The sequence below is a fragment of the Enterobacter sp. ECC-219 genome (assembly GCF_043966805.1).
Lineage (GTDB): Bacteria > Pseudomonadota > Gammaproteobacteria > Enterobacterales > Enterobacteriaceae > Enterobacter > Enterobacter cloacae_N.
In genome coordinates this window covers 4864424-4978203 of the sequence record NZ_CP143680.1, presented here as the reverse complement: position 1 = coordinate 4978203, position 113780 = coordinate 4864424, and the positions used below count along the sequence as shown (strand labels likewise).

The 113780-nt window shown below is 56.5% G+C and carries 104 protein-coding genes, 1 tRNA gene and 1 riboswitch (2 of these 106 running past the window's edge); of the genes, 50 read left to right on the top strand and 55 right to left on the bottom strand.

Annotated features, from left to right (window positions below):
• The 5 genes in view from lsrC to lsrG are tightly spaced (at most 11 nt apart) and all read left to right on the top strand, a layout consistent with a single transcriptional unit that may run on beyond the window.
• Nucleotides 1-615 carry the 3' portion of an autoinducer 2 ABC transporter permease LsrC gene (gene lsrC / locus V1603_RS23605; RefSeq protein WP_395313348.1) on the top strand. Its footprint begins 417 nt before the window's first position, so 615 of the gene's 1032 nt are visible here — the last part of the coding sequence; its start codon lies off the left edge, out of view; its stop codon occupies nucleotides 613-615.
• On the top strand, nucleotides 616-1593 hold the full coding sequence (gene lsrD / locus V1603_RS23600) for an autoinducer 2 ABC transporter permease LsrD (protein WP_395313347.1): 978 nt from the start codon (nucleotides 616-618) through the stop codon (nucleotides 1591-1593).
• A gap of 1 nt (nucleotide 1594) precedes the next feature.
• Entirely contained in the window at nucleotides 1595-2596 is a 1002-nt protein-coding gene (gene lsrB / locus V1603_RS23595; RefSeq protein ID WP_395313346.1) for an autoinducer 2 ABC transporter substrate-binding protein LsrB, read from the top strand.
• Nucleotides 2597-2607: 11 nt separating this feature from the next.
• Nucleotides 2608-3495 (top strand): 3-hydroxy-5-phosphonooxypentane-2,4-dione thiolase, encoded by an 888-nt coding sequence (gene lsrF / locus V1603_RS23590; RefSeq protein ID WP_166712396.1) that lies wholly within the window; start codon nucleotides 2608-2610, stop codon nucleotides 3493-3495.
• Entirely contained in the window at nucleotides 3492-3785 is a 294-nt protein-coding gene (gene lsrG, locus V1603_RS23585; protein WP_044597614.1) for a (4S)-4-hydroxy-5-phosphonooxypentane-2,3-dione isomerase, read from the top strand. Before lsrF ends, lsrG begins: the two co-directional genes overlap by 4 nt.
• A 39-nt stretch (nucleotides 3786-3824) precedes the next feature.
• Here lsrG and V1603_RS23580 read toward each other — a convergent pair whose 3' ends face one another.
• Together V1603_RS23580 and V1603_RS23575 are read right to left on the bottom strand one after the other, a co-directional pair.
• A complete protein-coding gene (locus tag V1603_RS23580) occupies nucleotides 3825-4673 on the bottom strand; it encodes a dihydrodipicolinate synthase family protein (RefSeq protein ID WP_395313345.1) in 849 nt (282 codons plus the stop codon).
• A gap of 12 nt (nucleotides 4674-4685) precedes the next feature.
• Entirely contained in the window at nucleotides 4686-5372 is a 687-nt protein-coding gene (locus V1603_RS23575) for a B3/4 domain-containing protein (protein WP_316379886.1), read from the bottom strand.
• 42 nt (nucleotides 5373-5414) lie between these two features.
• On the opposite strand from V1603_RS23575, the gene V1603_RS23570 reads away from it, so the two are divergent.
• Nucleotides 5415-6017: a helix-turn-helix domain-containing protein gene (locus tag V1603_RS23570; RefSeq protein WP_395313344.1), complete on the top strand. Its 603-nt coding sequence runs from the start codon at nucleotides 5415-5417 to the stop codon at nucleotides 6015-6017.
• 39 nt (nucleotides 6018-6056) lie between these two features.
• Here the strand turns inward: V1603_RS23570 and V1603_RS23565 are convergent, their stop codons facing one another.
• On the bottom strand, nucleotides 6057-7028 hold the full coding sequence (locus tag V1603_RS23565) for a hypothetical protein (RefSeq protein ID WP_316379888.1): 972 nt from the start codon (nucleotides 7026-7028) through the stop codon (nucleotides 6057-6059).
• A 97-nt stretch (nucleotides 7029-7125) separates the two neighbouring features.
• Nucleotides 7126-8505 carry a putrescine aminotransferase gene (ygjG, locus tag V1603_RS23560; RefSeq protein ID WP_395313343.1) on the bottom strand — a complete coding sequence of 460 codons (1380 nt, stop codon included), beginning with the start codon at nucleotides 8503-8505 and terminating at the stop codon, nucleotides 7126-7128.
• 435 nt (nucleotides 8506-8940) lie between these two features.
• Here ygjG and V1603_RS23555 point away from each other — a divergent pair, with 435 nt between their 5' ends.
• Together V1603_RS23555 and V1603_RS23550 are read left to right on the top strand one after the other, a co-directional pair.
• The gene (locus V1603_RS23555; RefSeq protein WP_395313342.1) at nucleotides 8941-10461 is read left to right on the top strand and encodes a methyl-accepting chemotaxis protein; all 1521 of its coding nucleotides are present in this window, start codon (nucleotides 8941-8943) and stop codon (nucleotides 10459-10461) included.
• Between the two features lie 336 nt (nucleotides 10462-10797).
• Nucleotides 10798-12357, top strand: coding sequence for a methyl-accepting chemotaxis protein (locus V1603_RS23550; RefSeq protein WP_116342148.1), 1560 nt, complete (start codon nucleotides 10798-10800; stop codon nucleotides 12355-12357).
• On the opposite strand, the gene V1603_RS23545 is transcribed toward V1603_RS23550, so the two are convergent.
• Nucleotides 12354-12848, bottom strand: a complete 495-nt coding sequence (locus V1603_RS23545; RefSeq protein ID WP_116342146.1) for a PadR family transcriptional regulator — start codon at nucleotides 12846-12848, stop codon at nucleotides 12354-12356. The genes V1603_RS23550 and V1603_RS23545 overlap by 4 nt on opposite strands.
• Before the next feature lie 147 nt (nucleotides 12849-12995).
• Between V1603_RS23545 and V1603_RS23540 the strand changes: the two genes are divergently transcribed.
• Nucleotides 12996-13760 (top strand): siderophore-interacting protein, encoded by a 765-nt coding sequence (locus V1603_RS23540; RefSeq protein ID WP_395313341.1) that lies wholly within the window; start codon nucleotides 12996-12998, stop codon nucleotides 13758-13760.
• Here the strand turns inward: V1603_RS23540 and V1603_RS23535 are convergent, their stop codons facing one another.
• A complete protein-coding gene (locus tag V1603_RS23535; protein WP_302220274.1) occupies nucleotides 13761-14930 on the bottom strand; it encodes a DNA repair protein in 1170 nt (389 codons plus the stop codon).
• Nucleotides 14931-15035: 105 nt separating this feature from the next.
• On the bottom strand, nucleotides 15036-15158 hold the full coding sequence (locus tag V1603_RS23530; RefSeq protein ID WP_395313340.1) for a hypothetical protein: 123 nt from the start codon (nucleotides 15156-15158) through the stop codon (nucleotides 15036-15038).
• Between the two features lie 153 nt (nucleotides 15159-15311).
• Here V1603_RS23530 and V1603_RS23525 point away from each other — a divergent pair, with 153 nt between their 5' ends.
• The 5 genes from V1603_RS23525 (at nucleotide 15312) to V1603_RS23505 (ending at nucleotide 22648) form a co-directional block, all read left to right on the top strand.
• Nucleotides 15312-15941: a response regulator gene (locus tag V1603_RS23525; protein WP_395313339.1), complete on the top strand. Its 630-nt coding sequence runs from the start codon at nucleotides 15312-15314 to the stop codon at nucleotides 15939-15941.
• On the top strand, nucleotides 15938-19123 hold the full coding sequence (locus V1603_RS23520) for an ATP-binding protein (protein WP_395313338.1): 3186 nt from the start codon (nucleotides 15938-15940) through the stop codon (nucleotides 19121-19123). The genes V1603_RS23525 and V1603_RS23520 overlap by 4 nt, the downstream gene beginning before the upstream one ends.
• Before the next feature lie 62 nt (nucleotides 19124-19185).
• Nucleotides 19186-19605 (top strand): DUF1090 domain-containing protein, encoded by a 420-nt coding sequence (locus tag V1603_RS23515; protein WP_116342136.1) that lies wholly within the window; start codon nucleotides 19186-19188, stop codon nucleotides 19603-19605.
• A 64-nt stretch (nucleotides 19606-19669) separates the two neighbouring features.
• Nucleotides 19670-21784 carry a fimbria/pilus outer membrane usher protein gene (locus tag V1603_RS23510; RefSeq protein ID WP_395313337.1) on the top strand — a complete coding sequence of 705 codons (2115 nt, stop codon included), beginning with the start codon at nucleotides 19670-19672 and terminating at the stop codon, nucleotides 21782-21784.
• Nucleotides 21785-21964: 180 nt separating this feature from the next.
• Nucleotides 21965-22648, top strand: a complete 684-nt coding sequence (locus V1603_RS23505) for an outer membrane protein (protein ID WP_395313336.1) — start codon at nucleotides 21965-21967, stop codon at nucleotides 22646-22648.
• A 902-nt stretch (nucleotides 22649-23550) separates the two neighbouring features.
• Here the strand turns inward: V1603_RS23505 and V1603_RS23500 are convergent.
• Together V1603_RS23500 and V1603_RS23495 are read right to left on the bottom strand one after the other, a co-directional pair.
• Nucleotides 23551-24684, bottom strand: a complete 1134-nt coding sequence (locus V1603_RS23500) for an acyltransferase family protein (RefSeq protein ID WP_395313335.1) — start codon at nucleotides 24682-24684, stop codon at nucleotides 23551-23553.
• Between the two features lie 912 nt (nucleotides 24685-25596).
• Nucleotides 25597-25672: transfer RNA gene (locus V1603_RS23495), tRNA-Ile, on the bottom strand.
• A 125-nt stretch (nucleotides 25673-25797) separates the two neighbouring features.
• Here V1603_RS23495 and mug point away from each other — a divergent pair.
• On the top strand, nucleotides 25798-26304 hold the full coding sequence (gene mug, locus V1603_RS23490; protein WP_116342131.1) for a G/U mismatch-specific DNA glycosylase: 507 nt from the start codon (nucleotides 25798-25800) through the stop codon (nucleotides 26302-26304).
• Nucleotides 26305-26407: 103 nt separating this feature from the next.
• Here mug and rpoD read toward each other — a convergent pair whose 3' ends face one another.
• The 3 genes from rpoD to rpsU form a co-directional block, all read right to left on the bottom strand.
• Nucleotides 26408-28252, bottom strand: a complete 1845-nt coding sequence (gene rpoD, locus V1603_RS23485; RefSeq protein ID WP_395313334.1) for an RNA polymerase sigma factor RpoD — start codon at nucleotides 28250-28252, stop codon at nucleotides 26408-26410.
• 165 nt (nucleotides 28253-28417) lie between these two features.
• Complete coding sequence (gene dnaG, locus V1603_RS23480) at nucleotides 28418-30163, bottom strand: DNA primase (protein WP_192982747.1); 1746 nt, start codon at nucleotides 30161-30163, stop codon at nucleotides 28418-28420.
• Between the two features lie 115 nt (nucleotides 30164-30278).
• On the bottom strand, nucleotides 30279-30494 hold the full coding sequence (gene rpsU / locus V1603_RS23475; protein ID WP_001144069.1) for a 30S ribosomal protein S21: 216 nt from the start codon (nucleotides 30492-30494) through the stop codon (nucleotides 30279-30281).
• Nucleotides 30495-30730: 236 nt separating this feature from the next.
• On the opposite strand from rpsU, the gene tsaD reads away from it, so the two are divergent.
• Entirely contained in the window at nucleotides 30731-31744 is a 1014-nt protein-coding gene (gene tsaD, locus V1603_RS23470) for a tRNA (adenosine(37)-N6)-threonylcarbamoyltransferase complex transferase subunit TsaD (protein WP_024906472.1), read from the top strand.
• A 42-nt stretch (nucleotides 31745-31786) separates the two neighbouring features.
• Here tsaD and ureG read toward each other — a convergent pair whose 3' ends face one another.
• The 9 genes from ureG to V1603_RS23425 all read right to left on the bottom strand — a co-directional run bounded on the left by ureG (nucleotide 31787) and on the right by V1603_RS23425 (nucleotide 38423).
• Nucleotides 31787-32404 carry an urease accessory protein UreG gene (ureG, locus tag V1603_RS23465; protein WP_166712386.1) on the bottom strand — a complete coding sequence of 206 codons (618 nt, stop codon included), beginning with the start codon at nucleotides 32402-32404 and terminating at the stop codon, nucleotides 31787-31789.
• 9 nt (nucleotides 32405-32413) lie between these two features.
• Nucleotides 32414-33088, bottom strand: coding sequence for an urease accessory protein UreF (locus V1603_RS23460; protein ID WP_116342129.1), 675 nt, complete (start codon nucleotides 33086-33088; stop codon nucleotides 32414-32416).
• Complete coding sequence (locus V1603_RS23455; RefSeq protein ID WP_233002785.1) at nucleotides 33088-33627, bottom strand: HupE/UreJ family protein; 540 nt, start codon at nucleotides 33625-33627, stop codon at nucleotides 33088-33090. The genes V1603_RS23460 and V1603_RS23455 overlap by 1 nt, the downstream gene beginning before the upstream one ends.
• 9 nt (nucleotides 33628-33636) lie before the next feature.
• Entirely contained in the window at nucleotides 33637-34101 is a 465-nt protein-coding gene (gene ureE / locus V1603_RS23450; RefSeq protein ID WP_116342125.1) for an urease accessory protein UreE, read from the bottom strand.
• 9 nt (nucleotides 34102-34110) lie between these two features.
• Nucleotides 34111-35814, bottom strand: a complete 1704-nt coding sequence (ureC, locus tag V1603_RS23445; protein WP_233002786.1) for an urease subunit alpha — start codon at nucleotides 35812-35814, stop codon at nucleotides 34111-34113.
• Nucleotides 35807-36121, bottom strand: coding sequence for an urease subunit beta (locus V1603_RS23440; RefSeq protein WP_221551810.1), 315 nt, complete (start codon nucleotides 36119-36121; stop codon nucleotides 35807-35809). Before V1603_RS23440 ends, ureC begins: the two co-directional genes overlap by 8 nt.
• Nucleotides 36122-36131: 10 nt before the next feature.
• A complete protein-coding gene (locus tag V1603_RS23435) occupies nucleotides 36132-36434 on the bottom strand; it encodes an urease subunit gamma (RefSeq protein ID WP_006811999.1) in 303 nt (100 codons plus the stop codon).
• 10 nt (nucleotides 36435-36444) lie between these two features.
• On the bottom strand, nucleotides 36445-37272 hold the full coding sequence (locus V1603_RS23430; RefSeq protein WP_233002787.1) for an urease accessory protein UreD: 828 nt from the start codon (nucleotides 37270-37272) through the stop codon (nucleotides 36445-36447).
• Nucleotides 37273-37409: 137 nt separating this feature from the next.
• Nucleotides 37410-38423, bottom strand: a complete 1014-nt coding sequence (locus tag V1603_RS23425) for an alpha/beta hydrolase (RefSeq protein WP_395313333.1) — start codon at nucleotides 38421-38423, stop codon at nucleotides 37410-37412.
• Between the two features lie 142 nt (nucleotides 38424-38565).
• Between V1603_RS23425 and V1603_RS23420 the strand changes: the two genes are divergently transcribed.
• Entirely contained in the window at nucleotides 38566-38988 is a 423-nt protein-coding gene (locus V1603_RS23420) for a MarR family winged helix-turn-helix transcriptional regulator (RefSeq protein WP_233002789.1), read from the top strand.
• 41 nt (nucleotides 38989-39029) lie between these two features.
• Here V1603_RS23420 and V1603_RS23415 read toward each other — a convergent pair whose 3' ends face one another.
• Nucleotides 39030-40496 carry an MFS transporter gene (locus V1603_RS23415; RefSeq protein WP_395313332.1) on the bottom strand — a complete coding sequence of 489 codons (1467 nt, stop codon included), beginning with the start codon at nucleotides 40494-40496 and terminating at the stop codon, nucleotides 39030-39032.
• 93 nt (nucleotides 40497-40589) lie between these two features.
• Nucleotides 40590-41204 carry a glycerol-3-phosphate 1-O-acyltransferase PlsY gene (gene plsY, locus V1603_RS23410; protein WP_061097029.1) on the bottom strand — a complete coding sequence of 205 codons (615 nt, stop codon included), beginning with the start codon at nucleotides 41202-41204 and terminating at the stop codon, nucleotides 40590-40592.
• Between the two features lie 107 nt (nucleotides 41205-41311).
• On the opposite strand from plsY, the gene folB reads away from it, so the two are divergent.
• Both folB and bacA read left to right on the top strand, forming a co-directional pair.
• Complete coding sequence (gene folB, locus V1603_RS23405) at nucleotides 41312-41680, top strand: bifunctional dihydroneopterin aldolase/7,8-dihydroneopterin epimerase (RefSeq protein ID WP_116342110.1); 369 nt, start codon at nucleotides 41312-41314, stop codon at nucleotides 41678-41680.
• Nucleotides 41681-41786: 106 nt separating this feature from the next.
• Nucleotides 41787-42608: an undecaprenyl-diphosphate phosphatase gene (gene bacA / locus V1603_RS23400; RefSeq protein WP_163329704.1), complete on the top strand. Its 822-nt coding sequence runs from the start codon at nucleotides 41787-41789 to the stop codon at nucleotides 42606-42608.
• Between the two features lie 13 nt (nucleotides 42609-42621).
• Here bacA and V1603_RS23395 read toward each other — a convergent pair whose 3' ends face one another.
• Nucleotides 42622-43863: a multifunctional CCA addition/repair protein gene (locus tag V1603_RS23395; protein WP_116342106.1), complete on the bottom strand. Its 1242-nt coding sequence runs from the start codon at nucleotides 43861-43863 to the stop codon at nucleotides 42622-42624.
• A 61-nt stretch (nucleotides 43864-43924) separates the two neighbouring features.
• The gene (locus tag V1603_RS23390) at nucleotides 43925-44545 is read right to left on the bottom strand and encodes a TIGR04211 family SH3 domain-containing protein (protein WP_028014457.1); all 621 of its coding nucleotides are present in this window, start codon (nucleotides 44543-44545) and stop codon (nucleotides 43925-43927) included.
• A gap of 229 nt (nucleotides 44546-44774) precedes the next feature.
• On the opposite strand from V1603_RS23390, the gene V1603_RS23385 reads away from it, so the two are divergent.
• Genes V1603_RS23385 through hldE form a run of 3 tightly spaced genes read left to right on the top strand, consistent with a single transcriptional unit; the run spans nucleotide 44775 to nucleotide 50424 of the window.
• Complete coding sequence (locus V1603_RS23385) at nucleotides 44775-46076, top strand: inorganic triphosphatase (RefSeq protein WP_395313331.1); 1302 nt, start codon at nucleotides 44775-44777, stop codon at nucleotides 46074-46076.
• 21 nt (nucleotides 46077-46097) lie between these two features.
• Nucleotides 46098-48953 (top strand): bifunctional [glutamate--ammonia ligase]-adenylyl-L-tyrosine phosphorylase/[glutamate--ammonia-ligase] adenylyltransferase, encoded by a 2856-nt coding sequence (glnE, locus tag V1603_RS23380; protein WP_395313330.1) that lies wholly within the window; start codon nucleotides 46098-46100, stop codon nucleotides 48951-48953.
• Between the two features lie 40 nt (nucleotides 48954-48993).
• Nucleotides 48994-50424 (top strand): bifunctional D-glycero-beta-D-manno-heptose-7-phosphate kinase/D-glycero-beta-D-manno-heptose 1-phosphate adenylyltransferase HldE, encoded by a 1431-nt coding sequence (hldE, locus tag V1603_RS23375; protein WP_395313329.1) that lies wholly within the window; start codon nucleotides 48994-48996, stop codon nucleotides 50422-50424.
• 115 nt (nucleotides 50425-50539) lie between these two features.
• Here hldE and ubiK read toward each other — a convergent pair whose 3' ends face one another.
• Complete coding sequence (gene ubiK, locus V1603_RS23370; RefSeq protein ID WP_014071796.1) at nucleotides 50540-50836, bottom strand: ubiquinone biosynthesis accessory factor UbiK; 297 nt, start codon at nucleotides 50834-50836, stop codon at nucleotides 50540-50542.
• Nucleotides 50837-50957: 121 nt separating this feature from the next.
• Nucleotides 50958-51108: riboswitch (FMN riboswitch) on the top strand.
• Between the two features lie 105 nt (nucleotides 51109-51213).
• On the opposite strand from ubiK, the gene ribB reads away from it, so the two are divergent.
• Nucleotides 51214-51867 (top strand): 3,4-dihydroxy-2-butanone-4-phosphate synthase, encoded by a 654-nt coding sequence (gene ribB, locus V1603_RS23365; RefSeq protein ID WP_116342096.1) that lies wholly within the window; start codon nucleotides 51214-51216, stop codon nucleotides 51865-51867.
• 44 nt (nucleotides 51868-51911) lie between these two features.
• On the opposite strand, the gene V1603_RS23360 is transcribed toward ribB, so the two are convergent.
• The 4 genes from V1603_RS23360 to V1603_RS23345 all read right to left on the bottom strand — a co-directional run bounded on the left by V1603_RS23360 (nucleotide 51912) and on the right by V1603_RS23345 (nucleotide 56800).
• Nucleotides 51912-52973 (bottom strand): fimbrial protein, encoded by a 1062-nt coding sequence (locus V1603_RS23360; protein ID WP_395313328.1) that lies wholly within the window; start codon nucleotides 52971-52973, stop codon nucleotides 51912-51914.
• Nucleotides 52957-53718: a molecular chaperone gene (locus V1603_RS23355; RefSeq protein WP_395314009.1), complete on the bottom strand. Its 762-nt coding sequence runs from the start codon at nucleotides 53716-53718 to the stop codon at nucleotides 52957-52959. Before V1603_RS23355 ends, V1603_RS23360 begins: the two co-directional genes overlap by 17 nt.
• Nucleotides 53719-53727: 9 nt before the next feature.
• Nucleotides 53728-56166, bottom strand: coding sequence for a fimbria/pilus outer membrane usher protein (locus tag V1603_RS23350; RefSeq protein WP_233002879.1), 2439 nt, complete (start codon nucleotides 56164-56166; stop codon nucleotides 53728-53730).
• Nucleotides 56167-56239: 73 nt separating this feature from the next.
• Complete coding sequence (locus V1603_RS23345) at nucleotides 56240-56800, bottom strand: fimbrial protein (protein WP_233002798.1); 561 nt, start codon at nucleotides 56798-56800, stop codon at nucleotides 56240-56242.
• Between the two features lie 452 nt (nucleotides 56801-57252).
• Here V1603_RS23345 and ygiD point away from each other — a divergent pair, with 452 nt between their 5' ends.
• Complete coding sequence (gene ygiD, locus V1603_RS23340) at nucleotides 57253-58041, top strand: 4,5-DOPA dioxygenase extradiol (protein WP_395313327.1); 789 nt, start codon at nucleotides 57253-57255, stop codon at nucleotides 58039-58041.
• A 39-nt stretch (nucleotides 58042-58080) separates the two neighbouring features.
• Here ygiD and V1603_RS23335 read toward each other — a convergent pair whose 3' ends face one another.
• From V1603_RS23335 to tolC, 3 genes are all read right to left on the bottom strand, one after another.
• The gene (locus V1603_RS23335; protein ID WP_233002800.1) at nucleotides 58081-59241 is read right to left on the bottom strand and encodes a glutathionylspermidine synthase family protein; all 1161 of its coding nucleotides are present in this window, start codon (nucleotides 59239-59241) and stop codon (nucleotides 58081-58083) included.
• Nucleotides 59242-59243: 2 nt separating this feature from the next.
• Entirely contained in the window at nucleotides 59244-59909 is a 666-nt protein-coding gene (locus tag V1603_RS23330; RefSeq protein ID WP_028014445.1) for a DUF1190 family protein, read from the bottom strand.
• A 160-nt stretch (nucleotides 59910-60069) separates the two neighbouring features.
• A complete protein-coding gene (gene tolC / locus V1603_RS23325) occupies nucleotides 60070-61560 on the bottom strand; it encodes an outer membrane channel protein TolC (RefSeq protein WP_395313326.1) in 1491 nt (496 codons plus the stop codon).
• A 204-nt stretch (nucleotides 61561-61764) separates the two neighbouring features.
• On the opposite strand from tolC, the gene nudF reads away from it, so the two are divergent.
• The 5 genes from nudF to parE are packed head-to-tail and all read left to right on the top strand — an operon-like array spanning nucleotide 61765 to nucleotide 66173.
• Nucleotides 61765-62397 carry an ADP-ribose diphosphatase gene (nudF, locus tag V1603_RS23320; RefSeq protein ID WP_116342078.1) on the top strand — a complete coding sequence of 211 codons (633 nt, stop codon included), beginning with the start codon at nucleotides 61765-61767 and terminating at the stop codon, nucleotides 62395-62397.
• Entirely contained in the window at nucleotides 62394-62816 is a 423-nt protein-coding gene (locus V1603_RS23315) for a DUF1249 family protein (RefSeq protein WP_061097042.1), read from the top strand. The genes nudF and V1603_RS23315 overlap by 4 nt, the downstream gene beginning before the upstream one ends.
• A gap of 27 nt (nucleotides 62817-62843) precedes the next feature.
• Nucleotides 62844-63671, top strand: a complete 828-nt coding sequence (cpdA, locus tag V1603_RS23310; RefSeq protein ID WP_116342076.1) for a 3',5'-cyclic-AMP phosphodiesterase — start codon at nucleotides 62844-62846, stop codon at nucleotides 63669-63671.
• A complete protein-coding gene (yqiA, locus tag V1603_RS23305; RefSeq protein WP_023331317.1) occupies nucleotides 63671-64252 on the top strand; it encodes an esterase YqiA in 582 nt (193 codons plus the stop codon). Before cpdA ends, yqiA begins: the two co-directional genes overlap by 1 nt.
• 28 nt (nucleotides 64253-64280) lie before the next feature.
• A complete protein-coding gene (parE, locus tag V1603_RS23300; RefSeq protein ID WP_080328221.1) occupies nucleotides 64281-66173 on the top strand; it encodes a DNA topoisomerase IV subunit B in 1893 nt (630 codons plus the stop codon).
• Between the two features lie 77 nt (nucleotides 66174-66250).
• Here the strand turns inward: parE and V1603_RS23295 are convergent, their stop codons facing one another.
• Nucleotides 66251-68389, bottom strand: a complete 2139-nt coding sequence (locus V1603_RS23295) for a TonB-dependent siderophore receptor (protein ID WP_163329694.1) — start codon at nucleotides 68387-68389, stop codon at nucleotides 66251-66253.
• Nucleotides 68390-68773: 384 nt separating this feature from the next.
• Here V1603_RS23295 and V1603_RS23290 point away from each other — a divergent pair, with 384 nt between their 5' ends.
• From V1603_RS23290 to V1603_RS23270, 5 genes are read left to right on the top strand one after another with little or no spacing between them, the layout of a single operon-like run.
• Nucleotides 68774-69586 carry an ABC transporter ATP-binding protein gene (locus V1603_RS23290; RefSeq protein WP_116342275.1) on the top strand — a complete coding sequence of 271 codons (813 nt, stop codon included), beginning with the start codon at nucleotides 68774-68776 and terminating at the stop codon, nucleotides 69584-69586.
• Nucleotides 69583-70566 carry a FecCD family ABC transporter permease gene (locus V1603_RS23285; RefSeq protein WP_395313325.1) on the top strand — a complete coding sequence of 328 codons (984 nt, stop codon included), beginning with the start codon at nucleotides 69583-69585 and terminating at the stop codon, nucleotides 70564-70566. Before V1603_RS23290 ends, V1603_RS23285 begins: the two co-directional genes overlap by 4 nt.
• Nucleotides 70563-71603: an iron ABC transporter permease gene (locus V1603_RS23280; RefSeq protein ID WP_166712360.1), complete on the top strand. Its 1041-nt coding sequence runs from the start codon at nucleotides 70563-70565 to the stop codon at nucleotides 71601-71603. Before V1603_RS23285 ends, V1603_RS23280 begins: the two co-directional genes overlap by 4 nt.
• Before the next feature lie 9 nt (nucleotides 71604-71612).
• Nucleotides 71613-72563, top strand: a complete 951-nt coding sequence (locus V1603_RS23275) for an iron-siderophore ABC transporter substrate-binding protein (RefSeq protein ID WP_163329690.1) — start codon at nucleotides 71613-71615, stop codon at nucleotides 72561-72563.
• A complete protein-coding gene (locus tag V1603_RS23270) occupies nucleotides 72560-73435 on the top strand; it encodes a MurR/RpiR family transcriptional regulator (RefSeq protein ID WP_163329689.1) in 876 nt (291 codons plus the stop codon). The genes V1603_RS23275 and V1603_RS23270 overlap by 4 nt, the downstream gene beginning before the upstream one ends.
• 17 nt (nucleotides 73436-73452) lie before the next feature.
• Here V1603_RS23270 and lysM read toward each other — a convergent pair whose 3' ends face one another.
• The 5 genes from lysM to qseB all read right to left on the bottom strand — a co-directional run bounded on the left by lysM (nucleotide 73453) and on the right by qseB (nucleotide 77005).
• Entirely contained in the window at nucleotides 73453-73893 is a 441-nt protein-coding gene (lysM, locus tag V1603_RS23265) for a peptidoglycan-binding protein LysM (RefSeq protein WP_028014428.1), read from the bottom strand.
• 85 nt (nucleotides 73894-73978) lie between these two features.
• A complete protein-coding gene (locus V1603_RS23260; RefSeq protein ID WP_116342064.1) occupies nucleotides 73979-74293 on the bottom strand; it encodes a putative quinol monooxygenase in 315 nt (104 codons plus the stop codon).
• 31 nt (nucleotides 74294-74324) lie between these two features.
• Complete coding sequence (locus V1603_RS23255; protein WP_024906501.1) at nucleotides 74325-74906, bottom strand: NAD(P)H-dependent oxidoreductase; 582 nt, start codon at nucleotides 74904-74906, stop codon at nucleotides 74325-74327.
• Nucleotides 74907-75011: 105 nt separating this feature from the next.
• Nucleotides 75012-76349, bottom strand: coding sequence for a quorum sensing histidine kinase QseC (qseC, locus tag V1603_RS23250; protein ID WP_395313324.1), 1338 nt, complete (start codon nucleotides 76347-76349; stop codon nucleotides 75012-75014).
• Nucleotides 76346-77005, bottom strand: a complete 660-nt coding sequence (gene qseB / locus V1603_RS23245; RefSeq protein ID WP_116342060.1) for a quorum sensing response regulator transcription factor QseB — start codon at nucleotides 77003-77005, stop codon at nucleotides 76346-76348. Before qseB ends, qseC begins: the two co-directional genes overlap by 4 nt.
• Before the next feature lie 139 nt (nucleotides 77006-77144).
• Here qseB and V1603_RS23240 point away from each other — a divergent pair, with 139 nt between their 5' ends.
• The 4 genes from V1603_RS23240 to ftsP all read left to right on the top strand — a co-directional run bounded on the left by V1603_RS23240 (nucleotide 77145) and on the right by ftsP (nucleotide 82294).
• Nucleotides 77145-77546 carry a YgiW/YdeI family stress tolerance OB fold protein gene (locus tag V1603_RS23240; protein WP_023309189.1) on the top strand — a complete coding sequence of 134 codons (402 nt, stop codon included), beginning with the start codon at nucleotides 77145-77147 and terminating at the stop codon, nucleotides 77544-77546.
• A 118-nt stretch (nucleotides 77547-77664) separates the two neighbouring features.
• Nucleotides 77665-79923, top strand: a complete 2259-nt coding sequence (parC, locus tag V1603_RS23235; RefSeq protein ID WP_116342058.1) for a DNA topoisomerase IV subunit A — start codon at nucleotides 77665-77667, stop codon at nucleotides 79921-79923.
• Between the two features lie 162 nt (nucleotides 79924-80085).
• Nucleotides 80086-80823: a 1-acylglycerol-3-phosphate O-acyltransferase gene (gene plsC / locus V1603_RS23230; protein ID WP_061097059.1), complete on the top strand. Its 738-nt coding sequence runs from the start codon at nucleotides 80086-80088 to the stop codon at nucleotides 80821-80823.
• Between the two features lie 58 nt (nucleotides 80824-80881).
• Nucleotides 80882-82294, top strand: a complete 1413-nt coding sequence (ftsP, locus tag V1603_RS23225; protein ID WP_116342056.1) for a cell division protein FtsP — start codon at nucleotides 80882-80884, stop codon at nucleotides 82292-82294.
• A 32-nt stretch (nucleotides 82295-82326) separates the two neighbouring features.
• Here the strand turns inward: ftsP and V1603_RS23220 are convergent, their stop codons facing one another.
• On the bottom strand, nucleotides 82327-83802 hold the full coding sequence (locus tag V1603_RS23220; protein ID WP_116342054.1) for a TrkH family potassium uptake protein: 1476 nt from the start codon (nucleotides 83800-83802) through the stop codon (nucleotides 82327-82329).
• Nucleotides 83803-84002: 200 nt separating this feature from the next.
• Here V1603_RS23220 and V1603_RS23215 point away from each other — a divergent pair, with 200 nt between their 5' ends.
• A complete protein-coding gene (locus V1603_RS23215; protein ID WP_395313323.1) occupies nucleotides 84003-86177 on the top strand; it encodes a YgiQ family radical SAM protein in 2175 nt (724 codons plus the stop codon).
• 103 nt (nucleotides 86178-86280) lie between these two features.
• On the opposite strand, the gene dkgA is transcribed toward V1603_RS23215, so the two are convergent.
• Entirely contained in the window at nucleotides 86281-87108 is an 828-nt protein-coding gene (gene dkgA, locus V1603_RS23210) for a 2,5-didehydrogluconate reductase DkgA (RefSeq protein WP_021242117.1), read from the bottom strand.
• A 105-nt stretch (nucleotides 87109-87213) separates the two neighbouring features.
• The gene (gene yqhD, locus V1603_RS23205; RefSeq protein ID WP_395313322.1) at nucleotides 87214-88377 is read right to left on the bottom strand and encodes an alcohol dehydrogenase; all 1164 of its coding nucleotides are present in this window, start codon (nucleotides 88375-88377) and stop codon (nucleotides 87214-87216) included.
• Between the two features lie 194 nt (nucleotides 88378-88571).
• Here yqhD and V1603_RS23200 point away from each other — a divergent pair, with 194 nt between their 5' ends.
• On the top strand, nucleotides 88572-89471 hold the full coding sequence (locus tag V1603_RS23200) for an AraC family transcriptional regulator (protein ID WP_233002811.1): 900 nt from the start codon (nucleotides 88572-88574) through the stop codon (nucleotides 89469-89471).
• Nucleotides 89472-89516: 45 nt separating this feature from the next.
• On the opposite strand, the gene yghB is transcribed toward V1603_RS23200, so the two are convergent.
• Both yghB and metC read right to left on the bottom strand, forming a co-directional pair.
• A complete protein-coding gene (gene yghB, locus V1603_RS23195) occupies nucleotides 89517-90176 on the bottom strand; it encodes a DedA family general envelope maintenance protein YghB (RefSeq protein ID WP_163329680.1) in 660 nt (219 codons plus the stop codon).
• 143 nt (nucleotides 90177-90319) lie between these two features.
• Nucleotides 90320-91507 carry a cystathionine beta-lyase gene (gene metC, locus V1603_RS23190; RefSeq protein ID WP_116342044.1) on the bottom strand — a complete coding sequence of 396 codons (1188 nt, stop codon included), beginning with the start codon at nucleotides 91505-91507 and terminating at the stop codon, nucleotides 90320-90322.
• Between the two features lie 251 nt (nucleotides 91508-91758).
• On the opposite strand from metC, the gene exbB reads away from it, so the two are divergent.
• On the top strand, nucleotides 91759-92490 hold the full coding sequence (gene exbB, locus V1603_RS23185) for a tol-pal system-associated acyl-CoA thioesterase (RefSeq protein WP_163329679.1): 732 nt from the start codon (nucleotides 91759-91761) through the stop codon (nucleotides 92488-92490).
• 4 nt (nucleotides 92491-92494) lie between these two features.
• Complete coding sequence (gene exbD / locus V1603_RS23180) at nucleotides 92495-92920, top strand: TonB system transport protein ExbD (protein ID WP_395313321.1); 426 nt, start codon at nucleotides 92495-92497, stop codon at nucleotides 92918-92920.
• Between the two features lie 42 nt (nucleotides 92921-92962).
• On the opposite strand, the gene V1603_RS23175 is transcribed toward exbD, so the two are convergent.
• Nucleotides 92963-93412 carry a cytoplasmic protein gene (locus tag V1603_RS23175; RefSeq protein WP_116342038.1) on the bottom strand — a complete coding sequence of 150 codons (450 nt, stop codon included), beginning with the start codon at nucleotides 93410-93412 and terminating at the stop codon, nucleotides 92963-92965.
• Nucleotide 93413: 1 nt separating this feature from the next.
• Nucleotides 93414-93818 carry a hypothetical protein gene (locus V1603_RS23170; RefSeq protein WP_233002812.1) on the bottom strand — a complete coding sequence of 135 codons (405 nt, stop codon included), beginning with the start codon at nucleotides 93816-93818 and terminating at the stop codon, nucleotides 93414-93416.
• Nucleotides 93819-93920: 102 nt separating this feature from the next.
• Here V1603_RS23170 and V1603_RS23165 point away from each other — a divergent pair, with 102 nt between their 5' ends.
• Both V1603_RS23165 and V1603_RS23160 read left to right on the top strand, forming a co-directional pair.
• A complete protein-coding gene (locus tag V1603_RS23165) occupies nucleotides 93921-94424 on the top strand; it encodes an ESA_00282 family adhesion-associated protein (RefSeq protein ID WP_116342034.1) in 504 nt (167 codons plus the stop codon).
• 81 nt (nucleotides 94425-94505) lie between these two features.
• A complete protein-coding gene (locus tag V1603_RS23160; RefSeq protein ID WP_003862473.1) occupies nucleotides 94506-94994 on the top strand; it encodes a TIGR00645 family protein in 489 nt (162 codons plus the stop codon).
• 68 nt (nucleotides 94995-95062) lie between these two features.
• Here V1603_RS23160 and V1603_RS23155 read toward each other — a convergent pair whose 3' ends face one another.
• Nucleotides 95063-96103: an aldo/keto reductase gene (locus V1603_RS23155; protein ID WP_116342032.1), complete on the bottom strand. Its 1041-nt coding sequence runs from the start codon at nucleotides 96101-96103 to the stop codon at nucleotides 95063-95065.
• A gap of 257 nt (nucleotides 96104-96360) precedes the next feature.
• On the opposite strand from V1603_RS23155, the gene V1603_RS23150 reads away from it, so the two are divergent.
• Nucleotides 96361-97908, top strand: coding sequence for a methyl-accepting chemotaxis protein (locus tag V1603_RS23150; protein ID WP_395313320.1), 1548 nt, complete (start codon nucleotides 96361-96363; stop codon nucleotides 97906-97908).
• A 54-nt stretch (nucleotides 97909-97962) separates the two neighbouring features.
• On the opposite strand, the gene V1603_RS23145 is transcribed toward V1603_RS23150, so the two are convergent.
• The gene (locus tag V1603_RS23145; protein ID WP_116342028.1) at nucleotides 97963-98556 is read right to left on the bottom strand and encodes a TetR/AcrR family transcriptional regulator; all 594 of its coding nucleotides are present in this window, start codon (nucleotides 98554-98556) and stop codon (nucleotides 97963-97965) included.
• 142 nt (nucleotides 98557-98698) lie between these two features.
• Here V1603_RS23145 and V1603_RS23140 point away from each other — a divergent pair, with 142 nt between their 5' ends.
• The 3 genes from V1603_RS23140 to V1603_RS23130 are packed head-to-tail and all read left to right on the top strand — an operon-like array spanning nucleotide 98699 to nucleotide 101567.
• Complete coding sequence (locus V1603_RS23140) at nucleotides 98699-99754, top strand: sugar phosphate isomerase/epimerase (protein ID WP_302220350.1); 1056 nt, start codon at nucleotides 98699-98701, stop codon at nucleotides 99752-99754.
• Nucleotides 99755-99778: 24 nt separating this feature from the next.
• A complete protein-coding gene (locus V1603_RS23135; protein ID WP_116342022.1) occupies nucleotides 99779-100675 on the top strand; it encodes an alpha/beta fold hydrolase in 897 nt (298 codons plus the stop codon).
• Nucleotides 100665-101567, top strand: a complete 903-nt coding sequence (locus tag V1603_RS23130) for an alpha/beta hydrolase (protein WP_395313319.1) — start codon at nucleotides 100665-100667, stop codon at nucleotides 101565-101567. Before V1603_RS23135 ends, V1603_RS23130 begins: the two co-directional genes overlap by 11 nt.
• A gap of 74 nt (nucleotides 101568-101641) precedes the next feature.
• Here the strand turns inward: V1603_RS23130 and V1603_RS23125 are convergent, their stop codons facing one another.
• Complete coding sequence (locus V1603_RS23125; RefSeq protein ID WP_116342019.1) at nucleotides 101642-101974, bottom strand: YMGG-like glycine zipper-containing protein; 333 nt, start codon at nucleotides 101972-101974, stop codon at nucleotides 101642-101644.
• Between the two features lie 158 nt (nucleotides 101975-102132).
• Nucleotides 102133-102999 (bottom strand): glutathione-dependent disulfide-bond oxidoreductase, encoded by an 867-nt coding sequence (yghU, locus tag V1603_RS23120; protein WP_045403966.1) that lies wholly within the window; start codon nucleotides 102997-102999, stop codon nucleotides 102133-102135.
• A gap of 179 nt (nucleotides 103000-103178) precedes the next feature.
• Here yghU and gss point away from each other — a divergent pair, with 179 nt between their 5' ends.
• Entirely contained in the window at nucleotides 103179-105044 is a 1866-nt protein-coding gene (gss, locus tag V1603_RS23115) for a bifunctional glutathionylspermidine amidase/synthase (protein WP_395313318.1), read from the top strand.
• A gap of 471 nt (nucleotides 105045-105515) precedes the next feature.
• Here gss and pgaD read toward each other — a convergent pair whose 3' ends face one another.
• The 4 genes from pgaD to pgaA are packed head-to-tail and all read right to left on the bottom strand — an operon-like array spanning nucleotide 105516 to nucleotide 111661.
• Nucleotides 105516-105950, bottom strand: coding sequence for a poly-beta-1,6-N-acetyl-D-glucosamine biosynthesis protein PgaD (pgaD, locus tag V1603_RS23110; protein WP_116342014.1), 435 nt, complete (start codon nucleotides 105948-105950; stop codon nucleotides 105516-105518).
• Nucleotides 105947-107278 (bottom strand): poly-beta-1,6-N-acetyl-D-glucosamine synthase, encoded by a 1332-nt coding sequence (pgaC, locus tag V1603_RS23105; protein ID WP_233002816.1) that lies wholly within the window; start codon nucleotides 107276-107278, stop codon nucleotides 105947-105949. The genes pgaD and pgaC overlap by 4 nt, the downstream gene beginning before the upstream one ends.
• Nucleotides 107271-109214 (bottom strand): poly-beta-1,6-N-acetyl-D-glucosamine N-deacetylase PgaB, encoded by a 1944-nt coding sequence (gene pgaB / locus V1603_RS23100; protein WP_395313317.1) that lies wholly within the window; start codon nucleotides 109212-109214, stop codon nucleotides 107271-107273. Before pgaB ends, pgaC begins: the two co-directional genes overlap by 8 nt.
• 8 nt (nucleotides 109215-109222) lie before the next feature.
• Complete coding sequence (pgaA, locus tag V1603_RS23095; protein WP_395313316.1) at nucleotides 109223-111661, bottom strand: poly-beta-1,6 N-acetyl-D-glucosamine export porin PgaA; 2439 nt, start codon at nucleotides 111659-111661, stop codon at nucleotides 109223-109225.
• Between the two features lie 673 nt (nucleotides 111662-112334).
• Here pgaA and V1603_RS23090 point away from each other — a divergent pair.
• Nucleotides 112335-112862, top strand: coding sequence for a helix-turn-helix domain-containing protein (locus tag V1603_RS23090; protein ID WP_116342006.1), 528 nt, complete (start codon nucleotides 112335-112337; stop codon nucleotides 112860-112862).
• Between the two features lie 61 nt (nucleotides 112863-112923).
• Here the strand turns inward: V1603_RS23090 and V1603_RS23085 are convergent, their stop codons facing one another.
• On the bottom strand, nucleotides 112924-113780 hold the 3' end of the coding sequence (locus tag V1603_RS23085) for an autotransporter domain-containing protein (RefSeq protein WP_395313315.1). It continues 2161 nt past the right edge of the window; the window shows 857 of its 3018 coding nt (coding positions 2162-3018); the start codon falls outside the window, past its right edge; it ends in the stop codon at nucleotides 112924-112926.

Sequence of the window (113780 nt, the reverse complement as noted above, 5' to 3'; positions counted from 1 at the left end):
ATTGAAGGGCTGCCGCCGGGGCTGAAATCCCTCTCTGAGCCAGCCGCCATCGGCATTTCGCCGCTCGGCATGCTGGTATTGATCGTCGCGGCCACAGGCGCGTGGACGCTGTCGCGTACCGCGTTCGGGCGTGATTTTTACGCGGTGGGGGATAACCTCGCCGCCGCGCGCCAGCTGGGCGTGGCGGTGAACCGCACCTGCATGATTGCCTTTACCCTGAACGGCATGCTGGCGGCCTGCGCCGGGATCGTCTTTGCCGCGCAGATTGGCTTTGTACCCAACCAGACCGGCAGCGGGCTGGAGATGAAGGCCATCGCCGCCTGCGTGCTCGGGGGTATTTCGCTGCTGGGCGGCACGGGCACGCTGGTTGGCGCGCTGCTCGGGGCCTTCTTCTTGACCCAAATCGACACCGTGCTGGTGCTGTTCAGGCTCCCGGCGTGGTGGAACGACTTTATCGCCGGGCTGGTGCTGCTGGGCGTGCTGGTGCTCGACGGGCGCCTGCGCCAGGCGCTGGCACGCCATCAGCGGGCGCTGAAGTACGGTCGCTTCCAGCCGGGTAACAAAGGGGGAAAGCACGTCACCCCGTTTCCCAAACGCAAAAAAGAGGTGGCGTAAATGAGGCTTAACTGGGAAAGCGCGCTGCTGATTTTACTGGTGCTGGAGATCCTGCTCTTTGGCGCCATCAACCCGCGCATGCTCGACGTCAACATGCTGCTGTTCAGCACCAGCGACTTTATCTGCATCGGCATCGTGGCGCTGCCGCTCACGCTTGTGATCATCAGCGGCGGGATCGACATCTCCCTCGGCTCGACCATCGGCCTGTGCGCCATCGCGCTGGGCGTGATGATGCAGGCGGGGTGGCCGATGGCGGTCGCCGTTCCGCTGACGCTGCTGCTCGGCCTGCTGTGCGGATTATTTAATGCCGCGCTGATTCACTACACCGGCATCAGCCCGCTGGTTATCACCCTCGGCACGCTCTACCTCTACGGCGGCGGCGCGCTGCTGCTCTCCGGCATGGCGGGGGCGACGGGCTATGAGGGCATCGGCGGCTTCCAGGACAGCTTCACGGCGTTCGCTAACCTCACGGTGCTGGGTCTGCCGATCCCGCTGGTGCTGTTCGCGGTGATTACCGTCTTCTTCTGGCTGATTACCCACCGCGGGCGCTTTGGCCGACATCTGTTTTTAATCGGGCAGAATCCTCGCGCGGCGCGCTATGCGGCGCTGTCGGTGAACGGCATGCCCTACGCGCTGTACGGTCTGGTGGGCGTGGCCTCGGCGATTGCCGCGCTGGTGATGGTCTCCTATTTCGGCTCCGCGCGTTCGGATCTGGGGCGCGATTTGCTCATGCCCGCGCTGACCGCCGCCGTGCTCGGCGGGGCCAATATTTACGGCGGTTCAGGTTCGGTTGTCGGTACGGCGCTGGCGGCGCTGCTGGTGGGCTACCTGCAGCAGGGTTTACAGATGGTCGGCATCCCAAACCAGGTGTCGAGCGCGCTGTCAGGGGCGCTGCTGGTTGTGGTGGTGATGGGACGTTCGCTGAGTCTGCACCGCGAGTGGGTGCGTTCTCTCTTCAGAAAACTATCCGGAGCGTAAGATGAAAACAAAACTGTTTGTCCTGGCAATGGCCCTCAGCTTCGCCTCGGCGCAGGCGGCGGACCGCATTGCCTTTATCCCGAAGCTGGTAGGCGTGGGCTTCTTCACCAGCGGCGGTAACGGCGCAAAAGAGGCGGGGAAAGACCTCGGCGTGGACGTGACCTACGACGGCCCAACCGAGCCGAGCGTCTCCGGCCAGGTGCAGCTCATCAATAACTTCGTCAACCAGGGCTATAACGCCATTATCGTCTCCGCCGTGTCGCCGGACGGCCTCTGCCCGGCGCTGAAGCGCGCGATGCAGCGCGGCGTCAAGGTCCTGACCTGGGATTCCGACACTAAGCCGGAGTGCCGCAGCATCTACATCAACCAGGGGACGCCGGAGCAGCTTGGCGGCCTGCTGGTGGAGATGGCGGGCAAGCAGGTCACTAAACCGAACGCTAAAGTGGCGTTCTTCTACTCAAGCCCCACCGTTACCGACCAGAACCAGTGGGTGAAAGAGGCGAAAGCCAAAATCGAGAAAGATCACCCGCAGTGGCAGATCGTCACCACCCAGTTTGGCTATAACGACGCCACCAAATCCCTGCAAACCGCCGAAGGGATCTTAAAAGCGTATCCGGATCTGGATGCGATCATTGCCCCGGACGCCAACGCGCTGCCGGCAGCGGCACAGGCGGCGGAAAACCTGAAGCGGGAAGGGGTGGCGATTGTCGGCTTCAGCACGCCGAACGTGATGCGCCCGTACGTTGAGCGCGGCACGGTGAAGGCCTTCGGCCTGTGGGACGTGGTACAACAGGGCAAAATTGCGGTCAATGTCGCCGATCGCCTGCTGAAAAAAGGCGATCTTAACGTCGGCGACAGCGTGGACGTAAAAGATATCGGCGCGCTGAAGGTCGAGCCGAACAGCGTGCAGGGCTACCAGTATGAGGCGAAGGGCAACGGCATTGTGCTGCTGCCGGAGCGCGTGGTGTTCACTAAAGGGAACATCAATAAATACGATTTCTGACGGGGGAGCAAATGGCTGATTTAGACGACATCAAAGACGGCAAGGATTTTGGCATCGGCACGCCGCAGCAGAATGTACCGTTCACGCTGAAAGGCTGCGGCTCGCTGGACTGGGGCATGCAGTCCAGGCTTTCGCGCATCTTCAACCCGCAGAGCAACCGCACAGTGATGCTGGCCTTTGACCACGGCTACTTTCAGGGGCCGACCACTGGCCTTGAGCGTATCGATCTCTCCATCGCGCCGCTGTTTGGTGAAACCGACGTGCTGATGTGCACCCGCGGAATCCTGAGAAGCCAGGTGCCCGCCGCGACGAACAAACCGGTGGTGCTACGCGCCTCCGGCGGTAACTCGATTCTGGGCGAGCTGTCCAACGAGTGCGTGGCGGTGGCGATGGAGGATGCCCTGCGCCTGAACGTCTGCGCGGTGGCGGCGCAGGTGTACATCGGCAGCGAGTTTGAGCACCAGTCGATCAACAATATCATCAAGCTGGTAGACGCGGGCGCGCGCTACGGCATGCCTACGCTGGCGGTGACGGGCGTGGGCAAAGAGATGGCGCGTGACGCGCGCTATTTCTCGCTCGCCAGCCGCATTGCGGCCGAAATGGGGGCGCAGTTCGTCAAAACCTACTACGTGGACGAGGGCTTTGAAAAGGTGACCGCCAGCTGTCCGGTGCCGATTGTCATCGCCGGGGGCAAAAAGCTGCCGGAGCACGAGGCGCTGGAGATGTGCTGGCGCGCTATCGACCAGGGCGCGTCCGGCGTGGACATGGGGCGCAATATCTTCCAGTCCAGCGCGCCGCTCGCCATGCTGAAGGCGGTGAAGAAAGTGGTTCACGAGAGCTGGAACGCCCGTGACGCGTTCCAGTTCTGGCAGGAAGAGAAACAGGGAGAAGCGAAATGAACGTGACGTTAGTGGAGATCAACATCAAACCCGAGCGCGTGGACGAGTTTCTGGAGGTGTTTCGCGCCAACCACGAGGGGGCAATCAGGGAGCCGGGGAACCTGCGCTTTGACGTCTTGCAGGATCCAAGGGTGAAAACCCGGTTCTTTATCTACGAAGCCTATAAAGACGAAGAGGCGGTGCTGGCGCACAAGCAAACGCCGCACTATCTGGCGTGCGTGGATAAGCTTGAGGAGCTGATGTCGGAGCCGCGCAAAAAACGCAGTTTTGTGGGGCTGTTGCCGGAGTAGCGGTCATGCCGGGTAAGCGCAAGCGCCACCCGGCGTTGTTCAGGCCAGCTTCAGCTCCGCAAGAATCGCAGCAAGCGCTTCGCGCGGCTCACCCTGAATAGCCTGAAGCGGGAAGGGGAGCGCGGGTGTTTCAACTTTCCCCAGCATTTCTGCCGCTGCTGCCACCACCCGTAAGCTGCCGTAACGACGGAACAATTCCCACAGCGGCTCCAGCCGCTCGGATTGCGCCGCCTCTTTCGAACGCGCAATCGCCAGCGCTGTTTGCGGAAACAACCCGCCGATGACCGAATACCAGACGTCAAACCCGGCCTGCAGGGCAGATGCTGCCCGCCAGTCGCCGGCAATGCCCAGCGTGACGGTATCAGGAAGACGAGCGCGTACCTGCGACAGCTCCTCCGGCACGCGGCCAAGCTTAATGGAGCCCACATTCGGCAGGGCCGCGGTAGCAAATAACAATTCATCGCTAAACGCAAAACCGGTCGTGGCGGGATTATCGTAAATACACAGCGGTACGGAGAGCTGGCGAGTCACCGTTTCATAGAGATTAAACGCTTCATCTTCCGTTAATCGCTGGTACGACACGGGTGCCATCAGCACGCCAGATGCACCTGCCGCTTGCGCGTCGTCAGCCAGACGCAGAATATCGTCCAGCCTAAGTGCGCCGATGCTGACGATGACCGGAACGTCACCAGCATGCTCCACCGCGCAGCGCGTGATTCGGCCGCGCTCTTCAATGGTCAGATAGGCATAACTTCCCGTTGAGCCCAAAATGCCCAGTGAATCCACGCCTGCGTCGACCACGGGGCGCAGAAGATTGATGAAGGACTGCTCGTCAAACATCCCATTTTTCAGGGGCGTTAACGGAAACGCGCTTAATCCGTGAAACATCGTGTTGTCCTCTTACAGCGTCAGCAGCTGGACCTGAGCCGTGGCTCCCGGCATCAGCTGCTGCAGGTTGTTGACCAGCTCCTCTCCTGCCTCTTCCAGTGCCGCAAGCGGCATCGATGGCAGGCTTTCAAGAATAAACCACATGGATTGCGCCTGGCTGTCCAGACGCGTCCGTATCCCCTGGCGCCAGTTCCAGCGGCGGCAGGTGACGCCGAGGTCGTCGCGCCAGATAACCTCACCCGGTTCCGGATGTTCTACCACCGGCAGTCCCTCTTTGAAGGTATCAAACGGCTCGCTGCCGTCGGCCAGCGTCAGACGGGGCGCACCCGAGTACGCCGCGAGATTTTCCCCACCCACCGGAATGGCATAGCGAATGCTCACCGCGTTATAGATATCCACGACCGGATCCAGCGACGGCAGCGAACCGTCTTTCAGCACCCGCTTGCGCAGGGCAGAGGCCGAACAGGGCGTGCGTTTCGGTTTCGCACCGAAGGCTTTAAACACCTCATCCCAGTCAGAAAGGTGTGCATCAGCCCATGGCACATCATCATTCAACACCTGCCGGCAGGCCTGCGCCAGCGCGGCGGGCGCAACCTCCGGGTGGGTAATCGGCGCAGCTTCAACCAGAATGCTCAGTGCCCGAAAGCCCGGGGCAATCCCGGCAAGACGTGAGTCTATTGACGGCGTAACGAGAGACATAAATAATCCTGTATTGACTGTTTTATACCATGGTAGTGACCAATGACTGATAAAGTCAATATAATGACTGCGCAGGGTGCCGATGTTGCCCAGGTAAGCCTGGCCGTGGCGAACCGCATCCGCAACTGGCGGAAAGAGAAAAAGCTGTCGCTGGACGAGCTGTCCCGCCGGGCCAGCGTCAGCAAAGGGATGCTGGTGGAGATCGAAAAGGGCGCAGCCAACCCTAGCATCGCCATCCTGTGCAAGCTGGCCGCCGCGCTCGGCATCTCCGTGGCGGATATCGTCAACGTCTCCAGCGAGCCGCTGGTGCACGTTATCGAAGAAGCGGCGATTCCGGTGCTGTGGCAGGGCGAACAGGGCGGTTACGCCAGGCTGCTGGCAGGCACTGCGGGCCCGGATATGATTGAGTTATGGCAGTGGGAGATGCATCCGGGGGAGTATTTCACCTCGACAGGGCATCCGTCGGGAACCTTTGAGCTGTTGCACGTGAACGAAGGCGTGTTGACGCTGACGGTGGACGAGACGGTGACGCAGGTTAATGCAGGCGCATCGGCGGTGGCGAAAACCGAAGCCGCGCACGGCTATGCGAATGAAGGCGATGCCGTGCTTCGTTTCACCATGACCGTGGCGGAGTTTCACCGTTAAAAAGCAGTCCGGTAGGGGATTATACCGGGCGAGCTCCTTTCAGGAATGATGCTTTTGCAACGTAGCAAGCAGACTGTCTGCACAGTACTGTCTGAGGAGTTTCTCATCCCTCTCAGGCAGGTCGCTTTGAAGAAAGGCGTCCAGACCCTCGGTATCGACACCGTTATAAATAAAAATACGGGCGGGATCGTAAAGCGCCATCGTCTTAATCGACGCATTGGTGGTGATAAGCTTCCTGTTCAGAACCAAAGCTTCCAGCGCGCGAAGCGTTAATCCATTTTGCTCAGGTTTGTTTATTTCCAGCATAACCGAGCAGCGTTTGGCTTTATCTATATTGTCCAGATAGCTGAGTTTTTTATTCTGGCAATTATCGGGGTAGTTATCCTGATTATTGTACTTATCCAGCAGATAAAAATCCGTCTTATAGCCGCTATTTTCGAGCACCGGTGTGAGTGTGCGAAGAACTTCTGCACGAATGGGTTCATAGCCGCCGACAAAAAAGCAGCTTTTATTTTCAGTTGCGCTCTCATTTTGAAATTGCTGAATTTCTTGCCAGCTAAAAGGCAAAAACTGCTCAATCGCATGCAGATCATAGCGCTCGCAATCAGCAGGATCAAAGCTATAAATAGCATCAAAGAAGGGGCGAACGGTGTCGATGTAATACGCATCCTGCGCCAGTTGTCCAAGAAGACGACGTTTGCGCGTCAGGGCATCCACGGAGTCGCGCAGAATCAAAACTTTTTTACACGGCATGCTGGCGACATAATCCAGGAACGGAAAAACGCTATACCCATTACAAATCACAATATCATCGGGTTTTATTGCCGATAATTTAACGGCACAGTGCGCGCGCTTATGCCATTTTTTTAACGCCTGGCCTGGCAGTAGGGCATTGATCGATTTAAAGCGTCGCATAATGCGATTAATTTGCTTGACGGGGTGATCCTTAGCAAGCGAATTAAGCATCATGATTTCGAAAGGATTGACCCATTCCAGGAAAAAATAGCGCATGGTCTCCTCAGGAGAAGATAGCCGAGATAGAGGGGATGATAACTTATTCTGCCAGATGGGTCATTAAACTCCCCCTCGTCCGGAGGGGGAGTAGATATTACGCCTCTTCCACGCTCACCCGCAGCGCTGCCAGCGCTTTACGCGCCGCTTTCAGCACCTGCTCACACTGCTCAATGGTCAGCGTCAGCGGTGGTTCAATGCGGATGGTTTTCGAGTTGTTGAGCGTGCCGGCCACCAGCACCCGCTGGCGGAACATCTCGCTCGCGAAGCTGTAGCCGATTTCGTTGTCGACAAACTCAATCGCCATCAGCATCCCTTTGCCGCGTGCTTCCTGCACCAGCTCCGGGTACTCACGCCCCAGCTGGCGGAAGCCGTCCAGCAGCATGTCGCCTTTCTGCTCCGCCTGCGCGGGCAGGTTTTGCTCAAGCAGCACGTTGATGGTGGCCAGCGCCGCCGCGCAGGCCAGCGGGTTGCCGCCAAAGGTGGTGGTATGCAGGAACGGATTGTCAAACAGCACCGAGAACACCTCTTCCGTTGCAACCGTTGCTCCTATTGGCATCACGCCGCCGCCGAGCGCTTTCGCCAGACACAGAATGTCCGGCTGAACGTTTTCATGCTCGCAGGCAAACATCCTGCCGGTGCGTCCCATCCCGGTCTGCACTTCGTCGAGGATCAGCAGCGCGCCAAACTCATCGCACAGCTGACGCACGGCGGGCAGATAGCCCTGCGGAGGGAGGATCACACCCCCTTCACCCTGAATCGGCTCCAGGATCACCGCCGCCACGTCATCGCCGGTTTTACGGCATTCGCTCAGCACGGTGCGCATGGCGTTGATGTCGCCAAACGGCACGTGGCGAAAGCCCGGCAGCAGCGGCATAAACGGCTTGCGGAAGGTGGATTTCGCGGTCGCCGACAGTGCGCCCAGGGATTTACCGTGGAACGCGCCGCTGGTGGCGATAAAGGTGAATTTCCCGCGCGGCGACTGATACGCTTTGGCGAGCTTAATCGCCGCTTCGACCGATTCCGTGCCGCTGTTGCTGAAGAAGCTGTACTTCAGTTTGCCGGGGGTTAAGGCCGCCAGCGTTTTCGCGAGCATGGCGCGAAGCGGGTCGAGCAGTTCCTGGCTATGGAGAGGTTGTTTCGCAAGTTGATTCTGTACGGCGGAAACCACTACTGGATTACGGTGCCCCACGTTGAAGATACCGAAACCACCCAGGCAATCTATGAACTCCTGTCCCTGGGTGTCGACAAGCGTATTAAGACTTCCCGCTTGCCACTCTACGGCTCCGTAATCCCCGCCGGCGGTAACAGATTTGCGATACTCCAGAAAACCAGGATTGACGTGCTCTTTAAAGTAATCGATGACCTCTCGGTTAAGTTGTTTCATCTCCTCATGATCGAGCATTCGCTTCTCAATGAGATTCAGTGCGTGCGCGGTACAGGCAAGAGCCGAGGCGCTGGAAGGTAACCTGTTCAAAATGTGCTCCCGGGGATCGCGTATCACATGATACTGGTTTAAGTATTGCAGGGATTACGCCACTTCAGATGACTTAACGAAAATCGGGATAAACGCCAGGTTAAAATATTGTTGCACAATATTTAATCATGCCAATACAACCGAAACGGGATTTCGCGGAACACGGCAACATACGTTGTGAGGGGCAGAAAAGGGCAATTGCACTAAAGGAGTGCATTGCTTGCGGCTTAAGTGGGCGTTAACAGGTCATATTTTGTAGGTAATTTCTTTGTGAAAGTATTTGAAATCAATGAATTATAAAATCTCACAAAAAGTGCGGTTTAAGTGAAATCTGCGATCTCCATCAACTTTAACAACTAAAGATAAATTGTTTACCGCCGAAAAAACAATAAACCACAAAATTAACATTCGAATAACCTGCAAGGAATGCCCATCATGTCTTCTCCCTCCTTTGTCACCCAGAATAATTATCCTCTGGACGACGACACCACCTTAATGTCTACCACAGACGTCCACAGCTACATTACCCACGCCAACGACACCTTTGTGCAGGTGAGCGGCTACCAGCTTGATGAGCTGACGGGCCAGCCGCACAATATGGTGCGCCACCCCGATATGCCAAAAGCCGCGTTTGCCGATATGTGGTACACGCTGCAGCAGGGCGAGCCGTGGAGCGGGATTGTCAAAAACCGACGCAAAAACGGTGACCACTACTGGGTGCGTGCGAATGCGGTGCCGATGGTACGCCGCGGGCAGGTGACGGGCTATATGTCGATCCGCACCAAAGCCACGGAGGAAGAGATTGCCGCCGTGGAGCCGCTCTACCGGGCGCTGAATAACGGGAGCTGTAAAAAACGTATTCACAAAGGGCTGGTGGTGCGTAAGGGCTGGCGGGGTAAACTTCCTGCAATGCCGCTGCGCTGGCGGGTACGCAGCGTGATGGCGGTACTCTTTGCCGCGCTTGCCGCTACCCTGCTGACGACCTCCGCAGCCTGGGCACCGCTCGCAGCGGCTGCCGTGGTAATGCTGCTGGGTACGCTGCTGTTTGAGCAGCAGATTGTCCGCCCGATCGAGAACGTGGCGCGTCAGGCGCTGAAGGTGGCGACCGGCGAGCGTAACAGCGTGCAGCATCTGAACCGCAGCGACGAACTGGGGCTGACCCTGCGCGCGGTAGGACAGCTGGGGCTGATGTGCCGCTGGCTCATTAATGACGTCTCAAGCCAGGTGATGAGCGTCCGTGACGGCAGCGACAGGCTGGCGCAGGGGAATGAAGCGCTGAACGATCGTACGCGTCAGACCGTGGCGAACGTGCAGCAGACCGTCGCAACGATGAACCAGATGGCCGCTTCCGTTCAGAGCAACTCTGAAACCGCCGCTGAGGTGGATAAACTCTCCGTGGCTGCGAGCAGCGCGGCGACGGAGGGCGGAAACGCGATGCAGACCGTCGTCAAAACCATGGACGACATCGCCGACAGCACGCAGCGAATTGGCTCGATTACCACCCTGATTAACGATATCGCTTTCCAGACCAATATCCTGGCGCTGAACGCGGCCGTTGAAGCGGCAAGGGCCGGCGAGCAGGGAAAAGGCTTTGCCGTAGTCGCGGGGGAAGTCCGCCATCTCGCCAGCCGCAGCGCTAATGCGGCTAACGATATCCGTAAGCTGATTGATGCCAGCGCCAGCAGGGTGCAGTCCGGCTCTGAGCAGGTGCACGCCGCAGGCCGCACGATGGATGACATTGTCGAGCAGGTGAAAAACGTGACGCAGCTTATCGCGCAGATCAGCCACTCGACGTCCGAACAGGCCACCGGACTGTCAGAATTAACCCGTGCGGTGGCGGAGCTGGACAGCATCACGCAGAAAAATGCCGACCTGGTCGAGGAGAGCGCGCACATTTCTGCCATGGTGAAACACCGCGCCGGGCGTCTTAAGGATGCGGTAACGGTGCTCCATTGAGCCAGTAGTGTTCCGGAAAAGCCGTTTATACCGTAAGGAATAAACGGCTTTTTTATTTCTGCTTGTGACTATTAATATGTTTTATTGTTAATCAGATATTAAATAACTAAAGAAAGTGCCTCAGTTATTTATTCCTGCCTAAGTCAGTTTTCCGTGATGCTATTTTGCAAAACCCTGTTCTGGTGGTCTGGTAACGATCGATGAGGCGGTATTAATAGCCTCTACCTATCCATTGTGATGGTTATGAAATAAAAAAACGATCAAAGTCATAAAGTTAGCGGATTCGTTACCGATAACAGCGATCGTCTGAGAAATAATCACATCGATGGAGAAAATATGTTCTTACATGACGTAAAGATCGGCACGAAATTATTTCTGGCGTTTGGATTCTTTATTGTCCTGATGGTAGTTAGCGCCAGTATGTCCTTACTGAGTCTGAACCGGGCTAACAACGGGATGCAATCCATCATTACCCATGATTATCCGACCACGGTAAAAGCGAACCAGTTAATCGACAACTTCCAGGAATTTATTAGCACTCAGCAGCTCATGTTGCTGGATGATAAGGGAACGTACACGGCGCAGTCGCAGCAGCATCTTAAAACGATTAGCGAACATATTACGTTGATTCTGGGTGAGCTAAACAGCGTGTTGCAGGATCCGAAATCACAGCAGGTCCTTGCCGAGATCCGCGACGTTCGTCAGCAGTATCTGGACTCGCGCTATCGCATTTTGCAGGCGGTGCAGAACAACGATCGCGCGGCTGCAATCCAGGAGATGATGACCCGCACCCTCACCGTGCAGCAGGCCTATAAAGCCAAAGTGCAGGAGCTGATTGCGATTCAGAACCATGAGATGCAGAGCGCAGGGAAGCAGGTGGAAGGTGACTTTAAATCCAACCGGCTACTGCTGATCCTGATCACCCTGTTTAGCGTTGCGGCGGGCAGCCTGATTGGCTGGTTTATCGTGCGCGCTATTACTCGTCCGCTCGGCGAGGCGGTGAAGTTTGCCAATGCCATTTCAGAGGGCGACCTGACGGGCAGCATCACGCCGCACGGCAAGGACGAAACGGGCCTGTTGCTGCACGCGCTGATGGAGATGAAAAACCGCCTGCTGGACATTGTGCAGCAGGTGCAAACCGGCTCGGAGAATATCTCCAGCGCGGCCGCGCAGATTGTCGCCGGGAACCAGGATCTGGCCGCGCGCACCGAAGAGCAGGCCAGCTCCGTTGAACAGACCGCCGCCTCGATGGAGCAGATCACCGCGACGGTGAAAAACACCGCCTCGCACACCGGCGAAGCGACCAACCTCTCGGCAGATGCCGCCACGGTGGTCAAAAACAACGGGGAGATGATGAAGCAGGTGACCAGCAAAATGCGCCTGATTAACGAGACGTCGAACCGGATGTCCGACATTATCGACCTGATCGACGCCATTGCCTTCCAGACCAACATTCTGGCGCTGAACGCGGCGGTGGAAGCGGCGCGTGCCGGCGAGCACGGCCGTGGTTTTGCGGTGGTGGCCGGCGAGGTGCGCCAGCTTGCCCAGAAGAGCGCGTCGTCAGCCAGCGAAATCCGCGAGCTGATCGAGAGCTCCACCAGCCAGACCCAGGACGGGATGAACCTGGTGGAAAAAGCGAGCGCTCTGATCAACGGGATGGTCGGCAACGTGGAGGAGATGGACGTGATCCTGCGCGAGATCCGCCAGGCCAGCCACGAGCAGACGGAAGGGATCTCGCAGATCAACAGCGCGATTGGCCTGATTGATGCCACCACCCAGCAGAACTCTGCGCTGGTGGAGGAGTCCGTCGCGGCGGCGGCATCCCTTAACGAGCAGGCGATGCACCTGAAAGAGCTGGTACGCGTCTTCCGCGTGAGCGAGCACGCGCCGGCTTAATCCAGCTGGGAGATCTCCAGCGCCGCGCGGTCGATTACGCCGATAATCTGCTTGAGCTGCGCGTCGCTGAGCTCTCCCTGATTTACCTTCAGATCTAACACCGCTTTAAAGTTATCCAGCGCCCGCTTCATCTGCGGGTTTTTGCGCAGCTGAAAGCCGACGCTGCGCGCTTTAATACGCACCTGGATCTGTTCCAGCTGTTCCCGGTTTTCGTCCAGCCAGCGTTGTCCTTCAGCGGTAATCGCAATCTTCTTACGACCGCTTTCTTCTTCCGTGATGGTGATAAAGGTCTGATCCTGAAGATAATCCAGGGTTGGATAGATCACCCCAGGGCTCGGAGTGTAGTTCCCCTGAGTCAGATTCTCGATCTCTTTGATCAGCTCATAGCCGTGGCTCGCGCTGCGGGTCAGGATGTCCAGGATCACCAGCCGCAGGTCGCCGTGGCCGAAAAAGCGCGGTCGGCGTCCGCCGCCATCGTGTTCGTGTCGCATAGTAGTCTCTTTAATTTGATATATCTAAACTATATCTAAGATATATTTAGATGCAATCTAAAAGATCTTGCATTTTTACTGATTAGTAATCATTATCATTTAAAAATCAGTTTCGATATATCGTATTCACAAGACAAGAGGCTAAAAATGGCATCTACCCGTTACCCACAGCGCGTGCGTAATGACCTGCGCTTTCGCGAGCTGACGGTGCGCCGCGTTGAGCGCATCAGCGCAGGCTTTCAGCGCATTGTTTTAGGCGGCGAGGCGCTGGAGGGCTTTAGCTCCCGCGGTTTCGACGACCACACCAAAGTCTTTTTCCCGGCACCTGGCACCACGTTTGTTCCGCCGCTGGTCACCGATGAAGGCATCGACTGGGGCGACGGCGTGCGTCCGCAGGCGCGCGACTATACGCCGCTGTACGATGAGGCAAATCATGAGCTGTTGCTCGATTTCTTCATTCATGACGGCGGGGTTGCCAGCCGCTGGGCGGTCGAGGCGAAAGCGGGCGACAGGCTGACCATCGGCGGCCCGCGCGGTTCTCTGGTGGTGCCGGAGGATTACGCCTGGCAGCTGTACGTGTGCGACGAGTCCGGCATGCCCGCGCTGCGTCGGCGCTTAGAGAGCATTGTTAAACTGCCGGTTCGCCCGGAGGTTCATGCGGTAGTGACGGTCGGGGACGAATCTTACAAAGGCTATCTGGCGCACCTGAGCGAATTCAATATCACATGGGTGGTGGGCCACAACGCGCAGGCGGTAGCGGACCATCTGGCGGCGCTGACCGTTCCGGCTGAGGATTACTTTATCTGGCTGACCGGGGAAGGGAAGGTGGTGAAAAGCCTGAGCCGCCAGTTTGAAACCGACTCGATTGACCAGCAGCTGGTGCGTGCCAGCGCATACTGGCACGCTAAATAATCAGGCTGCCGAATCCAGCTGCGCTTCGTTCACCTGATGTTCGAGCGAGGCGCGAACCTCGTGTAGCGCTTTCTCCTGCTGAGCAAAGTACGCTTCCATATTGCTCAGCGACGAGACCAGCAGCCAGGACTCCTCTTTTTCCAGCTCCGCCAGCTCGTGCACTAAGGTGTCGATTTGCTCGCGGACCTGCGCCATTTTTTTACGGATACGTTCCAGATCGTTCAGCCTGTCGCTTGCCATCAATGGTTCGAAGCCCTGCTGCAGGCGGGCCACCAGCGAGCGAATGGCTTTTACGTCGCCGCGCTGCTTCGCCTGGTTGAGCTGCACCATCATCGCGTTGGCTTCCTCTTTTAGATCGTCTGCGACTAAATCCGGATGGCAGAGCTTGCTCGCCTGCCGCCAGAGGCGCTTGAGCTCGTTTTGATCCTCTTCCGAGAGATCTTTCCCCTTACGCAGACGCACTTCGGCATCGTGATGTTGTTCGCGATACTTCTCGTACTCTTCGTTGGCCTCGTCGCGGGCCTGCCGGGCAGGCTCCTCTTCGCGCGTTAAGCCGCTCTCCAGCTCGAGCGCTTCGGCCAGCAGGTTGGCAATCAGATTACTTTGCTGCTCAAGATGCTTGCGCGCCTCAGCGGCCTGCACGGAGTCGGCCGGAAGATCGCGCCAGCGCTGGGTGAGCGTAGCCAGCACCTCTACCGCCTGCGCCATATAGCGCTGGCAGCGACGGTAATCTTCCTCGCGACGACGCGCCTCCGCCTGCTGACGACGCAGGTTCAGCTCCGCCAGGGTTTTACGCAGGGCGAGGATCTGCTGCATCAGCGGGCCCAGCCGTGAGAAATACAAATCGTTGAACTCATCAAGCTGCTGTACGCGTGCGTTGCGGCGGTCAATCAGATCGCGCAATCGCTCTTCCAGCGCCTTCAGCTCCAGCTTGCTGGCGGCCACCTGCGGATCGCGCCATTGGGTCACGGCGCGCTGGCTCTGCAGCCAGGCGGTAATGGCCGCCATCGCCGCGGTGTAGTTCTTTTGCTCAAGCATCACGACGATTGCCTGTAGCTCATCGTCAAACGCTTCATTTTTCAGGCGTGTCAGCTGGCTCTGGATGATGTCGTCATCTTCCAGTTCAATGGCATTTTTAATGATTTCTAGCCGTTTGATCGGTGTGCTCATGATGCCTTTCGCTTTGGCGCTTAAGTATTTGAGTTAAGGGTAGTTGTTGTAAAAGCTACAGGAAATAATACACACGGATGATGATCGGCGCGATGGGGGATTTCTTTAGATTCGCAGTTTGTGAGGTGGGGGAGTGAGCAGGAAGCAAAAAAGCAGGATGGTTTTGATTAATTCCGGTTCCAGTTCCAGTTCCAGTTCCAGTTCCAGTTCCAGTTCCAGTTCCAGCATTGTCACCACTGTCCGAGCTTCTGCTCAGATATTTCTTTGTGCAGACAAAAATTTTCTGAAAACAGACAAGCCTTGTCTCGATTCCCTGGGCGATCGGCTATGGTGTACCCCGCATAATGATACGGTTAACCCCTTAGGTAAGAAATAAACATAATGACGAAAATTTTGCTTGTGGATGACCATCCGGCAATCTGCTTTGCACTCAAGGTGTTACTGGACAAAAATCCGGCTTTTACCGTGACGACTTCCTCCGGTGAGAACCTGCTGGCGCTGCTGCACCGTGAACTTCCGTCACTGTTGATCCTTGACCTTGAGCTCAAAAATGCTGACGGGTTGGATCTTCTTCCGCGCATCAGGCACCACTTTCCGGCGCTCCGGGTGTTGGTGTACACCAACCAGCCTGCGGCAGTTTATGCGCCACGTACCTTACAGGCCGGCGCGAGCGGCTTTATTAATAAAAGCCTGGCGCTGGAACGTATTGAACCTGTTTGCCAGTTACTGCTCGATGGTTATTACTGCTTTCCTGAAGGGATGTTTGCCAGCATGGCTGAAAAGTCGGTAGAAAAACATGAAGCCCAAACGCTCCTGGCCCGTTTTTCCGACCGGGAACTCGCCGTGCTGAACTATCTGAAACAGGGCGAGAGTAACAAGGAGGTGGCTGACAGGCTGGCGCTCAGTAATAAAACTGTCAGCACCTATAAGGCGCGGATGATGAAGAAAAGCGGCGTTGAACAGTTTGAACAGCTGTTCGATCTTATTTCCCCATCAGAGCCAGACACGTGAATATTGTTTCCTTTATCCTGCTTTTTTGCCTCACATTTGCTGCGTCTGCCGCGCCACAGGAGGAATCCCTTCGCTTGCTGGCGCGCAGCCATGAAGAGGTCATTGAACCCGGGCTCAGCAGCAGCGAATGGCGCTGGGTGCGCGAACATCGCAAAATCCGCATGGCGGTCTGGGGGCCGATGATGCCGCCTTATGACATCACGACCGGGCTTAATGACTACGGCGGTATTAATGCGGATTTTACCGGGCTGGTGGCGGAAAATTTGGGTGTAGATATCGAGGTCGTTCGTTACCTCAGCTACGATGAGGCGCTGTCCGCACTTCGGGCGGGAAAGGCTGATTTTATTCCCCAGGCGGGAGCGAGCCAGCAAAAGCAGGGCCTACTGCTGAGTGTGCCATACAGTGACAACATCCCGGTGGAGGTGGTCAATACGGATGCCTCGCCAGATGATGTGGTCAAACGTATCGCCGTGTCGCCTGTCTACAACAGTCGCGATGTGCTGGCACGCTATCCTGGGGCCAGCATTGTGAACTTCTCCTCCTCGCGGCACGCTCTGGAGGCGCTGGCCTTTCGCAAAATCGATCTGTTCTTCAGCGATGCGATCAGCGCACGCTATCTGGCCAGTCAGTCTAACTTAAGCAATGTCAGCATTCGGTCGGTGGCGAGCACGTTCGATGCGTCAGGATTTTCCTTCGCCGCTATGCCAAAAATGGCGGTCTGGATCGCGATTCTGGACAAGATGCTCACGGCGCTGCCGGAGAATGCAAGCGTCGAGATCCACCGCCGCTGGAGCGGGGGGATCCCGCTCTCGCTGAGCGAGGAGCCGCCGCGCTACACTTCGCTTGAACATAAATGGATCAAAGAACATTCCCGGATACGCGTTGCGGTGGCGCAGGATAATGCCCCTGTTGCCTTTTTCAACGAGCGCGGCGAGCTGCGAGGCATTCTTGCCGATCTGCTGACCGCACTCCGTCTTCGCACCGGATTCACCTTTGAGATCCTCCGCTATTCCAGCCAGGATGCTGCCTTCAGGGCGGTTAACCGCGGTGAGGCGGATCTGATTGCCGGCGTGACTCAGGAAGGGATCTGGCAAGCGGATCTGCTCACGACCCGAACCTGGCTGTATAACTCCTGGGTGATGGTGGGGCGCAAGCAGCAAGGGAAAGAGACGCGGCAGCCCAGAGTGGTGAGCCTGCGTGGAGAAGCACCGGATAGCTGGCTGGGTCGACAAAACAGTGGTCAGACGGCGAAAGTTGATACGTGGTGGCACGGTTTAGCCAGCGTGGTGCGTCATGAAAACGACCTGATGGTTGTGCCGCTGATCGTTGCCAATACTCAACTCACCCGTAACGAGTTTGCCTCGCTGAAAATTTTAGCCAGCATTGATACCGAACCGCTACGTTTTGCCTTTGGCACATCGCGGCAGGCCTGGCCGCTGATTACCATCCTCAATAAGGCGCTGATCAATATCCCGCCGGAAGATCTTCATGCCCTGACGCGCGGCGGCAATGCGGGAAATATGTTTGCCTCCGTGTCAACGTCGGCACTGTCAAAAGCGTGGCTGGCGGTGTTATTGGTTACAGGGGGGGCGCTGCTGGCACTGGTGGCATGGTGGATTTATAAGAGGCGACGCATCCGGCGGGCGCGCATCCTGCGCCTAATCCAGAAGCTGCGTGAGGCCAAACACCGTGCCGAGCGCTTGCGGCGCGGGAAAAGCACCTTCCTGGCGACCATGAGTCACGAAATTCGCACGCCAGTTAGCATCATCATCGGCATGCTGGAGTTGGTCATGAAGCGTCCTGACGATACCCTGAAAAATCGACAATCGATACGGGTTGCCTGGGATGCATCGCAGTCATTGCTACTGCTCATCGGCAACATCCTTGATGTGGAGCGCATCGAGTTTGGCCGTCTGGTGTTACGCCCGGAACGAGCCTCGCTGCGAACCCTGATAGAAAGCAGCGCACTGCTGTTTGAGGAGCTGGCGGCGCAAAAATCGCTGAAGTTTATACTTGAGATGGACACGGAGCTGAAAGGCGATGTCCTGATGGATGTGGTGCGCTTTCGTCAGATCGTCATCAACCTGCTGGGCAATGCCATCAAATTTACCGACAGCGGTCAGGTAACGTTACGTGCGCAGCCGCAATGGCAGGACGGCAAGTTTATGCTGTTGGCGCTAACGATAGAGGATACGGGCGAGGGGATTGATGAAACGACCCGGCAGCGTCTTTTTCAGCCTTTTAGTCAGGGACCGAGCCGCAATTTGGCGCAGGGGAGCGGGCTGGGGCTTTATATTTGCCGGCAGCTCGCCGATATGATGGGAGGAAGCCTGGATTTAGACAGCGCACCAGGGGAAGGCACTACGGTGACGGTGACGCTTAAAGTGCCGATGATGGATCCGTTGCCGCAGAGAGAGGTTGATGTTTCTTCACCACCAGGCAAACGCGCCGCGCTGACCATTATGGTGGTGGATGACAACCCGGTTGGACTGATGCTGCTCACCCAGCAGCTTGAATGGCTTGGGCATCAGGTTAGCCCTTATGACAGCCCACACGCGCTGCTCGACAACCTGACAACCCTACAACCGGATGCCGTTATCAGCGACTGCAACATGCCAGGGATGAGTGGTTATGAATTGTCACGCATCATTAATGAGCGTTATCCGGATGTCATCGTACTGGGGATGACCGCCGATGCACGAGAGTCTGCCCGGGATGCGGCGCGAGAGGCGGGCATGAGTAATTGTATCTTTAAGCCGGTCACGCTGGCGGCGCTGGAAGAGCTGCTGTTACCGCTGCGACCGGCTGGTAAATCTCCTGCTTTGTATCCCACACTGACGCTGCCCGCAGCGCTGCTCGATGATAAGCATCTGGTGTCGTTTCTGGAACTCCAGATCGCGGTGATCGATGAGACACTGTGCGATATTGCTCGCTGGAGAAACGATCCCGATACGCCATTGGCGGAATCTCTGCATCGGCTGCGGGGCGGTATCCAGTTGCTCGGGGAACAGGCGCTGGAAGCGCTTTGCCTTGAGCAGGAGCGGGTCGTCGACAGTGATGGTGTTCGCCAGCTTGAGGAGCATATTCTCAACCTGCGTGCAGCGTTACAGCACTGGCGAGATACGGGAGTACAACCGAGGAAGACCGTCCTACAGCAGAATGAGGACGGGCGTACAGCGTAAGCCTACCTGCCACTGGGATACTCTTTTGTTCGAGGAAATTCATAAATAAAGGAGATATCCCAATGAAAAAATTAGCATCTGCACTGGCTGTTATCGCATCTGTTGGTATGTTCACTTCAGCTCAGGCTGCTGAAAGCTGCACCGCGAAAGCAGCCGCGCTGGAAAAAGAGATCCGTATTGCCCAGCAGTACGGCAATACCTATAAAGTTAACGGCCTGAAAAAAGCGCTGGCAGAAGTCAAAGCACACTGCACCCCGGCAAGCGTTCAGGCTGACGCGCAGAAAGAAGTGAAGAAGCTGGAGAAAAAACTGGCTGAGAAACGTGACGATATCGCCGAGATTCAGGCCGATCTGCGTGAAGCAAAAGCCAAAGGTGACAACAAGAAGATTGCTAAGTACCAGCGTAAACTGTCAGAAAAACAGAACGAGCTGAGCGGTATCCAGCAGGAGCTGAGTGCAGCTCGTGCATCCCTGCAAAAATAATCTTTTTATGTAAATCAGGTGAAGAGGCATTTGCCTCTTCACCTTTTTTGCATTGCCTGCTGCTATGACATTACTTCGTATTTTGTTATTTATGCTGCTTTTCCCGGCAGCAGAGAGCCACGCGGCCATTAAAAAGACGTGGATTATCCTCAATAACGTCTATAAAGGGTCGATCTCATTCGATGTCTCAGCCTCCGGACCTTGCCTTAGCCTGCCGCTGATGGAGGAGTGGGGCGTGCGGGATGCAGTGATTGCACGTCTGGAATGGGATGCAAAAGGCTGCCTGACGCCCCAGTCTGCTGAGGCATTTAACCTTAAATACTGGTATCGCCCGGATGCACAGTTGCTCACGCTGTTGTTCCCCGACGAGGCGATTAACCCGCAGCAGAACGGTGTCAGCACCAGTCGCTGGGACGATGGTATCAATGCGCTGTTTGTTAACTATCGTCTGGATGCGGATAACCGTCAGGCGCAGTACAGCTGGGAACATTCCGGAACCGATGCCACGCTGGCGCTGGATAATGGTCTCAACATCGGCCCATGGCGACTGCGTTATCAAAACACCTTCTGGCGTGAAAGAGACGGGCAGCACGGCTCGTACAGCAATGCTATGTCACTCTGGCGCAGCATTACGCCGCTGCGTTCGCGTCTGACTTTTGGCGACAGTAATACCTCTTCAAACCTGTTCGACAGTTTCGCTTTTCGCGGTGCGACGCTTGCCAGCGATGAGGCGATGTTCCCCGATAGCTGGCGACCGTATTCGCCCTGGATTAACGGCTATGCCCGCACGGAAGCGGAGGTGACAATTCACCAGAACGGGGTGCGCGTGTACCGTATTCACGTTCCGCCTGGACCGTTTACCATTCGGGATTTTTATCCACCAAATCCGGATGGCAATCTGGAAATGACCATTCAGGAGAGTGATGGTACGGAGCGTACTCGTCTGCTGCCCTATTCCAGCATGCCTAATCTGGTGCATCAGGGGTTGTTCAGCTATGAGCTGGCCACGGGACGTTATAAGCCTTTTCACGGTATTGAAAGGGATAAAGATCGTTTCTGGCAAAGCACGGTTTCGTGGGGGATCGCACCGCAGGTGACGGTGTTTTCGGGGCTGCAGCAAGGAGATGACTACTTCAGTTATGTCGCAGGTTTTGGCGGGAATTTAGGTCGGTGGGGCGCATTTTCGGGGGATATCAGCTCGGCACGATACACGCTAAATGAAGAGACGCTTCGCGGTAAGGTATGGCGTTTGCGTTACGCGAAAGCATTTTTTACCACTGAAACCAGCCTCAATGCGCAGTTGCAGTGGTATCCGCGCGCAGAGCATTATCGGTCATTCGAGGAGAAGATCGCGCAGTCAGCGCAATCTGGCTACGGCTGGGATGATGGTATCACCCAGCGCGTACTTCGTGGACAACTGGAGCTTAATCAGAACATCAGTGAGGACTCCAGCCTGAGTCTGTCCTGGCGCTGGTTGAGATCGCGCGACTCTGATTCCGCTAATCAGGGAGCCACGCTGAGTCTGAATACTACCGTACACGACATTGATCTGAGCCTGTACGGGGGCTATGACCGCTATGGCAATAATCCAGATGAGACCACGGTGGGGATCACTGTCAGCGTGCCTGTTTCCCTGTGGGGAACAACAAGTAATATCGGCTATGTCACCGAACTGGCAAGCCGGGGTGAAGACAGTCACGGCATCAATGTCTACGGTTCTGCGCTCAATGATTACAGCCTGCGTTACGATCTGCAGGCCATGCACACCGTGCATGGCAATGACACGCTGTCGGCGAACATGGGCTATCAATACAATGCCGGGGAAGTCAACCTCAGTACGGTGCGGGGAGGAACCCGGCGCGATTATCATGCGGATGCCAGCGGCAGCCTGTTGTTCCACAGTGGAGGCGTAACGCTGGGGCAGCAGCTCGGTAGCACCGTGGCGCTGGTGGAGGTGCCAGACTCTCCGGGCGTAGGCTTTTATAACCAGTTTGGTTCAACGACGAATGCAAAGGGTGAGCTGTTGGTCAGTTACCTGACGCCATGGCGAGTCAACCGCATTACGGTCGATAGCCTCAGCATGCCGGAAAACGCGACGCTGGAGGTGACGGAAATGGAATCCGTGCCGACGGAGGGGGCGGTTGTGCTGCTGCGTTTCCCACAATCTGTAAGCGATTGAAATGTCGTTGAAAAGATCAAAAAACAAGACCAATCCCTACGTAAAATTACCTGGTAAAACGCGTAATCACACGAATAGTTTGCTTATGCCGGGCTGCTTATTATCCCTCTCACTGACTGTTTTTCCTGACATCGACGGACGACCGTTCGCCGTGCGGAATATTTTTTCAACGGAGTGTAGATGAAGATGAAAGCTATTGTAGTCGCCCTGCCGATCGCGATGATCCCGGCTACCGTTCTGGCGGCAAATACGGAAGAAGGGTATTACGGTTCCGCAAAATATCTCCAGGTTGAACAACGTGCAAAGGAGATGGATACCAGCGCACGTCCTGGGGTAGGGCAGTTTGTGGGCGGTAAAGAGAAAGAGCACTTTGGCGGTGCGGCGATTGCTGCGGGCTATCAGTTTGGTAACGGCTGGCGTACAGAGGGTGAATATACCTTTAAACAAAAGACGGAGTACACCAGCGGCTCCAGCACATTCGCTAATAGCTTTAATCACTTACAGACTGAAACTGAACGTCTGATGCTGAATGTCTATCGCGATTATGAATTGGGCTACGGTGTGTCTGTTTACGGTACTGCTGGGCTTGGCATGAGTAAAATCAAAGCGGGCGGCTGGCAGGGTAACGCCGGACGTGAATATGCCTCAACAACACAAAGCAATCTGACTTATGCGTTAGGTGCGGGCGTAAGCTACATGCCGGTTGAGCGTCTGTATGTTGATCTGGGCTACCGTTATATCGATATGGGTAAGATCGAAAGTGGGTATAACAACTTCACTAACGCGCGTGGCTTAAAAGACGAACAGATGAAAGCGCATATTGTCTCTAATGAATTTACCCTTGGCATGCGTTATGTCTTTTAACCTGTTGTAAGTTTTTACTGTCTTTAAAACAGGGCCAACGCCGCGTGAATGCGGCGTTGGCTTTTTTGTGGGTTTTTACAACTTGCATTTTACATGCCCCAGTTGGACATTAAACCGTGGCCGGCGAGGCAGCACAGAAAAGTTGAAGAGTACGGTTAAGTTGTGTGTAATTTAGCAAGGGGCATATTTAACTTTTTCAGTATAAACAATCATACCATCAGGAATGTCATTTGTTCACAAATGACATGGCACCGATAATAACGTTATCACCAATACTGACATTATTGCCAATCACAACTGATATCGACTTTTTATTATCAGTGGCACTGGTTATAACTATCGTGGTGTTCTGTCTTATCTGCAGAAAAGGTCCGATTGTTGCAGAACCATCTACAATAATCCCATGATGATAATCACTCTATCTGGCCCGATCGCAGGTGACTTCACAAAAAGGAAAGGAGGTACATATCGAGAGCTAGCAAGGGAAAATTAGTCCACAGAGATCATTGATATCTGCCTGGTGGATTTCATTACAGTTCGGGATAAATAAATCCCGTAAGAAACCGGGGTGAGGGTTGCATCTACCCGTTCCCTCAGTTAATTGAAAAAATATTGCATTTCGGAATATAAGCACTACGCGTAAGCCTATGAACATGGAAGATATGCAGAATATCTAATTACGCAATTGATGATAAAGCAGGTGATAGAAGCAATAGTCTGCGATGGTGGAAAAAAATGGATGGTAGAATATGGCATCGCTGCAGTCATTTCCTATGATATCATTGAGAAAATTGGATCTACATACGATGCCAGTGCTAAATTATTTACGTGGTTGGATGTGCCAACCACGTAATATATTCCATCGTGATAACAATATTACGGTATGGGTTGACATATGTGATTCAATCACTTAGCGACGTTTTATCTGTTTTGTCAAGAGATAAGCCTTCCCATTGCTGATTAAGCTCAGAATGACCACGTAGGTTTCTGAATGGGTTTTCAATGTATTTATATGTGAGACTAGATAACATTATAACTAATATTATAGTGACCATTGATGCAAGTAAATTAGCATCAATGTAACTTGGGCATATTGTCATAATCATATCATACCCTCCCGTATATAACAAAATTGAAATTACAGGGAATTGCACTAGGTATGTACTATAACTTATTTTACCAAGCCAGCGTGTTATTTTATTATCAATGGCATTAGGTAAACCCAATGAGGAAGAGAGAACTATGATAAACCCAAAGATACTTAAAAAAATCTCTTCTGGGATAATATCCTGACACCTAAAGAATACTATCACTAACGTCATGGATAATAATAGAAGTACCCCATTAAATGTTTTATTTATTATTGCTCTGGGTGTTACTTTCCATATATGAAATGCAAGAATTCCCACCATGAAATACTGAAGATGTGCCAAGATATTTAAAAGCCCGAAGTTTTTTATCGGTTCAGATAAATAGCTGGCATAGTAAGGTTTGATTATAATGCTTATTGCTAATAGAATTATTAATGAAATGCTTGTTGTTTTTATATTTCTCGATATAATCATAAAGAAAGGGAAGAAAAGGTAAAATATCATCTCAACACCAATCGACCAACCACCACCTACAATGCTATTATGCATTCCAGGTATTAATGCGAATACAAATGTTGCGCTTGTTATAATCTCGCTAATTGACTGAATGTTCCCACTTTGTAGGTATGTAATTAATATTGTGATTAACATTATAAAATAAAATAGAGGCGCAATTCTTACAAATCTTTTAAAATAAAACTTTCTCATTTCCTCTTGAGATGAAAGTCTTTCATGATAAACATACATCATTGAGAATGCACTAATCATAAAAAAAACTCTAACAAAAAAATCAAACCTACCAGTTATCCAGAGATTTACATTGCTATAGGGTATGCCCGATATATATAGAACATGGAAAAATACAACACATATCGCAGCAATCCCTCGAATGACATCTGGTCCGTGAATTCTTTTTTTTGAAAAATTTTTTTTTACATGTAACATCACATCATCCTCGATGAGTAACTTATTATTATATATAAAATGAAATTGATAGTATATTTCAGTGCATCGATAAGCAAGCAAGATTGTATCATATTTTTTGAGATAAGTTCAGATTTTACATGGTTGCTAAGAAAGGTGATATTTAATCGACACTTATGAGAACATAACGTTATCTCTATCATGATCTTTTCACGATTCTTACGATTTATCGATATGCTTTCCGTAAATCTCGTTTTCTGGACCGTTGAATGTTCTGCTTCCGTGCATACACCTCATCCCATCTGAGAGGCGGACTTTTCCTCCTGATGATCATGCTCCCTATCACCATCACTCGCAAAGCCAGTGACGATAAGTTGTACATCTTTGCTGATCGCAGTGCCTACACTTGTGATGTTGTTAACTGGTTTCAGTCCCGTGCCCCTTGGAAAAAGAGGCAATCAATATTAAGTTGCGCTGAAATGACCCCACCCACCCAAAAAAGTAGTAAGCAAAAAAGTGGGTCATTTGGTGGGAATGGATGTAAATGTGCTGATTTTTAATTGTAATTACTGCAACCGAAGCAATGCAGAATGTGTAGTAAAAATACGGTTAGAACGTCAGCTGTGCGGGGTAGTTCCATTTCCCTGCCACTCGCTAAGGGTCGGGTTGATATGCATATTGAAATGTCGGTGAAAGAGAAGGGCTTAAGCAGCTGACTGATGATTTTGAAATGGAATGAATCTATTAACAAAATGGATGTTTATTGCACCACTATGTGATTGCAGGAATTGGTGAATTATCTGAAATGCGTACATGCTGTGCACATCGTAGTAGCTTTCGGGTCACTGTAACACTAAGGAGCGTTATTGCCAGAGCCAGAAAATTAATTGTGATACGATCTTTGTTACACATCTTGATTCTACAGCTAAAATTTGGTGGCCCCTGCTGGACTTGAACCAGCGACCAAGCGATTATGAGTCGCCTGCTCTAACCACTGAGCTAAGGGGCCGTGGCGGTGAATTATAAAGTAACTCCCCGCAGCAATCCAGCCATTCATTCCTGCTTGCTGTTTTTATAAACAACGCATAATCAATCCTTTATACTTCACTCACGATGTATCGATCGGGAGTAAAGATGATCAACGATATTCTTGCACCAGGCCTGCGGGTGGTGTTTTGCGGTATCAACCCAGGAAAGTCCTCTGCGCACACCGGTTTTCACTTTGCCCATCCGGGAAATCGCTTCTGGAAGGTGATCTACCAGGCCGGGTTTACCGACAGATTACTCAAGCCGGAAGAGGAACAGCATCTGCTGGATACACGCTGCGGTATTACCATGCTGGTCGAGCGGCCTACGGTACAGGCGAGCGAGGTCAACCTGCATGAGCTGCGCAGCGGCGGGCGAGAGCTGGTAAAGAAGATTGAAGACTACCAGCCGGCCGCGCTGGCGATCCTCGGCAAGCAGGCCTACGAGCAGGCGTTTAGCCAGCGTGGAACGAAGTGGGGCAAGCAGAGCATCATGATTGGCGTTACGCAGGTGTGGGTGCTGCCGAACCCGAGCGGGCTCAACAGGGCGACGCTGGATAAGCTGGTGGAGGCGTATCGGGAGCTGGATGAGGCGCTGATGGTGCGGGGGCTTTAGCTCCTCTGCGGCCTGATACCCTCACCCTGGCCCTTAGCCCACAGGGAGAGGGAATAAACAAAAAAAAGCTCCCGATTGGGAGCTTTTTCACTGTCAGGACAGATTAGTCGTCCAGGAAGCTACGCAGCACTTCAGAGCGGCTTGGATGACGCAGCTTACGCAGCGCCTTCGCTTCGATCTGACGGATACGTTCGCGGGTAACGTCGAACTGTTTACCCACTTCTTCCAGCGTGTGGTCGGTATTCATGTCGATGCCGAAACGCATACGCAGAACTTTTGCTTCACGGGCGGTCAGGCCAGCCAGAACGTCGTGCGTCGCGGCACGCAGGCTCTCGGTGGTCGCAGAGTCCAGCGGCAGCTCGAGGGTGGTATCCTCGATGAAATCACCCAGATGCGAATCTTCATCGTCACCGATTGGCGTTTCCATGGAGATTGGCTCTTTGGCGATCTTCAGCACTTTACGGATCTTGTCTTCTGGCATCAGCATGCGCTCGGCCAGCTCTTCCGGCGTCGGCTCGCGGCCCATCTCCTGCAGCATCTGACGGGAGATACGGTTGAGCTTGTTGATGGTCTCAATCATATGCACCGGAATACGGATGGTGCGCGCCTGGTCTGCGATAGAGCGGGTAATCGCCTGACGGATCCACCATGTCGCGTAAGTGGAGAACTTGTACCCACGACGGTATTCAAACTTATCTACCGCTTTCATCAGACCGATGTTGCCTTCCTGAATCAGATCCAGGAACTGCAGACCGCGGTTGGTGTATTTCTTGGCGATAGAGATAACCAGACGTAAGTTCGCCTCAACCATCTCTTTCTTGGCACGGCGGGCTTTCGCTTCACCGATGGACATGCGACGGTTGATGTCTTTAACCTGCTCGATGGTCAGGCCGGTCTCTTCTTCAATCTGCTGCAGCTTCTGCAGACCACGATAAACATCGTCCTTCACGTCGTGCAGTTTTTCAGACCACGGCTTGTTCATCGCGATAGCCGCGTTGAACCAGGTTTCGCTGGTTTCGTTGCCGGTGAAGAGGGTGATGAAGTTCTTCTTCGGCATTTTGCACTGCTCAACGCACAGCTTCATGATGATGCGTTCCTGGGTACGTACGCGATCCATCATCACGCGCATGCTGTTAACCAGGTAGTCGAACTGTTTTGGCACCAGGCGGAACTGTTTGAATACTTCAGACAGCTTCAGGATCTCTTCCTGAGCGGCGGCATGGCTGCGGCCTTTCGCTTTGATGGCGTCACGCGTCACTTCGTACTGGGTGCGCAGCTCGGCAAACTTCTCACGCGCCAGTTCCGGGTCGATGCTGTTGTCATCGTCCGCGCTGTCGTCGTCTTCTTCCTCATCTTCGTCTTCGTCGTCATCCATCTCTTCCTGAGACAGTTCAGAACCGACATGAGTGGCGGTAGGCGCCATATCTTCTTCAGCGTTCGGGTCGACAAAACCGGTGATCAGGTCAGACAGGCGCGCTTCTTCCGCTTCAACGCGATCGTACTGCTCCAGCAGATAGGTGATCGCTTCCGGGTATTCGGCAACAGAGCACTGTACCTGGTTGATCCCGTCTTCGATGCGTTTTGCGATGTCAATTTCGCCTTCGCGGGTCAACAGTTCAACGGTACCCATTTCGCGCATGTACATGCGGACCGGGTCAGTGGTACGCCCGATTTCAGATTCCACGCTGGACAGTACCTGTGCAGCAGCTTCTTCCGCATCTTCGTCAGTGTTGTTGGAGGTTTCAGCCAGCAACAGATCATCGGCATCCGGTGCTTCTTCCATCACCTGAATGCCCATGTCATTGATCATTTGGATGATGTCTTCGATCTGGTCTGAATCGACGATATCTTCCGGCAGATGGTCATTGACCTCGGCATAGGTCAGATAGCCTTGCTCCTTACCGCGTTGGACAAGAAGTTTCAGCTGTGACTGCGGGTTTTGCTCCATAAGACGGTATCCACACTTAATTCGTTTGATTGGTGTCGGCGATGGGGCTGCCAACCTTTAAAGCGAGGGCGTACTTATATTTTTGCCGCTGCCTCTCAGTGCGGCTGCCGGGGGCTTCCCGATCGATATTCGGCACTTAAGCCGTTAAATACTGTTGTCTTTGACTTATTTCTTCGCCAGTTCCTGGTTAATCATCCAGAGCTCCCGGCGTTCTTCGCTGCTTAAGCCGTGCGTGCGCTCGCGAGCTATCAACTCTTCCTGGCGCAGCTCAAGCATCGAATCAAACATATGGTTGAGCGAGTCGGTGAACGTTTTTTCTGCAATGTCCTTATCAGCTATATCGTCCCACATCGACAATTTTTCAAGGGTAGCGGCCTCTTTTGTGCCGCGATAATGTTCTAAAAGTTGTCCGGTGGTCAGACCTGGCTGAGACAAACACGTGTTGACCAGTTCTGAAAATAAGCCAAGCCCGGGCAATTTTTCGTGGTTCAAACCCGCCAGCGACGGCACCTGCGGAGCAAGCTCGGGGTTTTGCACCAGTAACCCTATCAGTATACGCATGGTTGTGCGTTTTAGCTGAGGCGCGGGGCGAACCGTGCCGTTTTCAGCCTGTTTAGGCATTAAACGTTCAAGCTGGCTGTCATCCAGAATGCCGAGCTTGTTGCCTAACTCCTGACGCAGATAGATGCGCAGCGTTTCGCCGGGCACCTGGCTGATTAACGGCAGCGCTAGCGTACTGAGCTGCGCGCGCCCGTCAGGGGTACTCAAATCAACCTGCGGCATCAGGCTGTTAAACAAAAATGTGGAGAGCGGCTGAGCCTGCTCCATCCGCGCTTCAAACGCCGCTTTGCCCTCTTTACGCACCAGCGTATCCGGGTCTTCACCGTCGGGCAGGAACATAAAGCGTAGCTGACGCCCGTCGGTCATATACGGCAGCGCGGTTTCCAGCGCTCGCCAGGCGGCGTCGCGTCCAGCGCGGTCACCGTCGTAACAGCAGATGACGTTGTTGGTCACCCTGAACAGCAGTTGAATATGATCGGCGGTGGTGGACGTACCTAGCGACGCAACCGCGTAGTTGATGTCGTACTGCGCCAGCGCAACGACGTCCATATAGCCTTCGACGACCAGAAGACGCTGAGGTTCCGCGTTATCCTGCTGCGCCTCATAAAGACCGTACAGCTGGCGGCCCTTATGGAAAATATCGGTTTCCGGAGAGTTGAGGTATTTCGGCAGGGCATCACCCAGCACGCGACCACCAAAACCAATCACCCGGCCACGCTTGTCGCGGATCGGGAACATCACCCGTTCACGGAAGCGGTCGTAGCTTCGTCCCTGGTCGTTGGTGACCAGCATGCCTGCGTCGATGAGAGATTTACGATCTTCGCTATTGCCGCCAAAACGCTTTAACACGTTGTCCCAGCCGGGCGGGGCGTAACCAATAGCGAAACGCGCAATCACATCGTCGCTCAGTCCGCGCTTGTTCAGATACTGACGCGCAGGCTCAGCCGCAGAGTGCTTAAGAGACTGTTGGTAAAACGAATTCAGGCCATCCATCAGTTGATACAGCGTTTGCCGTTGATGGCGCTCGATCTGACTTGGCCCACTGCCTGCTTCATACGGCACTTCAAGGTTATGCATCGCCGCCAGCTCTTCGACGGTTTCAACGAACTCGAGCTTGTCGTAGTTCATCAAAAAATCGACGGCATTACCGTGTGCGCCACAGCCGAAGCAATGGTAAAACTGCTTTTCACCGTTTACGGTGAAGGAGGGGGTTTTTTCGTTATGGAACGGACAGCACGCATGGTAGTTCTTGCCCTGCTTTTTCAGCTTTACCCGCGCGTCGATGAGATCGACGATGTCGGTTCTGGCGAGCAGGTCATTGATGAAAACGCGTGGGATTCTTCCGGCCATATGCCCCAAAAATTTAAGCGACTTATAAACGAAAACAAGCCGCGCATTCCTTCCGGAAGCACGGCCTTACGACTACTACTCTGTCTGTCAATTGAGGGTGTTGACCCTCAAGAGATTAGTACAGACGAGTACGGCGTGCGTTTTCGCGAGCCAGTTTCTTCGCGTGACGTTTCACAGCGGAAGCTTTAGCGCGCTTACGTTCGGTCGTTGGTTTTTCATAAAACTCACGACGACGAACTTCAGCCAGAACACCTGCTTTCTCGCATGAACGTTTGAAGCGACGCAGTGCTACGTCGAACGGCTCGTTTTCACGTACTTTAATTACCGGCATGTAACTCTCACCTTTAATAAATTCGGTTTGCCGCTGGCATCAACGCCAGCTTATTTCAAAATGGTGCGGAATTTTACTGCAAATGCTGCTGCTTTGTAAAGCACCGATGCGATTTTGAAAGGGACTTTAATAAGGGTGAGGAGTATACACGAGCCTTCCTCCTGGGGCGAACAAAGTTTTACATCAACCCGCCCAGGCTCTACACTGCGCGGTATTGAAACGAGGTAAAACAAGTCATGCGTGTACTGGGTATTGAAACATCCTGCGATGAAACCGGCATCGCCATTTACGACGACGAAAAAGGGCTTCTGGCCAACCAGCTGTATAGTCAGGTGAAATTGCACGCTGACTACGGCGGCGTCGTGCCGGAACTGGCCTCTCGTGACCACGTGCGTAAAACGGTTCCCCTGATTCAGGCGGCGCTGAAAGAGGCCGGATTAAGCTCAACCGATATTGACGCCGTGGCCTATACCGCGGGGCCGGGCCTGGTCGGTGCGCTGCTGGTTGGCGCGACGGTTGGCCGGTCGCTGGCCTTCGCGTGGGATGTTCCGGCCATTCCGGTTCACCATATGGAAGGGCACCTTCTGGCACCTATGCTGGAAGAAAATCCGCCTGAATTCCCGTTTGTGGCGCTGCTGGTCTCGGGTGGGCATACCCAACTGATTAGCGTAACGGGCATTGGCAAGTACGAGCTGCTGGGCGAGTCGATCGACGATGCCGCCGGTGAAGCCTTCGACAAAACCGCCAAGCTGCTGGGTCTCGATTACCCGGGCGGCCCGATGCTCTCGAAAATGGCGTCACAGGGAACGGAAGGGCGCTTTGTCTTCCCGCGTCCGATGACTGACCGTCCGGGGCTGGATTTCAGCTTCTCCGGGCTGAAAACCTTCGCGGCGAATACCATCCGCAACAACGACGACAGCGAGCAGACCCGCGCCGATATCGCCCGCGCGTTTGAAGATGCGGTGGTGGACACGCTGATGATCAAGTGCAAGCGCGCGCTGGATCAGACCGGCTTTAAGCGTCTGGTGATGGCGGGCGGCGTCAGCGCTAACCGCACGCTGCGCGCGAAGCTCGCCGAGATGATGCAAAAGCGCCGCGGGGAAGTGTTCTACGCGCGTCCGGAATTCTGTACCGATAACGGCGCGATGATCGCTTACGCCGGAATGGTGCGCCTGAATGCGGGTGCAACGTCCGACCTGAGCGTGTCCGTGCGTCCGCGCTGGCCGCTGGCGGAACTGCCGGAGGCGTAATCCCCCTGACCCTCTCCCCACAGGGGAGAGGGAAATTTACAACTACATCCGCAGCATCCCTTTCTCTTCCAGAAACGCAATAATCGTCGCTAAACCGTCTCCCGCTTTAAGATTGGTAAACGTCCAGGGACGCTCGCCGCGCATGCGGTTAGTATCGCGCTCCATCACCTCCAGCGACGCCCCCACGTACGGCGCGAGGTCGGTTTTGTTTATCACCAAAAAGTCGGATTTGGTGATCCCCGGTCCGCCCTTGCGCGGAATTTTTTCCCCTTCGGCAACGTCGATCACATAGATGGTCAGATCCGCCAGCTCCGGGCTGAAGGTGGCGCTCAGGTTATCGCCGCCGCTTTCAACGAAGATCAGATCCAGATTGCCGAACTTCTCGCTCAACGCTTCCACCGCCGCCAGGTTCATTGAGGCATCTTCGCGGATGGCAGTATGCGGACAGCCGCCCGTCTCCACGCCCACGATGCGCTCCGGCTCCAGCGCGCCCGCCTCGGTGAGGATGCGCTGATCCTCTTTGGTGTAGATATCGTTGGTCACCACCGCCAGGTGATACGTGTTGCGCATTGCCTTGCAGAGCGCTTCCAGCAGCGCGGTTTTTCCCGACCCTACCGGGCCACCCACGCCCACGCGCAGGGGATGTTTGTAATCAGCCATGTTGACTCCTCAGGAACGGAATAGTCGTGAATATTGGGTTTCGTGGCGCGCGGAGGCGATGGCGGAGAGCGGCGTTGCTGCCCCCAGCGCGTCGTCGCGACGTAAAAATGCCTGTTCAAAACCAGCGGCGTAGTGGTCGCTCAGCTCGATAATCAGCTGCTGCGCGGCCTGTTGCCCAAACGGCACCAGCTTGACGCCCGCCATCACCGCGCTCTCAATCCAGCTGTAGCCGAGGCTCAGCGCCAGCTCATGCGCGCCAATGCCCCAGCGAACGCCAAGCCACGCCATGCCGCAGAGCTGGCTCTGCGCAAACAGCGACAGCCACTCTGCCGGGCAGTCCGGCTCCCAGCTTTTAACCAGACGGGTAAAGGCCGCCCCGCGGTTGCGCTCCTCTTCGCGCAGCTCGCGCGTTTCCCGGCAGGCGAGAAGGTATGCCGTCCAGCGTTTTGCACTTGTAAGATCGCTACGCTCACAGGCCTGATAAAGACGGATAAACAGCGGCAGATCGACGCAGAAAAAGCTCTGCTCCATCTGCTGAATTTGCCAGCGTTTAAAGGCCCCGGCGTCGGTTACCCAGCCCGCCTCAACGGCCCACTCCAGTCCCTGTGACCAGGTAAACGACCCGACCGGCAGGCTGCTGCTGGAGAGCTGCATCAGGCGCAGCCTCTGGCGGGCGTGCTCCATCAGCTCATCAGCGCCAGCAGGGCGGAGACGATCAGCCCGCCGCCGAAGGTTTTACGCAGGCCGTCGTGACGGCGAAGCAGCAGCCCTGCGGCGAAACTGGCGCACAGCACCGTGGCACTGGCGAACATAAAGCCGCTGGTGAAGAGCCAGAAGTTGTGGCCGGACATCTCCACGCCGTGCGCCCAGCCGTGGAACATCGCCAGGGCAGGCACCGCCAGCAGCAGGCGGTTTTCAGCTTTAAACATCATCACGCCGCAGACCGCCAGCGAGGCGATAATCAGCATCTCCATGCCGCTGAAGCCGCCGAGCAGGTTGCCCGCAATGGCGCCAACGAGCATCATGCCGAGGGTGGCAAACGGCAGCAGGAGCTTGCGGCCGCTCAGCGCCGAGAGCACGCCGGCGCCTGCCAGCATCAGCAGGTGATCGAGCCCGGTTAGCGGGTGGAGAAAGCCGGCCTGAAAGCTGTCGGCACCGTGGCCGGGATGGGCGAGCGCCGGTACGGAAACGGCCAGCAGAAACAGCGGTAAATACTTGCGCATTAGGAGTCCTTAATGTGAATGAGCGTGAGAATGGCTGTGGCTGTGGGCATCGCTGGCGTACGCGCCCGCTTCCGGTTCAAATGGCAGGCTGGCGTAGGTTACGTCCAGCCCGAACTGGCGCAGCATGTTGTCGAGAACGTGGTCGTGGTGATAGCGAAGCTCGCCGGGCATGACCTGCAGCGGCACGTGGCGGTTGCCCAGGTGGTAGCAGGCGCGGGCCAGCAGGAACGGGTCGGCGCAGCGCACCACGGAGACGGACTCAGCCGCTGCGATCACTTCGATCACCTCACTGCCGTCGTCGGTGGTCAGCAGGTCGCCCCCGCGCAGCAGCAGGCCGCGCGGCAGCATCAGCCCGGCTTCGCGCCCGTCGTTCAGCGACACGCGGGCGCGGCTTTTCACCCGCACGTCAATCGGCAGCGTGACGCTGGCGGTGATCGGGTGCGCGTGGTCCAGGCGTTGGGTTAAATAGATCATCATCACTCCTCAAAACAGGAAATAGCGTTGCGCCATCGGCAGAACGTCGGCCGGTTCGCTGGTTATCAGTTCGCCGTCGACGCGCACCTCGTAGGTTTGTGAGTCGACGGTGATGTTCGGCTGTAAACCGTTGTGGATCATGTCCGCCTTTTTCACCGTCCGGCAGCCTTTCACCACCGCGGTGGCGCTCTGCAGGTTGAGCTGCTGCGGGATGCCGTTCGCACTGGCGGCCTGCGAGATAAACGTCAGCCGTGTGGCGTGGCGCGCGGCGCCCAGCGATCCAAACATCGGACGGTAATGCACCGGCTGCGGCGTAGGGATCGAGGCGTTGATATCACCCATTGGCGCACAGGCTATCATCCCGCCCTTGACGATGGTGGCGGGCTTGACGCCGAAGAACGCCGGGGACCAGACCACCAGATCCGCAAGCTTGCCCGCCTCAATCGAACCGACTTCGTGGGCGATGCCGTGGGTGAGCGCCGGGTTAATGGTGTACTTGGCGACATAGCGCTTCACGCGGAAGTTATCGTTCTCGCCCGTCTCTTCCGGCAGCGCGCCGCGCTGGACCTTCATGCGGTGTGCCACCTGCCAGGTGCGGATAATCACTTCCCCGACGCGCCCCATGGCCTGTGAATCTGACGAGGTGAGCGAGAACGCGCCGATGTCGTGCAGCACGTCTTCCGCGGCGATGGTTTCCCGGCGAATGCGCGATTCGGCAAACGCCACGTCCTCGGCGATATCCGGATCGAGGTGATGGCAAACCATCAGCATGTCGAGATGCTCGTCGATGGTGTTCACCGTGTAGGGCAGGGTCGGGTTGGTGGAAGAGGGCAGAATATTCGGGTGCGCGCAGGCGGTGATAATATCCGGCGCGTGGCCGCCGCCCGCGCCTTCGGTGTGGAAGGTGTGGATGGTGCGCCCGGCGATAGCTGCCAGCGTGTCTTCGACAAACCCGGACTCGTTCAGCGTGTCGCTGTGCAGCGCCACCTGAATATCCATCTCTTCCGCGACTTCCAGCGAGCAGTTGATCGCCGCAGGCGTCGCGCCCCAGTCTTCGTGGATCTTCAGCCCGATGGCGCCCGCGGCGATCTGCTCGCGCAGGGCATCCGGGTTGGAGCCGTTACCTTTGCCGAGCAGGCCGATATTCACCGGCAGCGTATCGGCAGCCTGCAGCATGCGAGCGATATACCACGGCCCCGGCGTACAGGTGGTGGCGTTGGTGCCCGCCGCCGGTCCGGTGCCGCCGCCGATCATGGTGGTGACGCCGGAGACCAGCGCCTCTTCCGCCTGCTGCGGGCAGATCCAGTGGATGTGGGTGTCGATCCCGCCGGCGGTGACGATCTTCCCCTCGGCGGCAATCACTTCCGTCGCCGCGCCAATCGGGATCGTCACGCCAGGCTGAATGTCCGGATTCCCGGCTTTACCGACGGCAAAGATCCTTCCGTTCTTCACGCCGATATCGGCCTTCACGATCCCCCAGTGATCGACGATCAGCGCGTTGGTCAGCACCAGATCCACGCAGGCATCAGCGGTCATCTGCCCCTGGCCCATGCCGTCGCGGATCACCTTCCCGCCGCCGAATTTGACCTCTTCGCCGTAGATCGTGAGATCGTCCTCCACTTCTATCCACAGCTCGCTGTCTGCAAGCCGGACCTTATCGCCGGTGGTGGGGCCGAACATGTCGGCATAGGCCTGGCGTGAAATGTCAGCCATGTTTCACCTCGCCCATCACCTCGCCGCGAAAGCCAAAAATGCGCTGCGCGCCCGTCACCTGAACCAGCGTCACTTCCCGCTTCTGGCCGGGTTCGAAGCGCACGGCAGTACCCGCCGGGATGTTTAGCCGGTAGCCTTTGGTGGCTTCCCGATCGAACTTCAGCGCCGGATTGACCTCGTAAAAATGGTAGTGCGATCCGACCTGGATCGGCCTGTCGCCGTGGTTTTCGACAACCACGCGTTGGGTTTCCCGCCCGACGTTAAAGCTGATATTGCCCGGTTTGATCTGATATTCACCTGGGATCATCACGCGCTCCTTAGACGATCGGGTTATGGACGGTGACGAGCTTGGAACCGTCCGGGAAGGTGGCTTCGACCTGAATATCCGGGATCATTTCCGGGACGCCCTCCATCACCTGATCGCGCCTCAGGACGTGGCGGCCCGCCTCCATCAGCGAGGCGACGGTTTCGCCATCGCGGGCGCCTTCCATAATGAAGGCGCTGATCAGCGCGACCGATTCCGGGTAGTTGAGCTTTACCCCGCGCGCGAGGCGGCGTTCGGCAACCAACGCGGCGGTGAACAGCAACAGCTTGTCTTTTTCTCTGGGAGTCAGTTCCATAACGTTTCTCTTATGTCTGCCAGATGCGCGGCGAACAGGCGGTTTTGGTTGTGAGAAGCGGGCGAAGCGACTGCCAGATGTCGCGCATCACCCGCTGGCAAATAAGGTTGTCGTGGGAGAGAAAACGCACCGACAGCAGGTCATCGGTAAGCGTTGCCCCGGCATAATTTTCCAGCGGGGCGAGCAGCGCGCGCACCGTGTCGAGATGTTCTTCCCGGGCCGGATAGAACAGCAGCGTGCCGATCCACGGATGCCCGCCGACGGGCGTGAGATCGCCGTTGCTAAGATGCTGGCGCTCAATCAGGCGCGGCTCGTCGTCGACCCAGATTTCAAGGCGGCTCTCCATCGTGCCGTGGCTGAAGGTCTCACCGATAACCGGGCGACCCAGACAATACAGCTCCCACGCCAGCAGCGTGCTGGAGGCCTTCAGGTGAAAAACGGAGCGCAGCGCGGCGTTCGCACCGGGGAAGATAATGGTGTCCTGCGGCAGCCACTCCAGCGTGGCGTCGTTATCAAGGTAAAAGTGCTGGCTCAGACGCGCCTGCGGGCCGCGGCTGCGGTAGAACTTGCTGGCGCCGGGCATGGTGATAAGCGCGTGGCTTTTGGCATCGAGCCGAACGGAAATGTCCAGCGTATCGCCCCCCACGACGCCGCCGGGCGGGTGCAGCAGGTAAAGGTGGCACGTTTCCCCTTCAGGGTAAAACGGCCGCTGAACCGTAAGCGGCCCGACGTGGTGAGCGGAGTGCAGGAGGGTTTTCTCAGGGGCGTGACAAAACTGCAGGGCAAGCGACGCCTGCCAGCCTTTATACGTATTATCAGTGACCTGAGCTGCTAACATGCTGCATCCATCTGCTCACCATCGGGGTCGTTTCAGTATGCCCTGGCGGAAATGAAGGCTGTCATATGAGTCGCTTATGGATAGAGGAAATAAAAAAGCACGGCCCGGGGCCGTGCTCAGCGTGAAGCATGACGATCCTATTTCAGGTGGTCATGCAATGCTGCACCTGCCTGCTCAAGGGCGACTTTAACCGTCGGCTCCTGGCTCAGCGGGTTAAGCAGGCCGTAGTCGTGGATCATGCCGTTATAGCGCGTGACGGTCACCGGGACGCCAGCTGCATCCAGTTTACGCCCGAATGCTTCACCTTCATCCCGCAGAACGTCCAGCTCAGCTGTCTGAATCAGCGTTTCCGGGAAGCCTTTCAACTGTGCACTCGTGGCGCGAAGCGGAGAGGCAAGGATATTGTTGCGATCGGCAGCGCTGGTGGTGTAGTTATCCCAGAACCATTTCATCATGTTTTTTGACAGGAAATAGCCATTTTCGAACTGGTTATACGAGGCAGTATCAAAGTTCGCATCGGTAACCGGCCAGAGCATGACGTTGTAGCGAATCTTTGGCCCATTGAACTGTTTGGCCTGCAGCGCCACCGAAGCCACCATGTTGCCGCCCACGCTGTTACCCACCAGACCCAGACGGCTACCGTCCACGCCGATTTCCTGGCCGTGCTCGGCTACCCATTTTGTCGCCTCATAGGCCTGATTGATTGCTACCGGGAAATGGGCTTCAGGTGACGGGGTGTAATCAACGTAAACCGCTGCGGCGCCTGATGCGCGAACCAGATCGCGGATCAAGCGTTCGTGGGTTGGGTAATCACCCAGCACCCAACCGCCACCGTGGAAGAACATAAAGACGGGGAGCGCGCCGCTGGTGTTTTCAGGTTTCACTATTTTCAGTTTTATGGCCTGGCCATTTACCTGGATCGTTTTCTCAGAAACCTGAGCGGGTGGCAGTTTGGCACCTTGTTGTGCGCCAATCAGTACCTGGCGGGCCTCCTGCGGGGTCATCTGTTCCATCGGTTTCCCTTTGCCAGAGTTCAGGACATTAAGAAACGCCTGTACGCCTGCGGTCGGGGCCGGAGCATTGATGGTTTGGGCGGATGCCGCTGCTGACGCGAAGACGGAAGAAACGAGAATGGCGGTTAATGTTTTCATGGTGGTACCTCTTTTAACGTATTTGATTGGATATATAAGTAGTGTGCTATTTAGTTGTTGGTGTAATACTTGCGCACAAGATACTTTTGGTCAAACATTATTTATAATTTTTTTTAGACAACAGATTCAGGTTGATAGAAAAATGAAAGAAAACAAAACATTAGATGATTTACTGTGTTTCTCGCTGTACTCGGTAACCAATGCCTTCGTGCGCCAGTACCGCCCCCTGCTGCAGGATATGGATCTGACCTATCCGCAATTTGTTGTTTTGATGGCACTTTATGAGAAAGACAACATCCCGCTTCGCGATCTCAGCGATAAGACGTTTTTTGATTCGGGCACATTGACCCCGCTGGTTCAGAAGCTTGAGGCAAAAGGATTCCTCAACCGTATCGCGGTTGTGGGGGATGAAAGGATGAAAAATGTCGTACTGACCGATAAGGCGAAAGAACTGAAAAAACGGGTGATGGCGCTGCCGGACCTGATTCGCTGCAGCATGCGGATGAGTGATGATGAGCTTGAAATGCTAAAAAAACTCTCCCGGACGCTGCTCGACGATTTGTAAAAACCCTTCGGTGGGGGTGAACCCACCGAAGCGATGTGTCGTTACCGGTAGTCCTCCGCATCCACGTCATAGCCGGACGGCTCCCAGCGGATCGCCAGCAGCGACGCCAGGCCGATAAACGGCGCCAGCGCAATCACCCAGAACACGGCAGTGTCGAGAGACGCAACCAGCAGCGGGAACAGGAACAGCGACAGCGTGGAGCTGCTGCGCATCAGCGTCTGGTTGAGGCCCACGCCCACGCCGCGCAGCGAGGTCGGGTAGCTCAGCGAGGCGAACGTCATGGTATGCGCGCCCGGGCCAAATCCCTGACCGAACAGGAACAGCGCCAGCATCGCGACGGCAAGCCCCCCTTCATAAGCGCCTTCAGGGCGGCCAATCAGCGCCAGGCCAAGCAATGCGACAAGCTGGCAGGCATAACCCGCAAGCGACATCCGCCAGGCGCCGAAGCGCGGCACGTAGCGTACCGCCAGCAGTCCGCCGACGAAGGCAAACAGCAGGTTAAGCACCAGTGAAATGAGAATGGTGGTGAGCATCGACTGCACAAAGAAGCTGGAGATGATAACCGGCAGGCCAAACGCCACGGCGTTATAGGCAAACGACGAGACGACGGAAAGCAGCGTGGCGAGCGTCGTGCGGCGTAAGTATATGCCCCGGAACAGGTTCAGATAGTTCGACCATTTCGCTTTATTCACCACAGGTGCAGGCTGGCTGAGCGCATCCTGCGGCACGTGGGCATTGATGTTATAGGACTGGCGTAAAATCGACGCCGCCTCCTTCAGGTTGCCCTGATTCGCCGCCCAGACCGGAGATTCGCTCATATAGCGGCTGCGAATGGCGATAATCACCAGCGCGGGCACCGCGCCAAAGCCGAGAATCAAACGCCACAGCCAGTCGCTGTGGCTCTCCGGCAGCGCGGCGTAGAAGAACAGCACCAGCAGGTAGGAGACGCTGATGGCGGCATACCAGGTGGGGCACCACATCGCGACGCTGGAGGCCTTATTTCCCGGGCCTTTCAGCCTGGCGAACTCACTGAGAAACGCCATCGCCACGGGAAGATCGATCCCCACGCCGAGCCCCATCACGAAGCGGGCGCCCGCGAGCACATATTCGTTCGGGGCCAGCGCGCAGGCGATGGCTGCCACTACGAAGAACACCATATCAGCCATAAAAACGCGGTAGCGCCCGATTTTATCCGTGAGGTAACCGCCGAGCAGCGCCCCAACGATAGCGCCAAAGGTAATGGCCGACGCTACCATGCCGGTGCCTGCGGGAGTTAAATTGAATTCGCGGGTAATGTCCTTGATGCCAAACGCCAGCGCGCCGAGATCGTAGGCGTCGAGAAAAATACCGCCCAGCGCGATACCCACCACGATACGGGCGTTGGCCCGGCCCTGAGAACCGTCGTTAACCAGACGTGAAACGTCCGATGCGCTGCGCACCCACTGGATGTCGCCATCCGGGGCGCTTCCTGCCGTTGAAAGGGGAGTTGTATCTGTGATTTCTGCCATTTTTCTTTTTGTGTGGTTGTGTTGTGTCTCTAACAGTTACCACAGGCAGAAGGTGACCAAAATCACATTTGGTTATAAGGCATAACGAACGCTTTATTTAGCGTCTTTCTTCTTGCGCTTGAGCTTAGTCCAGATCTTGGTTTCCTGACGACGCCACAGGCGCTGAATATTGTCGTGATGGCGCAGCAGGATCAGGCAGGAGAGCATTGACACCGGGAAGGTGAACTGGGGTTTGAACCACCAGACATAGAACGGAGCGATCAGCGCGCTGACGATAGCGCCCAGCGACGAGTAGCCGCTCAGAAGAATGGTGAGCAGCCACGTCCCGGCCATTACGCCGGTGAGATCCCAGCCGATAGGTGCAATCGCACCGAAGGCCGTCGCAACGCCTTTTCCGCCTTTAAAACCAAAGAAAACGGGCCAGATATGGCCGACGCAGGCGGCGATGGCGATAAGACCGAGCCAGAACGGCGTAACGCCCAGCGCATAGGCGCCCCAGACGGGTAGCATCCCTTTCAGAACATCAAAAATCAAAACCGCTACGGCTGCTCCCTTGCCGCCAATTCGAAGCACGTTGGTCGCTCCCGGATTCCCGGAACCACTTTCACGCGGGTCAGGTAACCCGGCAATGCGGCAGACCAGAATGGCGCTGGAGATTGAGCCGCAAAGATAGGCGAGGAGGATCATTCCAGGCGCGATTGCACTCATAACGCTGTTCCGTTTTGAAAATGTATCTGTATTCTCAGCATCTGTGGATAATACGCATAATTCACCGGAAGTGGTATCCGGTTTAGCCAAAAAGCAGGCAGGTCGTGATGGATATTGTATTTATAGAGCAACTTTCGGTAATCACCACAATTGGTGTTTACGACTGGGAACAGACCATCGAGCAGAAACTGGTGTTCGATATCGAAATGGGATGGGATAACCGCAAATCGGCAAAAAGCGATGACGTGAATGACTGTCTGAGCTATGCCGACATCAGCGAAGCGGTCATCGGCCACGTGGAAGGACAACGTTTTGCGCTGGTGGAACGCGTGGCGGAGGAGGTGGCGGAACTGCTGCTGACCAAATTCAACTCACCGTGGGTACGCATCAAGCTGAGCAAGCCGGGTGCGGTCGCGCGCGCGGCCAATGTGGGCGTGATTATCGAGCGTGGCACAAATCTGAAAGGAAAGATTTAACGTCATAATTGCTAAACCATTTTAGGTTATATCGGTCTTAAGGCTGTATCTTTCACGGTTGTCCGCGTGGACACCGTTTTTTATATCTTTTTTTAGGGGTTTATAGATGAGCGATATGCACTCGCTGCTGGTGGCGGCAATTCTGGGTGTGGTCGAAGGATTGACGGAGTTTTTGCCGGTTTCCAGTACGGGCCATATGATTATCGTTGGCCATCTGCTGGGCTTTGAAGGCGATACCGCAAAGACGTTTGAGGTGGTGATTCAGCTGGGCTCGATTCTGGCGGTGGTGGTGATGTTCTGGCGCCGTCTGTTTGGCCTTATCGGCATTCATTTTGGCCGGCTGCCGCAGCGCGAAGGTGAGGGCAAAGGCCGCCTGACGCTGATTCATATCCTGCTCGGGATGGTCCCGGCGGTGGTGCTGGGGCTGGTATTCCACGACACCATTAAATCGCTGTTTAACCCGATTAACGTCATGTACGCGCTGGTGGTGGGCGGCTTCCTGCTGATTGCCGCGGAAGTGCTGAAGCCAAAAACCCCGCGTGCGGAAGGTCTGGACGATATGACCTATCGCCAGGCGTTTATGATTGGCTGCTTCCAGTGTCTGGCGCTGTGGCCGGGCTTCTCCCGTTCAGGTGCGACCATTTCAGGCGGGATGCTGATGGGCGTAAGCCGTTACGCGGCTTCCGAGTTTTCGTTCCTGCTGGCGGTGCCGATGATGATGGGCGCCACCGTGCTTGATGTCTATAAAAGCTATCACTTCCTGACGGCTGGCGACATTCCGATGTTCGCCGTCGGCTTCATCACCGCGTTTATCGTGGCGCTGATTGCCATCAAAACCTTCCTGCAGCTGATTAAGCGTATCTCGTTCATTCCGTTCGCGATCTACCGCTTTATCGTCGCTGCTGCGGTGTACGTGGTCTTCTTCTGATGACGGGTTGCCCTCACTCTTTCGGCTGAGGGCAACGTTTTTCCTTCCACGCCGCTACCGCATCAATCCGCCGTTTCGTCAGCTCCTCGCGAATCTCCGGGCCTTTAAACCCTGCCTCAACCACATCTTTCGTTGGCACCGCTTTTGCGACTTCCCACGCTTCGCGCAGCAAACGCCCCTGCGGGTAATCGGACGCTTCAAACCCGGTACGGCCGCGAACGTCGGCTTCACTGGTCAGCGCAATCTGCTCGACGCGCTGCGGCTTGCGCCAGGCGTCGATATTATCGAACAGCTTCACGATGGTGGCGGGCTTCAGGATCGGGAAGGTGTGGATCAGGTCATGGAACTCGGCCACCAGTTTCGCCAGGTCACGGATCTCGTTCGGCACGCGCAGGCGCAGGCATAGTCCCTCGACCAGCTTCACCCCTGCCGGGCCGTGCCCGTGGTGGCGTGGCCAGAACTCTTTCGGCGTTAAGCCTTTGCCGAGATCGTGGCACAGGGTGGAAAAGCGCACGTCCACGTCAGGGCTGAGCATGGCTGCCATGCTCAGGGTCATCAGCGTGTGCACGCCGGTATCAATTTCCGGGTGCCATTTCGCCGGCGCGGGGACGCCAAACAGCGCGTCGATTTCCGGGAACAGCACCTTCAGCGCGCCGCAGTCGCGCAGGACCTGGAAAAAGACCTGCGGGTTGCGGGTGGTGAGGGCATTTTCCGTCTCTTTCCAGACGCGCTCCGGCGTCAGGTGTTCCAGTTCTCCCGCCTCGGTCATGGCCGTCATCAACGCCATCGTCTCATCGGCAATACGGAAGCTCAGATGGGCGTAACGCGCGGCAAAACGCGCCACGCGCAGAACGCGGAGCGGATCTTCAGAAAATGCCGGGGAGACGTGACGCAAAAGACGGTCGCGCAGGTCATCCTGCCCGCCGTAGGCGTCAATGATATGGCCGTTTTCGTCCTGGGCCAGGGCGTTAATGGTGAGATCGCGGCGAAGCAAATCCTGCTCGAGCGTCACATCCGGCGCGGCGTAGCAGGTGAAGCCCGTATAGCCGGAACCGGATTTCCGCTCGGTACGCGCCAGGGCGTACTCTTCCCGGCTTTTCGGGTGCAGAAACACGGGAAAATCGCGGCCTACCTGCTGGTAGCCCGCGTCGAGCATCTCTTCCGGGGTGGCACCCACCACCACCCAGTCTTTATCTTTGACCGGCAGACCTAACAACGCATCACGTACCGCACCACCGACCAGATAACTCTTCACGCCCAACACTCCCGTTTTCTCTTTTCGCAAGATAATACGTAAGTCTGGCAGAGAAGACGAATTAGTTCATCCAGCGGTCTTTACGCTTGCGGCTTGGGATCAGATGCGGCAGGACCAGGCCCAGCACCAGACCTACGCCCAGTACGCCGCCGCCATACATAAACCACTGCATGATAATGGTGCGCTGTTTGTCATCAAGCTGCAGGTTCGCGGCGTTCACTTTTTTCTGAGCGACGATCAGCTCGTTTTTGAGCTTTTGATTCTCTTCTTTAAGACCGTTGATCACGCCGTCGCTCTGCGCCACTTTCTGCTGCATTTCGGCGGTGCGCTGGTTCCAGGTCCCGTCGATGTTGTTCAGCTTGTCGGTCAGCGTCTTCACCTGGTTTTCCAGGTCCGGCACGCGGGTGCGCAGGCTTGGCACGGTGCTCAGCTCTTTCATCGGGATCCAGGAGGTACGGCCGGAACTGTCGCGAACCTGACCGTAATTGGTCTCCGCGTTGGTCTGTAACAGGGTGACTTCCTCGCCGGCATTCACCGTACCCACGAGGCGATAATTATCTCCGGGGCCACTGCGTACCCAGGTGTTCAGTTCGTCAGAAACGTAACGCTTCTCTTCAGCGTGCACTGCGGTTGCGGCGCTAAAAGCGAGTAAAGTAAGTCCAATCAGGCGTAATTTAAGCATCATTAGTCGTTATTTTCATAAATAGTGGAACGATAGTAGTGGCAACAGTGTCTCTACGCAAAGCATTCGTCAGCAATCAGAATCATCTGTGTCACGACTCTACACATTTACGCCCGACAAATTGCTCATTGCATGGCAATTTGGCGCAAAATACTATGTACTGACAAATAAATGGCGAGGAAGTTCGCCCTCATTGACGCGTCTGTGACGCCCGCAAAAGTACAAGGCTATGGCTCAGGAAATCGAATTAAAATTTATCGTCGAAAAAGACAGCGTTGACGCGCTCCGTCAGCATCTGAATACGCTCTCCGGCGAGCACCATGAACCCGTACAGTTGCTCAACATCTACTACGAAACGCCGGACAACTGGCTGCGCAACCACGATATGGGGCTGCGCATCCGCGGCGCGCACGGGCGCTACGAGATGACGATGAAAATCGCCGGCCGCGTGGTCGGCGGTTTGCATCAGCGCCCGGAATATAATATCGACATCAGTAAGCCAGAACTTGAGCTGGAACGTTTCCCGGCGGAAGTCTGGCCGGAAGGCGAACTGCCCGCCACGCTGGCAACACAGGTGCAGCCGCTGTTCAGCACCGATTTCGCTCGCGAGAAATGGCTGGTGACGGAAGGCAAGAGCCGCATTGAGATCGCGCTGGATTTAGGCGAGGTGAAGGCGGGTGAGAGCCTGGAACCGATCTGTGAGCTGGAGCTGGAACTTCTGGAAGGGGAGGCGAGCGACGTGCTGAAGCTGGCGCGTAAGCTGGTAAGTCAGCCGGGATTACGTCAGGGCAGCCTGAGCAAAGCGGCGCGCGGCTACCACCTGGCTGCCGGAAATGCGCCACGCGTGCTGCGAGAGACCCCTATTCTGCGCGTCGTGCCGAAAGCCAGCATTGAACAGGGCATGGAAGCGGCGCTGGAGCTGGCGCTCTCTCAGTGGCAGTACCACGAAGAGCTGTGGGCGCGTAACGTGAAAAATGCCAAAAAACAGGTGCTGGCCGCCATTGGCCTGGTGCGTCATACCCTGACGCTGTTTGGCGGTATCGTACCGCGTAAAGCAAGCGCTCACTTACGCGATCTGCTGACCCAAACCGAGACGCTGCTGCTTTCCGACGTATCGGCGCAAACCGCGCTTTACAGCCCGCAAAATACCGCGGCAAAACTGGCGTTGACCGAATTTCTGGTGACGCGCGGCTGGCGCACCTTCCTGGATGCAAAAGCGCAGACCAAAATCGCGGATAACTTCAAACGCTTCGCGGATATCCATCTTTCCCGCCACGCCGCCGAGTTGAGAACCACCTTCGCACACCCGCTGGGCGACCAGTACGGCGATCAGCTTCCCCGTCTGGCGCGTAACATCGACAGTATGTTGCTGCTGTCCGGTGCGTATGAGGGCGTGAAGGCGCAGGCCTGGCTGGAGAACTGGCAGGGACTTAAGCATGCCATTGAGACCCGTCAGCAGATTGAGATCGAGCATTTCCGCAACGAGGCCATTTCGCAGGATCCGTACTGGCTGCACAGCGGAAAACGTTAATTCTGGCAAGGAACCCCTGATATGCCGCTTTCTTCGCAGTTACAGCAGCACTGGCAGACCGTTTGCGAACGTCTGCCCGAGTCGTTACCCGCGTCATCGTTAAGCGAGCAGGCGAAAAGCGTGCTCACGTTCAGTGATTTTGTGCAGGAAAGCGTCAGCGCTAACCCGGAATGGCTGGCGGAGCTGGAAAGCGCGCCGCCGCAGGCTGACGAGTGGCGGCATTATGCCAGCTGGCTGCAAACCGCGCTGGCAGATGTAACGGATGAGGCCACGCTGATGCGCGTTCTGCGTCAGTTCCGCCGCCGGGTAATGGTGCGCATTGCCTGGGCGCAGGCGCTGGAGCTGGTGAGCGAAGAGAGCACTTTGCAGCAGCTGAGCGAGCTGGCGCAGACGCTGATCGTCGCCGCGCGGGACTGGCTCTACGCTGCCTGCTGTAAAGAGTGGGGCACGCCGTGCAGCGAAGAAGGGGTTCCGCAACCGCTGTTAATTCTGGGGATGGGCAAGCTGGGTGGCTGCGAGCTGAACTTCTCCTCCGACATCGATCTGATCTTTGCCTGGCCGGAGAACGGCTCCACGCGCGGCGGGCGTCGCGAGCTGGACAACGCCCAGTTCTTTACCCGCCTTGGCCAGCGTCTGATTAAAGCGCTGGACCAGCCGACGCAGGACGGCTTCGTCTACCGTGTGGACATGCGCCTGCGCCCGTTTGGTGACAGCGGTCCGCTGGTGCTGAGCTTCGCCGCGCTGGAAGATTATTACCAGGAGCAGGGACGCGACTGGGAACGTTACGCGATGGTCAAAGCGCGGATCATGGGCGACAGCGACGACGCTTACGCCAACGAGCTGCGTGCCATGCTGCGCCCGTTTGTGTTCCGCCGCTACATTGACTTCAGCGTGATCCAGTCCCTGCGAAATATGAAAGGGATGATCGCCCGCGAGGTGCGCCGCCGTGGGCTGAAGGACAATATCAAGCTTGGCGCGGGCGGCATCCGCGAAATCGAATTTATCGTTCAGGTCTTCCAGCTGATCCGCGGCGGGCGCGAGCCGTCGCTGCAGTCCCGCTCGCTGCTGCCGACGCTGAGCGCCATTGAGCAGCTACACCTGCTGCCGGACGGCGACGCGCAAACCCTGCGCGAGGCCTATCTGTTCCTGCGCCGTCTGGAAAACCTGCTGCAGAGCATCAACGACGAACAGACCCAGACCCTGCCGGGCGATGACCTTAACCGGGCGCGTCTGGCCTGGGGCATGCGCGTGGACGACTGGTCAACGTTGACCCAACGGCTGGATGCCCATATGGCAGGCGTGCGCCGCATCTTTAACGATCTGATCGGCGACGACGAAAGTGAATCGCCGGACGATGCGCTCTCCGAGCACTGGCGCGAACTGTGGCAGGACGCGCTTCAGGAAGATGACACCACGCCGGTGCTGGCGCACTTAAGCGACGATGCCCGCCATCGCGTGGTGGCCTTAATTGCTGATTTCCGTCTGGAGCTGAACAAGCGCGCCATCGGCCCGCGCGGTCGTCAGGTGCTGGATCATCTGATGCCGCACCTGCTGAGCGAGGTCTGCTCGCGTGAGGACGCGCCGGTGCCGCTGTCGCGCATGATGCCGCTGCTGAGCGGGATTATCACGCGCACCACCTATCTTGAGCTGCTGAGCGAATTTCCGGGGGCGCTGAAGCACCTGATTTCCCTCTGCGCCGCGTCGCCGATGGTGGCCAACAAGCTGGCGCGCTACCCGCTGCTGCTGGATGAACTGCTCGACCCGAACACGCTGTATCAGCCAACGGCGACGGACGCCTACCGGGACGAGCTGCGCCAGTATCTCCTGCGCGTGCCGGAAGAGGACGAAGAGCAACAGCTGGAGGCGCTGCGTCAGTTTAAGCAGGCCCAGATGCTGCGCGTCGCAGCGGCGGACATCGCCGGTACGCTGCCGGTGATGAAAGTGAGCGATCACTTAACCTGGCTGGCGGAAGCGATTATTGATGCGGTTGTCCATCAGGCGTGGGTGCAGATGGTGGCGCGCTACGGCCAGCCGAAACACCTCGCTGACCGTGAGGGGCGAGGGTTTGCGGTGGTGGGTTACGGCAAGCTGGGCGGCTGGGAGCTGGGCTATAGCTCCGATCTGGATTTAATTTTCCTGCACGACTGCCCGGCGGACGTGATGACCGACGGCGAGCGCGAGATTGACGGGCGTCAGTTCTATCTGCGCCTGGCCCAGCGCATCATGCACCTGTTCAGCACCCGCACCTCGTCGGGGATTCTGTATGAAGTGGATGCGCGCCTGCGCCCGTCCGGCGCGGCGGGTATGCTGGTGACCTCAACGGACGCGTTTGCCGATTATCAGAAGAATGAAGCCTGGACGTGGGAGCATCAGGCGCTGGTGCGCGCTCGCGTGGTCTATGGCGATCCGCAGCTCAAAACGCAGTTTGACGTCATCCGCAAGGAGGTTATGACCACCATGCGTGATGGCAGCACGCTGCAAACGGAAGTGCGCGAAATGCGCGAGAAAATGCGCGCGCACCTCGGGAATAAACACCGCGATCGCTTTGATATCAAAGCCGATGAGGGCGGGATTACCGATATTGAGTTTATCACTCAGTACCTGGTGCTGCTGCACGCCCATGACAAGCCGAAGCTGACGCGCTGGTCCGATAACGTGCGCATTCTGGAACTGCTGGCGCAAAACGACATCATGGACGAGCAGGAGGCCCAGGCCTTAACCCGCGCCTACACCACGCTGCGCGATGAACTTCATCACCTGGCATTGCAGGAGCAGCCGGGGCATGTGGTGCTGGACTGTTTTGTTCATGAACGTGCTCAGGTAACGGCCAGCTGGCAGAAGTGGCTGGTGGAACCGTGCGTAACAAATCAAGTGTGATATTATCGCGCGCAAATTGTGAATCTTTCTGGAGTCAGGAATGAAAGTAACACTGCCAGAGTTTGAACGTGCTGGAGTAATGGTTGTTGGGGATGTGATGCTGGATCGCTACTGGTATGGGCCTACCAGCCGCATATCCCCGGAAGCACCGGTGCCGGTGGTTAAGGTCGACACCATTGAAGAACGTCCCGGCGGCGCGGCAAACGTGGCGATGAACATTGCCTCTCTGGGCGCGCACTCGCGTCTGGTGGGCCTGACCGGCATCGACGATGCGGCGCGCGCGCTGAGCAAGTCGCTGGCGGACGTGAACGTGAAGTGCGACTTCGTTTCTGTTCCGACCCACCCAACGATTACGAAACTGCGCGTGCTGTCGCGCAACCAGCAGCTGATCCGACTCGATTTTGAAGAAGGCTTTGAAGGCGTCGACCCTGAACCGCTGCACGAGCGTATCAACCAGGCGCTGGGTAATATCGGCGCACTGGTGCTTTCCGACTACGCCAAAGGCGCGCTTACGAGCGTGCAGACGATGATTCAGCTGGCGCGCAAAGCCAGCGTGCCGGTGCTGATCGACCCGAAAGGCACCGATTTTGAGCGCTATCGCGGCGCGACGCTGCTGACGCCAAACCTCTCCGAGTTTGAAGCGGTGGCGGGCAAGTGTAAAACGGAAGACGAACTGGTTGAGCGCGGCATGAAGATCATTGCTGACTTCGAGCTCTCTGCGCTGCTGGTGACCCGCTCCGAGCAGGGGATGACGCTGCTGCAGCCGGGCAAGGCGCCGCTGCATATGCCAACCCAGGCGCAGGAAGTGTACGACGTGACCGGTGCCGGCGATACGGTGATCGGCGTGCTGGCGGCGACGCTGGCAGCGGGTAACTCCCTTGAAGAGGCATGCTACTTCGCTAACGCCGCGGCGGGCGTGGTGGTGGGGAAACTGGGTACCTCAACCGTTTCGCCAATCGAACTGGAAAACGCGGTGCGCGGCCGCGCCGACACCGGTTTTGGCGTCATGACCGAAGACGAGCTGAAGGTGGCCGTTGCCGCCGCGCGCAAGCGTGGTGAAAAAGTGGTGATGACCAACGGCGTGTTTGACATTCTGCACGCGGGCCACGTGTCGTATCTGGCGAACGCGCGCAAGCTGGGCGACCGCCTGATTGTGGCGGTCAACAGCGATGCGTCGACGAAGCGCCTGAAGGGCGAAACGCGTCCGGTGAACCCACTGGAGCAGCGTATGATCGTGCTCGGCGCGCTGGAAGCGGTGGACTGGGTGGTGTCGTTTGAAGAAGACACGCCGCAGCGCCTGATTGCCGGCATTCTGCCGGACCTGCTGGTAAAAGGCGGGGATTACAAGCCGGAGCAAATCGCGGGCAGCGAAGAGGTCTGGGCCAACGGCGGTGAAGTGATGGTGCTCAACTTTGAGGACGGGTGCTCAACCACCAACATCATCAAGAAGATCCAGAAAGACAGTCAGTAAAAAACGGGCCTGTTGGCCCGTTTTTTTATGTCGGATGGCGGCTGCGCCTTACCCGACCTGCACGTTCATGTAGGCCCGGTAAGGCGTAGCCGCCACCGGGCACAACAGGCCGCACTTACTCCTGGTCGTCCACCGGTGGAATAGCCGGTGCTGGCTTCACTTCTTCCGGTGCATTACGGTTTTCCAGCTCGGTCAGACGCTGTTCCAGCAGCGCCAGCTTCTCGCGGGTGCGCAGCAGAACCTGGGTCTGCACGTCAAACTCTTCGCGGCTGACTAAATCAAGGCGAACCAGCTGCGCCTGCAGCGTCTGGCGGATTTTCTTTTCTACGTCATCACCAAATTCACGAATGCCTTTCGGCATGGACTCATGAACCTGACGCGCGATCTGCTCAATTTTTTTCGGGTCAATCATAATGGCTTCCCTTGATAAGTCGGTGTTGATGAACATTGTAGCGCGTCATGACCCAGGATAAAGCAGATTTGTTTGAAGCTTATGCATTGCCCAGGTTAATCAATAGCGTTATAGTTATCTCGCTTATTCTCAGGGCGGGGCGAAATTCCCCACCGGCGGTAAATCAGCGTCATGCTGAAAGCCCGCGAGCGCTTTGAGTGAATTCTCAAAGGTCAGCAGATCCGGTGTAATTCCGGGGCCGACGGTTAGAGTCCGGATGGGAGAGAGTAACGATCCAGTCGGGCATGGCCCGCTCACGTTATTTTTTTGCCGCTTGTACGGCGCTCCTAAGACTGCCCTGATTCTGGTAACCATAAAGTTAATGAGGTTTTTTTACCATGAATCAGACGCTACTTTCCTCTTTTGGCACTTCAATTCAACGTGTTGAACATGCACTGGATGCACTGCGCGAAGGCCGCGGTGTGATGGTGCTTGACGATGAAAACCGTGAAAACGAAGGCGACATGATTTTTGCCGCCGAAAACATGACCGTTGAGCAGATGGCGCTGACCATCCGTCACGGCAGCGGCATCGTATGCCTGTGTATTACCGAAGACCGCCGCCAGCAGCTCGATCTGCCGATGATGGTTGAAAACAACACCAGCGCCTTCGGAACCGGCTTTACCGTGACCATTGAAGCGGCCCATGGCGTGACTACCGGTGTGTCGGCGGCTGACCGTCTGACGACCGTGCGTGCAGCGATTGCCGATGACGCAAAACCATCCGATCTCCACCGTCCAGGCCACGTCTTCCCGCTGCGTGCGCAGCCGGGCGGCGTGCTGACCCGTGGTGGCCACACCGAAGCGACCATCGATCTGGTGACGCTGGCTGGCTTCAAACCGGCTGGCGTGCTGTGCGAACTCACTAATGATGACGGCACCATGGCGCGCGCGCCGGAGTGCATCACCTTTGCGCGTCTGCACAACATGCCGGTGGTGACGATTGAAGATCTGGTGGAGTACCGCCAGGCGCACGAGCGCAAAGCCAGCTGAAGTTGCTGATGTGAAAAAGCCGGGGAAACCCGGCTTTTTTGTTGCTAGTGATAGTTAATTTTGAATAACACCACGGTTTCGAAAGGACCGGACTGGATAGCTTTTCCTTCTACTGGTGACAGCTCTGCGGTGTAATCCTGCTGATATTGCAGCGTGCTGCCCGTAAAATCGGCATATTCTTCATAGTGGTTAAAGGTGTAGGGCTGAGTGCCGTTGAGTATTCTCAACTGCAAGCCATTCCCAATAAGTAATGCCGTGTCCTCAGCGGTGAGCGATTCCGTAGTATAGAACGACGAATCCATTTTGAACCCATCTGAACATTGTGCATCCTGCACCTTCGTCGTCTTCACCGAAAAGGTTCGTCTACGCGTCTGCTGATTCACAATATCGCGCGCGCTGAAGGTGCCAAAATCGATCTCCTGATTCTCCGGGAAAATACTGAACGTCGCCCCACAATCCAGCACGGTAATGTTTTGCAGACCGTTGATGTGATATTTGAGGTTTTTCGCGTCCGACATCTGGTTCACGCCGCCTTTTCCGTCAAACTGGACAACGATGTAATCGCCCAGGGAGCTGACGTAGCCGTGGGGCGGCATCGCTTTGATTTTGACGTATAAGCGCAGGCGAGCAACAAAGGTGCGCGAGGTATGGATATCGTCCGGGTTACCGGAGCAGATCAGGTTTTCCCAGCCCATCTGCCGGATCTGCGCCGGGGTATAAATCGTGATGTTTTGGTTGTCCAGACACTGGCGGGTATCGACGCCGTTAGGCTGGCCGGTTGCATCGTAATCCATCCCTTCATAGGTCACGCCCAGTTCATAATAGGGATCCGATGCGGCAGGATAAGGGTTTACCCAGGCGAAGATATCTTCTTGTTCAAAACCGCCGACAACGTTGTGGTTGCACGTCACCGGAATTTTGATGTCATCTGATTCCCAAATTTTTTCGCCCACCTGCGCATTGCTGGGAATGGCGAACGGCGAGATGGTTTTGGTCTCCTCAACGGGACCGCCGGAGCTGCCCAGATAGCAGTCCAGTGCCAGCGCCTCTTTTAACGGCAGTGCAGAAACCAGCAAAATAAACAGGATATTAGCGAGATTTCGCATCTTTTTCGATCTTCCGTTCGGTAAGTTTGCACTGCGCTGTACCCGCGCATTGCACGTCGACTTTTTTCAACGCACCGTAATCGTCGATATAGCCGATGCTGTAATAATTACCGTGGTAGTCACCGGTAGAGGCTGTTGCCGTTGCGAAAGGTGCAAGCATCAGGCTGTCGAAGCCCGGCAGCATGGTTTTGGCATTCTTACTGAGCCAGGCCAGGGTGATGTAGTACGGCGTCGGGTTATGTATAGTCAGCCCTTTCGCGGTGGCTGAAATTTCCATCCGCATTTCTGCCTGCTCGCCGGGCTTTTTGGTAATTGCTTTAGGACGCCAGAACAGTTTGATCCTGCTCTGCATCGCCACCTGCATGACGCTGCGCTCTTCGCTGGCGCTGGTGCTTTTTGGCGGCACTTCTCGCAGGTTGAAATAGAACAGGGATTCCCTGTCTTTTGGCGACTGGCCGGTGGCCGCTTGCTTAACGATCCTGACCTGCGACGCGGAGCCCGCTTCAATGCGTTGAATCGGAGGCAGCGCCATGAAGTGCGTATCCTCCTTGCGGCCTTTCTCATCTTCAATCCAGGAGAGCGCCAGATAGGGCAGCGCTTTGCTCTGGTTTTCTATCTTCAGGCTGCTGGCCTTGTCGCTTTCCGGGAAGACAATGCGCGTGCGGTCCAGGTTAACGGCTGCGTGGCTGGCAAATGCGGTGCCGATAAGCATCAGGCACAGGTTTTTAAGTAGGGTGAATTTCATCATGATTTCTTACTGACATGGCAGTATCAACTGCATACTGTTTTCGAGTTGTGAAGGTAACGCGAAGCGACACTGCTGATTGTCCCCCCACGTTACGCGGAACTGCTGTTCTGGCTCTACGGCGCCCAGCCAGACGTGGCCATCATCGGCGACCATTCCAATCTGTCGATCGTTATCCAGCAGGCGAACAATCGCCCCCAGCGGCGGCGTGCCGGACGGCGTACGTAAGATGCCTGTAATATCGTTGCCTGCTCGGGTTGCAATTTGACGGTACCCGATGGCGCCCTCTGTCCAGGTTGAAGTCACGACGCGGGTGTCCACGTCTACGCCATCGGGCAGATTGTTCATATTGACCTGCACGCTGGAGGGCGAATAGCTGGAAATGGACGGTAAAACGCCAATGCCAAAGCGGTTGGTTTCATCCCGCGACATGTTCAGCGGGATGTTGCCTACGCCGTCGGTACTGACCATCACGCGCGGCTCGTTACCGTAGCTGCGACGATGCAGCGCAGCACCTTTGGCCGTTGAGGTGAAGGAGCCATTCCAGCTGGCACTCAGGGAATTGTATTCATTAGCCTTATAACTCCCGGAGAGATTCAGGTCGCCATATGGAGAATAATGTTGATAGTTACCGCTCACCTGCGCGCCGGCATCTGATTTCTCGCTCTCGGTACCTGCGGAAACACCCCAGGTATTGTTGCGGTCTGATGTGTCATACCACGAAACGTTCTGACTCAGACTGTCGCCGTTACGCAGGTCGTAATTCAGACGATGATCGGGGTCGAGCGGTACGCTCAGTGAGAGGTAGAACTGCGTATCGTCGTCTTCGTCTTCATAGTGCGTTTTACTCCACGACACGGTGACGCCCAGGTTTTTCCAGCGACCAATGTCAAAGTTATAGCCTGCTGTCACGCTGCCCGTTGTGGAGGGGGTGTCATTCCACCAGGTTTGACGCAGCATGTTGACATAGAGGTTGAGCGATAGCGCTGAAATGTACTGGCTTGCCGTCACGCTGAGCGTCTGTTTTTCTGACTGGCGGTCGTTATTGTCATCATCCAGAAAACGGGCGTAGCTGAGAAACTGCGGGTCTGAGTAGCGATAGCTGGCGAGCGTAAGCTGGCTGCCGGTGGTATCGAAACGTTTACTGTAGTTAAAGCGGTAGCTGTAACCTGTCTGGCTATTCTGATTGGGCAACCGGCTGGTCGCCTGCGTCACGTCAAAAGAGAGGGCGCCCAGGTACTCCATATTTTGTCCGATCCCGGCGGCAACGGACCGGTAACGATCGCCATCGGCGAGCGAACCGCCATAAAGGGAGGTTTGTGACAGCATACCCCAGGAGAATTCACCGCTCATAAAGGCGTTATCTTCAACGTCATGAGACGCGTCTTTTCGCGCTTTTCCGGTCGCCAGCTTATAGCGAACCTGACCTTTACGCGTTAAAAACGGCACCGATTCTGCCGAGACCTGGAAGGTGCTGACGCGCCCATCCTCTTCCGTCACCTTTACGTCCAGCGTGCCCTGCACAGACTGGTTAAGATCCTGAATAACAAACGGTCCCGGCGGAACTTTACTTTGATAGATCACGCGATCGGCCAGGCTGACCGTGACCGTCGCGTTGGTTTGCGCAATCCCGGTAATTTGTGGCGCGTAACCCCGCAGGGACCATGGTAGCATGCGTTCATCGCTGATCAGGGAGGCGCCGGTATAGGTAAACGCATCAAAAATGGCAGACTGAAAATCCGTTTCGCCAAGGGTCAACTTCGCCCCGAGTGAAGGCAAGGGGCGGAACATGTAAACACGGGAAAAACGTCCGTCATGTTCAGAGCCGGCGTCGGTATGCGTTTGTGTGTACTGATAATCGCTGCGCAACCGCCATGGACCCATATTGGCACCGGCGGTCCCATAGGTGTTGGCGTTATCCGAGGCCGATCCGTTATTGGGCTGGTAATGACTGGCGAACAGGTTGTAATCCAGCAATACGCCCGGCACGCCGTTGTCCCATGTGGAGGGAGGCATCCAGTCAGCGGCACGATACTGCAGCCATGCCTGCGGAACGGTAACTTTTAACGTTTGGGTTGTTTGCTCAAACGTAAAGGTAATATCGGGCCTGGAGGTGAAATCAATGCATCCGTCTTTTTCGGGTAAAGCGTTACGAATATCATCTTTTAGTGCAAAGGTATCAGCCAGTTCAGACGGAATACATACCTGTACTGAATCATTAAACGCTTTCCAGTTAAGCTGCCATCCGTTCGCCAGTGGAACGTCATTAATAGAAACGGTAACAAAATAGCTTCCGGGGATGACGGCTATTTCATCTTTAAAAAGAGAAAGATCGACGCTGCCTCGCTGGTCTTTATCAATAGCATTGATATTAAACTCAGTGGCGCAGGTGAATTTCGCCATTAACAGGGACGCAATGATGATTATTTTTTGTAATTTATATGTCATCATCCTGTTACTCAAAATAATGTTGCGGACCGACTGACGCATTAAGCCAGCCGGTCTGTTTTGTCGCGTAGTATTATTTGTACATCAGCACATAGTTGGCGGTGGCTTCTACCTGGCCGGCAGTCGCGGTTTTACCTGCAGGCACTTCCATTAACGCTTTAAAGTGCAGCGTTTGAGTAGTGGAGCCTGCCAGCAGATCAACTTCATTAGCCGCGCCCAGCGTGATGTTGGATTCGGCGTTATCCAGCAAACGAACGCCCACGTTCTGTGCGCCGCTGGCGTAGGTGTTAGTCATGAGATTGGTGTCAGTCGCGTCTGTTGCTGCGCTGGTGAAGGTGACATCGACTTTGGTAATTGGCGTGTCGGTCTCATCAGCAGGATCGTCAAGCTGGCAGTTTTCCAGGTTGATATCAACCGGAACAGCAGTAGACTTTTTGTTGGCATTAATAACGGCAGTGGTCACTTCACCCAGGTCAACTTCTTTGTCAACGCTGTCCGGTGCAATGCTGCATGGTGCATCAATAACCACGCCTTTAAATTTAATTTTGCCGGAACCCTGTTCTTCCGCGAAGGCAGAACCCGATACAATGGCAGCCATCGCAACCGCTAACAGTACTTTTTTACCCATATACATGAAAATATCCTTTTTCAAATGAATTCATACTCTGAATATTAATTTCAGAAAGCAGTTTGAGTATACGGGAGGATGGGGAGAGAATGCGATTACTGTAGCTTAAAGCTAATTTAAGTTAACCTTTATATATAATTTCTGTTGATTGTAAGGTCCGGCCTGCTCCCCTGATTTAGCGGCTGAGCAGCGATGATAATATAATTTTTTTAATGTATTTTTGGTCGGTATAAATGTTGACATTAATTTTATAATATTTACTGGCATTGGTGCGGGTTATTATTGTCATCTGTATTTCACAGCCAGTGAGTATAGTCTGATGAGGGGGTCTGTACGTGGTTAAGCAGCCTCATATTCAAATTTCCTGATGATGATCTTCACGGTTATCTGCGTTCATCTTTATCTGAATGCGCGTAATGTAGAACCATCAAATTGACACCTTCTCTAAGGATACCACCATGTCATCTTCCCGTATGCCGGCCCTGTTTTTAGGCCACGGTAGCCCAATGAACGTTCTGGAAGACAACGTCTATACCCGTACCTGGCGTCATCTGGGCGAGACGCTGCCGCGACCGAAGGCGATTGTGGTGGTGTCCGCGCACTGGTTCACCCGTGGCACTGGCGTGACCGCCATGGAAGCACCAAAGACCATTCATGATTTCGGCGGCTTCCCGCAGGCGCTGTACGATACGCATTATCCGGCTCCAGGATCGCCTGAGCTGGCGCAAAAGCTGGTGGATTTGCTGGCTCCTGTCCCGGTCGCGCTGGATAAAGAAGCCTGGGGCTTTGACCACGGCTCGTGGGGCGTGCTGATAAAAATGTACCCCGATGCGGATATCCCGATGGTGCAGTTGAGCATCGACAGCACTAAACCGGCTGCCTGGCATCTGGAGATGGGCCGCAAGCTGGCGAACCTGCGTGATGAAGGCATCATGCTGGTGGCAAGCGGCAACGTGGTGCATAACCTGCGCACGGCGCGCTGGCACGGTGAGAATACGCCTTACCCGTGGGCGGCCGCTTTTAACGACTACGTCAAAGCGAACCTGACCTGGCAAGGCCCGGTTGAGGAGCATCCGCTGGTGAACTATCTGGATCACGAAGGCGGTTCGCTTTCTAACCCGACGCCGGAACACTTCCTGCCGCTGCTTTATGTTTTGGGCGCATGGGACGGTCAGGAGCCGGTTACTATTCCGGTTGACGGCATTGAGATGGGCAGTTTGAGTATGCTGTCGGTGCAGGTTGGGTGAAAACATGCCGGGCCAGGCGAAGCCGCCACCCGGCAGATCTTACTCTACGAAAATATGCGGATAGAACCGTGACAAATCCTGCGTGATCAGCGCGCGGTCTTCGCGAATGCCAATCCCGGCGGGCCGATCGTTGATGAGCCAGCTGCCAATCAGCGTATAGCTGTCGCCAAACTTCGGCAGTTGCCAGAATTCCTGGACGATCATTCCTTCTTCGCCGTACGGTCCTTCAACCGCTTCCAGCGTTTTACCGTTTTCGATAATTGAGACGTTCGCCCCTTCGCGGGAAAAAATCGGCTTAACGACGTATTTTTCCATCGGCGGGAAATCATCTTCCGCAAAATAAGCTGGCAGCAGGTTAGGATGGTTCGGGAACATCTCCCACAGCATCGGCAGCAGGGCTTTATTAGAGATAATGCTCTTCCATGCCGGTTCCAGCCAGCGCACGCCCGCGTCTTCCAGCTTGGTGGAGAACATTTCGCGCAGCATGTATTCCCACGGATAGAGCTTGAACAGGTTGCTGATCACCTGATCCTGCATATCCGTAAACTGACCTTTTTCCCCCAGGCCGATATCCTCGATATAGAGGAACTCGGTCGCCACTTCAGCTTCAGCAGCGCAGTCCTGCAGATACTGAACCGTACCACGGTCTTCTTCCGTGTCGCGGCAGCAGGCAAGATGCAGCAGGTTGAAGCCAAACTGCTCCCGCAGCTCGGCAAAACGCTCAATCAGCTTTTCCTGCAGGCTGTTGAACTGGTCGCTGCCTTCCGGTAGGTTTCCGGCGTTCATCTGATCTTCCAGCCAAATCCACTGGAAGAACGCCGCTTCATAAAGGGAGGTTGGCGTATCTGCGTTGTTTTCTAACAGCTTCGGTTCACCCACGCCGTCCCACGCCAGATCGAGGCGAGAGTAAAGCGAGGGCTGATTTGTTTTCCACGACTGCCGGACGAAACTCCAGGTGTGCTTCGGAATACGGAATTTGGTCATCAGCGCGTCGCTGTCGATGACCTTTTCCACAACCTTCAGGCACATCTGGTGCAGCTCGGCCGTCACCTCTTCCAGTTTTTCCACCTGGTCGAGCGTCAGTTTGTAGTAAGCATCTTCACACCAGTACGGCTCCCCGTACATGGTGTGAAAGTTAAAACCGTATTCGGTGGCTTTTTCGCGCCAGTCCGGGCGCTCGGTAATACCGACTCGTTCCATGATCAGCCGCCCATTGAGCGAGTAGAAGTGCCTGTTGCACTACGCTGCATGCTGGTCTGTTTTGCCACAGACTCACCGAACCCACCGCGGGTGATGGTGCTGGTGGTTGCAGGCTTCGGCGCCATCGCGGTTTTCGGGACGGTCACGGTGCGGCCCGGGGTCGCTGCGCCGTAGCCTTTGCCACTGGCATCGGTATATTGACCATAAGCCGGGCTGGCCGGGTTTTTCGAGCTAAACAGCGGTTGCTGCTGATAGCCTGCACCGCCACCCATCAGGCGGCCCATCATGTAGCCTGCCATTAGTGGCATCCAGAAGCTGCCGCTGGACTGCGCCTGCGCCTGATTTTCCGGCGCAGTACCTGCCTGAGCCGGTGTCTGCTGACACTGACCTTCACCAAATTCCGCCACGCAGTCTTCGCGTGAGGCGTATTTTGGCGCGGTGCGTTCCGCTTCTTTCAGCGCGTTGGTGTAGGCGGTTTTACATTCTGCTGCCTGGCCGGTTGCGGCAGAGCAGTCGTCCGCGTTTTGATACAGCGATACCGTTTCGTCGTTTTTCTCACAGCCTGCCAGCATAAAGACAGCGGTTACTGCCAGCGCAACAGGGGTGAGGTGACGTGCGTTCCAGCTTTTGCGGAACGACGCGTGATTGATCGTTTTTGTCCGTTTCATGTTTGTCTTCCAGGACCCAGTGGTAATAACGCTCAGGATAGTGGATGAGTGGTTGAAAATGAAGCGAAGAGAGGCGGAATCAGGGGGATCTTTACGTTGGCTTACGTTCGAGGGGATGCAGATGCGCCCTCTCCCGGTGGGAGAGGGCGTGATAACAACTTTAGTTACGGAACGGGTTAGAGCCTTTGCTGGCGGACGTAGTAGTAGTACGCGCTGCCGCTGGCTGTGCAGCAGGCTCGCTGCCGTTAGCGTTGAAGTTATCAACGGCGGCAACCTGCTCCGGGTTCTCCGGCGCAACGCTGTCCGGAGAGGTGGAGACCGGTTTGCCCAGCGCGCTGTTCAGCATCTGCAGATCCTGCTCGTTCAGCGTACCGAGCGCCTGCTTGATGTTCAGCTGGTTAATCAGGTACTGGTAACGCGCGCTTGAGAGTTGCTGCTTCGCGTTGTACAGCGTGGTGGTCGCGTCGAGCACGTCAACGATGGTGCGGGTACCCACGGAGTAACCGGCTTCCATCGCGTCCAGGGAGCTCTGTGCAGACACCACGGCCTGTTTATAGGCATTGATGCTGCTGATGGAGGCGTTGACGTTGTTGAAGGAGGAGCGAACGGTCTGCACCACGTTGCGGTGCGCGCTTTCCAGCTGCTCGCTCGCGCCAACAAAGTTGTACTGCGCCTGTTTCACCTGGGAATTAACCATCCCGCCCTGATACAGCGGCAGGGAGAAACTCAGGCCCACTTTGTTCTGACCCATATTGCTGTCGTCATAAGCCTGTGAATTGGCACCATTCGTTTTAGAGCCGCTATAGGTGGTATCAGAGACGCCGGTCGACGCGCTCAGGCTCAGAGTTGGCAGATGGCCATCCTGCGCCTGACGAATTTGCTCGCGGGCCAGGTCCTGGCTCAGACGCGCCTGCAGCAACGTCAGGTTACGGTTTTCCGCCTCTTTCAGCAGGGCGTTAACGGCCTGCGGCTTATCCGTTTTGAAGCTGTCCACGTTCAGGGACGCCAGCTCAGGGTAGTAATTTCCGGTCACCTGACGCAGGGATTCCAGCGCGTTGTCGAGGTTGTTACGCGCGGTCACTTCGTTAGCCAGCACGGTGTCATACTGTGAACGGGCGTTCTGCACGTCGGTGATCGCTACCAGACCCACGTTGAAGCGCTGAGTGGTTTGATCTAACTGGCGGTAGATCGCCTGTTTCTGCGCTTCGGTGTAGGAGAGCGCGTCAATGGCGCTCAGCACGTTGAAGTACGCGGTTGCAGTGTTCAGGATCAGCGTCTGCTGGTCGGTCTGATAGGTCACATCCTGGATGCCCGCGCTCTTTTCCTGCAGGGTCAGGGCGCGCCATTTGGACATATCAAACAGCGTCTGTGTTAATTGCAGTGAGGCGCTGGTAGCATTGGAGTTAACGCCGTTAGCGTCGCGGAAACCGTTGCTGTAGGTATAATCTGCACCTAAACCTAACTGCGGCAGCAGTGGGCTACGCGCTTCGTTAATCTTTTCAAACGCAGCATCACGATCGGCCGCTGATTTACGTAAATCAGGGTTGCCCAGACGTGCCTGCTGGTAGACCTGTAACAGGTTTTCCGCCTGGCTCATTGCACTGAAGCCCGTCAGGCTCAGGCCGATAAGGATGGGGAGCAATTTCTTCATTTGCATTCCTTGTTGTGAAGCAGTATTAGCGCTGATCTAATTAAAAAATAATTGCCGATTCTAACAGAATCATCCACACCAAAAGGTTGGCGTTACGTGCCATCTGGCGGTAATTTGCACCAATCTACCATATAGCCTTACAAACGGCAGCCAAACAGCCTTGAAATTCACAATTTCATCACCATTGCTACCAGGACTCGACTCATGCAAAAACCAGAAAAGTTGCCCGTGACATTCGCCAAAAACGATGTAGAAATTATTGCACGAGAAACGCTTTATAGCGGTTTTTTTTCGATGGATCTTTACCGTTTCAGGCATCGCCTGTTTAACGGCGAAATGAGCGGCGAAATCAGACGTGAAATTTTTGAGCGCGGGCATGCGGCTGTCTTGCTACCCTTTGACCCAGTGCGTGACGAAGTCGTGCTGGTGGAGCAGATCCGCATTGCCGCGTATGACACCAGCGAAAGCCCGTGGCTGCTGGAGATGGTGGCCGGGATGATCGAAGAGGGCGAGTCAGTTGAAGACGTCGCCCGTCGCGAGGCGCTGGAAGAGGCCGGGCTGGTGGTAGGCCGCACAAAACCGGTGTTGAGTTATCTGGCAAGCCCGGGGGGCACCAGCGAGCGCTTGTCCATTATGGTGGGCGAAGTGGACGCCACGACGGCGGAAGGGATCCACGGTCTGGCTGATGAAAACGAAGATATTCGGGTTCATGTGGTGAGCCGGGAACAGGCTTATCAGTGGGTAGAAGAGGGTTTAATCGACAACGCAGCGTCTGTCATCGCCCTGCAATGGCTGCAGCTGCATTATCAGACATTACGAAACGAGTGGAAAAAATGAAGCGCTATACGCCTGACTTCCCAGAAATGATGCGCCTGTGCGAAACCAATTTCGCCCAGCTGCGCCGCCTGCTGCCGAGAAACGACGCACCCGGCGAAACGGTAAGCTATCAGGTGAGCAATGCGCAGTATCGGTTAACGATAACAGAATCAACGCGCTACACTACGCTGGTGGACATTGAGCAAACGGCACCCAGCATCAGCTACTGGAGCCTGCCGTCTATGACGGTGCGTCTCTATCACGACGCGATGGTCGCTGAAGTGTGTTCAAGTCAGCAGATCTTTCGCTTCAAGGCGCGGTATGATTATCCGAATAAAAAGTTGCATCAACGCGACGAAAAGCATCAAATTAACCAGTTTTTAGCCGACTGGCTAAGATATTGTTTAGCACATGGAGCAATGGCGATTCCGGTTTGTTAGCGTCATAAACCTACCTAAGGACACCATTTGGAAAGCCTGTTGAACCTGACTGTTGCTGGTGGGGCGCCAGTCAGGATATTACAAATCACCGATACCCACCTTTTTGCCGAAAAGCATGAAACTTTGCTTGGGGTTAATACCTGGGAGAGTTATCAGGCGGTACTGAGCGCCATTCACGCTGAACATCGCGACTGCGACCTGATTGTCGCAACGGGCGATCTGGCGCAGGACCAATCCTCCGCGGCCTACCAGCATTTTGCTGAAGGCATCGCGAGCTTTAGCGTGCCCTGCGTCTGGCTGCCCGGAAACCATGACTTCCAGCCCGCGATGTACAGCGCCCTTCAGGATGCGGGAATTTCTCCGGCGAAATGTGTTTTTGCGGGTGAACAGTGGCAGATCCTGCTGCTGGACAGCCAGGTGTTTGGCGTCCCGCACGGTGAGTTAAGCGAGTTTCAGCTCGACTGGCTTGAGACCAAACTGGCTGCTGAGCCTGAACGTCACACCCTGCTGTTACTTCATCATCATCCGCTACCGGCGGGCTGCAGCTGGCTGGATCAACACAGCCTGCGCAACTCCGCGGCGCTGGATAGCGTGCTGGCGAAATTCCCACGGGTGAAAAATCTGCTGTGCGGGCACATTCATCAGGAACAGGATCTCGACTGGAACGGACGCCGCATGCTGGCGACGCCGTCGACCTGCGTGCAGTTTAAGCCGCACTGCGCCAACTTTACGCTGGATACCATCGCGCCGGGCTGGCGCTGGCTGGAACTGCATGCCGACGGCACGCTGACCACGGAAGTCTGCCGCCTGGCGGGCGCAGAGTTCCGACCGGATACCGCTTCAGAAGGCTACTGATGTCTACGCTTCTTTATCTGCACGGATTCAACAGCTCGCCGCGCTCCGCAAAAGCGACGCAGTTTCGCCAGTGGCTGAGCGAGCATCACCCCCATGTTGAGATGATCATCCCGCAGCTGCCGCCATACCCGGCAGAGGCGGCGGAAATGCTCGAATCGATCGTGCTTGAACACGGCGGTGAATCGTTTGGCGTGGTCGGCTCATCGCTGGGCGGATACTATGCCACCTGGCTCTCACAATGCTTTATGCTGCCGGCCGTTGTGGTTAATCCGGCGGTTCGGCCGTTTGAGTTGCTGAGGGACTTTCTTGGTGAAAACGAGAACCCCTACACCGGGCAGCAATATGTGCTAGAGTCACGCCATATTTACGATCTCAAAGTTATGCAGGTCGACCCGCTTGAAGCGCCGGATCTCATCTGGCTGCTGCAGCAGACGGGTGATGAAGTGCTGGATTACCGCCAGGCAGTGGCGTATTACGCCTCCTGCCGCCAGACTATAGAAGAGGGCGGAAACCATGCTTTCACGGGCTTTGAGAATCATTTCACCCAGATTGTCGATTTTCTTGGACTGCACAGCCACTGACAATCAATGCGAATTGCTAGTTTAAATCATGACGCAAACCTATAACGCTGATGCCATTGAGGTCCTCACCGGGCTTGAGCCGGTTCGCCGCCGCCCGGGGATGTACACCGATACGACGCGCCCAAACCATCTGGGCCAGGAAGTTATTGATAACAGTGTGGACGAAGCGCTGGCGGGCCATGCCAAACGCGTTGACGTCATCCTGCATGCCGATCAGTCGCTGGAAGTTATCGACGACGGTCGCGGCATGCCGGTGGATATCCACCCGGAAGAGGGCGTGCCCGCCGTTGAGCTGATCCTCTGCCGTTTGCACGCGGGCGGTAAGTTCTCCAACAAAAACTATCAGTTCTCTGGCGGCCTGCACGGCGTGGGGATTTCCGTGGTGAACGCCCTGTCCAAACGCGTGGAAGTCAACGTCCGCCGCGACGGTCAGGTGTACAACATCGCGTTTGAAAACGGTGAAAAGGTGCAGGATCTGCAGGTCGTCGGCACGTGCGGTAAACGCAACACCGGTACCAGCGTCCACTTCTGGCCTGACGAAAGCTTCTTCGACAGCCCACGTTTTTCCGTTTCTCGCCTGACGCACCTGCTGAAAGCCAAAGCAGTGCTCTGTCCGGGCGTGGAAATCACCTTTAAAGACCACGTCAACAACACCGAGCAGACCTGGTGCTACGCCGATGGTCTGAACGACTACCTGTGCGAAGCGGTAAACGGCCTGCCGACGCTGCCGGAAAAACCGTTCGTCGGTAACTTTAGCGGCGATACCGAAGCCGTGGATTGGGCGCTGCTGTGGCTCCCGGAAGGCGGCGAGCTGCTGACCGAGAGCTACGTCAACCTGATCCCGACCATGCTCGGCGGTACGCACGTCAACGGCCTGCGTCAGGGTCTGCTGGACGCGATGCGCGAGTTCTGCGAATACCGCAACATTCTGCCGCGCGGCGTGAAGCTGTCGGCGGAAGATATCTGGGATCGCTGCGCCTACGTGCTCTCCGTGAAAATGCAGGATCCGCAGTTTGCCGGTCAGACTAAAGAGCGTCTCTCCTCACGTCAGTGCGCGGCGTTCGTCTCCGGCGTGGTGAAAGATGCGTTTACCCTGTGGCTGAACCAGAACGTTCAGGCGGCTGAGATGCTGGCTGAAATGGCCATCTCCAGCGCCCAGCGTCGTCTGCGCGCCGCCAAAAAAGTGGTGCGTAAAAAGCTGACCAGCGGCCCTGCGCTGCCGGGCAAGCTGGCCGACTGTACCGCACAGGATCTCAACCGTACCGAGTTGTTCCTCGTGGAAGGGGACTCGGCGGGCGGGTCGGCCAAGCAGGCGCGCGATCGTGAATATCAGGCGATCATGCCGCTCAAGGGTAAGATCCTGAACACCTGGGAAGTCTCTTCAGACGAAGTGCTGGCCTCGCAGGAAGTGCATGATATCTCCGTTGCGATCGGTATCGATCCGGACAGCGAAGATCTGAGCCAGCTGCGCTACGGCAAGATCTGTATCCTCGCGGATGCGGACTCCGATGGTCTGCATATCGCCACGCTGCTGTGCGCGCTGTTCGTGAAGCACTTCCGCACGCTGGTGAAAAACGGCCACGTCCACGTTGCGCTGCCGCCGCTGTACCGTATCGACCTTGGCAAAGAGGTTTACTACGCGCTGACGGAAGAAGAGAAGGCGGGCGTGCTGGAGCAGCTTAAGCGTAAGAAGGGCAAACCAAACGTGCAGCGCTTTAAAGGGCTGGGCGAAATGAACCCGATGCAGCTGCGCGAAACGACCCTGGATCCGAACACGCGTCGCCTGGTGCAACTGACGATCAGCGACGAAGACGAACAGCAAACCAACGCCGTGATGGATATGCTCCTTGCCAAAAAACGTTCGGAAGACCGACGTAACTGGCTGCAGGAGAAAGGCGATATGGCGGATATTGAGGCCTGATGCCCTCACCCTCTCCCACAGGGAGAGGGAATGGATCGTAGGCCCGGTAAGCGTTAGCGCCACCGGGCTTTTTTACGTCAAAACTCCATCTTCACCGTAAACTGCACCTCGCGCGGATCGCCAATCTGGTTGCCCAGGTTGTTGGTCGCAATGGACGACGTGTAGTAGGTCTTATCAAACAGGTTTTTCACGTTCACCTGCAGCGTCACCGGATACTGTAGCTTCATCTTGTACGCTGCAAACGCGTCCGCCACGAAATAGCCCGGCAGATAATAATCCGCACCGTTGGTTGCCGAGCGACGGCTTACGCCGTGCCCGCCGCCGCCGAGCGTCAGGGTATTCCCGGCAAACGCATTGTGAATATCGTAGGTCAGGAACAGGGAGCCGGTGTGGCGCGGCACGTTCGGCAGCGGTTTACCCGCGTAATCCGGGTCCTCCAGCACTTTCGCGTCGGTATAGCCGTAGCTGGCGATAATGTTGGTGTTCTCCGTCAGCGACCCCGCAAGATCCACCTCTACGCCCTGAGAGCGCACGCGGCCCGCGGTTTTGGCGATGGTTTCGCCCCCAATGCTTTCAGTGTACAGCACGTTGCGCTTGTGAATATCAAACAGCGCAATGTTGGCGGTAACACCTTCGAACAGGTCAAACTTTGCGCCCACTTCATACGCATTCGACGTTTCCGGCGGCAGGTCGCCAATGTAGCTCGCAATGGACGACTGCGGCATAAACGTCTGCGAGTAGTTGGCAAACAGCGAGACTGCTGGCGTCAGTTTGTAAACCAGCCCCAGCTTTGGCGTCCACTGCTCGTCGCGGCTGTCGGTATTGACGTTAAACGGACGGCCTTTGCCCGCGTACTGGGTGTAATACTGGTAGCGTAGCCCGGCGACGGCGATCCATTTATCCGTCAGGTACAGGGCATCCTGCGCGTAGGCCGAATAACTCTCCTGCTTGAGCGTCTGGTCGCTGTCAGCGGCGGAGACGGTTGTACACTCGTCGAGTTTGCCGTAAACCGGATTATAGATATTGAAACCTTTGACGTTCTTACAGCGCATCATGTCCGTGCGCAGCAGATCGTAATTTTCATACGACACGCCGGTGAGGATCTCATTATAAAAGCCCGCGATATCCACGTTGCCCTGCAGATCCGCACGGGTGCTGTGCATGCGCTGGGTCGAGCCCTGGGTCGCATCCACCCGGCGGGTCAGGGTGCCGGTTTTTGAATCGTAGGCCATAACGCGGGCCTGGTTGTCGCTATATTTATCCTGGCTGTAGCTGTAGTCGAACTTCGCGGTCCACTGGCTGTTGAGGCGATACTCCGCGTTAAGCTGAGCGAGATCGGACTGCCCGTCGGTCACGTTAAACGGCTCGTCAAAGCGGGTTTTGCGATCGACATTCACTGGCTGTTTGGTGTTGAGATCGAAAATCGTTCCGCGATCGAACGGCGTCTTATAGTCGCGATGCGAATAGAGCACGGTCACGGTGGCATCGTCGCCGAACCAGGTCAGCGACGGGGCGATAAACGTGCTGCGTTCGTTGCCGAAGTTGCGCCAGTAGTCCTCGTCCTGATACTCGCCCGTGAGGCGATACGCCAGGCGCGTGCCCTCAATCGGGCCGGTAACATCGACCTGTCCGGTGCCGCCGCCAAAGCTGGAAGAGGTGGCAGAAATCGAGCCGCCGAAGGTCTTCTCCGGCCGCTTCGTGACGACGTTAATCAGGCCGCCCGGATCGAGAATGCCGTAAAGCGTCGAGGCCGGGCCTTTGAGCACCTCCACGCGTTCGGTTGCGGCGTTAAAGCTGCGCGGCAGGACGGTGCGCAGGCCGTTGGTCATGATCGAGCCGTCGCGGTTTGCGCCAAACCCGCGGCGTACAAAGGCATCCTGCGTACCGCCCAGGGTGTTGGTCTGCACCACGTTGCTGACGTTATAGAGCGCTTCATCCAGCGTGGTGGCGTGCTGATCCGCCAGCACCTTATCGCTGACGGTATTCACCACCTGCGGGATATCCAGCATCGGCATGTTGGTCAGCGTGGCGGTGGAGGTGTTCAGCGGCTGGTAGCCGTTGGTGGCCTCCGCCGTAGTATTTGGATCGGCGGTGACGGTAAGCGTTTCGCCGTCTTTAGCCGTGGTGTCTGCTGCCTGCACCAGCGGCGCCATAAACAGCAGTGAAAAGAGCGCGCGCCCTTTTACCCCAGAGAGTGAAGGTGTGAACGTAGCCATTACATCTGTTATCCCAAAATATCCGTGAAGCATATTCACGGAAGAACGTGTGAGTCATTGCCCTTTATGGTCTGCTCGTTAGCCAGAACCGGCATCGAACATGTAATTGAGAATCATTCAATCATGCGGAAATGTAGTAGTAAATGAAAAAAGATAAAAATCGGCTACATCTATGAAACGTAACGGAAAAGCGCAGTAATAACCAATTAACTTATTGAAAATTAAGCACTTAATGTTTTACCGGCTAGTGTAGTAACGCTCCCTTACCCCTGGTTTATTCAGGGTGTTTCTTCTCTTGACTACTACATGGCGCGGCCTCAAACTCTCAAAAGAGAATGATTTTTATTTATATTTGTTTCCCTTTTTTATTACGTTGGCATGCACGTGGCTCACAACACGACAAAACCGGGGCTGGTTCTGGAGAATCTTTCCGCCGGTTATCAGAAAAAAATCATCGTTGATGATATTTCCCTTGCGATCCCCCAGCAGAAAATCACCGTTCTGGTGGGGGCGAACGGCTGCGGAAAATCCACGCTGCTGAGTACCATCGCGCGTTTGCTCCAGCCGCTTGGCGGCGCGGCGGTTCTCGACGGCAAGGCGATCCACGCGCAGCCGACGAAAGCCGTCGCCCGCCAGCTTGGCATCCTGCCGCAGTCTCCGCTGCTGCCGGAAGGGTTAACCGTCTTTGAGCTGGTCTCGCGCGGGCGTTTTCCCTGGCAGAACGTTATGCGCCAGTGGAGCGACGAGGACGAGCAGGCTGTGGAAGAGGCCCTGCGCCTGACCGGTACGGCAGAGTTTGCCCACATGCCCGTGGAAAGCCTGTCCGGCGGCCAGCGTCAGCGCTGCTGGATCGCCATGGCGCTGGCGCAGCAAACGCCGTATATCCTGCTGGATGAACCCACCACGTTCCTCGATCTCCGCTATCAGGTGGAGATCCTCGAACTGCTGCATACGCTGACGCGCGAGCATGGACGTACCGTGGTGGTGGTACTGCACGATCTTAACTTCGCCGTAAACTACGGCGATTCGCTGGTCTTTTTACGCCAGGGAAAAGTTGAGGGCGTACTGCATGAGGGAGACGCCTGCACGCCTGAGCTTATTAAAGCGGTGTTTGATGTCGACGTACATATGTCCATCAATCCGCTGACCGGTAAACCGTTCTTTATGCCGTTTCGCCAGGTCGCAAAACAGCCATGATGCGCACCTCTCTGGCTTTCCTGATTTTCGCCGTGCTGCTGGCAACGGGCGCGATTGCCCATCTGGGGATCGGCGCCCGCCTTATCGCCCCGCAAACGGTGGTGGAAGCACTCTTCCACTTCGATCCGCGTAATTTCGATCATAACGTCATTATCAAACTCAGACTGCTGCGCCTCTGCGCCGCGATGGTGACGGGCGCCGCGCTCGGCGTGGCGGGCGTGCTGCTGCAATCCACGATCCGCAACCCGCTCGGCGAACCGCATATTCTGGGGCTCAACGCCGGGGCAGCACTGGCTGTGGTGCTGACGAGCGCGCTGGGGATGACGCTGCCGTTTGGGCGCCCGCTGATTACCGCCGCCGGAGCCGCGGCGCTGTTTCTGCTGGTGCTCACGTTCTCCTCGTCCGGACGCACCGGGCTTACGCCGATGAAAGTCACGCTGTGCGGCGTGGCGATGTCGGCGCTTGCCTCGTCGATAACCGCCACGGTGCTCATCCTGGATGAACAGACGCTGCTCGCCATGCGCACCTGGCTGGCGGGGGATTTGGCGGGGGTCAGCGGTGAAACGATTGCCGCTGCCCTGTGGGTGGCTGGCGTGGGCTTTGCGCTGGCGCTCTGGCTGTCGCCCTCGCTCAACATGCTGGCGCTGGGCGACAGAATGGCGCAGGGGCTTGGCGTATCGCTGCTGAAAACCCGGCTGTTCGCTCTGCTGGCCATCGCGCTGCTCTGCGGTGCGGCAGTCTCCATTGCCGGGCCGATCGGCTTTATCGGACTCGTGGTGCCGCAGCTCGTCCGCCGTCTGGTGTCGGTCGATCTGCGCGTGATGGTGCCGCTGTCCGCCCTGTGCGGGGCGCTGGTTCTGCTGCTGGCGGATATCGCTGCCCGCACGCTGTTTTCGCCCTGGGAGCTGGCAACCGGCATCATGACCGCGCTGGTTGGCGCCCCCGTCTTTATCTTCATGGCCTCGAGGATGTTCAAATGAACCGTGCCGGACTGCGTGCGCTTCGGGTTGGCGCCTTCTCGGCGTTGGTCCGTCCAAAGGCGTTGGCGTATCTGGCCGTGCTGACGCTGGCAGCCTGCTTGCTGGTAGGTTTTGGCCTGACGCATGGTTCTCTGCCCATCCCGACTTCCGCCATCGGGCGTGCGCTGTTTTATCCAGAAAGCCTGACGGCGGAGGCGCGCTATATCGTGATGGATATCCGCCTGCCGCGCCTGCTTATGGCGGCGCTGTGCGGTGGGATGCTCGGTATGGCGGGGGCGGCAATGCAGTCTATTACCCGAAATGGCCTGGCCGATCCGGGGCTTATCGGGGTGAAAGAGGGCTGTAGCGCGGCGGTACTGCTGCTGATATTTCAGTTCCCGGCGCTGGGCCTGGCCTGGCGGCCGCTGGTCGGCATGGCCGGGGGGCTGCTCACCGCGCTGCTGGTGATGGCCCTGGCGCGCGATATCTCACGTCCGCGATTCATCCTGATCGGCATCGGCGTGTCGTGGGTCTTTGCCGCCGCAATGGGCGTTTTTATGACCACGGCGGACGTGCGCGACGTGCAGACGGCAATGCTGTGGCTGGCGGGCAGCCTGCACGCCGCAAACTGGACGCTGGTTTGCATTGCCGCTGTCTGGACGCTTCCGGCGTTTGCGCTGCTGCTGCTTACCGCCCGCGCTGCCGACGTGGCGCTGCTCGGCAACCACGTCGCCGCGGGCCTTGGCGTGCGCACACAGCGGCTGGCGCTTCTAAGGGTTCTCGCCCCGGTAGTGCTGACGGCGGCCTGCGTCTCCTGCGTGGGCAGCATTGGTTTTGTCGGGCTGATTGCGCCGCATATGGCGCGCCTGCTGCTCCGCGGCGGGCAAACGGCGCTCCTGACGGGTAGCGCCGTGCTGGGGGCGCTGCTGGTGCTGCTGGCGGATAACGTCGGGCGGCTGGCATTCCTCCCGCTGCAGTTGCCGGCGGGAATTGTGATTTCACTGATTGGCGGACCGTTTTTCCTGCTGCTGCTCTGGCAGCGTCGGGACAGATTTTAGAGGGTTAACATGCGCATACTGTTTTCGATGCTGTTGCTGGTGGGGTTTGCGGCGAGCGCGGCCGAGCCGACGCAGACGTTTACTGACGATCTGAACCGTAAGGTGGTGGTGCCGGTGCATCCGAAACGGATCGTCTCGTTACACGACCTGGACATTACCATTCCGTTAATTGAGCTTGGCGTACCGCCGGTGGCGAGCCATGGCCGCACCCGGCCGGATGGCAGCCACTTCTTGCGTTCCAGCGGCATGTTGACCGGCGTCGACTTCGATAATTCCGACATCAAGTTTATCGGCACTGCGGATATCGATATCGAAGCCATTGCCGCCGCAAAACCGGACCTGATCGTTACCGAGCCGACGCGCAACACCCCGGTGGAACAGCTGGAGAAAATTGCCCCGACGGTGAGCATCGATCATCTCGATGGCGGCGCGCCGGAGATCTACCGCAAGCTGGCGCAGCTGACCGGAACGCAGGCGCGGCTCAGGATTCTGGAGCGGCGCTATCAGGAGCAAATTAAGGCGCTGAAAGCGACGATTGATACCCGCAAGGTGAGCGTGTCGGTAATTCAGGCCAATCAGGGGAAAATCAACGCCATGCACAGCTACCATTCGCTGGGGCGCGTGCTGCGTGATGCCGGGTTTACCTTCCCGCCGCTGATTGAGTCCATCCCGGAAGGGGGGCGCATTGACGTCAGCGCCGAGCGGCTGCCGGAACTGGATGCCGATTTCGTTTTCGCCACCTGGCGCGGGGATACGGGCGGCAAACCGCAGGATGAGCTGGCAGCGATGGATGCAGTGATGCCGGGCTGGTGCCAGTTCCTGAATGCCTGTCGGACCGGACATTACGTGCTGATCTCGCGTGAAGAGGCCATCTCGAACTCGTTCGCCTCGTTAGGGCTGATGGCCGCGCAGGTGCAGTCGCACATTGCCGGACGTCCGCTGCCGGAGGCGTCACGATGAGCCGTAAAGTTGATCTCTTCGGGGACCGCCTCCGCTCGCGATCGCACCAGCTCACGCCTCGGCTGCTGCAGGTGGCGCGCTATATCAATGAAAATCGGGAAGCGGTGATGGAACAGACGGCAATGGAGATCGCGACGCTGCTGAAAACGTCGGATGCCACCGTCGTTCGCGCCATCCAGGCGCTGGGTTTTGCCGGGCTGCGCGATCTGAAGCAGACGCTGGAGCAGTGGTTTGGCCCGGTCGTGACCTCCAGCGAAAAGATCTCCACCACGGTAAATACGCTGACCAGCGACGTCAATGCGAGCATTGATTTCGTGCTGGAGGGGCATCAGCATACCTGTGAAGTGTTGTCTGAACCCCATAACCGCTTCGCGATGGCGCAGGCGGTCTCGCTGCTGGCGCAGGCGAGGCAGGTTGCCATTTTTGGAATTGGCGCGTCCGGGATTTTGGCCGAATACACCGCCAGACTCTTTAGCCGGATGGGGCTACCCGCCACGCCGCTTAACCGTACCGGAATAGGGCTGGCCGAGCAGCTGATCGGGCTCCAGCGCGGGGATGTGCTGATCATGATGGCGCAAAAATCCGCGCACCGGGAAGGGCAAACCACGCTGCGCGAAGCAAAACGGCTGGGTATTCCCACGATTTTGCTGACCAATGCCATCGACTCGCGATTCAGCAAAGAGGCCAGCGTGGTGATCCACGTCCCACGCGGCGGCGAGAAAGGTAAAATCCCGCTCCACGGCACGGTGCTGCTGTGTCTGGAGATGATTATTTTATCCGTGGCCTCCACCGAGCCGCAGCGCACCATCAAGTCGATGAAGCGCATCAACGAGTTACATCGTGGGTTAAAACCGGGGAAGAAAAGCAGCTGATTTCCCCGGCTTGCTGATCACGCTTTAGGAATACGCAGCGTCTGGCCAGGATAGATTTTATCCGGGCTGGAGAGCATCGGGCGGTTAGCCTCAAAAATCTTGTTGTACTGGTTAGCATCGCCGTACACGGTTTTGGAGATAGCGCTCAGGGTATCGCCGGATTTCACCGTGTAGTAGGTGGCTTCATCTTTGGCATCGGTCGTGGTGATGTTGTTCTCCACCTCGCTGACGCCCGCGATGTTCCCGACGGCAACCTGGATTTTTTCCTTCTGCTCCTGGGTCAGCCCGTCGCCCGTCACGCTGGCTTTGCCGTCGGTAACGTTAACCTGAACTTTGTCTGAACCGGGAATGTTGAGTTTCTTGAGGTGCTCGGTGATTTTGTCGCTCTGACCTTTATGGTCGGTCAGGTTATCCCATAGCTTTTCGCCTGCTTCTTTTACGAAGTTAAAAAGACCCATTCCATCCTCCTGTTAATCATGAAGTCAGAATAAGCATAGCAGGTCAGAGAGATTTCCCTCCCCGGAAGGAGAGGGAAGGCAGGTTTTAAACCCCTTGCTCCAGAATACGGATGTGGGTCTCCAGCACGTCACCCTTCACCGCGTCGCTCCAGGCTTTCATGTGCGCGGTCTGCAGGTGCGCTTCAAGGTGCGCGACGGTTTCCCACTGCTCAACCATGATAATGGAGTCTGGCGCGGTGGACTGGAAGCTCGCGTCGGTAGCGGCATCGACCATCGGCGCGTAGCCGTGGCAGCCTTCTTCTTTCAGTACGGTTGGGATGATTTTCGCGAACTGATCCAGCACCGCCTGGCGGTGATGTTGACCTGGACGAGTACGGATTTCTGCGATTACTGTAAGCATGGTTACTACTCCTTTAATTCCAGGCTACCAGTTAAGCAAAAATTTTCGCGAGATGCTTGCGATATTCTGCGATATAGCTCGGGACGTCCGGCATTTTTATCACGTCGTTAACGATAAAGGTCGGCAGCGGATCCATGCCCAGGAACTGATTCGCCTTGTGGAACGGCAGGTACGCGCCGTCGACGCCCACGCCCTCGAAGAACTGATCTTTTTCGGTGAAGGCTTCCAGAGGAGCGTTCCAGGTGAGGGAGAGCATATATTTTTTCCCCTGAATCAGGCCGCCGGAGCCGTATTTTTTAGACGCGTCTGAACGGGTGCGGCCGTCGCTGGCATACAGCGAACCGTGACCTTCGGTGAATACGTCGTCCATGTACTTTTTCACGGTCCACGGCGCGCCCATCCACCAGCCCGGCATCTGCCAGATCACCACGTCGGCCCACAGGAAGTTCTGCACTTCGGCCTTCACGTCATAGTTGCTGTCCGCACGTACGACCTTAACATCATGCCCGGCGTCGCGCAGGAAACCGTCCGCGACCTCGGTCAGGGTGTCATTAAGCTGGCCTTTAGAGTGCGCAAATTCTTTTGCGCCGTTGATAATCAGAATATTGCTCATTTTTTGTCCTCGATGCTGAGAGTATGTCCGGTATTCTACGCGCGAGGGCGGAGCGGAAAAATGAGCAAAATGTGCAAAGTCTTTTGCGCGTAGTGCAATAATCCCTTACCAGCTGACCTTCACGTCAAAGCCGCCTTCAGGCGCATTGCCCAGCGAGACGCGCATGCCGTGCAGCGCGGCAATGCGTTTCACAATGGATAATCCCAGCCCGCTGCCCGTTGCGTCCTGACCCGGCGGACGATAAAACCGCTCGCCGAGACGCGCCAGCGCATCGGGTGAAATGCCCGGGCCGTTGTCGCGCACGGTGAAGCTACGGGTGTTCAGCGTCACGTCTACCACGCTGCCGCGCGGGCTGTAACGGGTGGCGTTATCCAGCAGGTTACGCGCCAGCAGGCTCAGAAGCAGCTGCTGACCGGTGCGAGTCACCTCCGGCGCGTTGATGTTCAGACGAATATCAATACCCGCCTGCTGCGCCGAAGGGTAGATATCCATCACCGCAGACTGCAGCAGGTCGGCCATTGCTATCTGTTCTACGCCGTCCAGGCTATCCAGCGAGTCCAGGCGCGACAGGGTAAGGAGCTGATCCACCAGCCGGGAGGCGCGGTCGATACCCGCGTGCAGCTGCGCCAGCGCTTTTTCCTGCGCCTGCGGATCGTCCTGAGAAAGCTGTGCCACGTCGGTTTGCACCTTCAGCGCGGCCAGCGGGCTGCGCAGCTCGTGGGCGGCGTCGGAGGTGAAGCGGCGCTCGCGGGCCATCATCTCCTGGGTACGCGCAAAAAGATGGTTCAGCGAGTTGAGCAGGGGGCGCACCTCCGCAGGCACGTCCTGAGTGGGCAGGGCGTCGGTGGCGTCCGGCGAGCGGGAACGCAGGGTCTGGGCCAGCTTTTTCAGGGGCTTTAGTTCCCGGCTCAGCAGGACAATAAGCAACAGCAGCATCACCGGCAGCGCCACCAGCCACGGCGTCAGCTGCGAGCTGACCACGTCCAGCGCCATATCCTGCCGGTACTCCCACTCCTGGCCGACCACCACGCGGTATTTTCCGTCTGGCGACGTCAGCCATAAAAAGCGCCATTCGTCGTTGTCATCCTTAAGCCGTCCGTCATCAAAGCCGTCGCGACGATAGTGATACGGAATATCGCGCCCGTTTTCGCCGTCGTTAAGGATCATCGTGCCGTCTGAAGCGTAAATAGCAAAGGCCAGCGCGTCATCGTCCAGATGCCCGTGTTTGGCCTTTTTCGGCACCTCGCGCATGCGCTCCGGCGCGCGGATCTCGTCAAGATCCATCGTCAGCAGCCGTTTGGCAAACAGCATCTGCTGCGTATCGAACAGCTTATCGAGCTTGTGGGTAGTCTGCTGCCACGCTACCAGACTGGCGGCAAACCAGGCCGTCAGAGACAGCGCTAAAAAGAGAAGCGTCAGGCGCAGCTTCAGGCTCAGCTTCATGCGTCACCCAGGGTATAGCCGATGCCGTGCACGGTGCGGATAAACTCGCTCCCGAGCTTGCGGCGTAAATGATGAACATGGACTTCCACGGCGTTGCTGGAGACGTCATCGTCCCAGGTATAAAGCTTTTCCTCGATGAGCTTGCGTGGCAGCACCCGGCCCGCGTTACGCATTAACAGCTCCAGCAGGGCGAACTCTTTCGGTTTAAGCGTCAGCGTTTCGCCATCCAGCGTGGCGACGAGGCTTGCCGGGTCGAGCGTCACCTTGCCGTGGCGCAACTCGTTGCGCGTCTGGCCGTGGCTGCGGCGCACCAGCGCTTCCAGGCGGGCAGCCACCTCGATCAGCGCGAACGGCTTACAGAGATAATCGTCCGCCCCGAGGCGCAGCCCCTCGACGCGCTGGTTCAGCGCATCCCGCGCCGTCAGGATCAGCACCGGCTCGCTGCGCCCGCTTTCGCGCCAGGCGCGCAGGATGTCCAGACCGTCCAGTTCCGGCAGGGTCAGATCAAGCACGACGGCATCATAGGGCGCAGAGGCGAGCGCGGCCTGTCCGGTTTTCCCGTCGGTAAACCAGTCCACGCTAAAGCCCAGTTTGCTTAAGCCCGCTTTGATGCCATCACCGATTAACCTGTCGTCTTCTACCAGTAAAATGCGCATGTTCCCTCCTTGATGCCGTCAGTAAACCCTCTGCAAGCGCCTGCTGTACAGTAAAAATAAATAAATTTTCCCCTTAAGAAGTTGTTAAGGTTTACCCTGTTTAATGGATTGTGAAACGACATTAAAGGGAGAGATTACGATGAAAAAATTCGCTGCAATTGCTGCCATCATGATGATGACCACCGCGCCGGTCTTTGCTGCTCAGGGCGGTTTCACTGGCCCATCCGCTACACAGACCCAGACGCAAACCCAGCAGGGCGGTTTTGTCGATAACAACGCCAACCTCACCACCGCGGCTAAAGTCAAAGATCTGAAGGACGACGCCTGGGTCAAGCTGCGCGGGAACATTACCGAGCGCCTGTCCGATGACCGCTACACCTTCCGCGACGAGTCCGGCACGGTAGTGGTCGAGATTGATCACAAGCGCTGGAACGGCGTGACCGTGACCCCGCAGGATAAAGTCGAACTGCAGGGTAAAGTCGACAAAGACTGGAACGAATTTGAAATCGACGTGAAGCAGGTCATCAAGCTGAACAAATAACCCGAAAAGGGCCGCTTATGCGGCCCTTTTTCTTTGTGACTCAATTCATCAGATGAGGTAGTATCTGCGGCAATATTGCCTGAAACCCTTCGGTTTCTGAGTTGAGGAATCACACGTAATGAGCGATATGGCAGAGCGCCTCGCGCTACATGAATTCACGGAAAACGCCTACCTGAACTACTCCATGTACGTCATCATGGACAGGGCGTTACCGTTTATCGGGGATGGCCTGAAGCCCGTTCAGCGCCGCATCGTCTACGCGATGTCCGAGCTGGGGCTGAACGCCACCGCCAAGTTCAAGAAATCCGCCCGTACCGTTGGTGACGTACTGGGTAAATACCATCCGCACGGCGACAGCGCCTGTTATGAAGCGATGGTGCTGATGGCGCAGCCGTTCTCTTACCGCTACCCGCTGGTGGACGGGCAGGGGAACTGGGGTGCGCCGGACGATCCAAAATCCTTCGCGGCAATGCGTTATACCGAATCCCGCCTGTCCAAATATGCCGAAGTGCTGCTGGGCGAGCTGGGTCAGGGAACCGTTGACTGGGTGCCAAACTTCGACGGTACGATGCAGGAGCCGAAAATGCTGCCTGCGCGTCTGCCGAACATCCTGCTGAACGGCACCACCGGTATCGCGGTCGGCATGGCGACGGACATTCCGCCGCACAACCTGCGTGAAGTGGCGAAAGCAGCCATCACCCTGATTGAGCAGCCAAAAACCTCGCTGGACGATCTGCTGGATATCGTCCAGGGGCCGGACTACCCGACCGAAGCCGAGATCATCACCTCGCGCGCGGAAATCCGCAAAATCTACCAGAACGGTCGCGGCTCCGTGCGCATGCGCGCGGTGTGGAATAAAGAGGACGGCGCCGTGGTGATCACCGCGCTGCCGCACCAGGTTTCCGGCGCGAAAGTGCTGGAGCAGATCGCTTCCCAGATGCGCAATAAAAAGCTGCCGATGGTGGACGACCTGCGCGACGAGTCCGACCACGAGAACCCTACCCGTCTGGTGATCGTGCCGCGCTCCAACCGGGTGGACATGGAGCAGGTGATGAACCACCTGTTCGCCACCACCGATCTGGAAAAAAGCTACCGCATCAACCTGAACATGATCGGCCTTGACGGACGCCCGGCGGTGAAAAACCTGCTGGAGATCCTCTCCGAATGGCTGACGTTCCGCCGCGATACGGTGCGCCGTCGTCTGAACCATCGTCTGGAGAAGGTGCTTAAGCGCCTGCACATCCTCGAAGGTTTGCTGGTGGCGTTCCTCAATATCGACGAGGTGATCGAGATCATCCGTACCGAGGACGAGCCGAAGCCGGCCCTGATGTCGCGCTTCGGCATCAGCGAAACCCAGGCCGAAGCGATCCTCGAACTGAAGCTGCGCCATCTCGCTAAGCTGGAAGAGATGAAGATCCGCGGCGAGCAGAACGAGCTGGAAAAAGAGCGCGATCAGCTGCAGGCGATCCTCGCGTCAGAACGCAAAATGAATAACCTGCTGAAGAAAGAGCTGCAGGCGGATGCCGATGCCTTCGGCGATGACCGTCGTTCTCCGCTGCACGAGCGCGAAGAAGCGAAGGCGATGAACGAGCACGACATGCAGCCGTCCGAGCCGGTGACCATTGTCCTGTCGCAGAGCGGCTGGGTGCGCAGCGCCAAAGGCCACGATATCGACGCGCCGGGTCTGAGCTACAAAGCGGGCGACAGCTTTAAAGCGGCGGTGAAAGGTAAGAGCAACCAGCCGGTGGCGTTTATCGACTCCACGGGCCGCAGCTACGCCATTGACCCGATCACGCTGCCTTCCGCGCGCGGCCAGGGCGAACCGCTGACCGGCAAGCTGACGCTGCCGCCGGGTGCAACGGTTGACCACATGCTGATGGAGGCCGATGACCAGAAGCTGCTGCTGGCGTCCGATGCGGGCTATGGCTTTATCTGTACCTTTAACGACCTGGTGTCGCGTAACCGCGCCGGTAAAGCGCTGATCAGCCTGCCGGACAACGCTCACGTGATGCCGCCGCTGGTGATCGAGAACGAGAGCGACATGCTGCTGGCGATCACCTCTGCCGGACGCATGCTGATGTTCCCGGTCAGCGACCTGCCGGAGCTGTCGAAAGGTAAGGGCAACAAGATCATCAACATACCGTCTGCGGAAGCCGCGAAAGGTGAAGATGGCCTGGCGCATCTCTTCCTTCTGCCGCCGCAAAGCACGCTGACCATTCACGTCGGCAAGCGTAAAATCAAGCTTCGTCCGGAAGAGCTGCAGAAAGTGGTGGGCGAGCGCGGCCGTCGCGGTTCGCTGATGCGCGGCCTGCAGCGTATCGACCGCGTGGAGATTGATTCCCCTGCGCGCAGCAGTGCGGGCGACAGCGAAGAGTAATGCCGTGACACCCCCTCTGTCCGGAGGGGGTATTTCAATAAAATTTCCCGTAAAATCGTTGTTAATTCGTGCGTTGCGATTAACAATACGCGCTCGTAATAAAGTCCTTACCTGGCCACAGGTGAAGTATAATTGTCAGCTGTCAGGGCTTCAGAGGTCGCTATGCTATATATTGTTCGTCTTATTCTTACCGTTATCTACTGCATTCTGGTCTGTATTTTCGGCTCTATTTACTGCCTGTTCAGCCCGCGTAATCCTAAGCATGTTGCCACCTTTGGCCATATGTTCGGCCGCCTTGCGCCGCTGTTTGGCCTGAAGGTTGAAAAACGCCTGCCTGAAGGGGCGGAGAATTTCGGTAACGCCATCTATATCGCTAACCATCAGAACAACTACGATATGGTGACGGCCTCCAATATTGTTCTGCCGCCGACCGTAACGGTGGGGAAAAAAAGCCTGCTGTGGATCCCGTTTTTTGGCCAGCTGTACTGGCTGACCGGTAACCTGCTGATCGACCGTAATAACCGCGCAAAAGCGCACGGCACCATTGCGGAAGTGGTGAACCATTTTAAAAAGCGCAAAATATCCATCTGGATGTTCCCGGAAGGAACGCGCAGCCGCGGTCGCGGTCTGCTGCCGTTTAAAACCGGTGCGTTTCATGCCGCAATTGCGGCAGGTGTTCCAATTATTCCCGTGTGCGTTTCCAATACTTCTAATAAGATTAATCTTAACCGCCTGAATAATGGTCTGGTGATTGTCGAAATGCTGCCACCCGTCGATACCAGTAAGTATGGTAAAGACCAGGTGCGCGAGCTGGCAGCCCACTGCCGCGAGCTGATGGCTCAGCATATTGCGCTGCTGGACAAAGAAGTCGCAGAAAGAGAAGCCGCCGGTAAGGTTTAATCCGGCGTTAAAGGGAAAACGAATTCCCGCGTTGTTAGTCGTTTCAGATGGAGCTTATATGTCACTCAGTCGGCGTCAGTTTATTCAGGCTTCGGGGATTGCCCTTTGTGCGGGTGCGATGCCGCTGACAGCCAGCGCCGCCGGGCAGCAACAGCCGCTGCCCATTCCGCCGTTGATTGAATCCCGTCGCGGGCAGCCGCTTTTCCTCACGCTTCAGCGCAGCCACTGGTCGTTCACCCAGGGCACGCGCGCGCCGGTGTGGGGCATTAACGGGCGCTACCTCGGGCCGACCGTCCGCGTGTGGAACGGCGATGACGTTAAGCTCATTTACAGCAACCGTACGGCTGAAAACGTCGCCATGACCATCAGCGGCTTACAGGTTCCTGGCCCGCTGATTGGCGGCGCGGCGCGAATGATGTCCCCCAACGCCGACTGGGCGCCCGTCCTGCCGATCCGCCAGAGCGCGGCAACCCTGTGGTATCACGCCAATACCCCTAACCGTACGGCGCAGCAGGTCTATAACGGCCTGGCCGGCATGTGGCTGGTGGAAGATGAGATGAGCAAATCGCTGCCGATCCCGAACCACTACGGCGTGGATGATTTCCCGGTCATCATTCAGGACAAACGTCTGGATAACTTCGGTACGCCGGAGTACAGCGAGCCGGGCAGCGGTGGCTTCGTCGGCGATACGCTGCTGGTTAACGGCGCGCAGAGCCCGTACGTGGAAGTGTCCCGTGGCTGGGTGCGCCTGCGTCTGCTCAACGCCTCTAACTCGCGCCGTTATCAGCTACAGATGAGCGATGGCCGCCCGCTGCACGTCATCTCCGGCGACCAGGGCTTTTTACCCGCGCCCGTCTCCGTAAAACAGCTGGCGCTGGCGCCGGGAGAGCGTCGTGAAATTCTGGTGGATATGACCAACGGGGATGAAGTCTCCGTCACCTGTGGTGAAGCCGCGAGCATTGTTGATCGTATTCGCGGGTTCTTTGAGCCGTCGAGCATTCTGGTCTCCACGCTGGTGTTAACCCTGCGCCCAACCGGCCTGCTGCCGTTGGTCACCGACAGCCTGCCGATGCGTCTGCTGCCGCAGGAGATCGTGAGCGGTTCGCCGGTGCGCAGCCGTGATATCAGCCTGGGCGACGATCCAGGCATTAACGGCGCGCTGTGGGATGTGAACCGTATTGATATCACCGCCCAGCAGGGCACCTGGGAGCGCTGGACGGTGCGTTCAGATATGCCGCAGTCGTTCCATATTGAAGGGGTAAGCTTCCTGATCCGCAACGTTAACGGTGCGATGCCGTTCCCGGAAGACCGTGGATGGAAAGATACCGTCTGGGTGGACGGCCAGGTTGAACTGCTCGTCTACTACGGCCAGCCTTCGTGGCCGCACTTCCCGTTCCTGTTCCACAGCCAGACGCTGGAGATGATGGACAGGGGCTCCGTGGGGCAGATGCTGATTAACCCCGCGCCTTAACCCCCTGACATTCCCGGTTCGCCGGGAATGTTTTAAGCCCGCCAGAAAAAGCGCGAGAACAGAATCAGCACCGGGTAAATTTCCAGACGCCCTAAGATCATCGCCGCGCACATCAGCAGTTTCGCTCCCTCTGTTAACGTGCCGAACGTTGACGCCGTCTCACCAAATCCCAGCCCCATGTTGTTGATACAGGCGGCAACCGTGGCGAATGACGTAAACAGGTCGTAGCCCATCAGATTAAGCGCCCAGACAAAAAAGCCCGTGATCATCACGTAGAGAAAAAAGAAGCTCCATACCGAGCGCAGGACGCGTTCATTCACCACGCTTTTGCCCACCTTTATGCTCAGCAGCGCGCGCGGATGGGCCAGCTGGTTCATCTCCTGAATACTCTGCTTGAACATAATGAGAAAACGCAGGGCTTTGATCCCGCCGCAGGTTGAGCCTACGCAGCCGCCAAAAAAGCTGGCGCTCAACAGCAGGAAGATGGTGTGGGCGGGCCATTGGGCATAGTCAGCTGTCGAAAGGCCGTTATCGGTCATCATCGAACTGGCAAGGAAGAAGGCGTGCACCAGGCTATCGACAGGGTTGTACATTCCCGCGTGCCAGACCTGCCAGGCGGTGATGACGATAATCACCGCGGCGGCGCTCAGAAAGAATCTCACCTCAGGGCTGCGGCGAATCGGCTTCAGGGTGCGTCGGACAATAGCGACGTACCAGAGGGTGAAGTTAAACGCGGAGAGCAGCGAAAACGCCCCGGCAACCAGCTCAATCGCGTGGCTGTCATAAAAACCGATGCTCTCGCTGCGGGTGGAGAACCCGCCCAGTGACACCGTCGAAAGCCCGTGACAGAGGGCGTCAAAAAAGGACATCCCCGCCAGCCAGTAGGCCAGGGTGCAGGCCACGCCCAGCGCGAAGTAGGTCACCCACAGGGTACGTGCGGTATCGGCAAGGCGGGGCGTCAGGCGCTCCTCCTTGAACGGACCCGGCATCTCTGACTGATAGAGCTTCATGCCACCAATGCCCAGCAGCGGCAGAACCGCGACGGCCAGCACGATGACGCCTAATCCGCCAATGAAATTGAGCTGAGCGCGATAATAAAGGTAAGACTTCGGCAGGGCGCTGACGTCCCCGATCACCGTCGCCCCGGTGGTGGTGATCCCGGAAACCCCTTCGAAGAGCGCGTCCGCAAAGGAGAGGTGCAGGCCATCATCCATCCATAGCGGCATGGCGCTTATCAATGAAAACAGCAGCCAGAACAGCACGATGATCACGAAACCGTCGCGGGTGCGCAGCTGTATACCGGCGTGGCGGGTTGCCCGCCAGGTTAACCCTCCGAGGCTGAAAAAGGTCAAAAAGGTGGTCAGGAACGCAAAGTAGGTCCGCTCTTTATTGAGCAGGGCGATGACCATCGGCGGCAGCATCGACAGGCTGTACAGCAGAACCAAAAAACCGCAGAGGTGGAGCACAACCCGCAGCTGAGACACATGTAACGAATCGTTGAACTTCACAAAGCAACTCCACGCCAGAATTCCTCCCGGCGGCTGAAGACCGGGAGAGTCAGGGGTAATTATGATGCAAAATTAACAGGGCGCTGTATTTTAACGACTTCCACGAATATCTGCCTGCTTCCTGCATCCTTTTCTTCAAATCTGACGGATGAACAGCGTATAATCCCGCTCCTTTTGTCTATTTTTTCTTCGGAAGCATTATGAGCGCAATTTCCCTGATCCAGCCGGATCGTGACCTCTTCTCCTGGCCCCAGTACTGGGCAGCCTGCTTTGGACCGGCGCCGTTCCTGCCGATGTCCCGGGAAGAGATGGACCAGCTGGGCTGGGACAGCTGCGACATCATTCTGGTCACGGGCGATGCCTACGTTGACCATCCGAGCTTCGGCATGGCCATCTGTGGCCGTATGCTCGAAGCACAGGGCTTCCGCGTGGGGATCATCTCCCAGCCCGACTGGAACAGCAAAGACGACTTTATGCGTCTGGGTAAACCCAACCTGTTCTTCGGTGTCACCGCCGGCAACATGGACTCGATGATCAACCGCTATACCGCCGACCGCAAGCTGCGCCATGACGACGCCTACACGCCGGATAACGTGGCGGGTAAACGCCCGGATCGCGCGACCCTGGTCTATACCCAGCGCTGCAAAGAAGCCTGGAAAGACGTGCCGGTGATCCTGGGCGGCATCGAGGCGAGCCTGCGCCGCACCGCGCACTATGACTACTGGTCGGATACCGTTCGCCGCTCGGTGCTGGTAGACTCCAAGGCCGACATGCTGATTTACGGTAACGGCGAGCGTCCGCTGGTGGAAGTTGCACACCGTCTGTCGCAGGGCGAGCCGGTGAGCAGCATCCGTGACGTGCGCAACACCGCGATCATGGTAAAAGAGGCGCTGCCGGGCTGGAGCGGGGTAGATTCCCGTATCATCGATATGCCGGGCAAAATCGATCCGATCCCGCACCCGTATGGTGAAGATCTGCCGTGTGCGGATAACAAGCCGGTTGAGCCGAAGAAAGCGGAAGCGAAGGCTATCGTTGTGCAGCCGCCGCGTCCGAAGCCGTGGGAAAAGACCTATGTGCTGCTGCCGTCCTACGAGAAGGTAAAAGCCGACAAGGTGCTCTACGCGCACGCGTCCCGTATTCTGCACCACGAAACCAACCCGGGCTGCGCCCGCGCGTTGATGCAGAAGCACGGCGAGCGCTTTATCTGGATCAACCCGCCGGCGATCCCGCTCTCCACCGAAGAGATGGACAGCGTCTTTGCGCTGCCTTACAAGCGCGTGCCGCACCCGGCGTACGGCAACGCCCGTATCCCGGCGTATGAGATGATCCGCTTCTCGATAAACATCATGCGCGGCTGCTTCGGCGGCTGTTCCTTCTGCTCAATTACCGAGCACGAGGGGCGCATTATCCAGAGCCGTTCTGAAGATTCGATCATCAATGAGATCGAAGCCATTCGCGACTCGGTGCCGGGCTTTACCGGGGTGATCTCCGATCTCGGCGGCCCAACCGCGAACATGTATATGCTGCGCTGCAAATCGCCGCGCGCGGAGCAGACCTGCCGTCGTCTCTCCTGCGTCTACCCGAGCATTTGCGAGCACATGGACACCAACCACGAGCCGACGATCAACCTCTATCGCCGCGCGCGTGACCTGAAGGGCATCAAGAAGATCCTCATCGCCTCCGGAGTACGTTACGACATTGCCGTGGAAGATCCGCGCTACATCAAAGAGCTGGCGACGCACCACGTTGGCGGCTATCTGAAGATTGCGCCGGAGCACACCGAAGAAGGCCCGCTGTCGAAGATGATGAAGCCGGGCATGGGCAGCTACGATCGCTTTAAGCAGCTGTTCGACACCTACTCGAAACAGGCGGGCAAAGAGCAGTATCTGATCCCGTACTTCATCTCCGCGCACCCGGGCACGCGCGATGAAGACATGGTCAACCTGGCGCTGTGGCTGAAGCAGCGTCGCTTCCGTCTGGATCAGGTGCAGAACTTCTATCCGTCACCGCTCGCCAACTCGACGACCATGTATTACACCGGCAAGAACCCGCTGAGTAAGATTGGCTACAAGAGTGAAGAGGTGGTGGTACCGAAAGGGGATAAACAGCGCCGTCTGCACAAGGCGCTGCTGCGCTATCACGATCCGAAAAACTGGCCGCTGATCCGCCAGGCGCTGGAAGAGATGGGTAAAAAACATCTGATTGGCTCGCGCCGCGACTGCCTGGTTCCGGCCCCGACGCTGGATGAGATGCGCGAAGCGCGTCGCCAGAACCGCAATACGCGCCCGGCGCTGACAAAGCACACGCCGATTGTGCATCAGCGTTCGAACGGTGGTGCGGGGACGAAGAAGAGCGTAAAGCGTAAGATTGGATAACGATGATGTCCTCACCCCTCACCCCTCACCCTAACCCTCTCCCCAAAGGGGAGAGGGAACTTGAACACCCTCTCCCCTTTGGGGAGAGGGCAGGGTGAGGGGATTACCCGCCAAACTGATCCGGATCCGGCCCTAAACGCTTGCCCTTATCCAGCTTCGCAATTTCACCCAGCTCGTCTTTGTCCAGCCGGAAATCCCAGACGTCAAAGTTCTCGGCGATACGCGACGGCGTGACCGATTTCGGAATGACCACCAGGCCGTTGTCCAGATGCCAGCGAATGACGATTTGCGCCGGGGTTTTACCGTATTTATCCGCCAGGTCGCGGATAATTTTCTGATCGAACACGCCTTCACCACCCTGCGCCAGCGGGCTCCAGGATTCGGTTTGGATCTTGTGGGTGGCGTTCCAGGCATGAAGCTGACGCTGCTGCAGTAGCGGGTGCAGCTCGATCTGGTTAATCACCGGTGCGACGCCCGTTTCATCAATCAGACGCTGCAGGTGATGTACCTGGAAGTTACAGACGCCGATGCTTTTCACCAGCCCCTCTTTCTGCAGTTCAATCATCCCTTTCCAGGCGTCAACGTAATGGTCGATGGCCGGAACTGGCCAGTGCATCAGGTACAGATCGACGAAATCGAGCTGGAGTTTCTCCAGGCTCTCCTGCAACGCTTCACGGGGGCGCTTTTGATCGTCGTTCCACAGTTTAGTGGTGATAAATAGCTCATCGCGGGGTACGCCGGCGCTGGCCAGCGCGGTACCCACGCCGTCCTCGTTTTTGTACGCGGCGGCGGTATCAATCGACCGATAGCCGACTTCCAGTGCTTTATGAATGGCGGAGACGACCTCGTCGTTACCGGCTTTCCATACACCTAGCCCCAGCTGGGGCATCACGTTGCCGTCCTGCAGCTTGATTACGGTTTGGTTTGCCATTTTTCCTCCTTCAGGTGCGCATCGTCGGAGGGGGACTCCGACGATGGGGTGTGCATTAAGTCTGGACGAAATGTCAAAAAACGAAAGTCGGGAGGACAAAAACGCTTAGCGTGCCGCTTCGTAGATACGACGGCTCACGTCCAGCGTAATGTCCCCGTGCTCGCCGAGCTGGGTCATGCCGTGCTCTTCGAGTTTTGCCAGCAGGGCAGGGATGGAGCTGCCGTCCAGGCCGTAGCCGGACAGACGCGTTGGCACGCCCAGGCTTTCAAAGAAGTTACGGGTCGCTTCAATGGCAGCATCAATACGCGCATCGTCAGAACCCTCGGTGATGTTCCAAACGCGCTCGGCGTACTGCAGCAGTTTGGCGCGCTTGGTGTCGCGTTTTTCGTTCCACAGCGCGGGCAGCACAACGGCCAGCGTCTGAGCGTGGTCCAGACCGTGCATCGCCGTCAGCTCATGGCTGAGCATGTGGGTCGCCCAGTCCTGCGGCACGCCAGCGCCGATCAGGCCGTTAAGCGCCTGCGTTGCGGCCCACATGACGTTGGCGCGAACGTCATAGTTCTCCGGCTCTTTCAGCGCTTTCGGGCCCTCTTCAATCAGCGTCAGCAGAATGCCTTCCGCGAAGCGATCCTGAATTTTGGCATTCACCGGGTAGGTCACGTACTGCTCCACGGTGTGAACAAAGGCATCGACCACGCCGTTCGCTACCTGACGCGCAGGCAGGGTGTAGGTGTACACCGGATCCAGAATAGCGAAGACAGGCTGAACGTGTTCGTTCATAAAGGCCTGCTTGTCGCCGGTGGTTTTGCGGGAGATCACCGCGCCCTTGTTGGATTCAGAGCCGGTGGCCGGGAGGGTTAGCACGGAGCCCATCGGGATCGCGCTTTTGATGTCGCTGCCGCGGGTTTCCAGGATGTGCCACGGGTCAACGCCGTCAGCGTAGTGCGCTGCCGCCGCGATGAACTTAGTGCCGTCCAGCACGGAGCCGCCGCCGACCGCCAGCAGGAAGGTGATATTTTCTTCGCGGGCGATTTTCACCGCGTTCATCAGCGTTTCGTAAGACGGGTTTGGCTCGATGCCGCCGAACTCACGCACGTCCAGACCGTCCAGCGCGCTATAAACCTGATCCAGCACGCCGGTTTTTTTCACGCTGCCGCCGCCGTAGGTGATCAGCACGCGGGCGTCAGCAGGGATCTGCGCGCGCAGATCGGCGATAGCGTCTTTACCAAACAGAATGCGGGTTGGGGTATGAAGATTAAAGTTGTTCATTGCTCGTTCCCTTTAGTGGGTGAAAACCGTGGTGGCGCTGATGGCTACCTGATGCTGCTCATTGTGGCCGTCCGGGACCAGGCCCTCAATGCACATTCCTGTCGATGTCTTGCCCATTTCTACAGAGCGCTGGAGAAACTTCGGAAAAATGCGCAGACTGTAAGGGTCGTAAACCGTACCCGGAGTAACGTAAAATGAACCGCGAAGCGATCTGCCACCAGCTCACGGCGCAGATTAAAAGACTGATAGATAAAGAAAATAACGTCAGCGACCTGCTGCCGGACATTCGCCTGCTCTACGGCACGCAACCCGGGACGCGCACGCCGGTGATGTACCAGCCGGGCATCGTTTTTCTCTTCTCGGGCCATAAAATTGGCTATATCAACGAGCGCGTGTTCCGCTACGACACCAATGAATATTTGCTCCTGACGGTACCTTTACCCTTCGAATGTGAAACCTTCGCGACAGAGGAGGTCCCGCTGGCGGGTATTCGCGTCAACGTTGATATTCTTCAGCTGCAGGAGCTGCTGATGGAGATTGGCGAAGACGAGCTCTTCCAGCCGTCGATGGCCTCCAGCGGGATTAACTCGGCGACGCTGTCGGAAGAGATCCTCTGCGCCATTGAGCGCCTGCTGGACGTCATGGAGAGGCCGCTGGACGCGCGTATTCTCGGCAAGCAGATCGTTCGCGAAATTCTTTACCACGTGCTGCTGGGCCCGGGCGGCGGGGCGTTACTTGCCCTGGTGAGCCGACAGACCCACTTCAGCCTGATCAGCCGCGTGCTCAAACGTATTGAGAGTCAGTACACGGAAAACCTCAGCGTTGACCAGCTGGCCGCGGAAGCGAACATGAGCGTCTCGGCGTTTCACCATAACTTTAAGTCGGTGACCAGCACCTCGCCGCTGCAGTACCTCAAAACCTACCGGCTGCATAAGGCGCGCATGCTGATGATCCACGACGGCATGAAGGCCAGCGCGGCGGCCATGCGCGTCGGCTATGAAAGCGCGTCGCAGTTCAGTCGGGAGTTTAAGCGCTATTTCGGCGTCACGCCGGGAGAAGATGCGTCACGCATCCGAACCATGCAGGGAGCTTAGGCTTTTTTCCCTCTCCCCAATGGGGAGAGGGTCAGGGCGAGGGGATCAGGCACTGCAATACTTTTTCTTGATCACCACCGCAATCGTCCCTACCAGCCCTGCCACCAGCAGGAAAATCGGCAGGATCATCAGGAAGGTCATTACCTGATCTTCGTGATGTTTCACAAACGGGATCATGTTCAGCGCATAGCCGAACGTGGTTACGACACCGACCCACAGCAGGCCGCTCAGCCAGTTGAAGAACTGAAACCGGCGGTTAGACAGCCCGGAAATACCCGCCATGGTGGGCAGAAGAGTGCGAACAAACGCCAGAAAACGCCCGGCCAGCAGTGCCAGCAGGCCGTGTCGGTCAAACATACAGGTCGCACGCTGATGGTATTTATGGGGCAACTGCGCCAGCCAGCTTTTTACCACGCGCGTGTTTCCAAGCCAGCGGCCCTGCAGATAGCTCAGCCAGCAGCCCAGGCTCGCGGCGGAGGTGAGGATAACCATCGTGGGCGTAAAGTCCATGACGCCTTTGCCAATCAAGGCCCCGGCAAGTAAAAGCAAACTGTCACCGGGTAAAAACGAGGCTGGCAGTAATCCATTTTCCAGAAACAGCGTTGCGAACATCACAAAATAGACGACGCCTATGACGTGAGGATCCGCCAGGGCGGCAAAATCATGTTGCCAGAGCGCCGCGATAATATCTTGAATAACAGCCATGGACTTTCCTGTGGAACAGCAGAGATAACGCTATTGTACTCCCAATTTTACCTGCCGGGATTGATCGCAGGCGCAACTCATGCAGACTTTTCTGCTTGCAGTGTTCACAAAAGCGTCCGGAGAGTACATTTTCAGCCCGCACTCTACACGATACGTTCAAACCCTGCAGATAAATCCGCAATTAAATCGTCCACGTTTTCTAAACCGATATGCAATCTAATGAGGGTGCCGCTGAAGTCCACTTCACCGCCGGGGCGCAGGGCCGCGATCTGCTCCGGCTGATTCGGCAGGATCAGGGATTCAAAACCGCCCCAGGAGTAGGCCATGCTGAAGAGGGTAAAATTATCCAGATAGCTCGCCAGCTCGTCATTATTGAGCCGTTTTTTAAGCACAAACGAGAACAGCCCGCTGCTGCCCGTAAAGTCACGCTGCCAGAACTCATGGCCCTTACTGCCCGGCAGTGCCGGATGGTTCACGCGCTCAACCTGCGGATGCTGCGCCAGCCACTCAGCGATTTTCAGACTACTTTCATGATGCTGACGCAGGCGAACCCCCAGCGTGCGGATACCACGGCTGGTCATGTATGCCGTGTCTGCATCCACCATCTGGCCCATCAGGTAGGCATTTTCACGCAGCTGGTCCCAGCAGCGCGCGTTGGATACCGCGGTGCCAATCATCCCGTCAGAGTGGCCAATCAGGTATTTCGTTGCCGCCTGAATCGAGATATCAATGTCGAATTCCAGCGCCTTAAACAGCACGCCCGCCGCCCAGGTGTTGTCGATCATGATAATCGCCTCTGGCGCTTTGCTGCGTACGGCCTTCACGATAGCCGGCACGTCGTGCACTTCCATGGTGATAGAGCCGGGAGATTCCAGGAACACAATGCGCGTGTTTGGCTGGATAAGTTCAGCAATGCCTTCACCAATCAGCGGGTCAAACCAGCCGGTCGTTACGCCGAGCTTGCTGAGGATTTTGGTGCAGAAATCCTGGCTGGGTTCATAGGCCGTGTTGGTCATCAGGATATGGTCGCCCTGTTCCACAAACGCCAGAATGGTGTTGGCAACCGCCGCCGCCCCGCATGGGAACAGCGCGCAGCCCACGCCGCCTTCCAGCTCGCACATCGCCTCCTGCAGAGAAAAGTGGGTTAGGGTGCCGCGACGACCATAGAACAACCCGCCTTTCGCGCGGTTGCGCGTGGCGATTTTTTTCTCCTCAACGGTGTCAAACACCAGGGAAGAGGCGCGTTGAATCACGCTGTTAACCGAACCCTGAGTATATTTTTTGCTGCGTCCAGCCTGTACCAGCGTGGTATCAAGATGCTTCTTCGTCATATTTGCAAACCCTGTTTTTATACGTCTGGACGTCCAGACTACCACGATTGTAAAAAACTGCACCCGCATGCTTATCGAATAAGCAGAAAATATTAGCAAAAAAGCGCATAAGAAATTTTTACTGCGTAAGCGCAAGGAAAGTGAGCGAAAATTAAGGCACCATGTAAATACTAATGAGAACGACTATCAATTCGACGACTTTTTGATATTATTACGTTCAGATTTTGTGATTTGCGTCCTGGAGATACAGAGTGGGTAATAATTTGATGCAGACGGATCTCTCCGTTTGGGGCATGTATCATCATGCTGACATCGTGGTTAAGATTGTGATGATCGGCCTGATTCTGGCGTCCGTTGTCACCTGGGCTATCTTCTTCAGCAAAAGCGCCGAGCTGCTTTCGCAGAAGCGTCGCCTCAAGCGGGAACAGCAGCAGCTGGCTGAAGCCCGCTCTCTGGATCAGGCTTCTGAGATGACCTCATCCTTCCACGCGAAAAGCCTGACCACCCTGTTAGTGAATGAAGCTCAGAACGAGCTGGAACTCTCCGCCGGCAGTGAAGATAACGAAGGCATTAAAGAGCGTACCGGTTTCCGTCTGGAGCGTCGTGTTGCGGCCGTTGGTCGACACATGGGACGCGGCAATGGTTATCTGGCGACCATCGGCGCGATTTCGCCGTTCATTGGTCTGTTCGGTACGGTCTGGGGCATCATGAACAGCTTTATCGGTATTGCGCAGACCCAAACCACCAACCTCGCGGTGGTTGCGCCGGGTATCGCGGAAGCGCTGCTGGCGACGGCAATCGGTCTGGTTGCCGCTATCCCTGCGGTGGTTATCTACAACATCTTCGCGCGTATGATTGGCAGCTACAAAGCGACTCTCGGAGACGTTGCCGCCCAGGTTCTGCTGCTGCAAAGCCGCGATCTCGACCTGAATGCCAGCTCCGTGAAGCCGGTCCATGCGGCGTCTAAACTGCGCGTAGGTTAATAGTATGGCGATGCGTCTCAACGAAAATCTGGACGATAACGGCGAAATGCACGAAATCAACGTGACGCCGTTTATCGACGTCATGCTGGTGCTGCTGATTATTTTCATGGTGGCTGCGCCGCTGGCGACGGTCGACGTGAAGGTGAATCTGCCTGCCTCCTCCAGCCAGCCGCAGCCGCGTCCGGAAAAGCCTATCTATCTGTCGGTGAAAGCGGATAAATCCATGTTCCTGGGTAACGACCCGGTAACGGATGCTTCCGTTATTCCGGCGCTGGATCGGCTTACCAGCGGCAAGAAAGACACCACCGTCTTCTTCCGGGCGGACAAAACCGTCGACTACGAAACCATGATGAAGGTAATGGACACGCTGCATCAGGCGGGTTATCTGAAGATTGGGCTGGTCGGGGAAGAGAAAGCGGCCTCGAAGTGATACAGAAGCTGGCGAAAGCCGGCTTTTTTTATGCCTGTCGGTTTATGCGTTTTTGTCGTCCGTCGGTGCGGTAGAGGAGGTTGCAAGCGCATCCTCATCGAGGGCAACGCAGGTGACGTTTGACGTACGGTATTCACCGGCTGACAGTTTGCGCGTCAGGCGCAGGGTGGCGACTTCTCTGGCAAGCAGATACTGATAGTTGGCCTCAAGACGTCCCAGCAGTTTCTCTTTCAATTCTGGTTGCTGTTCGATGATGGCGTTCATCACGGCACCGTAAATTTCTTCTTTGACCTGTAACGGATAAATCTCGCGGCGATTCTGCCATTTCAGACGCACCAGCGTTGCCGGGATCGATACCATGTCTTGTGTAATACGCGTCATCTCGGCATTTTTTGCATTTCTCAGCGCCTCGATATTTTGCTTTAAGATAAATTCATCACTTTTTTTATCATCTAAAGTCAAATAAACGTCATTGTCTTTAACTTCTTTCACGTTAATCTTCCCCCAGGGTATAAAAAATAGGGTTGTTTTTTTCTCGCGTAATTAGATTAAGCCAAATTTCATTGCCGGCCTCATTTATTTCTTTTGTTTTTTCAGCCATTATTTGACTTAGTTTCTGGGCATCTATTTCACCTTCGGCCTGCAGGTCATTCAGCAGGTGGACGAAGGCTTCAATTTTTATAGCGCGAAATAAGCGGTCTTTTATATGGCGATCGTGCTCTTCCAGCAACATATTACGGGATTTGCCAGTGCGGGAAACGCCAATTAATATATCTGGCTCGAAATCAGAGAGCTTTCTTTTCCCCTGAGTTAAACTGGCCTTTTTTTCTTCTTCCATCGGTTTCTGTTCCACAGGCGCAATGTGGTACTTAGCCGGGACGAGATAGTCGGGCAGCATTTTAATTTCCTTTATTTTCAACAGGGTGGGGTTGGTAAAGGCGTGAGATTCGTTGACAATATCATGAGGCAATTTTAAAATCAAAAAAAATGGAGCCAACCCATGAACAGCATTTTTTTTACGGTCATCACATTACTATTACTGACCGCTGGTGTGCTTTTATTGATGCAGGAGTTCAATAAAACGAAAGTGTCGAAAGACACCAGTGAACCGCCACAGCCTGAGCTGATGACAAAAGAGGAAGGAGAAGACCATTTCTCTGTTCTGATGAACTCCGTTACGCCTGTCTGGTACTGGCGGGTGAATCATGAATATATCGACTTCTTACACGCGACAATTAAACGTATGAAAATGTCGGAAATTAATGATACCCCCGGTCTGTTTGAGGCTCAGCGTCGCTGTAGCGACCTCAATTCGGCGGTTTATAAATATTATGACAATATCAAAAAGCGCTGTCTTAACGGTGAGAAGGTTTCCTGTTCCGATCTGGACGTATTAAATTTGCGGCAGTGTTTTCGCGAGTTCAGTCTGGAAGCCTACCCCGAGCTTGTGGCGCTGGTCTGGCCGGAGTATGCGCGTCCGGAGGTCAACCCGGACAACGTCTGAGTGACGTGCGGGTTAGTTCTTGCAAACAGTCAGCGCCGTTGAGATATACTGAGCGCTGGTTTCGTTTGCAGACAGGATTTTATGGAACGCTTCTTTGAAAACGCAATGTATGCCTCTCGCTGGCTGCTCGCACCCGTCTATTTCGGTCTTTCCCTGGCGCTGGTCGCCCTGACGATCAAGTTCTTCCAGGAGATTTTCCACGTCTTGCCTAACATTTTCTCCGTGGCGGAAGCAGATTTGATTCTGGTTCTGTTGTCACTGGTGGATATGACACTGGTGGGCGGCTTACTGGTGATGGTGATGTTCTCCGGTTATGAGAACTTCGTCTCTCAGCTTGATATCGCCGAGCATAAAGAAAAGCTCAGTTGGCTCGGAAAAATGGACGCATCATCGCTGAAGAATAAAGTTGCGGCATCTATAGTGGCGATCTCCTCTATCCACCTGTTACGCGTGTTTATGGACGCGAAAAACGTGCCGGATAATAAGCTGATGTGGTATGTGATTATCCATCTGACGTTTGTGCTGTCGGCGTTTGTGATGGGGTATCTGGATAAGATAAGTAAGAAGTAGAGACACCTTACCCCTCACCCTGCCCTCTCCCCTCTGGGGAGAGGGCAGGGTGAGGGCGTCAGACCGCACTATTTATCCGACGACGCCTGCCACAAATTCAACTCCCCATCCGCAACGTGCTGGTCAATCCGCTTGAGTTCGTCATCAGTAAAGCGCAGATTTTCCAGCGCCTGAACGTTCTCCTCCAGCTGTTCCGGACGGCTCGCACCTATCAGCACTGACGTCACGCGTTCATCTTTCAACAACCAGCTTAGCGCCATCTGCGCCATCGTTTGCCCGCGCGCCTGCGCCATCTCATTAAGCAGACGAAGACTTTTCAGGTTAGCTTCAGTCAGCATTTTCTGCGTCAGGCCGCGCACTTTGTTCCCTTCGCGCTGCATGCGAGAACCTTCAGGAATACCGTTCAGGTATTTTCCGGTCAGCAGACCCTGCGCCAGCGGGGTAAAGGCGATACACCCCGTGCCGTTTGCTTCCAGCGCATCCAGCAAGCCGGTCTTATCGACCCAGCGGTTAAGCAGGTTATAGGACGGCTGGTGGATCAGCAGCGGGATCTTCCACTCGTGAAGCAGCGCGGCCATTTTTTGTGTGCGCTCGGTAGAGTAGGAGGAAATGCCCACGTATAGCGCTTTTCCACTCTGAACCGCGTGAGCCAGCGCGGAGGCTGTCTCTTCCATCGGCGTATTTTCATCCACGCGGTGGGAGTAGAAAATATCCACATACTCAACGCCCATGCGTTTCAGGCTCTGGTCGAGACTGGCGAGCAGATATTTACGTGATCCCCCCGAACCATACGGCCCCGGCCACATGTCGTAGCCGGCTTTGGTGGAGATAATCAGCTCGTCGCGGTACGCGGCAAAGTCCTCACGCAGCAGGCGGCCAAAGTTCTCTTCCGCGCTACCCGCTGGCGGGCCGTAGTTGTTGGCAAGATCGAAATGGGTAATACCGAGGTCGAAGGCTTTACGCAGCAGCGCGCGCTGGGAATCAAGGGGCTGGATGTGGCCGAAGCTATGCCACAGACCCAGCGACAGCGCAGGCAGGCGCAGGCCGCTCTTGCCGCAATAGCGGTACTGCATATTCTCGTAGCGGGTAGCGTCAGGGTACCAGGACATGATGTCTCCTTTCTTATTTAATGGATTTTCGAAACAGCGTTTTTATTCTGTGTTTATCAAATCATAAATTAAGCAGAGAAGCGACGACATGCCCAAACCCTGTGATGTTGAAAGGTAATGATTAACCATGACTGCGTTACCTGTGAAGCCACGCTAACTAAAAATAATCACAAAACGTTATAATTTCCCTGCACCCTGCCGATAACGAGAGTAGCACTCGCCTCTGGGCGAATTCACCCTCACGGCAAGGAAGACTTATGAATATGCTTCGTAATTTAACGATCCGTTTCGTCATGCTGACGATCCTCGGAATCTTTTGTTTAATGTGGGCGGGCGTCGGGCTGTACAGCACCTGGTCCCTTTCACGGGTATCAGATGGTAATGAAGTCGATCGCCAGCTGGTCAAACAGATGATGGTGCTTAGCCAGGGCAACGATCAGTATTTCCGCTTTGTCACCCGTCTGAGCCGCGCCATGGAGGTCAAAGCCGCTGGCGGCACGCCGGATTTGTCCTCTGCCCAACAGGCGCTGGACAACATGGGTAAAAAACTGGTCGAGATGAAGGCGATCTCACCAGGCCCGATGGATGAGCAGATCTCATCCCGGGTGATCGGCGCCTGGCAGGCGCTGCTTGAGCAGGGCGTGACGCCGCAAATGGAGCAGGCGAAGCAGGCGACCCTGGACGGCTACCGCCAGCAGGCCAACAACGTCACTCCGCCGCTGAGCCGTGCGTTCGGTGCGGCCGCCGAGGAGTTCAACAATGCCGCGGCGAAGACGCTCGACAGCACCCGCGTGGTGGTCGACGGCCTGACCAGCATGACCCGCACGGTCATTATCGTCGCCACCATTATCGGCCTGCTGATCCTGCTTTTTACCGACCGCTACCTGGTGGCGATGCTGGTCAAACCGCTGGAGCGTATTCGCCAGCAGTTCCGCCAGATTGCCCAGGGCGATCTCAGCCAGCCCATTGAGCCTTTCGGCCGCAACTGTGTGGGACAGCTGGTGCCGCTGTTGAGCGCTATGCAGGACAGCCTGCGTGAAGCCGTCAGCACCATCCGCTCCGGCAGTGAAAATATCTGGCGCGGCGCGACGGAAATTTCCAGCGGCAACAACGACCTCTCTTCCCGCACCGAAGAGCAGGCTGCTGCGCTGGAAGAGACGGCTGCCAGCATGGAACAGCTCACCGCTACCGTGAAACTGAACGCGGAAAGCGCGCGTCAGGCCAGCCAGCTTGCCGATGTGGCCTCAACCACCGCCAGCCGCGGCGGCTCGCTGGTGGAAGAGGTAGTCACCACCATGAGCGGTATTTCGGAAAGCTCGAAGAAAATTGCTGAAATCACCAACGTGATCAACAGCATCGCCTTCCAGACCAATATTCTGGCGCTCAATGCGGCCGTAGAAGCGGCACGCGCGGGCGAGCAGGGGCGTGGTTTCGCCGTGGTGGCGGGTGAAGTCCGTAACCTGGCAAGCCGCAGCGCCAACGCGGCAAAAGAAATTGAGGGGCTGATCGCTGATTCCGTTACCCGCGTCGAGCAGGGAGCGCAGCTGGTGGGCGACACGGGCACCACTATGGATGCGATTTTGCGCGACGTGACGGAAGTGACGACCATTATGAAGCAAATCGCATCGGCTTCTGAGGAGCAAAGCAAGGGCATTTCGCAGGTCGGGATTGCCATTACCCAGATGGACGGCGTCACTCAGCAGAACGCCTCGCTGGTTGAAGAGGTTTCTGCGGCAGCGGCGGCGCTTGAGCGCCAGACCGAAGAGCTTCAGCGCTCGGTGCAAAAGTTCCGCCTGACGGCGTGAGCCTTCTGCTAAGGCCGCTCCGTGCGGCCTTTCTGCTTTTTCGTCTGTTGGATCTCACTCTTTGGGCGGCAGGATGCTCATCGCCTGCTCAGCGGACGCCAGCAATCGTGATGACGGCACGCCGTCACGAGCCTGAACGGATAAGCCATGTAAAAAGACGGCAAAAAAGTCTCCAAGACTGTCAGGATCGGTCGTTTCGGGCAATTCACCGTTTTGCACCGCCAGCCGCAGCCGGTCAATGATCTGCTGCGTGCGCTGCAGGCGATGCTCAGCCAGCCAGGATTTAATGCCGTCATTTTCCGCACTGACGCTAGCGGCTGTAGCAACCACCATGCACCCATGCGGCTTGCCAGGTTGGCTATAAAGCGTAATGGCATCACTCAGCAGCGTTTTGATTGCCTGCCGTACATCACCCTCGGTGGTTAATGCGCGATCCGCGAAGCTGCCTTCTTCGTTTTCATAATGAGCAATCGCTTCCCGAAAGAGCTGTTCTTTTGAACCGAACGCCTTGTAAATGCGCGCCGAAGCGATGCCCAGCTCAGCCACCAAATCTGACATTGAGGTCCCTTCGTACCCTTGTCGCCAGAACAGGTTACGCGCTTTGATAAGCGCCTGGTCGCGATCGAACTGGCGCGGTCTTCCTGCCATTTTGTTGCTCCGGTTTGTCTTCTGTTCACTGCAAACAGGATCGCTTAATTCGTTGGGATTACCAATGAATTTATAAGTTTTGCTTGCGGTTAACTGATTTTACTCCTATTGTTTGTCAATCGACAAACAATAGGAGTTTACGATGAAAACCCTCAAAGGACCCTCTCTTCATCTCGCACAGTTCAGTGACGAGGTTGCCCCGTTTGACAGTTTACCGACAATAGCCCGGTGGGCCGCGGAAACCGGTTTTAAGGCATTACAAATCCCGGCCTGGGACCGTCGGCTGTTCGACGTTTCGACGGCGGCGGAAAGCCAGACCTATTGTGACGATCTTACCGGCATGCTGGCGGAACATGGCCTGGTCGTGAGTGAGCTGACCAGCCATATCTTTGGCCAGCTAATGGCGGTCCATCCGGCGTATGACAGCCTGTGCGACAGCTTCGCGCCGCCGGAAATACACGGCAACCCGCAAGCACGCGGCGAGTGGGCACGGCAACAGCTGCTGATGGCGGTGAAGGCTTCCGCCCGGCTTGGTCTCAGCGATCTGGGGACATTCTCAGGCTCGCTGGCATGGCCTTATCTGTTCCCGTTCCCGCAGCGCCCGGAAGGGTTAATTGAAACCGCTTTTGACGAGCTGGCCAGACGCTGGATGCCGGTGCTCAACGCCTGCGACGAACATGGCATCAACCTGTGCTATGAAATTCATCCGAGTGAAGATCTGCACGATGGCGTGACGTTTGAAATGTTTTATCAGCGGGTGAAGGCGCATCCACGCTGCCGGATACTTTTTGACCCGAGCCACATGGTGCTTCAGCAGCTTAACTATCTGGAATTTATTGATATATATAAAGACGTTATCAGCATGTTTCACGTCAAAGATGCTGAATTTAATCCAACCGGTCGTCAGGGGATTTATGGTGGGTATCAGTCATGGCTCGAACGCGCAGGGCGTTTTCGCTCACTGGGCGACGGTCAGGTTGATTTCAGGGCTATTTTCTCGAAGCTGACCCAATACGATTATGCTGGCTGGGCAACCCTGGAGTGGGAATGCTGTCTGAAAAACCCGCAGGACGGTGCCAGAGAAGGGGCAGCGTTCATCCGCGACCACATTATTCACATCACCGATAAAGTCTTCGATGACTTCGCCGGTGCGCCGGTCAATGCTCAGCAAATCAACGCATTACTCGGCATTCGCTAAACCTTCACATCACAGGGAATTCTTATGGAACAACAATATGATGGGATCCTGAACCAGGATCTCAGGGCAGAACATGTCTATACGAAAGTGGATGGACAACGTATTCATTGCGTCGTAGCGGGCAAAGGTCATCCGGTCCTGCTGATACCCGGTTGGCCTCAAACCTGGTATACGTGGCGCTACGTCATGCAGGCGCTGGCGCAGGCGGGGTTTCAGGCGATAGCGGTTGATCCACCCGGCATCGGGGATTCCGATAAACCGCGCGACGGCTATGACACCGGACGCGTTGGCGCCATCCTGCATACACTGATGGCGCAACTGGGGCATTCACAGTACCGCATAGTGGGCCACGATATTGGCATGTGGGTTGGTTACGCTATGGCAAGCGATTTTCCTGATGCGGTGGAGCGTCTTGTGCTGACCGAAGCGGTTATCCCAGGACTGGCTCCTCCGCCGCCGATTTTCGTCGCACCGGAAGAGAACATTTTTCTTTGGCACTTCATGTTTAATCAACTGGCGGATTTACCCGAAACCCTGACCTGCGGGCGTGAATCACACTATCTCAGCTTTATTTTCGACCGCTGGGCACATCGCCGGGAGCGGGTGGCTGCTCAGGTGTATATCGACGCCTATTCGACACCGGGAGGACTGCGTGCAGGCTTTGACTATTATCGTGCGATCCCGGAAACCATCAGGCAAAACCAGCTCCGCGCGCAAACGCCTTTAACCATGCCGGTACTGACGGTGGGAGCGGAACATGCGACGCGTGATGCGCCGCTGACAACCCTGCAGGGTAATGCCCTGGATCTACGGGGCGAGACGGTGGCTGACTGCGGGCATTTTATTACCGAAGAGTGCTATGAGGCGTTTATTGGGCTGATTGTACCCTTTCTCTCAGAGGACACCGATCGTGCCGCTTGATAAACACATTGCTGACTTTCTGGCTGCATCATCGGGCGCGCCACAGCCAGCGTCGTTAGCCGACTTGCGTGCCGCCACCGACGCGGGTTTGTTGCGGCTACAGGGCGAGGAGGAAACCGGTGACGCCATTCAACATTATGTTGTTATCGCCGATGATGGCTACGCTATCGGCCTTCGCGCCTATACGCCTGCTGCCTCAAACGCAGATATCGCGCAGCCTGCAATACTGTTTGCTCACGGCGGCGGATGGTGTCTGGGGTCGCTGTGGCTGTACGATCGGCCCTGTCAGGCACTGGCTAATGCTACTGGCCGCAAAATACTCTCCGTGGATTACCGTCTGGCGCCGGAGTTCCCCTTCCCAAGGCCGTTAGAAGATGTTTATCAGGCACTGTGCTGGGCCGGTGAACAGGCCGTGGCTCTGGGGATAGATGCGACCCGTCTGGCGGTGGGCGGTGACAGTGCAGGCGGTAATCTTGCTGCCGCGGCAACGCTGCTGGCCCGGGATCGCGGCGGACCTCATATAGAGCATCAGTTGCTGCTCTACCCGGCGTTAAGTCGCGAGATGTCGACCGAAAGCTATTGTGAATTTGCTGAAGGTTATTTTTTAACGCGTGATGCGATGGCGTTTTGCTGGGAACACTATCTGGGAGACCGTCGTCATCCCTGTGCCGAACCGTTGCATATGGCCTCGCTGAGGGATTTACCGCCGGCAACCATCCTCAGCTGCGAATATGATCCCCTGCGCGATGAGGCTGAAGCGTATGCGCGGCGGCTTGACGAGGCGGGGGTACCAGTACGCTGCGAACGGCTGCCGGGCATGGTGCACGCCTGCATTCATATGACAGGGTTAACGCCAGCCGCGCGTCGGTTGTTCGAACGTGCGCGTATCTGATTCAGACAACACAAAAAACCCAGCGCGATCGCTGGGTTTATTATTCATATCGGTTCACAAGGTAGAACACCCTATCAGTGCGTCGCTTCACCAATCAGCGCGCCCGTGCCCGCACCAACGGCCGCACCTTTCAGCACGCTATTGCCCGTCACCGCAGCCGCACCCGCGCCAACGACGGCACCCACGGCACCGCCCTTACGTGCGTCTTTGCCTTTTTCGCCTTTTTTGAACATCGCCCCCGTACCTGCGCCCACCACGGCACCGCCCACGGTCGATTTCAGATCTTTGCCCGTGGCTGCGCCAATGGCAGCGCCTGCTACCGCGCCGGCAGCGGTTTTGTCGATGGCCATTCCAGAGGTGGAAAACATGAGGGCGCTGATAACCAGCGTTGTTTTAATAAGTTTCATAACAGATCCTTTGTGACTGCTGTCGGTTGATACGTCGTTTCTCGCGCTGAGGGGAGAAAAACGCCCAGATAGTGCCAGCAATACCGACTCATCCTTTAGGCGAATCATGCCCTGGGTAAGGATCCCGGTTGCCGGGCGGGGCTCCGCCCGGCGGAACGTTACGCCTGACGCTTGTCTTCCGTATTGGTTTCGAAGTCGCTCGCCGCGTGGCGTTCGTGGAGCTGCTCGTTCAGCTCGCCGCTGGTGCGGTTAACGATGCGACCGCGCTTAACCGCATGGCGGTTCGCCACGTCCTTCGCCCAGCGCTGGACGTTGGTATACTTTTCGGCGTCCAGGAACTCGGCGGCGTTATAGACACTGCCCAGCGCCACGCAGCCGAACCACGGCCAGATCGCCATATCCGCGATGGTGTACTCCTCACCCGCAACGTAGCGACCGCGCGCCAGCTGTTTATCCAGCACGTCGAACAGGCGCTTGGCTTCCATGGTGAAGCGGTCAATTGCGTACTCGATTTTTACCGGCGCATAGTTATAGAAATGGCCAAAGCCGCCGCCGAGGAACGGCGCCGCACCCTGCAGCCAGAAGAGCCAGTTCAGGGTTTCGGTGCGTCCCGCCGGGTCTTTCGGCAGGAAGTGACCAAATTTCTCTGCCAGATAAAGCAGAATATTGCCGGATTCAAAGACGCGCGTTGGCGGGTTCGTGGAGTGGTCACGCAGCGCCGGAATTTTCGAGTTCGGGTTCACCTCTACAAACCCGCTGGAGAACTGATCGCCCTCGCCGATGCGGATCAACCACGCGTCATACTCCGCGCCCGTCACGCCCAGCGCCAGCAGCTCTTCGAGCATGATCGTCACCTTCTGGCCGTTCGGTGTCCCGAGAGAGTAAAGCTGCAGCGGGTGGGAGCCCACGGGCAGATCTTTCTCATGCGTTGCACCGGAAATTGGGCGGTTAATGTTGGCGAATGCGCCGCCGCCGTTCTTTTTCCATTCCCACACTTTGGGTGGCTGATACGTGTTGTCTGACATGTTGGCCTGCCTTTTGAGTGATGTGTTGAGGGAGTTTAGCAGGAGATGAAGCGACCGTTTAACGATGTGAGCGCAACGGTCAGTGTAGGTGTATGATAAATCCTCCTCTGTCAGGTTAATTACAACGTGCAGACGACAACCCTTAAAAAATTGCCGCCTGCCTGTTTTAGGTTGGATACATGCGTAAAGGAACGTTAAGCAGTGATGCGCCATTTGGGACATTGTTAGGCTATGCGCCCGGTGGCGTGGCGATTTACTCTTCAAATTACGGCAGTCTGGATCCGCGCAAATACCCCGAAGACGCGGATTTTCGCAGCTATATCGGCAACGAATACATGGGCCACAAGTGGCAGTGCGTTGAGTTTGCCCGCCGTTTCCTGTTTCTCAACTATGGCTTCGTGTTTACCGACGTCGGCATGGCGTGGGAGATCTTCTCCCTGCGCTTTTTACGCCAGGTGGTGAACGATAACATTCTGCCGCTGCAGGCCTTCGCCAATGGCTCAAAACGCGCGCCGCGCGCCGGCGCGCTGCTGATCTGGCAAAAAGGTGGAGAGTTTCACGAGACCGGCCACGTGGCGGTGATTACCCAGCTTCTGGACGATAAGGTGCGTATTGCGGAGCAGAACGTGATTCACTCCCCACTGCCGCTCGGGCAGCAGTGGACGCGGGAGCTGCACATGACCGTGGAAAACGGCTGCTACACCCTCCATGACACCTTCAGCGATACCGAAATTCTCGGCTGGATGATCCAGACGGATGACACGGAGCACAGCATTCCCCAGCCTGAACCTGACGGCGAACTACTGAAAATCCGCGGCGCGCGGCTGAAAAACAAACGTCAGTTCGACGGGAAATGGCTCAACGAGGACGATGCGCTTCAGCAGGCGTATATCCGCGCGAACGGTCATGTGATCAACAAAGATCCCTGCCAGTATTTTACCATCACCGAAAGCGCCGAGCAGGAGCTTATCAAGGCCACCAACGAACTGCATCTGATGTACCTGCACGCCACCGACAAAGTGCTGAAAGACGACAGCCTGCTGGCGCTGTTCGACATCCCGAAAATCCTCTGGCCGCGCCTGCGCCTCTCCTGGCAGTGGCGTCGCCACCATATGATCACCGGTCGTATGGATTTCTGTATGGATGAGCGCGGCATTAAGGTCTACGAGTACAACGCCGACTCCGCGTCCTGTCACACTGAAGGCGGGCTCATTCTTGAAGAGTGGGTGAAAAACGGCTATCGCGGCAACGGGCATAACCCGGCAGAAGGGCTGCTGGAAGAGCTGACCGGCGCATGGAAGCACAGCCACGCGCGGCCGTTCGTCCACATCATGCAGGACAACGATGTGGAAGAGGACTATCACGCGCTCTTTATTCAGCGTTCGCTGATACAGGCCGGGTTCGAGACCAAAATCTTGCACGGGCTGGGCGCGCTGAGCTGGGATGCCGCCGGGCAGCTGATTGACGACGAAGGTCGCCACGTCAACTGCGTGTGGAAAACCTGGGCGTGGGAAACGGCGATAGAGCAGATCCGCGAGGTGAGCGAAACCGAATACGCCGCCGTGCCGATCCGCACCGGGCATCCTGAGGGCGAAGTGCGCCTGATTGATGTTCTGCTGCGTCCGGAAGTGCTGGTCTTCGAACCGCTGTGGACCGTTATTCCCGGAAACAAGGCGATTCTCCCGGTCCTGTGGCAGCTGTTCCCGAACCACCGCTACCTGCTCGATACCGATTTTGAGGTTAACGACCTGCTGAAGCAGACCGGATACGCCGTTAAGCCGATTGCCGGCCGCTGCGGCAGCAATATCGATCTCATCAGCGCCCAGGACGAGCTGCTGGATAAATCCAGCGGCAAGTTTGTTGACCGTAAAAACATCTACCAGCAGCTGTGGTGTCTGCCGAACGTCGACGGCAAGTACATTCAGGTCTGCACTTTTACCGTGGGCGGAAACTACGGCGGGACCTGCCTGCGCGGCGACGATTCGCTGGTGGTGAAAAAAGAGAGCGATATTGAGCCGCTGATTGTGGTTAAAGACTCGCTATAAAAATCCCCCCGCAGGGTTGAGGGTTCCCTACAACATAATGTCTGCACAGACGACCCCCTCTCCCTTGAGGGAGAGGGCTGGGGTGAGGGGGAACATACGGCTCTGGTGGTCATTCCGTTCACTGTATGTTCCTTGCTACTCTTTAACGACAATACCTGTGAACGTGCCAGGGTGGCTCAGTCGCCACCACCCTGGCGACCCGGGCTCCCGGCGGTAAATCGCCGCTTCGCGGTGCCCTCGGCTTATTCCTTCCGGCTTATCGGGGACGGGCGGAGGTAACGTCCCTGTAAAGCCCGCCCTCTCGGCGCATCCATGCGCCTCGCCCCGGCCGGAAGGCAAACGCCTCAGCGATTTACAGCCGGACCAGGGCATCGCTGAAAGCCTAAAGCCGTTCTGAAACAAGGTTATTGCTTCTGCTTAAAAATTACTGTGGATCCCTCAGCCCGCAGGGCATCCTGCGGGGGCTTTTCGTTACTGCTCTTCCTCTTCCAGCTGCTCGCTGATCTTCAGATCGATGATGCGTCCAATCTGGTCATGATAAACCGTCAGCAGGTTGTACTGGCTCATCTCGGAGATGATCTGCGGTGAGACATTAAAGCTGCGGGCCAGCTCCTCCTGGCGAAAATAGCCCGGCTGGCGGCGCCTTGCGTGCGTGCGGCGGCGGTTGTACTGATACCACAAAATCAGCAGCCAGCCGTTGAGCGCGGCGAACAGCAAATAGATCAACACCGTATTAAAGGAGGCAATAATCACGCTCCACCGGTGGTCGCTCTCCTCGGTTAACTGCATCCACAGCCTGGCATACAGGAAAAACAGAAATCCGCCCCACGCCATCGCGGTTAACGCGGCATCAAAAAGACGTGGCAGCAAGCGATGTTCAGTCAAAATTAAGGTATTTTCGTTCATTGAAGGCTCCCTTTTCCCCGGTCCGGACTGATCCAGCGCGCGCGGGCACGCTGACGTTTAAGCATGACTTTTGGAAATGCGACGAGGGTGGTGAACAGGCCAATCATCCAGTAGACCATCGGGAACCAAATCACCCAGAAAAGCGAGCTTGCCACCTTGCGCTCATAGCGCCGCTCGATGTACAAGCTGACCAGGAACTGCAGCAGGCACATCACGCCCAGCAGCAGCCCGGTAAACGCCGGGGGAAACAGGGTTTCAACGGTCAGCCTGGCGGGAATGGGCGCGACGTGGCTGATGACGAACAGCAGCACCGTTATCGCATACGCGAAGGCCCACAGCGTTGACAGCGCGTACTCCAGAAACAGGGGCCACATGCGGTGATGCTCCCAGCGCACCATCTTGCGCAGGTTGACCAGAAACACCTCCGCGCCGCCCTGGGCCCAGCGCAGACGCTGCTTCCACAGGCCCTTGAGCGTCTCCGGCATCAGGATCCAGCACAGCGCCCGCGGCTCGAAAAAGATATCCCAGTGGCGCAGCTGGAGCTTCCAGCTAATGTCGATGTCTTCGGTGATCATGTCCGGGCTCCAGTACCCGACGTCCGCCAGCGCCTGACGGCGAAAGGCGGCGATGACGCCGGAGACGGTAAAGACCCGGCCATAGATCCGCTGCGTCCGCTTGATGAGCCCAATGATGGACGAAAACTCGCCTACCTGAATGCGGCCAATCAGCGTGGAGCGCGTGCGAATGCGCGGGTTCCCGGTAACCGCCCCAACGTGGGGATACTGAATCAGCGGCGCTACCAGATAAGCAGCGGTGTCGCGGTCGAGCAGGGCGTCGCCGTCAATGCAGACCAGCAGATCGCCCCGGGCCGCCGCCGCCCCGGCTTTGAGCGCCACGGCTTTTCCCTGGTTCTCCGCGAGGTTGATCACCCGCAGGCGCGGCTGCTCCTGCGCCAGCGCCTGCAATACCTCAGCCGTGTTGTCAGAGGAGCCGTCGTTGATGGCGATAACTTCTATATTTTCATACCGCTGATCCAGCGCGGCGCTGATGGTCTCCCGGGCATTTCGTCCCTCGTTGAAGCAGGGGATAAGAATGGAGATGAGCGGCTCGCCGGCAAGTACCGGGGCGGGCGTGTCTTTATTCCACGACCAGCGGCGTTCAAGCTGAAACCAGAAATAGAGCCCGCCGGTGACCCAGAGCACGGACATAAACAGCGGCCAGAAGAAGACAAAATCCAGAATCAGCTCGCCGGTAAAGAGGGCTGCCACGCCTAACGGCAACCCGAATACCAGACATAAAATGGAAAAGGCGATTATGCGATCAGTCATTGTCAGGGTACCAGTAGGAAGAAAATACGGGCCTGATGCGTGAGATATCAGGCTGGTTATTGATGAAATCGTCAGGGTAGTAGCCGTAGTTTTTGATGCCGTTAAGCTGGAGGACGCGCATCCACGCCGCAAGCTGGCTGTCGGAAACAGCGCGCTGCGGTTTCTGCTCCCAGTCTCTGGCCTGCAGTTCGAAGATGGTTTTATCCAGCGCGCCGGGCCGCGTTGCGACGGCTTTGATCAAACGCGTCAGCCAGGCACTGCTCTCGTTCGCCGGAACAGACTCCATCAGCGGCATGGCCATCGGTACCGTCCAGTCATAGGCCGCCAGAAAATCATCGAGATTCTGCCCAAACCACGCTTCGCTTTCGGGCTGCAGAATGGGTAAGACGAACATATTGCGCGCGGTTTTTATCTGCGGGCCGCGGATATGCTTCACCGCCTGGCCCAGGGCGCGGGTAAACCCGATAAGCCTCCGGCTTTTCTGACGCGTCGTGTCCTGCCCGGCAGCGTCAACGTCAACGTCCGTCAGCACCGCATCGTCATGGAACAGGACCCCGTTGAAGCTGGCATGGCGGGCCAGATCCTCATAGATCTCCGTCACCTGCTGGCGAACCTGCGGATCCCACGGGGAAAGCCGGATATAGGGCTCATTGGCCTCGCGCAGCTGACCGGTTCGATCGTCCCGACGCTGCACGCGCGGCAGGGAGGGATCGAGATCGAACGAGAGCACCGGCATCCACGCGAAGACCTTCACGCCCGCGCGGGTTTGCAGCTGCCAGGCGACAAAGTTAAAGAGGTCGGCCCGGACCGGAAGCCGGCGGTTGGGGAAATAGAGCGCCCTGATCCTGCCGTCGCCTTGCGGGTCGGCAAACGCCTGCAGGAAAACGTGGCTGATTTTCATGTCGTAGACCCGCTGGATCAGCCTGTTGATGTTTTGGGTCTGCTGGGCCGGATCGGGATCGTAAACGTAGTCGAGATCGACGTGCATGACGCGCACGGGATCGCGCTCCTGAACCTGGCCGACCGTACTGGCAAACGCCTTGAGCGAGGGATTCCCGGCGATCAGCAGGCGGGGGATGTTGCCCAGCTCCTGCACATTCCCCAGCCCGTCCTCAAGGGTAAAGGCCAGCTGATAACCCTGCTGTCTGGCGATGGCGAGCGACGTACCGTTTGCGGCGCCGTAAGGCCAGACCCAGGCGCGCGGCGCCTTGCCCGTCACCTGCGTGATTTTCTCCGTCACCTTGCGAACGTCATCGCCGATCCGCTGGCTGAACTGCTGGTCGGTTTCATAGCGGCCCGTGGCTTTGTCATAAAAGCGGTTGGCGATAGCCGGTTCACGGCTGCCCTGCGGGTTGGCGACGATGCCGTAATGCGAGGCCCAGGTATGCGATCCGATTTCAATCAGCGGGGACTGGCTGAGCTCGCGCACCATGTCCCAGGTCGCGAAGCGATCGCGGGGCGTCATCAGGCCGCCAAAGTTCACCTTCTGGTTTGCTGGCGTATCCACCCAACTGCCCACCGGCGCCCAAAGCGCAGGAACGTTCCAGGCCTTGAGCAGTGGCCATACGCGGGTGTAGAAGCTGCTGTAGCCATCGTCAAAGCTGAGCAGAACGGCTTTTGGCGGCAGCGTTTTTTTTCCGTCATGCGCGTCCAGAATGTCCTGCACGCTGATGGCGTGATAGCCGTTGTGCAGAAGCCAGCTTATCTGCTCGTTTAACGCGCTGGTGCGCACGGAGAGGTAGCGCTGATCGGCGGCATCGTCTTCGACGTCGTGGTAGGCCAGCACCAGAAACTGGTTCTGCGGCCAGGGTTTGCTCGCCTCCGGCTGCGGCCGCGCTTTGGGCGCAACGAACGAAATCGCCTGCGCGCAGACGCTCGCGCTGAGGCAGAGCCAGCCGATGAGTATCAGGCTCGCGGAAAATCGTGTGTTCAGCATATTCATCCTTAAAAGCGTAAAGTCGCATCAAGCGTGACGGAGAGGTTGCTCTCGCGTTTGCCGTCGTAAGGGCGCTTGTCCCAGTTCAGCATCACGCCGGTATCAATAACGTTGTTCCACTGAACGCGTTGTCCGTAACCCAGCAGGGCGATGGCGCCAGCGGACTGATTTTTCTGCCAGTAGCTGCCGCCTCCCGCCACGAACTGCTGGCTCCAGAGGGTGTCGTAATGGCGGTACATCTCATGGTCAACGGCCAGGGCAGCCGTCACGGACAGATCCCGCGCCGGATTGTAATAGAGCGTGTCCCGCTGGCTGTTTTTACTGGCGGCGATCCCCGGTTCGAGATCCAGCGTCAGGGTCGGGGTCTGCCAGAGACGCTCCTTACCCGCAAGGGTGTATTCCTGCCGGCGGTTATGATCGGAGAAGCGGCTGACGGCGGCGCTGAACTGATACTCACGGCGCTCGTTTTGATACCAACGCACCCCGCCTTCACCCCGGTTGGCGCTAATCCCGTTGCGTAAGGCCCGCAGGGGCGTGGTGCGGGATAAGCGTTCAAGGCTGCCGTTGACCTGCCAGTTATCATCGAGAAAGTACGTTGTTGAGAGGCGAGCGCCTGGCTTGTTTGCCCCGTGATAGCGGTTGCTGGAGAGCTCGGCTTCGAGCTGAAGGTCGCGAGGACGCCACTCGACGCCGCCCAGGAGGTGACGGCTGGTGCCTTTGCCTTCATCGAAATTCCCCTGCGCATAGCGGGTGCCGGCAAACAGCCGCCAGCTATCCGCCACGGGGGGTCCATAGAGCGTGGCGTCCAGGTTCAGGTCGTGCGTCCCGCTGATGGGGTTATCGGAGTGCAAACCCTTGCTCGCGTTGAGGCGCAGCTCGGACATGTGGTGGACAGTTCGGAGTCTGTCCAGACGCCTGGCGCTGCGATCGACGGGGGCGCGGGCAAGCACGTCGTCGGCCAGTAAATCCATCTGTCGCCACTCCTGCAGATCCATGGCGACGTAAGCCTGCTGCTGCTCTAGCTCCAGATTTGATGGCTCCAGCGCCTCCGCTCTTTTTAACGTTTTCTCGGCCGCACGCGGCAGGCCCCGTGCCTGAAGCAGGGTGGCATAGTCAATCTGCAACCCCTGATTGCCCGGCGCCGTTGTCGCCAGACGGTGTGCCAGCTTTTCGGCTTCCGGAAGGGCGTTAGTCGAGAGCAAATAGTTAAATTTGAGCGACTGCCCGGTAAGCCACCGATCGTTCGGCTGAGGGACAGGGGACCCAAAATCGTAGCGGGTCCACGGAACGTTGCGGGTCTGGCGCTCAACGTAGCGGTGGGCGGCCTGATACTGCCCGGTATCCAGCCAGGCGTAGAAAAGCGCATGCTCCTCATCCTGCGGATCGGCGGCGTATTGCGGATAGCGTTGCAGAAGCGCGAAGGCGGCAGCCGCGTTTTTCTCCTGCAGATACGCGGAGATCACCCAGCCGATGGCCCAGCCCGGCACGGGATGCTGCGCGTCCCTCAGCGCCTGATATTCACGGATGACCTGCGGGTAATCGCCATGCGCGTACAGCGCGCCAAGCCTGTCGATACGGGCGAGGATGACGTCTTCCGCTGCCTGCGGTTCGTTTTGCCAGCGGGAGAGCAGGGCGTCGTAACGATTCAGTGCCGTTTGCGCCAGCTGCAGACGCTCCTTTTCCGTTCTGCCAGGAACATCGGCCAGCCGAACCCACTCGGCGGCGGCATTAAGCTCAAGACGGCGTCGCTGCGCGGGGGGCAGCGTTACCCTTTGCGACAGCATCAGCGCGGGGGTACTCACCCGGCTATCCGTTAGCGCATCAATCAGCTCGCTGAGGAGCGCTTTATTCTCCGGCGCGAGGGTCAGCGCGCGCGTGTCCGCTAAAAGCCGATCCCAGCTTTTTCCCTGGCGTAACCAGACGTACGAGAGCGTCTGAAGATGCGCCGGAGAGGGATCCTCCGTCACCAGCTGACGGGCTTCATGCAGAGCGAGCGTATCCATGCGGGCATCGGCCAGGGTTTTAATATAGCCGATACGATAATCGTCATTATCCGGCGCAAGGCTACGCGCCTCTTTCCAGAGCACGAGAGCCGGCTGCCATGCTTTTTGATTTCGCCTGGATTGCGCGACGGCAGCAACGCCGCGAGCGGGCAGCGGCATATAAATGCCGTAACGCCGCCAGACCTGAATCACCTCGTCATCGCGACCAGCCCATGCAGCCACCTGTAACCAGTCCGCGACTTGCTCAGGCGTCAGAGCATGCTGTTGCTGATAACGCTGAAGGTAATTGAGAAACGGCGCGTAATTACCGTTACGCGCCTGTTGAATCTGTTGCTCATAAACGGATTCCGTTGCCTGACCGAGAACAGGAAACAGAAATAGCAGAAACAATAATCCTGGGACGCGATAAAAGAATAACGTATTGAAGCGAAGCGATCTTTCCATATCTATTTGCCATTTGTTTATCATGAATCCATTGCATAACACGGCCGCCTTTTAACTCTTCGTTAAAGGCCATAAATGAGAACATTAAATCTGAATGCATTAACGTTACGGGGTACTTACTTAAAGGTAATTATGGTTCCTCCTCTTTGTGAGCTGAGTGGAAGGTAATGTACACCTGATATGTTGCCGGATAAATATGGTGAAAAGCTGACGGGGAGTTTTGGGATAATTCTGGAATGAGATGCTTTTGGTGATTATTGAGAATTGAGCTTATAATTACAACTAATTGATATTATTGATTTTTATTTTTAAGGCGGTTGATTTTTTTATATTTTAAATGCGGTTTGATTGTAGCATTTAAAGTACTTTCTGGTGCATGTTTGGGAAGTTTCATGACAAAAATTCTTAATGTTCAGAGAAGTGTCTTTTCTGAGGTTGTTTTTTATTTATAATTAATGCCAGCCATTGAATGAAAGTCTACAGGAAGTCTTGCTCATCAATGTCTGTATTGAGGGATGTTCAACGCCAGAATACATATTGTCGTTAATATTACAGCGCTATAAAACGAAGGCGGCCTTCTTTCTGAAGGCGCGTTCTTGCTTTAATCTAAAAGGGATGGTTAGTGGCAACTTCAATAGTGTTAGTGACTCAGGATCGCTATCTTGTCAGGGGGATGAGGCTATTTTTCCCGGATATTATCCTGCTCGACTCGATTGACAGAAACATATTTGATAACGGTGCAGATGAATATTCTGTGTTGATTGATAGTCGTTCTCCGCTCCGCTTATATGATTACCTGATACGCCATCCGGCCAGAACAAAAAAAACGATCTGCTGCGTTATGCTGGATATGCGACATCGCGAGGAGAATCTACTCAGTATGAAGTTGTTTATGAACACGTCGCTTACAGCGCCGGATATGGCGTCGTTATTTAACCTGGTGCTCAATATGAAGGGCAGGCGCCTGTCCACCAAATGGCTGCTTAACTTGCGGCTTAGCACGCACGAAGCAATCATGCTGCGGTTGCTGAGGGCAGGGATGTCGATGGAGGCGATTGCCGATGAGCTGAACACGTCGGTTAAAAGCCTTTACCGCAAACGAACGGCGCTGTCGGAGCGCCTGGGGGCGGAGAACTTCAACGAGGCGTGTTTGTTCATCTTTAAAAATAAACTGCTGGACGCGGTTGGGAACGATCCCTGACATTGTCAGAAGCCAAAAGCAAAAACCCGCCACGAGGGCGGGTTTTTTAAATGCAGATAGGTCAGAACGACCAGCGCAGATTAGCGTTAACCGAGTTGACGCGGGTATCCGCACCATATTGCCCCTGATAACCCACATCCAGCGTCGCAGCACGCGACAGCTGTACGCTCACGCCGATATCACCCACCATCACGTCCTCATCCACGGCCTGACCCTGAGTAATGAACGCGTCGCTGCCCGCAAACGCCATGCGCGAAGAAGTATTCTTATCGCCATAGGCGTGCTGCCAGCCCAACGAACCGTAGAGGTTAACGTTCTTCGGCAACTCGGTCACACCGCGCACCCCGAGGGTGGAATAGAAGGTGTTCATCGTTTCGTTACGCACGCTCAGCGCGGCGGCACCGCCGTCTTCCCTGAAGCTGTCGGTATGCAGCCGAATGTACGATAAATTGACGAACGGCTCGATATTCATATCAGGCTGGCCGAAACGGTAGCCCGCTTCGGTGAACGCCAGCAGCGAGTTGGCGTCGTAATCCGACTTCAGCCGATCCGAGAAGCCGCTGAAATCAACATTGCGCTCGCCTTCGATCTTGTGCCAGGTGTAGCCCAGCGCGCCGCGAAGGGAGAACGCATCCTTTTGACCGGCGGCATACAGGCCAAGGTGGTAGTTGTCGGTATCCGTTGAGGAGCGACGGCTGTCGACGTCGTAATCGCCCCGGCTGTAGCCGAAGTAGCCGCCGACACGCACGTTATGGTCCGCGAGCTTGCGATCGGCCCCAAGCAGAAAGCCGGTGGTATTACCGTCCAGCTTGCCCACGTTACCGTCGCCGCTGTTTCGGCTCCAGGAGCTGAAGGTCTGGCCCCAGACGCCATTGTTTTGCGGCTCCGGCTGCTGCACCAGCGACATCGCTAACGGTG

What these genes read in the sequence shown, in the direction of transcription:
- pgaC (WP_233002816.1), bottom strand. Translation starts at nt 107,278, where the DNA reads ATGACTGATCGCATAATCGCCTTTTCCATTTTATGTCTGGTATTCGGG.
- V1603_RS23090 (WP_116342006.1), top strand. Translation starts at nt 112,335, where the DNA reads ATGAGGCTATTTTTCCCGGATATTATCCTGCTCGACTCGATTGACAGA.
- V1603_RS23350 (WP_233002879.1), bottom strand. Translation starts at nt 56,166, where the DNA reads ATGACATATAAATTACAAAAAATAATCATCATTGCGTCCCTGTTAATG.
- ubiK (WP_014071796.1), bottom strand. Translation starts at nt 50,836, where the DNA reads ATGATTGACCCGAAAAAAATTGAGCAGATCGCGCGTCAGGTTCATGAG.
- V1603_RS23545 (WP_116342146.1), bottom strand. Translation starts at nt 12,848, where the DNA reads ATGCGACACGAACACGATGGCGGCGGACGCCGACCGCGCTTTTTCGGC.
- V1603_RS23455 (WP_233002785.1), bottom strand. Translation starts at nt 33,627, where the DNA reads ATGCGCAAGTATTTACCGCTGTTTCTGCTGGCCGTTTCCGTACCGGCG.
- nudF (WP_116342078.1), top strand. Translation starts at nt 61,765, where the DNA reads ATGCAAAAACCAGAAAAGTTGCCCGTGACATTCGCCAAAAACGATGTA.
- ftsP (WP_116342056.1), top strand. Translation starts at nt 80,882, where the DNA reads ATGTCACTCAGTCGGCGTCAGTTTATTCAGGCTTCGGGGATTGCCCTT.
- mug (WP_116342131.1), top strand. Translation starts at nt 25,798, where the DNA reads ATGATCAACGATATTCTTGCACCAGGCCTGCGGGTGGTGTTTTGCGGT.
- yqhD (WP_395313322.1), bottom strand. Translation starts at nt 88,377, where the DNA reads ATGAACAACTTTAATCTTCATACCCCAACCCGCATTCTGTTTGGTAAA.
- ygiD (WP_395313327.1), top strand. Translation starts at nt 57,253, where the DNA reads ATGTCATCTTCCCGTATGCCGGCCCTGTTTTTAGGCCACGGTAGCCCA.
- V1603_RS23425 (WP_395313333.1), bottom strand. Translation starts at nt 38,423, where the DNA reads ATGAAAACATTAACCGCCATTCTCGTTTCTTCCGTCTTCGCGTCAGCA.
- V1603_RS23170 (WP_233002812.1), bottom strand. Translation starts at nt 93,818, where the DNA reads ATGCTGCCCGACTATCTCGTCCCGGCTAAGTACCACATTGCGCCTGTG.
- lsrB (WP_395313346.1), top strand. Translation starts at nt 1,595, where the DNA reads ATGAAAACAAAACTGTTTGTCCTGGCAATGGCCCTCAGCTTCGCCTCG.
- V1603_RS23150 (WP_395313320.1), top strand. Translation starts at nt 96,361, where the DNA reads ATGAATATGCTTCGTAATTTAACGATCCGTTTCGTCATGCTGACGATC.
- hldE (WP_395313329.1), top strand. Translation starts at nt 48,994, where the DNA reads ATGAAAGTAACACTGCCAGAGTTTGAACGTGCTGGAGTAATGGTTGTT.
- yghU (WP_045403966.1), bottom strand. Translation starts at nt 102,999, where the DNA reads ATGTCAGACAACACGTATCAGCCACCCAAAGTGTGGGAATGGAAAAAG.
- V1603_RS23565 (WP_316379888.1), bottom strand. Translation starts at nt 7,028, where the DNA reads ATGCGCTATTTTTTCCTGGAATGGGTCAATCCTTTCGAAATCATGATG.
- V1603_RS23415 (WP_395313332.1), bottom strand. Translation starts at nt 40,496, where the DNA reads ATGGCAGAAATCACAGATACAACTCCCCTTTCAACGGCAGGAAGCGCC.
- V1603_RS23215 (WP_395313323.1), top strand. Translation starts at nt 84,003, where the DNA reads ATGAGCGCAATTTCCCTGATCCAGCCGGATCGTGACCTCTTCTCCTGG.
- V1603_RS23125 (WP_116342019.1), bottom strand. Translation starts at nt 101,974, where the DNA reads ATGAAACTTATTAAAACAACGCTGGTTATCAGCGCCCTCATGTTTTCC.
- V1603_RS23430 (WP_233002787.1), bottom strand. Translation starts at nt 37,272, where the DNA reads ATGTTAGCAGCTCAGGTCACTGATAATACGTATAAAGGCTGGCAGGCG.
- V1603_RS23135 (WP_116342022.1), top strand. Translation starts at nt 99,779, where the DNA reads ATGGAACAACAATATGATGGGATCCTGAACCAGGATCTCAGGGCAGAA.
- dnaG (WP_192982747.1), bottom strand. Translation starts at nt 30,163, where the DNA reads ATGGCCGGAAGAATCCCACGCGTTTTCATCAATGACCTGCTCGCCAGA.
- V1603_RS23165 (WP_116342034.1), top strand. Translation starts at nt 93,921, where the DNA reads ATGAACAGCATTTTTTTTACGGTCATCACATTACTATTACTGACCGCT.
- parE (WP_080328221.1), top strand. Translation starts at nt 64,281, where the DNA reads ATGACGCAAACCTATAACGCTGATGCCATTGAGGTCCTCACCGGGCTT.
- V1603_RS23420 (WP_233002789.1), top strand. Translation starts at nt 38,566, where the DNA reads ATGAAAGAAAACAAAACATTAGATGATTTACTGTGTTTCTCGCTGTAC.
- dkgA (WP_021242117.1), bottom strand. Translation starts at nt 87,108, where the DNA reads ATGGCAAACCAAACCGTAATCAAGCTGCAGGACGGCAACGTGATGCCC.
- V1603_RS23530 (WP_395313340.1), bottom strand. Translation starts at nt 15,158, where the DNA reads ATGCTGGAACTGGAACTGGAACTGGAACTGGAACTGGAACTGGAACTG.
- V1603_RS23505 (WP_395313336.1), top strand. Translation starts at nt 21,965, where the DNA reads ATGAAGATGAAAGCTATTGTAGTCGCCCTGCCGATCGCGATGATCCCG.
- qseC (WP_395313324.1), bottom strand. Translation starts at nt 76,349, where the DNA reads ATGAAGCTGAGCCTGAAGCTGCGCCTGACGCTTCTCTTTTTAGCGCTG.
- lsrG (WP_044597614.1), top strand. Translation starts at nt 3,492, where the DNA reads ATGAACGTGACGTTAGTGGAGATCAACATCAAACCCGAGCGCGTGGAC.
- V1603_RS23260 (WP_116342064.1), bottom strand. Translation starts at nt 74,293, where the DNA reads ATGCTTACAGTAATCGCAGAAATCCGTACTCGTCCAGGTCAACATCAC.
- V1603_RS23280 (WP_166712360.1), top strand. Translation starts at nt 70,563, where the DNA reads ATGAACCGTGCCGGACTGCGTGCGCTTCGGGTTGGCGCCTTCTCGGCG.
- lsrD (WP_395313347.1), top strand. Translation starts at nt 616, where the DNA reads ATGAGGCTTAACTGGGAAAGCGCGCTGCTGATTTTACTGGTGCTGGAG.
- metC (WP_116342044.1), bottom strand. Translation starts at nt 91,507, where the DNA reads ATGACGAAGAAGCATCTTGATACCACGCTGGTACAGGCTGGACGCAGC.
- V1603_RS23270 (WP_163329689.1), top strand. Translation starts at nt 72,560, where the DNA reads ATGAGCCGTAAAGTTGATCTCTTCGGGGACCGCCTCCGCTCGCGATCG.
- V1603_RS23315 (WP_061097042.1), top strand. Translation starts at nt 62,394, where the DNA reads ATGAAGCGCTATACGCCTGACTTCCCAGAAATGATGCGCCTGTGCGAA.
- V1603_RS23360 (WP_395313328.1), bottom strand. Translation starts at nt 52,973, where the DNA reads ATGCGAAATCTCGCTAATATCCTGTTTATTTTGCTGGTTTCTGCACTG.
- pgaA (WP_395313316.1), bottom strand. Translation starts at nt 111,661, where the DNA reads ATGGAAAGATCGCTTCGCTTCAATACGTTATTCTTTTATCGCGTCCCA.
- V1603_RS23550 (WP_116342148.1), top strand. Translation starts at nt 10,798, where the DNA reads ATGTTCTTACATGACGTAAAGATCGGCACGAAATTATTTCTGGCGTTT.
- V1603_RS23145 (WP_116342028.1), bottom strand. Translation starts at nt 98,556, where the DNA reads ATGGCAGGAAGACCGCGCCAGTTCGATCGCGACCAGGCGCTTATCAAA.
- ureG (WP_166712386.1), bottom strand. Translation starts at nt 32,404, where the DNA reads ATGGCTGATTACAAACATCCCCTGCGCGTGGGCGTGGGTGGCCCGGTA.
- ribB (WP_116342096.1), top strand. Translation starts at nt 51,214, where the DNA reads ATGAATCAGACGCTACTTTCCTCTTTTGGCACTTCAATTCAACGTGTT.
- pgaB (WP_395313317.1), bottom strand. Translation starts at nt 109,214, where the DNA reads ATGCTGAACACACGATTTTCCGCGAGCCTGATACTCATCGGCTGGCTC.
- bacA (WP_163329704.1), top strand. Translation starts at nt 41,787, where the DNA reads ATGAGCGATATGCACTCGCTGCTGGTGGCGGCAATTCTGGGTGTGGTC.
- V1603_RS23580 (WP_395313345.1), bottom strand. Translation starts at nt 4,673, where the DNA reads ATGTTTCACGGATTAAGCGCGTTTCCGTTAACGCCCCTGAAAAATGGG.
- yqiA (WP_023331317.1), top strand. Translation starts at nt 63,671, where the DNA reads ATGTCTACGCTTCTTTATCTGCACGGATTCAACAGCTCGCCGCGCTCC.
- V1603_RS23510 (WP_395313337.1), top strand. Translation starts at nt 19,670, where the DNA reads ATGACATTACTTCGTATTTTGTTATTTATGCTGCTTTTCCCGGCAGCA.
- V1603_RS23345 (WP_233002798.1), bottom strand. Translation starts at nt 56,800, where the DNA reads ATGTATATGGGTAAAAAAGTACTGTTAGCGGTTGCGATGGCTGCCATT.
- folB (WP_116342110.1), top strand. Translation starts at nt 41,312, where the DNA reads ATGGATATTGTATTTATAGAGCAACTTTCGGTAATCACCACAATTGGT.
- V1603_RS23330 (WP_028014445.1), bottom strand. Translation starts at nt 59,909, where the DNA reads ATGAAACGGACAAAAACGATCAATCACGCGTCGTTCCGCAAAAGCTGG.
- V1603_RS23355 (WP_395314009.1), bottom strand. Translation starts at nt 53,718, where the DNA reads ATGAAATTCACCCTACTTAAAAACCTGTGCCTGATGCTTATCGGCACC.
- yghB (WP_163329680.1), bottom strand. Translation starts at nt 90,176, where the DNA reads ATGGCTGTTATTCAAGATATTATCGCGGCGCTCTGGCAACATGATTTT.
- gss (WP_395313318.1), top strand. Translation starts at nt 103,179, where the DNA reads ATGCGTAAAGGAACGTTAAGCAGTGATGCGCCATTTGGGACATTGTTA.
- tolC (WP_395313326.1), bottom strand. Translation starts at nt 61,560, where the DNA reads ATGAAGAAATTGCTCCCCATCCTTATCGGCCTGAGCCTGACGGGCTTC.
- parC (WP_116342058.1), top strand. Translation starts at nt 77,665, where the DNA reads ATGAGCGATATGGCAGAGCGCCTCGCGCTACATGAATTCACGGAAAAC.
- ureC (WP_233002786.1), bottom strand. Translation starts at nt 35,814, where the DNA reads ATGGCTGACATTTCACGCCAGGCCTATGCCGACATGTTCGGCCCCACC.
- V1603_RS23460 (WP_116342129.1), bottom strand. Translation starts at nt 33,088, where the DNA reads ATGGAGCACGCCCGCCAGAGGCTGCGCCTGATGCAGCTCTCCAGCAGC.
- V1603_RS23525 (WP_395313339.1), top strand. Translation starts at nt 15,312, where the DNA reads ATGACGAAAATTTTGCTTGTGGATGACCATCCGGCAATCTGCTTTGCA.
- plsY (WP_061097029.1), bottom strand. Translation starts at nt 41,204, where the DNA reads ATGAGTGCAATCGCGCCTGGAATGATCCTCCTCGCCTATCTTTGCGGC.
- lsrF (WP_166712396.1), top strand. Translation starts at nt 2,608, where the DNA reads ATGGCTGATTTAGACGACATCAAAGACGGCAAGGATTTTGGCATCGGC.
- V1603_RS23515 (WP_116342136.1), top strand. Translation starts at nt 19,186, where the DNA reads ATGAAAAAATTAGCATCTGCACTGGCTGTTATCGCATCTGTTGGTATG.
- V1603_RS23285 (WP_395313325.1), top strand. Translation starts at nt 69,583, where the DNA reads ATGATGCGCACCTCTCTGGCTTTCCTGATTTTCGCCGTGCTGCTGGCA.
- V1603_RS23500 (WP_395313335.1), bottom strand. Translation starts at nt 24,684, where the DNA reads ATGTTACATGTAAAAAAAAATTTTTCAAAAAAAAGAATTCACGGACCA.
- V1603_RS23160 (WP_003862473.1), top strand. Translation starts at nt 94,506, where the DNA reads ATGGAACGCTTCTTTGAAAACGCAATGTATGCCTCTCGCTGGCTGCTC.
- V1603_RS23390 (WP_028014457.1), bottom strand. Translation starts at nt 44,545, where the DNA reads ATGCTTAAATTACGCCTGATTGGACTTACTTTACTCGCTTTTAGCGCC.
- rpsU (WP_001144069.1), bottom strand. Translation starts at nt 30,494, where the DNA reads ATGCCGGTAATTAAAGTACGTGAAAACGAGCCGTTCGACGTAGCACTG.
- glnE (WP_395313330.1), top strand. Translation starts at nt 46,098, where the DNA reads ATGCCGCTTTCTTCGCAGTTACAGCAGCACTGGCAGACCGTTTGCGAA.
- qseB (WP_116342060.1), bottom strand. Translation starts at nt 77,005, where the DNA reads ATGCGCATTTTACTGGTAGAAGACGACAGGTTAATCGGTGATGGCATC.
- rpoD (WP_395313334.1), bottom strand. Translation starts at nt 28,252, where the DNA reads ATGGAGCAAAACCCGCAGTCACAGCTGAAACTTCTTGTCCAACGCGGT.
- V1603_RS23255 (WP_024906501.1), bottom strand. Translation starts at nt 74,906, where the DNA reads ATGAGCAATATTCTGATTATCAACGGCGCAAAAGAATTTGCGCACTCT.
- V1603_RS23275 (WP_163329690.1), top strand. Translation starts at nt 71,613, where the DNA reads ATGCGCATACTGTTTTCGATGCTGTTGCTGGTGGGGTTTGCGGCGAGC.
- V1603_RS23435 (WP_006811999.1), bottom strand. Translation starts at nt 36,434, where the DNA reads ATGGAACTGACTCCCAGAGAAAAAGACAAGCTGTTGCTGTTCACCGCC.
- V1603_RS23540 (WP_395313341.1), top strand. Translation starts at nt 12,996, where the DNA reads ATGGCATCTACCCGTTACCCACAGCGCGTGCGTAATGACCTGCGCTTT.
- V1603_RS23535 (WP_302220274.1), bottom strand. Translation starts at nt 14,930, where the DNA reads ATGAGCACACCGATCAAACGGCTAGAAATCATTAAAAATGCCATTGAA.
- V1603_RS23200 (WP_233002811.1), top strand. Translation starts at nt 88,572, where the DNA reads ATGAACCGCGAAGCGATCTGCCACCAGCTCACGGCGCAGATTAAAAGA.
- V1603_RS23570 (WP_395313344.1), top strand. Translation starts at nt 5,415, where the DNA reads ATGACTGATAAAGTCAATATAATGACTGCGCAGGGTGCCGATGTTGCC.
- exbD (WP_395313321.1), top strand. Translation starts at nt 92,495, where the DNA reads ATGGCGATGCGTCTCAACGAAAATCTGGACGATAACGGCGAAATGCAC.
- V1603_RS23385 (WP_395313331.1), top strand. Translation starts at nt 44,775, where the DNA reads ATGGCTCAGGAAATCGAATTAAAATTTATCGTCGAAAAAGACAGCGTT.
- V1603_RS23555 (WP_395313342.1), top strand. Translation starts at nt 8,941, where the DNA reads ATGTCTTCTCCCTCCTTTGTCACCCAGAATAATTATCCTCTGGACGAC.
- ureE (WP_116342125.1), bottom strand. Translation starts at nt 34,101, where the DNA reads ATGATCTATTTAACCCAACGCCTGGACCACGCGCACCCGATCACCGCC.
- V1603_RS23575 (WP_316379886.1), bottom strand. Translation starts at nt 5,372, where the DNA reads ATGTCTCTCGTTACGCCGTCAATAGACTCACGTCTTGCCGGGATTGCC.
- V1603_RS23240 (WP_023309189.1), top strand. Translation starts at nt 77,145, where the DNA reads ATGAAAAAATTCGCTGCAATTGCTGCCATCATGATGATGACCACCGCG.
- plsC (WP_061097059.1), top strand. Translation starts at nt 80,086, where the DNA reads ATGCTATATATTGTTCGTCTTATTCTTACCGTTATCTACTGCATTCTG.
- V1603_RS23440 (WP_221551810.1), bottom strand. Translation starts at nt 36,121, where the DNA reads ATGATCCCAGGTGAATATCAGATCAAACCGGGCAATATCAGCTTTAAC.
- V1603_RS23155 (WP_116342032.1), bottom strand. Translation starts at nt 96,103, where the DNA reads ATGTCCTGGTACCCTGACGCTACCCGCTACGAGAATATGCAGTACCGC.
- pgaD (WP_116342014.1), bottom strand. Translation starts at nt 105,950, where the DNA reads ATGAACGAAAATACCTTAATTTTGACTGAACATCGCTTGCTGCCACGT.
- V1603_RS23295 (WP_163329694.1), bottom strand. Translation starts at nt 68,389, where the DNA reads ATGGCTACGTTCACACCTTCACTCTCTGGGGTAAAAGGGCGCGCGCTC.
- tsaD (WP_024906472.1), top strand. Translation starts at nt 30,731, where the DNA reads ATGCGTGTACTGGGTATTGAAACATCCTGCGATGAAACCGGCATCGCC.
- V1603_RS23140 (WP_302220350.1), top strand. Translation starts at nt 98,699, where the DNA reads ATGAAAACCCTCAAAGGACCCTCTCTTCATCTCGCACAGTTCAGTGAC.
- V1603_RS23335 (WP_233002800.1), bottom strand. Translation starts at nt 59,241, where the DNA reads ATGGAACGAGTCGGTATTACCGAGCGCCCGGACTGGCGCGAAAAAGCC.
- lysM (WP_028014428.1), bottom strand. Translation starts at nt 73,893, where the DNA reads ATGGGTCTTTTTAACTTCGTAAAAGAAGCAGGCGAAAAGCTATGGGAT.